This is a genomic window from Streptomyces sp. NPDC046831 (assembly GCF_040645305.1).
In the GTDB taxonomy this organism is placed as follows: domain Bacteria; phylum Actinomycetota; class Actinomycetes; order Streptomycetales; family Streptomycetaceae; genus Streptomyces.
Genome location: NZ_JBEYXZ010000022.1, coordinates 1 through 86,595, shown reverse-complemented (window position 1 = coordinate 86,595; position 86,595 = coordinate 1). Strand labels below are relative to the sequence as shown.

Genomic DNA, 86,595 nt, shown 5'->3' with positions numbered 1-86,595 from the left:
AGGCCGGCGATCCGCCCACGCACCGCCAGGCCGGCGATCCGCCCACGCACCGCCAGGCCGGCGATCCGCCCACGCACCGCCAGGCCGGCGATCCGCCCACGCACCGCCAGGCCGGCGATCCGCTCCCGGCCGTAAGCCCGACGACCCGCCACGCCCTGCACGACAGAGCGTCACCTCGGGCAGCGCCTCAGCATCGACAGGGCGCCACCTCCGCGAAGCCCGCCCGCCGCGACGGCGACGACCCGAGGGGCGGCCCCCAGACGGACGGTTCCTCCACAGGCCCCGCGCCGCGCCCGTTCACCCCTCCCGGCAGCGCCCCGCCCTCACGGCAGCAGTCCCGCTCTGCGCGCCGCCGCCACCGCCTCCCCGCGAGTGTGCGCGCCCAGCCTCCGCATGGCCGAGCGCAGGTAGCCCTTGACCGTCTCCGGGCTCAACCCCAGACGGGCCGCGGCCGCCGCGTTCGTCGCGCCGGCCGCCACGCACGCCAGCACGTCCACCTCCCGAGGCGCCAGGCACACCCCCTGCACCGGCGCCGCCGCGGTCAGCAGCCCGCACGCGTCGAGGAGTTCGGCCCGCAGCGCCGGGTCCGCGATACGGGGTGCCAGCGAGCGCAGCGCCGCGTGCGCCTCACGCACCTGCTCCCACGCCGCACCGGCCGCCGCTTCCCGCGCGGGGCCCGGCCGCACCGCCGCGAGCAGCCCCCGCGCCTCCTCCCGCACCACCAGCGCCTGCTCGACGTCCCGCGCCGCCTCCACGGCCGCGGCCAGGACCCGGTCGCCCAGCGGGTGGGCCGTGCGCAGCGCCCCGTACAGCACTCCGCGCACCCGGCGCCGCACCACCACCGGCACCGCCAGGACCGAGCGCAGCCCCTCCGCGGCGACCGGGGCGTCGTACTCGTGGCTGATCCGCGGCGAGGACGAGTAGTCCGTCACCGCGCACGGCCGGGCGAGGGCCACCGCCTTCCCGCCCAGACCGTTGCCGGAGGTCACCGCGAGCGCGCTGAGGGCGAACGTGGTCGTGCCGGTCAGCTCGCTGATGCGGACCTGCGGCCGGCCCGGCTCGACCAGACCGCCGAAGGCGACCGGAAGCCCCGTCGCGGCGCGCAGCCGCAGCAGCGCACCCCTTATCTCCACCGCTGCGGACGCGTCCGATGCCACCTGCCGGCCCCTCCGTCATGACCCCTGCGCCGCCCACACCCCCGTTCGGGGGTAGTGAGACCTGCATCACGGATTACACGATGGCAGTGAGCCGCCCGGCAATGGTCCTGCACCGAGGAACAGCGAGCCGCAGAGTCGTGCCGGTCACCGGAGTACGAGTCGCAACGCGACCGCGGCGACGGCCCGGACCCGCCGGAGCACGCCGGAGCGACGACGGAGAAGTGGCCGGAGAAGAAGCCGGAGAAGGAAGAAGCCGGAGAAGGAAGAAGGAGGACAGATGGCGACCGCGACGGAGCTCTTCCGCAGGGCACGGGACTTCCTGCTGGAACACCGCGAGGACTACGCCACCGCCTACGCGGGCTTCGAGTGGCCGCGCCCGGAGCACTTCAACTGGGCGCTGGACTGGTTCGACGCCGTGGCCCGCGGCAACGACCGCACCGCCCTGCACATCGTCGAGGAGGACGGCAGCGAGACCCGCCTGTCCTTCGACGAGATGGCCGACCGCTCCGACCGGGCCGCGAACTGGCTCCGTGCCCGCGGCGTGGCCGCCGAGGACCGCATCCTCGTCATGCTCGGCAACCAGGCCGAGCTGTGGGAGACGGCGCTGGCCGCGATGAAGCTGCGGGCCGTCGTCATCCCCGCCACCCCGCTGCTGGGCCCCGCGGACCTGCGCGACCGGGTCGAGCGGGGCCGCGTCAAGCACGTGATCGTGCGCGCGCAGGACACCGCCAAGTTCGACGACGTCCCCGGCACGTACACGCGCATCGCCGTCGGCGGCCTGCCCGAGGAGGGCTGGGAGCCGTACGAGGACGCCTACGCCGCCTCCGCCGAGTTCCTCCCGGACGGCCCCACCCTCGCCGACGACCCGCTGATGCTGTACTTCACCTCGGGCACCACCGCCCGCCCCAAGCTGGTCGAGCACACCCACACCTCGTACCCGATCGGGCACCTGGCCACCCTGTACTGGATCGGCCTCAAGCCCGGCGACGTGCACCTCAACATCTCCTCTCCGGGCTGGGCCAAGCACGCCTGGTCGAACCTGTTCGCCCCGTGGAACGCCGAGGCGACCGTCTTCATCCACAACTACGCCCGCTTCGACGCCGCCCGGCTGATGACCGAGATGGACCGCGCGGGCGTCACCACCTTCTGCGCCCCGCCGACCGTGTGGCGCATGCTCATCCAGGCCGACCTCACCCAGCTGCGCACCCCGCCCCGCGAGGCGCTGGCCGCCGGTGAGCCGCTGAACCCCGAGGTCATCGAGCAGGTCCGCCGCTCCTGGGGCGTGACGATCCGCGACGGCTTCGGGCAGACCGAGACCGCCGTGCAGGTCTCCAACAGCCCCGGCCAGCCACTCAAGACCGGCTCCATGGGACGGCCGAGCCCCGGCTACCGCGTCGAGCTGCTCGACCCGGTGTCGGGAGCGCCGGGCGTCTCCGAGGGCGAGATCGCGCTCGACCTGTCCGCGCGCCCCGTCGGCCTGATGACCGGCTACCACGGCGACGCCGACCGCACGGCCGAGGTGATGGCGGGCGGCTACTACCGCACCGGCGACATCGGCTCCCGCGACGAGGACGGCTACATCACCTACATCGGCCGCGCCGACGACGTCTTCAAGGCCTCCGACTACAAGATCAGCCCCTTCGAGCTGGAGAGCGCCCTGCTGGAGCACCCGGCGGTGGCGGAGGCGGCCGTCGTGCCCGCCCCGGACGAACTGCGCCTGGCCGTGCCGAAGGCGTACGTCGTACTGGCCGAGGGCTGGGAGCCGGGGGCCGACACCGCGAAGGTGCTCTTCGAGCACTCCCGCGAGGTCCTCGCCCCGTACAAGCGCCTGCGCCGGCTGGAGTTCGGCGAGCTGCCCAAGACCGTCTCCGGCAAGATCCGCCGCATCGAGCTGCGCGAGGCGACGGCGGCCGGCCCGGCGGGGGAGTACCGCGAGGAGGACTTCCGGTGAGCGAGCCGTCGTACAGCCACGGGACGAGCGGGACGCCCCTGCTCGGCGACACCATCGGCGCCAACCTCGACCGGGCGGTCGCCGCGTTCCCCGACCGGGAGGCGCTGGTGGACGTGGAGTCCGGACGGCGCTGGACGTACGCCGAGTTCGGCGCGGCGGTCGACGAGGTCGCGCGCGGGCTGCTCGCCCTGGGCCTCGCCAAGGGCGACCGGGTCGGCATCTGGGCCGTCAACTGCCCCGAGTGGGTGCTCGTCCAGTACGCCACCGCCCGCATCGGCGTCATCATGGTCAACATCAACCCGGCCTACCGCGCGCACGAACTGGAGTACGTCCTCAGGCAGTCCGGCGTCTCGGTGCTGATCGCCTCCCTCGCCCACAAGAGCAGCGACTACCGGGCCCTGGTGGAGCAGATCCGCGGCAACTGCCCCGAGCTGCGCCACACCGTCTACATCGGCGACCCGTCGTGGGACGACCTGACGGCCGGCGCGGCGGCCGTGCCGGCCGAGCGACTGGCCCTCGCCGCGGCCGAGCTCAGCTGCGACGACCCGGTCAACATCCAGTACACCTCCGGCACGACCGGCTTCCCGAAGGGTGCCACCCTCTCCCACCACAACATCCTCAACAACGGCTACTGGGTGGGCCGTACGGTCGGCTACACCGAGCAGGACCGGGTGTGCCTGCCGGTGCCGTTCTACCACTGCTTCGGCATGGTGATGGGCAACCTCGGCGCCACCTCCCACGGCGCCTGCATCGTCATCCCGGCGCCCTCCTTCGAGCCGGGCGCCACCCTCGCGGCCGTGCAGCAGGAGCGCTGCACCTCGCTGTACGGGGTGCCGACGATGTTCATCGCGGAGCTCAACCTGCCCGGCTTCGCGGAGTACGACCTGTCCTCCCTGCGCACCGGCATCATGGCGGGCTCGCCGTGCCCGGTGGAGGTGATGAAGCGGGTGGTCGCCGAGATGCACATGGAGGAGGTCTCCATCTGCTACGGCATGACCGAGACCTCCCCGGTCTCCCTCCAGACCCGCCGGGACGACGACCTCGAACACCGCACCGCCACGGTGGGACGGGCGCTGCCGCACATCGAGGTGAAGGTCGTCGACCCGGCGACCGGCGTGACGCAGCCGCGCGGCACGGCGGGCGAGCTGTGCACCCGCGGGTACAGCGTCATGCTGGGCTACTGGAACGAGCCGGAGAAGACCGCGGAGGCCGTCGACCCCGGCCGCTGGATGCACACCGGGGACCTCGCGGTGATGCGCGAGGACGGCTACGTCGAGATCGTCGGCCGGATCAAGGACATGATCATCCGGGGCGGCGAGAACGTCTACCCGCGCGAGATCGAGGAGTTCCTCTACGGCCACCCCAAGATCCGCGACGTGCAGGTCGTCGGCGTGCCGCACGAGCGGTACGGCGAGGAGGTGCTCGCCTGCGTCATCCCCCGCGACCCGGCCGACCCGCTCACCATCGAGGAGCTGCGCGCCTTCTGCGAGGGGCAGCTGGCGCACTACAAGATCCCGAGCCGGCTGCACCTGCTGGACGCCTTCCCGATGACGGTTTCCGGCAAGGTGCGCAAGGTCGAACTGCGGGCGAAGTACGGCGGGTAGGCCGCACGGGAGGCGACCGCCGGCCCACCGGCGCACCGCGTCTCCGCGTCGGACGTGACGCCGTGACCGGGGGGCGGGGACCGTCCGGGCCGGTGCGGCGGCGACGCGCACGAAACGTCCGCGCGGCGGCGCAGTCGCCGATCCGGCCGGGACCCGGTGCTCTTCGCCGGGACCGCCCCGACACGCACGAGGGGCGGTCCGGCACGTGCGAGAGCGGCCCCGGCACGTGCGAGGGGCGGTCCGCCGTGAACCGGCGGGCCGCCCCTGCGCTGCCCCCGTGTACCCGGGGCCCGCCTCCCCCGTGCCGGCGGCCCCCGTGCAAGAAGACTCTCCCCGCACCCAGCTGCGGCTGAAGCCCCGTGCACCGTGTTCAGAGGTTGATTTGAGCTTCCGCCGGCCGCCGGCCGCCCGACCCGGGCGAGCCGCGGGGTCCGGCAGTGTCCACCGAACCCCGGGCGTGCCTCACGCCTCCGGAGCACCCACCGCCCCAGGCGCGTCCGGCCGCCGCCTCCGCAGCGCCTCACGCCTCCGGCGCGCCCGGCGGCGCCCAACGGCGCCCGGCACGAAGCCGTGCGCCCCGCGCGTACGGCCCTCAGACCTCCTCGTCCTCCGACAGCCCCGGCCAGTCGTCCGGGCCGCCGCCCTGCCACTCGACGAGGCCGCCCTCCTCGACCTCGACCGGGTCGTGGCCGGCCAGGCGCAGGATCTCGACGACGTCGTCCAGGTGGGAGGCGACGCCCAGCGTCACGTCGCCCTCGGTGACCCGGCGGGAGCCGTCCAGAGCCGGCGGGTGCACCACGACGCGGTGTGGGTTCGCGGGGTTGTCCATGCCCCCAGACTGCTGCGGCCGGCACGGACGCGCACGCCGGACGTGCACGCCGGGCCGGGGCGGGGCCGGATGCGCGCGTCGGACGTGACGGGCGCCGGACGTGCACGCCGGGCCGGGGCGGGACCGGATGCGCGCGTCGGACGTGACGGGCGCCGGACGTGCACGCCGGGCCGGGGCGGGGCCGGATGCGCACGCCGGACATGACGCACGCCGGGCGTGCACGCCGGGCCGGGGCGGGGCCGGATGCGCGCGTCGGACGTGACGGGCGCCGGGTGCGCATGCCGGGCCGGGGCGGGGCGGGATGCGCACGCCGGGCGGGGCGGGCGCCGGACGTGCACGCCGGGCGGGACGGGGCGGGATGCGCATGCCGGGCCGGGACGCGCGCGGGCCGCGCATGCCGGGCCGGGGCGGGCACCCTGTGCATGCCGGGCCGGGACGCGCGCCGGAATGCGCACGCCGGGCCGGGACGCGCGCCGGGCAGCCGTCCGGGCCGCGACCGGTACCGATGCCGGCGGGGCGGGTTAGGTTGAGCGCGTGCGATTGAGAGTGGAGTTCACGACCGAGCCCTTCGACCTCGACGAGGTGCCGGCGCACGCGCTGGTGGCCCGCGAGGTCATCGAGTCCGCCGAGCTGGACGCGGTGGACGTCGGCCCGTTCGGCAACACGGCGGAGGGTGGTGCCGACGCCGTGCTCACCGCCGTGGACGTCGTGCTGCGCAAGGCCCTCGAAGCCGGCGCCACCCGTGTCTCGCTGCAGGTCAACGTCGTCGGGGAGAACGCGTGACGGGCACCGGGCAGGAGCCGTTCATCGCGGCCGTCAAGCCGCTGGTCGACGCGATCGGCGGCGGGATGCTGCCGCCGGACGAGGCCGGTCCGGACGACGTCGTCCTCTCCTGGGAGGGGGTCGACGTCGTCGCCGTGCGCCTTCCGCAGCTGGCCGACTCACTCGACCACATCCTGGCCGCCATGGAGCGCAAGCAGGGCAGGCCGCTGGCCGAACTGGACCGCAAGGCCAAGCAGGAGGTCGTACGGATGCTGGAGGCGCGCGGCGCCTTCTCGGTGCGGCACGGTGTGGAGACCGTCGCCGGCGCGCTCGGGGTCAGCCGCTTCACCGTCTACAACTACCTCAACCGCGAGAAGACCTGACCGCCCCCGAGCCGCCCCTGAGCAGCCCCTTCGGCCCCGGCCGGTGGCCGTCGCCCCGGCGGCCACCGCCCCGGTGGGCGGTGGCCCTCCGTCACCCGTTTTCAACAAAGTGTTGACGGGCGGCCGCGCAGGGCGTTAGCTGTCCGCAGCCCGTCCAGCACCAGGCCGCCGCGGAGGCTCAGTGACGTCCACTTCCACGCCGCCGGGACTCGCCCGCTTCAACGCGCTGGACGAGCGCGCCGCCCGCGCGGCGCTGCACGAGGTGTGCGCCTGTGCGGTGTGGGGTGAGCGGCTGCTCGCCGCCCGGCCGTACGCCGCCTGCGAGGACCTCTACGCCGCGAGCGACGCCGCCGTGGCCGGCCTGACCGCCGCCGACCTGCGGGAGGCGCTGGCCGGCCACCCGCCGATCGGCCGCCCCCGGCCGGGCGACCCGGCCTCGGCCCGTGAACAGCGGGGCATGGCCGGGGCGCCCGATCGGCTGAGGGCGGAGATGCTCCGGCTCAACCGGGCCTACCAGGAGAAGTTCGGCCACGTGTTCCTCATCTGCGCCACCGGCAGGACCGGCGAGCAGCTGCGGGACGCGGCCGAGGAGCGGCTCGGCAACCCGCCGGAGCGCGAGCGGGAGATCGTCCGCACCGAGCTGGGAAGGATCAACCGCGTCAGGCTCGCCCGACTCGTGGAGGAGGAAACCGCATGAGCACCGGCACCACGGCGTCCGTGTCCACGCACGTCCTGGACACCAGCGCCGGCCGCCCCGCTGCGGGCGTCGCCGTCCGGCTCGCCGCCCGCAGCGGGCGCGCGGCGGACTGGCGGGAACTCGGCGGCTCCGCGACCGACGCGGACGGGCGGTGCGGGGACCTGCCGGCCCTGCCGCGGGGGACGACCCACGTACGGCTCGACTTCGCCGTCGAGCCGTACTCCGAGGGAGCCGCGGGGAAGCAGGCCGAGGCGCGGCAGGACGCCCCCGCCGACCGGGACGGCGGCGCGGGACCCGTGTTCTTCCCGGAGGTGACGGTCACCTTCGCCGTCGTACCGGGCGAGCACTACCACGTGCCGCTGCTGCTCAGCCCGTTCGGCTACTCCGTCTACCGAGGGAGCTAGCGCACGATGGCAGACCACTCCCGCCCGGCCCGCCCCGCGACCCTGGGGCAGAACCAGTACGGCAAGGCCGAGACCCGCGTCGTGAGGATCACGCGGGACGGCGCCACCCACCACATCAAGGACCTCAACGTCTCGGTCGCCCTCTCCGGCGACATGGAGGAGGTCCACTACTCCGGCTCGAACGCCGGCGTCCTGCCCACCGACACCACCAAGAACACGGTGTTCGCGTTCGCCAAGGAGTACGGCGTCGAGTCCGCCGAGCAGTTCGCCATCCACCTCGCCCGCCACTTCGTCACCTCCCAGGACGCCATCCACCGGGCCCGCGTCCGCATCGAGGAGTACGCCTGGGAGCGGATCGCCGCATCCTGCGCCGATTCCCGGGCCGGCGGCGCGGACGGGGCCGGGCACTCCTTCGTCCGCGCGGGCCGGGAGACCCGGCTGACACAGGTCACCCACGACGGCGAGCGGTGGGAGGTCGTCTCCGGCCTCAAGGGCCTGACGGTGCTGAACTCCACCGACTCCGAGTTCCGGGGCTTCGTCAAGGACCGGTACACGACCCTGCGGGAGACCCACGACCGCATCCTCGCCACCGACGTCAGCGCCCGCTGGCGGTTCGGCTGGACCGGCGACGAGCAGCGGACGCCCGACTGGGACGCCTCCTACGAGCAGGTCAGGACGCACATCCTCCAGGCCTTCGCCGAGACGTACTCCCTGTCGCTCCAGCAGACGCTGTACCGCATGGGCGCCCGTGTGATCGAGCACCGCGGCGAGATGGACGAGATCCGCTTCTCCCTCCCGAACAACCACCACTTCCTGGTGGACCTGGAGCCGTTCGGGCTGGAGAACGACAATGAGGTGTACTTCGCCGCCGACCGCCCCTACGGCCTGATCGAGGCCACCGTCCTGCGGGACGGCTGCGAGGCGCGCATCCCGGCGGACCTGACCAACCTGTGACGCACCGGGTGCCCCCGGCCCGCCGGGAGCGCCCGCCCTCCTTCGGCACCCGCGGCCGCCGGACCGTCGCCGGCCGCGGCCCTCGAACCCCCGGGGGCCCGCCGTGCCCCCGCCACCAGCCGCAAAGGACGCACCATGGCAGCAGCCCGGCGCACCGTCATCGAGAACTGTGCCATCGCGACCGTCGACGCGCACGACACCGAGTACGCCCGCGGACACCTGGTCATCGCCGGCAACCGCATCGAGACGCTCGGCCCGGGCGGGGCGCCCGGGAACCTGGAGAACGTCGTCCGCCGCATCGACGCCTCCGGCCACCTGCTGACCCCCGGTCTGGTCAACACCCACCACCACTTCTACCAGTGGATCACCCGGGGCCTGGCCACCGACCACAACCTGTTCGACTGGCTCGTCGCCCTGTATCCGACGTGGGCGCGCATCGACGAGCCGATGGTGTACGCGGCGGCCCAGGGGTCACTCGCGATGATGGCCCGGGGCGGCGTCACCACCGCGACGGACCACCACTACGTCTTCCCGCGGGGCGCCGGCGACCTGTCCGGCGCCATCGTCCGCGCCGCCCGCGAGATGGGCGTGCGCCTCACCCTCGCCCGCGGCTCCATGGACCGCGGCGAGTCGGACGGGGGCCTGCCGCCGGACTTCGCCGTCGAGAGCCTGGACGACGCGCTGGCCGCGACCGAGGCCGCCGTCGACGAGCACCACGACGCCTCCTTCGACGCCATGACCCAGGTGGCCGTCGCCCCCTGCTCCCCGTTCTCCGTCAGCACCGACCTGCTCAAGCAGAGCGCCGAACTCGCCCGCCGCAGGGGCGTGCGGCTGCACACCCACGGCTCGGAGACGGTGCAGGAGGAGCAGTTCTGCCACGAGCTGTTCGGAATGGGCCCGACCGACTACTTCGAGTCCACCGGCTGGCTCGGCGAGGACGTGTGGATGGCGCACTGCGTCCACATGAACGACTCCGACATCGCCGCCTTCGCCCGCACGCGGACCGGCGTCGCCCACTGCCCCTCCTCCAACGCCCGCCTCGCCGCCGGCATCGCCCGCGTCCCCGACCTGCTCGCCGCCGGCGTGCCCGTCGGCCTCGGCGTCGACGGCACCGCCTCCAACGAGGCCGGCGAACTGCACACCGAGCTCCGCAACGCCCTGCTGATCAACCGCCTCGGCGCCCACCGCGAGGCCGCCCTCGGCGCCCGGCAGGCGCTGCGCCTGGGCACGTACGGCGGAGCGCAGGTGCTGGGCCGGGCGGCCGAGACCGGCTTGCTGGAGCCGGGCAAACTGGCCGACCTGGTGCTGTGGAACCTCGGCACCCTCGCCCACTCCTCGATCGCCGACCCGGTGACCGCGCTCGTCCTGGGCGCGGCCGCGCCGGTCACCGCCTCCTTCGTCGGCGGCCGCCAGATCGTCGAGGACGGCCGCCTGCTGCACGCCGACGAGGACGCGATCGCCCGCTCCACCCGGGCGGAGGCGCAGCGACTGGCCCGTCTGGCGGAGCGGTGAACGCCTCACCCCCGTGAGGCGGTTGACGGCACGGCCCGGCACGGCGTGCCGGTGCCCGCCGTGCGCCGCGGACCGGTGCTGCGACCGGCGGGCCCGCCGGGCGGCCGACGCGGTGCCCGCCGGACCGTCTCACAGCCCGAACAGGGCCGGGTCCTCAGCCAGTTCCTTGAAGTGGTCGCGCGGGTCCGCGACCAGTCTCCGCGCCTTCAGGTCCAGCAGGCCGCCGACCGCCGTGATCTCGGCCGCCACCGTGCCGTCGGTCTTCCGGATCGTCTGCTCGATCCGGAACGTCTTCCCGCCGCTCCAGTCGAAGGCGCACGTCACGTCGACCTCGTCGCCCGCGAGCAGCTCCCGCCGGTAGCGGATCGTCGTCTCCAGCGCCACCGGGCCCACGCCCCGGGAGACGAGGCGGTGCTGGCTGATCCCGGCCGCCTGGAGCAGCGACCAGCGGGCGTGTTCCGCGTAGTTGAGGTACACCGCCTGGTTCAGGTGGCCCTGGACGTCGGTCTCGTAGCCGCGGACGGTCACCCGCACGGAAAACGGCTCGCTCACTGCTTCTCCTCCTCCTCGCCCCCGAGGCTTCGACGCGACGATCCTGGCACGTCCCCCGCACCCGTCACACCCGTCGCGGCGAGGCCAGCAGATAGCGCTTCCTCGTCCGGGGCTCGGTGTACTCGCCGGTCTGCCAGCCCGCGCCCTCCAGGGTGGCCGCGCACGCCCGCAGTGCCGCGCTGTCCGGCCCGTACACGGCGACCGCCTCCGGCTGCGGGGTCGCCCGGACCCGGTAGCCGTCGGCGTCCGGTCCGGCCGGGCGGTGCCCGGCGGCCTCCAGGGCGAGTGCCGCGGCCTGCACCAGATGCGACCGCTCCCAGCCGCACGGCCGGTCGGTGGCGCCGTCCGGGTGGGACATCCGGCGCAGCTCCAGGAGCCCCTGCCAGGCGCTGTGCACCTCGCGCCCGCGGGCGGGCCCGTCCTGCGTCGGCTCCGTCTCGCCGCCGACCCGGGCGGAGAACACTCCGGCGGCCGGCTCGGCCGCCGGCCGGACCGCCGGCCCGGGCGCCTCGGGCTCGCTGTCCCGGACGCGGTGCCCCGCCGGGGTCAGGAAGTGGTCGTGCGGCGGGCGGGGATGCCGGAAGGCGAGCCCCCGCTGTACCAGGGCCGCCAACTGCGCCTCAGTGCCCCTGAGCCGCCCGGTCACGGGGTCGGCGGCGTCGATGACCCGGCGCTGCGCGGCGGTCGGCGGTCGTGTCACGGCGTACTCCTCCCCGAGGTCCCCCGGGCGGTCCGGTGGGTCCCCAGCAGGCTACGGCCCGGGTCGGACACCCCGGCGGCGACGACGGCCCGTCCCGTCCGCTCGAACCCTCAGGTCGTCCCGTCAGCCGGAGTCGTCGGCCGTCCCGACAGCCAGAGCCCTCGGCCGTCCCGTCAGCCGGAGTCGTCGGCCCGGCCGCTCAGCCGGAACCGTCGGGCCGGATGTTCCAGCCCGCGATCACCGGCCGTCCGTGCTCCGTGCCCAGCCGGCCCACCGTGCCCGTGGCGAACTGGAAGAGCGCCCCCGCCGCCGGCGGCAGACCGAGCCACCGTGCGGTGAGCACCCGCAGGAAGTGGCCGTGCGCCACCAGCACCACCGCGCCCTCGGTGTTGCACAGCGCCGCGTCCGCCTTGGCGAGCACGCGGTCGGCACGCTCGCCGACCTGCTCCGGGCTCTCCCCGGGGTGCTCGGGCGGCCCCGGGGCGACCCCGTCGTCGAACAGGAACCAGCCGGGCCGGGTGCGCTGGATCTCGACGGTCGTGATGCCCTCGTAGCCGCCGTAGTCCCACTCCCGCAGGTCCGCGTCGAGCCGGACGTCCTCGATGCCGATGAGTTCGGCCGTCTCCCGGGCCCGCTGCAGCGGGCTCACGAACGCGGCGCCGATCCGGTGCGAGCGGATCATCGGCGCCAGCCGGCGCGCCTCCTGCCGGCCGCGCTCGGTCAGCGGGACGTCCGTCCAGCCGGTGTGCCGCCCGGACCGGGACCACTCGGTCTCCCCGTGCCGGACGAGAAAGAGATCACCCACGACGCGCCCTTCCTGCGTGCTCGAAGAGCACGGTGTCACATCCCCGCCGCGGCTCGCGGGAGGACTCGGCCGGACGGCCGCCCCCGGAGGGACCGCGGTCCGCGGGGACCGCCTACGAAGATCACCAACAGGGTGCCGGCGGTACGCATTCCCTATTGCCGGTAGCCGCCGAGGAACCGCCCGATCCTGCTGATCGCCGTGTCCAGCACGTCGGCGTGCGGCAGGGTCAGGATCCGGAAGTGGTCGGGCGCCGGCCAGTTGAAGCCGGTGCCCTGCACCACCTGGATCTTCTCCCGCAGCAGCAGGTCCAGGACGAACTTCTCGTCGTCGTGGATCCGGTGCACCTTCGGGTCGAGCCGGGGGAAGGCGTACAGCGCGCCCTTGGGCTTCACGCAGGTCACGCCCGGGATCTCGTTCAGCTTCTGCCAGGCCCGGTCGCGCTGCTCCCGCAGCCGGCCACCGGGGGCCGTGAGGTCGTGAATGGACTGGCGGCCGCCGAGCGCCGCCTGGATGGCGTACTGGGCGGGCGCGTTGGCGCACAGCCGCATGGAGGCCAGCATGGTCAGGCCCTCCAGGTAGTCCTTCGCGTGCTGCTTCGGGCCCGTCACCACCAGCCACCCGGAGCGGAACCCGGCCACGCGGTACGTCTTCGACAGACCGCAGAAGGTCAGGACGACCAGATCGGGGGCGAGCGCGGCGGTCGAGTGGTGCACCGCGTCGTCGTAGAGGATCTGGTCGTAGATCTCGTCGGCGAACACCATCAGGCCGTGCCGGCGGGCGAGGTCGAGGATGCCCTCCAGGACCTCCTTCGGGTACACCGCTCCGGTCGGGTTGTTGGGGTTGATGATCACGACGGCCCTGGTGCGGTCGGTGATCTTCGACGCCATGTCGTCCAGGTCCGGGTACCACTCGGCCTGCTCGTCGCACAGGTAGTGCACCGCCGTGCCGCCGGCGAGCGTCGTGACCGCCGTCCACAACGGGAAGTCCGGTGCGGGGACGAGGACTTCGTCGCCGTCCTCCAGCAGCGCCTGGACCGCCATCGACACCAGTTCGGAGACGCCGTTGCCCAGGTACACGTCGTCGACGTCCACCGCCAGGCCCAGGCTCTGGTAGCGCTGGGCGACTGCCCGGCGGGCGGAGAGGACACCGCGCGAGTCGGTGTAGCCGTGCGCCCGCGGCAGCATCCGGATCATGTCCTGGACGATCTCCTCGGGCGCCTCGAAGCCGAAGAGCGCCGGGTTGCCGGTGTTGAGGCGGAGCACGCTGTGGCCCGCCTCCTCCAGCGCGTCGGCGTGCTCGATCACCGGGCCGCGGATCTCGTAACAGACCTCGCTGAGCTTGCTCGACTGCCGGAACTCCATTGCGCCGCTTCCCCTCCGCCATACGGTGTTGCTTGGTTTTACCAAGTGAGAGCTTGGAAAGTCCAACAACCCGTCTAGACTGCGTCGCATGTCACCTCGCCGAAGCTACGACCAGTTCTGCTCCGCGGCCCGCGCGCTCGACGTCGTCGGCGACCGCTGGACCCTGCTGATCGTCCGCGAACTCCTCGCCGGCCCGCGCCGCTACACGGACCTGCACGCCGACCTGCCGGGGGTGAGCACGGACGTCCTGGCCTCCCGGCTGAAGGACATGGAGCGCGACGGGGTGACGACCAGGCGCAGGCTGCCACCCCCTGGCGCGGCCTACGTGTACGAACTCACCTCGCGGGGGCGGCAGTTGCTGCCGGTGTTGCAGGCCCTCGGCGAGTGGGGGCAGGCCGCCCTCGGGGAGCGGCGGCCCACCGACGCGGTACGCGCGCACTGGTTCGCACTGCCACTGCTGCGGGCCCTGCGAGCGCTTCGGGACGAGGGGGCGGTGGCGGGGGAGGGGATCGTCGAAGTGTCCCTGGACGAGGGCCGGTTCTCCCTCCGCCTCGGGCGCGGCGGCGAACCCGTCTACACGGACGGCCCCGCGCCGACCGAGCCCGACGCCCGGCTGCTCCTGGACTCCACCGCTTGCGCGGCCCTCGCCCGCGGAGAGCTGAGCCTGCCGGAGGCGATACGCACCGGCCACGCCCTAGTGACCGGCGACAGCACCCTCGCGAAGACCCTGCGGGAGGCCGGGAAAGCGCTGTCCGCGGCGCCCAGGACGGCGAAGGACGCGCCGGAGCGGACTGGACGTCTACCCGAAGTGGCTGCGGGCCACCGGTCGGAGTGATGGCCTCCTGACGCGACGTTCGAATGGTTCGGCACGTTCGGCTGGGATGGCCCGTCTTGGCCGGTGCCGCCTCCGGGGTGCCTCGACAGCTCGTCCGGACGCGCCTTGCGTCCCAGGCCTTGGCCGCGGCGGCCTCGCGCACCCGGCCGGCCGGCTCCTGCACCGCGGGGCCTTGGCGTACGGGGCGAGGTCCTTGCTGCGCATCGTGGCGAAGTGGTCGTCACCGGGGGCAGAGGCGACGCTTCCGGCCGGCCGGCGAAGGGAACCGGCCGAGGCGTACCCGGAGAAGGCCACCGGTGAGGGCGGCTGCAATGGACGCTTCTGTCCAAGTACCGTTCAGGCCCAGACGCCGGAGAAGTCGATGGCAGACGCCCACTCGGGGTGATCTATCAGGGGGTTGCGGTTCCCCTGTATCTCCGCGATGGCCGCGTTGCGGTGCAGCTCGTGCTCGCTCACCGGCTCACGCCGGTGCCAGTTCAACAGCAGGGGCAGCCTGTTCTCCGTGAACTCCCCCGTGTCACCGACGAGCTTCGGGTAGCGCAGCAGGAAGTACAGGGTGGCCCTGGCGACGGCCCCCTTGCTGTGACCGGGTTCGAATCCGCCGCGTTCGCGCAGGCCACAGTCCTCCCGGACGACCTCGTCGAAGTCGGGGAAGTCCATGTACGGGATGTTGCCGCGGAAGCTGTTGCACGCGACCTCACAGGCGAACAGATGGTGCAGGTCACCGCGCATGGGCTCCCGCTTGGCGAACCAGGACTGGGGAACGACGTGCTCGCAGTTGAACGGCAGCGAAGCCTCCAGGACATCGAGCTCCGCGGCGAGTTCGGCCGGGCCCGCCGCGCTCTCATGCAACAGGAACTCTTGCAGGCCCCGCAGCCGGGCCGCCTCGGTGGCGATGTCAGCGCGGATGAACTCCTCCGCGCTGAAGGACTTGCCCGAGTAGACGCTGCGCAGGCGGCGGTCGGGGTGCAGGTCGACCCACGGGTAGACCATCCGCGCCGGCTTGTAGGAGGGGCGGCGTTCGTGGGTCTCCTCCAGCAGTCCGGTCAGCGCCTCACGCAGGGCGGGGCCGCCCGCTCCGGCGTCGATGCCCGTGTAGTAGGCCGCCTGCGCGGCAGCGTCCGCGGACCGGTCGTAGTAGACGCGCTCGTCGCCCAGCCGCAGGTTGAGCAGGGCCGCGTTCAGGTCACGTTCCGCGGCGTCGTCGACAGCGGAGACCGCGTCCGCCGGTTCCGGCGGCAGGCCCCCGCCGGTCCGCGACGTACCCGGGGGCCGGAAGAGCTCGTCCCGCAACCGGGCCGCCGTCCCCGTCAGGGCGAGCCGGCTCAGCATCTCCAGCACGCCGCTGATGCGCACCCCTTCGTTGGCCTTCCACGCCAGCCGGTGCTCACCCATCTCCGGCCGCCAGAGCGACCCGTCGACGGCGAGAAGACGGCCCTCACCGTCGGTCTTCGGCACGGCCGAGTGGTGCAGCGCGACGACCTCCCACTGGTCGTTGAAGACCGGAGAGCCCGAGGAGCCGGGCGCGGTGTCGGTGATGTAGTGGACGAACCTGTCCAGCACATCGACGATCTGGTTCTCCCGCAGGGCGAGCTGCTTGGGCTCGCCGTCGGGGTGCTGAATGATGTTGACGAATTCTCCGAGAACAGCTTTCCCCTCCGCCCCGTCCAAGGGCAGCCAGTGGAAATCGGAGAGCCGTTCGTTCTGCTGGTTGTGCTCGGCCACGGCGACGACACTGAAATCCAGGTCGCGGTCGGTCGCGAAGAACTCCTGGGGCTCGAGCCTGAAGACCACCGGGTTCAGCGGGCGCCCGTCCAGACCCGCCTGGAAGTTGAATTCGATCACGGCACGTGCGGCTTCCTCCGGACTCCGCAGAACGTGATGGTTGGTCATCAACAACGACGAGGACACCATGAAGCCGGTGCCGTGATGCCCGCCGTCTGGCCCGCTGACCGTCACCCGGCCGATCGACCGTGCTGCCAGGTGCCCTCCCTCCAGAAAGGCCACGCCGGTCAGATCGTTACGGCCCATCAGGCGTTCCAGGCCGAGTACATCGGCGCCGAAACTGTCCGGAGCCAGCGGCAGCGTGCTGCCCGTCGTCGTCCGGGGTTCCGTCTCCGTCCGCTCGATCGACCGGGCAAGTGACCAGTCCGCGTTCAGGCGCGCCAGCCGCTTCGTGACCCGTTCGGGGTCGTCGGCGTACAGCACGCCCCGGTGCTCGATGGTCCGGCGGGTTTCCTCCCGCTTGGCGGTCCGTTCATCGAACCGCCTCTCAGCCTGGGCCAGTTGAGTCAGATAGTCTGTCTCCACCCGGGACCCGTGTTCTGCGGTGACCATGACCGTTTCCCTTCGTCTGCTCCCTTCCATTGTGTGCATCGGGCTCGCCGGATTTCTTCTCGAGGCGCCCGGTATTGGATCCAAACGTCTCCCCTTCAATCAGCACGCACACGGGGTTCGCGTCCGTGGTTCCCACCTCGGATGTGCGCCGCGTCGAGGTCCGTGCGGGACGTTTCGTCGAGCGGCCCGGGTGGGCTGCGGGTGGTCGTGAGGAGCGTTGCGCGTCTGTGCCGGACGAGTCGTGGGAGTCGTTCAGGAGGGGCGGAGCGGCTGAGGTGGGCCTGCTCCGGTCCCGAGCGGTGGCCGGTGCCGACCCCGGATGCGGCGTTGCCGGCCGCATCCCCGTCCGCCCGCCGACAGGCGAGCTCCCGTGTCCGAGGACGAACGGCGTTCGCCTACATCTCGGGATGCGACAGCGCAACCGAAGGCGGACGATGAAGTGGTCGGGAGTCCGCGACCGGAGCGGCATGTGTGCCGTCGGTGACGGCGTGGGCCATCAGGTCGGGCCCGTACCGGCGACACCTGCTCCTTGAGCTCCGTTCGCTCTCGAACGACCTGTGCGCCCGGGCCGTTCCGCTCGGTCACGGGCTCGGCAACGTGTCGATTCCGGGGAGATCCGCTGCGCGAGAGGCACCGAGATGCCCGTGCTCTTCTTCGACATGGGGCGACCTCGGCGGGTGCCCGCCAGGAGGCCGACGGTCCACTGGCGTTGCCGGCCTCGACCACGTCGCAGACCGTTTCCCCCAGTGGTGGGCCCGGCACGGGCACGCGGCAGTACCACACACCGAAAGACACACTGCTGGACCACGACCACAGCGTGCGGTTCGCGGCCACGGCGGCCCGCTCCGCCACGGCGACCGCCCTGACCCTGGCGGGCCTGTAACCCGTAAGACAGCCGACACCGGGCCTCGCGCCCGTGACAGGAGCATCCGTCATGACACAGCTGATCGACAAGCGGGACCTGGGGTACGACCGGCTTGCCCGCATACCGGGCGCCGAGGCGTTCCTCTCCCAGACCGATCGCGTCGCGGAGTCGGTGCACCACACCCTCATCGCCGAGGACAGCAAGGTGAACCGCTTTACCGGGCACCTGACCGAGCTACGGGTGGAGGGCGCACCGGCCGGCCTCGCCGACCACGCAGGCACCGAGGCCACCGACGGCGACTACATCGCCCGGGCCAAGGAATACCTCTCCTCCGTCTCGGGAGCGATCGGCTTCGCCACCGGGGAACCCGCCGAGTTCGAGGCCGATCCGAAGGTGACGGCCACGAGCGGCGGCATGCGCGTGGTCAGCCTTCAGCAGACGCTCAACGGCATCGAGGTCTGGGGCATGGCTCCCAAGGTGTGGCTGCGCGAGGACGGCACGGTCGACAGGGTCGTCGGCGACACGGCGAGCGTGCCGGGCAATGTCCCCACGATGCCGGCGGTGCCGGTCGAGACAGCTCTGGCCGCCGGCGCCGCCAGGGCAGCCATGCCGGTCACGCTGAAAGGTCCGTTCGGCAGCGACCAGTTGCCGGCCCTGGACATCTCGGCCGGCTTCCGCCGGCTCAGCTCCCAGGCGCGCAACGACCTTCCGATGACGTTCGAGGCAGGCGCCTTCGACGAGGCGATCCCGGGTCGGCTGGTGTACTTCTACATGGGCGATGACGTCCGTCTCGCCTGGTCGTTCAGGTTCTCGCGCGCCAAGGGGGCCGTGCAGTACCACGCACTCGTGGAGGCGGACGAAGAGACGGCGGACACGGCGGCACCTCAGGTCCTGTATCTCCAGGACGTGACCAACCGCGTCGTCGGAGGGCTGGTCTTCCGGCAGAACCCGGTCGAGACGGGGTTCGCCCTGGCCTCCTTCCCGCTGCCGCTGACGGACTATCCGGTCGACCCCCCGCCGACGGCGTTGCCCGGGTTCCCGGGGCCCTGGGTCACACGGCAGGACGGGCATGTGGCGACCGCGGGGAACAATGTGCAGGCCGTCGACGGGGACACCGGTGAGAGCGTCCAGGTGGAGGTCGACGCGGCGGGCAACGGGGTGTTCGCCCCGGATCCCGACACGCCGGAGCAACTCGTCACCAACATCTTCTTCTTCTGCAACTACATGCACGACTTCTTCGTGATGCTCGGATTCACGGAGGAGCACGGCAACTTCCAGACCGTGAATTTCTCGGGCCTGGGCCGAGGCACCGACCCGGTCATAGCCCTCGCCCATGCCCGGCCGGTCGTCGGCACGGCCAACATGCTCACCCGCGCCGACGGCCTGGCGGCGGAGATGAACATGGGGCTGGTCGCCGGAACCGGAAGGCACACGGCCAACGACGCGCACGTCGTCTTCCACGAGTTCACGCACGGTGTGACCAACCGGCTGGTCGGCGGCCTGCATGATGCCAACGGCCTACGTGAAAGCCAGTCCCGGGCGATGGGCGAGGGCTGGTCGGACTACTTCGCACTCACCATTCCCAACTTCTTCCAGGAGCGGGAGCACAACGTCGTGGGCGACTGGGTGGTCGCCGACGAGGGCGGCATCCGCCAGCGGCCGTACGACGATCAGTATCCCGGCGACTTCGGGGACATCGGTCAGTTCGTGAACGGGCTCGACTATACGGAGGTGCACAGCGTCGGCGAGATCTGGTGCGCCGCGCTGATGGGGATGACCCGCCGGATCAGCGCGAAGCTCGGCAGCAAGCAACGCGGCTACCGGATCGCCTGGCAGGCGGTCGTCGACGGGCTGAAACTCACTCCCAAGAACCCGTCCTTCCTCACCGCCCGCGACGCGATACTGCGCGCGTTGAAGGACCTTCAGGGCAAGTCGCTCACCGAGGCCGAGTACGCCGGAGTCCGGACGGTGACGTGGGAGTCCTTCGCCCACTACGGCATGGGCTTCGACGCGTTCTGCCCCAACGCGTCCTTCGTCGGCTGCCAGGCCGGCGACCAGTTGCCCCCGGCTGGACGCGAGGACTGAACCAGCAGCAGCCGCGCCGCCTTCCGGGGGTACCCCGGATCCCGGGCGGTCACCATCGCGCCCTTCACCAGCAGGAGCGGCGTGCCGGTGAGCGTTTCGTACAGGCCCTGCGCCGGCGACGAACGTGCCGAGGCGCTCGCGGAACGCCCGCCCGCGCGAGGTGCGGGGGAGAAGTTGTACCCGTACAGTGGTGTTTGGGGTGCTTCCCGGGTGTTTTCCTCTCCCCAGGAGCCAATCATGGCCACAAGACGTGCCTCCTCTCGCCCTGCCTCGATCCTCGCGCTCGCCGGGATCCGGCTCTTCAACGGTGCGACCGGGCTGCTGGCGCCCGACTTGCTGATCCGGCGCCTCGACCCCGGCCCTGAGCCGCCCAGTCCCGCGGCGGTCTACGCCTTCCGGCTCTTCGGGATCCGTACGGTCCTGCTCGGTCTCGATCTGCTGATCGACCACGGCGAGCGGCTGCGGGAGGACCTGCGCGAGGGCATCCTGATCCACGGCAGTGACACCGCCACGGCGGCCTCCCTCGGACTCGGCGGCAGGCTTCCGCCGCGTACTGCGGTGCTGACCACGCTCGTCTCGGCCGTCAACACGGTCCTGGCCGTCATGGCGGCCGACTCGCTCGGAGATCCGAAGGGCAAGCGGAAGTGACTGCGGAGCCGCTCGCTGCCGGCCCGGTCGAGACCGGCTTCCACTACGTCGTCGTCGGTGCCGGTGCGGGCGGCGGACCGCTCGCGGCCAACCTCGCCGCCGCGGGCATGCGTACCCTGCTGCTCGACGCGGGCGGCGCCGAGGACAACGACAACTACCTGGTGCCCGCCTTCCACACGGACGCCTCCGAGGACCCGGCGCAGTGCTGGAACTACTTCGTCCGGCACTACGCCGACGAGCGGCAACAGCGGCGCGACAGCAAGCTCGTGCCGGGCCGGGGCATCCTCTACCCGCGCGCGGGAACGGTCGGCGGCTGTACCGCGCACCACGCGTTGATCACCGTGTACCCGTACAACCGTGACTGGGACGCCATCGCCGAGGAGACCGGCGACCTCACCTGGCACAGCGCCGCCATGCGCCGGTACTTCCAGCGGCTGGAGCGGTGCACGTACCGGCCCAGGCCCAAGCAGCCGCCGCGCAACCCCGTGCTGTCCGCGCTCCTCACGTCCCTGCCCTTCGTGGCCGCCCGATACCGCGATGCCGCCCGGCACGGATTCGACGGCTGGCTGCCGACCGCTCTCGCCGACCCCGGACTGGCGTTGCAGGACGAGCAGTTGCTCAAGGTGGTCCTCTCCGCCGCCGAGGACGCCCTCGCCGACTCCCTCAACCGGCCGTTGTCCCCGCTGGAAGGATTCGGCTCCCTCGTCGATCCCAACGACTGGCGGGTGCAGACGCACGCCCTGCAAGGGCTGTGGCAGATCCCGATCTCCACGGCAGACGGACGGCGCAGCGCCGTACGCGAGCGCGTCCGGGCCGTCCAGCGAGCCCACCCGGACCATCTGGTGGTCCGCACGAACGCCCTGGCGGCCCGGATCGTGCTGGACGAGGACGGAGCGGCGAGGGGCATCGACTACCTCGACGCCCCCCACGCCTACCGGGCCGACCCCGGCGGGCCGCGGACCGAGGAGCCGGTCCTGCACCGGGTCCTCGCCTCCCGCGAGGTGATCCTGGCCGCCGGCGCCTTCAACACGCCGCAGCTGCTGATGCTTTCGGGCATCGGGCCACGCGAGGAACTGCAACGGCACGGCATCCCCGTACGGGTCGACCTGCAGGGCGTGGGTGCGCATCTGCAGGACCGGTACGAGGTCGGCGTGGTCAGCCGGACGGACCGCCCGTTCCGGCTCGTCGAGGACTGCGAGTTCCACGCACCGGCGCCCGGAGCGGAACCGGACCGCTGTTACCGGGCCTGGCAGCGCGGCGAGGGCCTGTACACGACCAACGGGGCCGTCGTCGGGATCACCCGCAGGTCCCGCCCGGAGCTGGACGCCCCCGACCTGTTCGTCTTCGGCGGCCCCTTCGACTTCCGGGGCTACTACCCCGGCTACTCGCTCGAGCTGACCCGCCACCGGGACCGCTTCACCTGGGCCATCCTCAAGAGCCGCACCCACAACACCGGGGGCCGGGTACGGCTGCGCTCCACCGATCCCCGGGACACCCCTGCGGTGGACTTCCACTACTTCGCCGAGGGCACCGACAAGGAGGGCCTGGACCTCGAAGCGATGGTCGACGCCGTGGAGTTCGTACGCGGAATGAACCGCAGGGCCGGACCCGTGATCCGCGAGGAGCTGTGGCCCGGCGAGCAGGTCCAAGGCCGTGCCGCCGTCCGCCGCTTCGTCCAGGACGAGGCCTGGGGCCACCACGCGTCCTGCACCTGCCGCATGGGACGGGCGGACGACCCGTCAGCCGTCGTCGACAGCGGCTTCAGGGTGCGCGGCGTGGACCGCCTGCGGATCGTCGACGCCTCGGTGTTCCCGCGCATTCCCGGCTTCTTCGTCGCCGCGCCCATCTACATGATCAGCGAGAAGGCGAGCGACGTGATCCTCGGGGACGCGTCCCCCGCCTGAACCGGCGCACCCCGTCGGTCTTCAACGCCCGACATCCAGGAGTATCCAAGGAGTACCGCGATGAGCATCCGACGACGCTTCGTACGACGTCCCGCGTCTGGTTACCGCACGTCACTTCCCTGGCGGATCGTCACCGGCGCCGCCGAATACGCCGACCGCCGCATCGGCTGGGACAGGCTGCCCGTCATCGCGGGCCTGCTGACGCTCCTGGGCCTGCGCGTCAGGCTCCGGCAGAAGAACCTGCACGACACGAACCGCCTCCCCGCGGTCAATCTGCCCGACCCTGCGCCCCCTTCCGCGAGCCACAAGGTCAACCGGACCGCCGACGGCAGCCACAACGACCTCGGCGAGCCACGGATGGGCATGGCGGGCACCCGCTTCGGCCGGAACATCCCGCTCGACCGGATCGCTCCGGCCACCCCCGCGGACGTACTGTCCAGGCCCAGCCCGCGGGAGGTCAGCCGCGCCCTCCTCACCCGCGGTGAGCTGATCCCCGCCGAATCGGTCAACTCCCTGGTCGCCGCCTGGCTGCAGTTCATGATCCGCGACTGGTTCAGCCACGGCACGAGCCCGACGGACCGTCCCTGGGAAGTCCCGCTCACGGACGACGACCCGTGGCCGGAGAACCCGATGCGGATCATGCGGACACCGGACGACCCGACCCGGGACCCCCGGGCGCCGTCCGGGACGCCCGACACCCGGGTCAACGTCTCCTCCCACTGGTGGGACGCCTCCCAGATCTACGGGTCGAACGAGACGGAGCAGCGTCTGATGCGCACCGGGGAGCTGGGCAGACTGCACCTGTGGGACGACGAGCAGTCCCCCATCCCCTCGGACCCCTCCCGCGACCCCTCTCGGGTGCCCGGCTTCTGGCTCGGACTCGCCATGATGCAGGACCTGTTCACGCGCGAGCACAACACGATCTGCGACCACCTGCACGCCGCGTACCCGTCCTGGGGTGACGAGGAGCTGTTCCAGCGCGCCCGGCTGGTCAACGCCGCCCTGCTCGCCAAGATCCACACCGTGGAGTGGACCCCGGCCGTGATCAGCCACCCCACCACCGTCAAGGCGCTGCGAGCCAACTGGTGGGGCGTTGCGGGTGAGCGCCTCCACGACCTCTTCGGCCGGATCAGCGACAGCGAGGTCGTCAGCGGTATCCCCGGCGGCGAGACGGACCATTACGGCGTCCCGTACGCGCTCACGGAGGAGTTCGTGGCGGTGTACCGCATGCACCCGCTCGTCCGCGACGACTGGCACCTGCGCTCCGTCGCCGACGACACGACTCTGCGCCACTGCACCCTTCGCGACATCTCCGGTCCCGGGGCGCTGAAGTTCCTGGAGACCATGGGCATGGCCGATCTGCTCTACAGCTTCGGCACGCTCCACCCCGGACTGGTCACCCTGCACAACCACCCGCGTTTCCTGCAGGAGTTCGAGCGCCCGGACGGCCGTCTGCAGGATCTCGGCGCCACCGACATCCTGCGCTCGAGGGAACTGGGCGTCCCCCGCTACAACGAGTTCCGGCGGCTGCTGCGGCTGAAGCCCGCGGAGAGCTTCGCGGAGCTGACGGACGATCCCGCGTGGGCAGCGGAGATCGAGCGGCTCTACGACGGCGACATCGAGAAGGTCGACCTGACGGTCGGGCTGTACGCGGAGAGGCTGCCCCGCGGATTCGCCTTCAGCGACACGGCGTTCCGCATCTTCGTCCTGATGGCCTCACGACGGCTCAACAGCGACCGCTTCTTCACCGAGTACTACACCCCCGAGGTGTACTCCAGGGCCGGCATGGCCTGGATCGACGACAACAGCATGGTGACCGTGCTGCTGCGCCACCACCCCGAACTGCGCACGTCTCTGGCAGGGCTGACGAACGCCTTCGTGCCGTGGCACACCGCCGGGCGGGAGGCGGACTGACATGGCGGCGTGTGACAGGACGCACGAAGAGCGGCGGCGCCAGGCCGCGGCGGCCGCCGGCCGGTACCGCGAGACGAGCGGCGAGCGGCGGGCGGTCGAGCGACAGCAGGACGCCGGGGTGGACTTCCCTGACTCGCGGGAGGCACTCGCGGCGCGCGCCGCGCGCCTGCTCGACCGGCAGGCGGTGCCCGCCGCCATGGTGGTGGAAGCCGTCCGCGCGGAGCCGCTGGCCGCTCCCGACGCGTACGAACGCATCCTCGGGGTGTCCAAGGAACTGCAGGCGTGGAGCTTCCTGCCGCGCGGCGCCCGCGCGGCGCGTACCGTCGCCCGGATCTCGGAACGGGACGGCGGCCGCGAGCTGCCGCTGGGCACCGGCTTCCTCGTCTCGCCGAGCCTGCTGATGACCAACCACCACGTACTCCCCGACACTGCGGCCGCCCGGCACTGCTTCGCGGAGTTCGACGCCCAGGTGACCGTCGACAACACGCCCCAACCGCCGACGCGGCTGGAACTCGACCCCGACGGTTTCTTCGTCGCGGACCGACGCCTCGACTTCGCCCTGGTGCTGGTCGCCGCCGGCCAGGACCAGCGGCCGCCGGGTGAGACGTTCGGCTGGAACCGGCTCAGCGCCCAGGGAGGCAAGCTGGTCATCGGCGAGCCGGTGAACGTCATCGGCCATCCCATGGGACGTCTCAAGGAGATCGCCGTCCGCGACAACATGCTGCAGGTGCGCCTCGACGACTTCCTCCACTACAGGACCGACACCGAGCCCGGCAATTCGGGCTCCCCGGTCTTCAACGACCAGTGGGAGGTCGTCGCGCTCCACCACAGCGGTGTGCCCAGGACCGACGACCAGGGCCGCGTCCTGCGCGTCGACGGACAGCTCTGGCAACCCGGTGACGGCGACGACGCCATCGACTGGGTGTCCAACGAAGGGGTCCGCATCAGCAGCATCCTGAAGCACCTCGCGATGCTGCCGCTCACTCCCCGGCAGCGGGAGCTGCTGGCCGGGACGGGCCCGGAGGCGGGCCTGCAGACGGCACCGGTCCCCGCCGCTCCTCTGGTTGCCCCGGCCCCCGCCGGACCGCCCCCGGCCGTCGAGCGGACCGTCGCGCCCACGGGCCTGCCCGCCCGGGGCGGCGCGTTCGGCGGTGGCCGGCATCTGGTCTTCCTGCACGGCCGCTCCCAGGAGGGCAAGGACCCTGGGAAACTGCGCCGCGAATGGGTGGCCGGGCTCAACCAGGGACTGGTCCGCGCCGGGCTCGCCCCGATCGATCCGGCCGACGTCTGGTTCCCCTACTACGGCGACAGGCTGGCGCAGGCCCTCGTCGCGCGCGAGGCCGTGCCGCGCGTCGTCGAGTCGACGGCCCTTGCGGCGGCGGAGGCGGCCGCGCCGGTCTCTCCCGAAGCCCGCGCGGTGTACGAGGACATGGTCGCAGAGGCCGCCGTCAGGTGGGACATCCCGCAGGAGGGACTGCCGGCCGCCGAGCGGATCGGTGTGCCGGCGGACGTGGTCGGGACCCTGCGGCGGCAACTGGGCTGGCTGGCCGCCAGGAGCGACCTCGACGCGTGGACCATCAGCCTGGTCTTCCGTGACGTGGCCGCCTACCTCGACGACCGACGCATCCGGGACGAGGTCCTGGGCTGCGTGCTGGAGACGATGCCGGACCAGGGAGAGGTGGTGCTCGTCAGCCACAGCCTCGGCACGGTCGTCGGCATGGACCTCACCACGCGGCTGTCCCCCGGCGTGACGGCGGTCCACCTCACCACGGCGGGCAGTCCGCTGGGCCTGGACAGTGTGTACCGCAGGCTGCTCATCGGTGGTCCGAAGCGTCCTGACAAGGTGGTGAACTGGCTCAACGCCTGGTGCCCCACCGACGCGGTGGCCATCGGCTGTCCTCTGCACGACGACTGGGCGGACGGGCTGACCGACGTCGCCGTCCTCAACGCCCGCGACCGAGCGCACAACATCGCGGAGTACCTGTCCCATCCCGAGGTCGCCGCGGTGGTCGACAGCCACCTGCAGGCACGGAGCGGTCAGCCCGGCTGACCGCCTCGCGCGGTGCCGTCACCGGGCCGGCGCTCCTGAGGAGTCGAGACCAGGTGAGACAACGCGTCGGGCGCCCTCCGCTGACAACGGGATCGGGCACCCGATGCGCGGGCGCGGGCGCGGGCCGGGCTGTGCCGGGCCGACCGGGCCCGCCCGCCGCGAAGGCTCGTCATCCCCGGGGCCCGGTCACCGGCTTCCCATCCGTGCCTGCCGGATCCGTCCCGGAGGGAGCAACGCACGGAGTCCGCCGCGTCCCCCAGTTGGCGGCCGTGAGGAGTCGGGGAGAGGCGGTCTTGCCTGAGTTGCAGGTCCCTGGTGGCGGGTGGAAGCTGGTCTTATAGCACGCGTTGGCGTGGACCGCCCGTTGAAATCGGATTCGTCCCCTCACGCAAGGGGGAGAACTCCGTGTTCACGGCGCCGTACCCACTCCCCGGATCACGCGCCCGCGTTCGTCGCGGACGCCGACGGCGGGAACTTGTTCGTACAGGCTGCCCCGGAGGCATCCGGGCGGTGACATGGCGGATCACAGCGGACGACGGCGCCCCGGCCCTTGGCGCACCGCCGGGTCTCCTGGGCCCGCGGCGGAGGAGCGAATCGTCCGCGGTCCCACCGCGAGGAACGGTCGCAGGACGCCGGCAGGAGTTCGTCGGACGGTGCTTCACCTGTGCAGCGCCTCGGCGGCGTTCGCAGGAGACCCCCCTGGGTCCCGCTGGTCCCTACCGGTCCCGGTTGGCAGGACTTCTCCCGGTCGGCTCGGGTTCGCGTGTCCGGTGGCGGTCACCGTCGGCACATCGCACGCGTCCTGCGGCGTCAGGAGGTGATCAGGTGAAGACGCCCCCCGGGTCCGACCAGGGCCCGCCCCTGCGAACCCGGCTGATCCCGACCAGGAGCGCCAGGTGGTCGCCGGCGGCCACGGCAGGGATCCTGCTGGTGCTCCTTCTGACGTCGCTGCTGCTGGGTTGGTTCGGCATCGGAGACCTCGGCGGGGCCCTGACCTACACCGGTCGCATCACCGGTGCCATCCTCGTCCTGGCCGCGGTCACGACGCTGCTGGGCGCTGCCGCGGTCGTGGACCACCGGTTCCGGAACAGCTTCCCCTATTCCGGGTTGGTCGTGCTGATCGGCACGGCTGCCGCACTGTTGGCCAACGGCATGGTCCTGCTCGAGACGTTCAAGGACGGCGATTGCACCGCCTACCGGACGCTGTGGGGCCTGCTCACGGCGGGTTCCCTATGGGCTTTCTGGGTGGTGTTGCGGACAGGAGTCGTGATCCCCGCTCCGAAGCGGGTCGCTGCGGCTGTGATCGTCTCTTTGGCTCTCGGGATAGCCAACTTCGGCTACGACCGCCTTTACCAGCCGTACCAGCACGGAGCCAAGCCGGTCGTCACCATAAACGTGCAGAAGCCCGTGCTGCGTAAGGACCGCAAGGCATTCGCCGTGCCGGTCGACCTCAGGCTGGAGAACCACAGCGATGTGGGCTTCTACGTGCTCGGCACCGAGTTCCACGCGATGGGGGAACGGGTGGCGCTGAGCAGGAAGGACCGGCTCCGCGAGCAGTGGCGTACAGACGCCGAGCAACAGCCCGAATTCCAGGAGACCCACCCGCTCTCCCGCAGGGAGATCCACCAGCCTGGCCAGTTGGTGACGGCGCATCCGTGGATGCCCGTCGGAAGCTGGATCGAGGCAAGCGACGCGTTCGTCACCCGAATGATCGTGCAACTGCCCATCGACACGCCGTACGACCGCTTGGCGTTCTACGCCACTGCGAGTTTTGCGCGCAAGGACCGGCTTGACGTGGAGCGGATGGGCCTGAACGGGTACACCTGGCAGGGCGGCAAGGCGCCCCGTTGGATGCCCAAGGAAGTCGACTCCGTCGTCTACCGCGCCAGGGTGCACGAGAACAACATGCTCGACGAGCATACGAGGGATCCCCGCTACGTCACCGTCTATTGGCAGTTCGGCGCGCATGGCGCAGGGCTGGTGGAGACCATCACGCGGAACGGTGAGGAAGATCGCGAGATCACCGGAAAGGAAGCGCGCGAGCTGGTGAGCCGGTACGGTCTTCGCCGGGTCGAAACGGGCGCGGTCGAGAGGACGTTGTGGGACGTCAAGGCCCAGCGATGACGACCGCCGACATGACGGCACCGGGCGCGCGGGAGCGCGGGTCCGATCGCTCCAGCCACATCACCAGGGCGAGAGAGCTGTTCACGCGATCCCAGGAATAAGCGTCCCCTATGCCGAGCTGCGCCTCCCTCACTGCCCGGCACAGCGTCTCGACGTCGAACATCTCCGCTGTCAGCGGATGCGTCGCGGAGCGGCACAGGTCGATGAGTTCGTCGCCGTGTGTCCGCAGCCCACGGGCGTAGAGCTCGTTGAAGGGCACCTTGACCGCCCGGCCGTGGATCCGGGGCGGAAGCAGATCTGCCATGGCCTCACGCAGAACGGCCTTCGGACGGCCCGGGCGGAACGTGGCTGCGGCGGGGAGGCGGCGCATCAGGGCGATCACCTCCGGGTCGAGGAAGGGGTGCGAGAGGAGGAATCCGTCCTGCCGTGCGCGGCGCCAGGACAACGGGTCGGGAGCGGCGATGTAGTTGGCCGCTTCGTAGAGGGACTGTTCCGGCCGGCGTCCGAACACGAAGCGGCTCTCCGCGATGCTGGCCTCACGGTAGCCGTGCGCCCGCGCGAACCCGGACCGCAGCCATCGGGGGCGGGTGAAGTCGCCGAGTCCGCCCAGCACCGTTCCGCGGCGGCGGACGAGCGCTGTGATCCGCTCGGCCGCCAGCGGGAACGCCGGCTGCACGACTTGGGCGGAGACGACCTCCCGCAGGCCCCGCTCACTGCCCGCGGCCCAGGCACGTGCCTGCCTCGTCAGCTGCCGGAGCTGACCTCTGCGGGCCAGTCTGTGCAGGTGGAGCGGGTTGGCATCCACCATCGGATCGGCCCCGCAGCCGGTCATGAGGGTGTCGCAGCCGAGTTCCGCCGCAGCGGCATGAAGTCTGCTCCAGAACGGGGCGCGGAAGGCGTGCGCATGAGGTTCGTCCGGGTCTCCCGCATGGTCCTCGAAGTCGTCGAAGTCGGTCACGTCGTCGGCATCGACGATCAGCGGGCGGGTCGCGGGTGCTTGACGGCGGATCTCGTCGATCGCCTCGTCGAGGTACGCCTGCTCCCCGGCCAGTTCCCCGCTGCTGAAGCGCCCGGCGAGCAGGACAAGTTCCCCAGCTCGGTCGTGTTCCGCGGTCAGCAGGCGTGCTGCGAGCAGCGCGATGCTGGTGGAGTCGGTGCCGCCGGAGACATGGCACGCCGTCGCCCTGCCCATACGGCGCTCCACCGCGTTTACCAGCACGAGGCGCAGACTCTTCGCGGCCTCGCTGAGGCTGAGCCCGTCTGCCGCCGGAACCAACGGGTCGTGGGCCTGACGGACGCGTCGCAGCGTCCGACCGCGCATCTGCCCGGTGGTCGAAAGTTCCACCACCTCGCCGCCGAGGATCCGGTGTACGCCGGTGAAAGGGGTGAGTTCCGAGTGCGGTTGCGCCATGTTCCCGGTCAGGTACCGGCAGAAGTAGCGAGGTTCCAGTTCTGCGGCGTCGCCCAGGCGGCGCGCCGAGGTACCCACCGCGCTCACCCGGCCACCGGACTCCCTGAAGAACAGCGGAATGCGTGCCTGCTCGTCCCGCATCAGCAGGATGCGGTCGCGGTACACCAGGACGGCGGCATAGTCACCGGTCGGCAGGGGTGGTGCGGCTCCCGGTCGGCCGAAGTCGTCGAGGAGGCCGCGCGCTCCCGCCACGCGGTCACGGACCGAGCCGACCCAGCCGGCGACCACCGCGCTGCCGGCTCGTGAGGAGACAGTTGTCACGAGTCCCTGCCGCACCATGGCCTCGGCTGCCCAGAGCTTCGGCGCGCCACCGGCCCACTCCAGACGGAGGGCCTCCACCTCACTGTCCTCCGCCGTTGATCGAGAGGATCGGAGTGAACGCGTGCCCGCGCGGATCGGCGTCGGGGACGCACAGACCGGCCGAGGACGTCCAGGCGTGCAGGGCGAACGGGTGCTCGCGCACACCGACGTGAAGCACGGCCTTCGAGCCGCTCCGCCGCAGCAGGACGAAAGCCGTCACTGCCTCGGTCTTGCAGTCGCCGTTGACGAACCAGCTTCTGCGGCCGTGTGATTGCACTGCTCGTTTCAGCCGCGCGACGTCCTCCACTGCGGGCGGGTCCGCGCGGGTGTATTCCGGGGCGGCCAAGGACAGGAGCCGAAGGACGCGCCCGAACCCCATCGTTCGGATCAGCAGGTGAACTCCGCGCAGCCGGAGCCCGATGCCGAGGTCGGAAGGGGGCTTTCCGCGGGGCGTCGCACACCCGGCGCGGACGAGACCGGTGACGAGCTCGGTGCGTTCCCCGGAGCTTCCGTCAGCAAACTTGTCGACGTCTGCCGCCGTCATTCCGAGGAAACGTGTGCGCCTCCAGTCCGCGATCAGAGCTCCGCTGGACATCCTGGTGACACGGCAGTGCGGTGACAGGATTCGGGTCATGGCTACCAGAGCGTCGACGTCCTTGGCCACCGCACATCCTCCGATGTCGGCCTGCCGCAGCGACTGTGCGGCGGTCCCGGTTGGACTTGCAGACGGTGTCAGGAATGGTATCCGTGACCGTCGTAGAAGCCACCGCTGAAGCCCCGGATCAGACGGCTGCTGCCGAGAAGGACAAGACCATGCGGCGTACGACGCCGCAGCAGTCGGAGAAACATCGCCTACCTCCAGATCAGGTAGCGTTGGTCAATTTCAGGCTACTCTGCCCCGGACGACCCGCAACCGGACTGCTGGTGCCGGCGCCGAGAAGCACGAGCGGTTCGCCGACATTCTTTTACCTCGCGGCATTCGAGTGCCGTCGAAGGGCACTGTCGCGTTGGCCGGCGCACAGGACGATGCCACATCCGCGCGGTTGCGGGGAGCACTTCGCCGACGACTTGAGGAAAAGCCCTCGGCGGACGACTCGGTCAGGACCGGAGCACGCCCGAGCGGGCTTTCCGACGGCCCGGACGAGCTTGCCGAAGTGGCTCCCGGCGGCTCGGCGGAGCCCGCCGGACCGGCTCTCCCACGGCGCAGGGGAGCCCGCCAAGGCGGACTCCCCTGCAACCAGGACGACGATCCGTCAGGCCCCCGGCGGCACCCGCGCAGGTCGGCCAGCGCCGCGGGTCAGGGCGTAGCCGCCGACGCCCGCGAGTGCGGCGAGCACTCCGCCGACCGCCGTCCACACCCACCGGTCGGACCACCAGCCGGAGGACCAGCCGCCGTCGGGCTCCACGGCCGACAGCACGGCCGACTTCGCCGAGCCGTCCTCGTCGTCCTGCCCGGACGTCGTCGCGACGCCCGGCACCAGCGGCTCGGCCAGGGAGCCGTCCACCGCGGCCGCGCCGCCGGCGTCCGCGGAGTCGGCCCGGACCTCGGCGCCGACCGGCAGACCCAGGTCCGACGAGGCCAGACCGACCACCGTCAGGCGTATGTAGTACGTGCCCGGCAGCGGGTCGTTGGCCCACGGCTCCGACCAGGCGCGGACCGTGCGCAGGACGCAGGCCAGTTCCACCGACGCGGTGCCGGGGGCGGCGGTGCGCGTCTGGGCGCCGTACTGGCAGGCCTGCCGGCGCCGCAGTCCGTCGTACACGTCGATCTGCCAGGTCTGGCCGGCGTGGTTCTCGGGCAGCTTCACCGTCGCCCTGACGGTGGGCCGCTGACCGGCGTCCGCCGGGAACGACCAGTACAGGTAGTCACCGGTCGAGCCGTCCGCGGTGGCCGTCTGGCCCTGCTCCAGCTCCGTCGCCGTGCGGAAGGACGTGCCCGCCTCCGTGGGCGCCCCGCCCTCACCCGACGGGCTCGCGGACGGTGAGGAGTCGGCCGCCGCGGGCCCCGCGGCCAGCCCGAGCGCCAGCAGCGCGGCGCTCAACGCATGAGTGATACGCATCAGTTCGTCCTCCAGACCGCGACCCGCCAGCGCGACAGCCAGCCCCACAGCAGACCCGCGACGAAACCGGTCAGCACCAGCACGCCGAGCAGCCACCAGCCGCGCCCGAGACCGAACGCGGCGACGTCGTGCGCCTGGTCGGGGCCGTCCACCACGTCGACGGTGAGCTCCAGCGGCAGGCCGGGCGCGGCCTTCACCCCGGCGGCCGCCGAGAAGGAGTGGGTGACCTGGAGGCACACGGTCTCGGCCGCGGGCTTGTCGGTGTCCGCGTCCTCCTGCTCGGGCTTCGGGTAGCGCAGGCCCGTCGAGACGGCGTCCGTGCGGCCGTTGCCCGCGGCCTCGCCGCGCACGATCTCCCGGCCGTGCACCGTGACGGCCCGCAGCAGCACGCCGTAGCCGGGGTTGACGGCCCGGTCGGCCGCGACGCTGACCGACGCGCGCAGTTCCTGGCCGGCCCGTACGTCCACCCGGTACCAGCGCTGCTGCCCGAACTCCTCACGGTCGGTGTACAGGCCGGACCGCAGCTCCGGTGCCTTCGCGCACTCCGACGCGCCCTTCGCGGCCACCGGCGTCACCACCGGGTCGGCGGCCCGGTCCACCAACTGGCCGACGCGGTCGGTCAGTTCCTCCTTGTGCCGCACGGAGGTGTAGGTGCCGCCGGTCGCGTCCGCGATGCAGCTGAGCTGGTCGCGGGTCTTGGCGTCCGGCACCAGGCCGAGGGTGTCGATGGTCAGGCCGATGCCCTTGGCCGCGATCTCCCGGGCCACCTCGCACGGGTCCAGTGGCTGGCAGGTGTCCTCACCGTCGCTGATCAGGACGATGCGGCGGGTGCCGTCGCCGCCGTCGAAGTCCCCGGCCGCCTTCAGCAGCGCGGGCCCGATCGGCGTCCAGCCCGTCGGCGCCAGCGTCGCGACCGCCGTCTTCGCCTCGGTCCGGTTCAGCGGACCGACCGGGTAGAGCTGCTCGGTGTCCTTGCAGCCCGTCTGGCGGTCGTCGCCGCGGTAGTTGGCGCCGAGGGTGCGGATGCCGAGCCGGACCTCCTCGGGAGTGGCGTCGAGTACCTCGTTGAACGCCTGCTTCGCCGCCGCCATCCGCGTGCCGCCGTCGATGTCCCGCGTGCGCATGGAACCGCTGACGTCCAGGACGAGTTCCACTTGGGGGGCGGCCTGGCCGTCGGGCTCGTCGGCGACCGCCGTCGCGGGGAGGGCCGCCCCGGCCGTCAGGGCGGCGAGCAGAGCACAGACCCCTGCCGCCAGCCGTTGTCTTGTGATCATCGGCGGATCCTATTGATCGGACCGGCCCGGCTCCAAAACGAGGGGGTTGGGCAGAGCGGCCCACTGGTCACCGGGAGTTGCGGGCGACAGCCGCATCAGCGTCAGTGCCTTCGCGGGCAGCGGCTCCTCGCACAGCGCCGCCAGGTCCGCGGTGCGCGGCAGCTCCCGTACGGCGGTCTCCAGGGCCGCGCGCAGGGCGGCGCCGGAGCCCGCCGTGCCCGCCAGCGCGCCAGCCACCAGCGACCCGAACAGCTTGCGCCGCAAGGCCACCGGGTCGTCGGTGAGGATCCGGCCGGGCAGCCCGGCGGCGCGGACGCCGTGCCGGGCGAGACGGGCCGGGCTGACGCGGATGTCCGCCAGGTCGCGGTAGACCAGGCGCAGCGGGGCGCCGGAGGCGGACAGCACCACCAGCAGGTTCTGGCCGTGCGCCTCCAGGGCCACCCCCAGCTCCAGCAGGCGCAGCCCGGCCGTGAGCGCCAGGCGGGTGAAGTCGCCCAGCCACGCCGGGCGTTCGGACAGGCCCGTGGCGGGCAGGGCCGCCACCGGCAGGACGTGCTCACCGGGGCCCGCGTACCGCTTCGGCGCCTCCCGCCAGACGGCCGCCAGGTCGGGGGAGTGGGCGGTGGCCGCGCCGAGGGTGCGGGTGATGCGCAGCAGGCCGTCCGTGCGGGCCGCCAGCGCCTCCGCGAACGCCGACAGGTCCGCCGACGCGGCGATCGACGGCACGGAGATGTCCCGCACCGACGACGTCAGCCGGGCGGTGAGCGCGGTCTTGACGTGCGGCCCGCCGGGCACGGCCAGGGTGCGCAGGGACATCAGCGGATGGGCCGTGAGCGCGCCGTCGTCGCACGGCCGTTTCAGCACGTGCTCGGCCTGCCAGGGGTGCACCGGCAGCAACAGCCGCCGTCCGTCGCGTAGTTCGTCCGGCCACGCCCCTGTCACCAGGCACTCCCCGGCGGGCACCGGCAGCAGGCCCAGCCCTACCAGCGGCCGGTGCTCGGGCGCGTAGGCGAGCTGCTCGGCCACCGAGAAACCGGGCCTGGAGCGGCAGTTCGGGTGGAAGGGGTGGCCGTCGACCACCCGCTGCTCCCACTGCCAGTCCTCCTCGGGCCACTCCTCCGGGTGCGCCGGCTGGGCCGCCCGCGACAGCGCCAACGACGCCGCGCTGTGCCCGAGTTCGGCGGCGAAGGCCGCCCGGTGGGGCGCCGGCAGTGCCTCCGTCAGGCGGGCCGGGTCCTCGTACGGCACGCCGTCGAGGTCCACGGCGGTCACGTACGCGGCGGTGGCGTACGGGTCCGCTGCCGGGCCGTGCAGCCGGCGGCCGTCGGCCAGCCGCAGCACCAGCCCGTCCCGCGTGCGCTCACGGCCGGCGACCCACGGCAGCGGCTCGTGCGCCAGGGCCCGCCACAGCCGGGACAGCACGGCGGCCCGGGCGCCGGGCAGCGCCGCCGCGTACCGTGGCACGAGGCCGGCGCGCTCGGCGGCCAGCTCCTCGGCGACCTCGGCCTCGGCGGTGGGGGATCGGTACACGGTCGGGCTCCTCGGGTCCGGTTCGGGCGCCACGCTAACGGGCGCGGACCGACATACTGATCACTTTCGCACCGTGCGGACGTAGGGATCGAATGGAACGCGTGCAGCTCATGGCCCCCCAGCACGACGTCGGGCAGCGTGCCGACGCCTACGCGGCGGCTCCCCTGCTGAACTGCCTGATCCGGGAGGTGGCCCGGCCGCACGCCGCCCCGGGTGCGCGCCGGGTCTACCGGCTGCCCGGCAGCGGCCGGCTGCTGCGCGTGCGCGACGGCCGGCGGCCCGCCGAGCCCGAGGTGCACACGGCGGGCGGCTGGCGCCGCGTCGGCCACGCCGAACTGGTGAAGCTGGTGGCCGAGGAGCTGCGCCGGCGCACGGGCCGGTCCAACCACGAACTGCCCGCCGAGATGATCGACAGCCGGGACGCCGTGGCCGCCCTGCTCACCGCGCGCGCCCGGGCCACGGCGCCGGACGACCCGTACCTGCGCTCCGAGCAGTCCCTCGTCACCGGCCACCCCCACCACCCGGCGCCCAAGGCGCGCGGCGGCGGCCCCGTCGCCGCCTGGCTGCCGTACGCGCCCGAGGTGCACGCCCGTTTCCCGCTGGTGCTGCTCGGGGTGCGCGAGGACGCGGTCGTCGAGGAGGGCGACACCTCCGCGCTCGACGCGCTCGGCCAGGCACCGCCCGGCTACCGGCTGCTGCCCGCGCACCCCTGGCAGCTCGACCTCGCCGCACGCGAGCTGGCCGCCGCCTTCGCCGACCGCCGCCTGCTGCGGCTCGGCACCACTGCCTTCGACGTCTGGCCGACGGCGGCGGTCCGCACCGTCCACGCCCCCGAGCGGGACCTGTTCCTGAAGTTCAGCCTCGACGTGCGGATCACCAACGACGTCCGGCGGCTGTGGCGCCACGACCTGGCGCGGCTGCGCCGCACCGACACCGCGGTCACGCGGGCCTTCGCGGCGGCGGACGGCCCGGCCGCCTGGCTGAGCGACCGCGGCCACCGCACCGCCTCCTTCGCCTTCGAGGAGCTCGCCGTGGTCGTCCGCGACGGGCTGCGCGGCCACGTCCTGCCCGGCGCGACCCCGCTGCTCGCCGCGGCCCTCGCCGAGGGCTTCGACGGCAACCCGCTCGACGGCCCGGCGGATCCGGCGGTGTGGTGGAAGGCGTACCTGCGCCAGGTCGTGCCCCCGGTCCTCGGGGTGTTCGCCCGGCACGGCGTCGTGCTGGAGGCGCACCTGCAGAACTCGCTGGTGGCCGTCGACGGAGCCGGCGTGCCCGTGCAGGCGCTGTTCCGCGACGCGGAGGGGGTCAAGCTGGTGCCGGAGGTGTCCCGCGCCGCCGGCTGGGAGCGGCTGGTGTACTGCCTCGTCGTCAACCACCTCGCCGAGGTCGCCGCGGCCCTCGCCGAACGGCATCCGGGCCTCGACCCCTGGCCGGCGGCCCGCCGCGAACTCGCCCGGCACCACCTGCCCGAGATCGCCGCCCTGCTCGCCTCGCCCACCCTGCCCGGCAAGACGAACCTCCTGCTGCGGTGGACCGGCGCCGACGGCGCCGACGCCCGCTACCTGCCTCTGCCCAACCCCCTGGCCGGCGCCTAGACCGGCCGGCTCCGGCCCGCGCCGGCCGCCGTGCCGTCCCCGGTCACCGCACCGGCCGCCGCCGCGGGGGTACGTCGCCTCGCGCGGCAGACGCGAATTGTCGGACTGGGCTTAGCTAGTAGGTCGGCGGAAGCCCGGAGTCGAGGCCGTGGACGGTGGTCAGGTCGGCCAGCCCGGAGATGGTCAGCACCGGCGCCAGCAGGGGGGTCGCGATCAGCTGGAGGCGGTCGGCGTGGGCGAACAGCACACTCAGGCCGGCGCTGTCGAGGTAGTCGACGGCGGTCAGGTCCAGGACGAGCGGACCCGAGGTCGTGTCGAGGGCGTCGGCAAGGGAGCTGATGTTGCTCATGTCGATCTCACCGGTGACGGCGAGGTGGTGGGTGCCGTCCGGGTTCGTACCGGGAGTGAGGGTGAGCGGAGTGGTCATCAGGCGATCCTCGTGTGCATGTCGACGGTGGTGCCGGTGCTGCCGGGGGTGATGGTGACGTGCTGCATCAAAGAGCGCATCAGGGTGACGCCGCGGCCGCGGTGGGCGTTGAGTTCGGGCTGCGGGGTCTTCCAGCGGCCGGTGTCGCTGACGGTGAGGCGCAGCTTGTGGACGAAGGCCTCGGCACGCAGGCGGACGGTGTCGCCGGGCGCGTCACGGTGCCCGTGCTCGATGGCGTTGGCACACGCCTCCCCGGCCGCGACCAGGACGTTCTGCACGGTGTGCGGCGGCAGCTCGCACTGGTCGAGCCAGCTGCGCAGCGCCTTGCGCACCGGGGCGAGCTGGGAGGTCTCGGCGGGGAAGGACACCTCCAGGGGCGCCGGGTGGCGATACAGCAGCAGGGCGACGTCGTCGTCGTACCCGTCGGCGGGCGCCAGCCGGGTCATCACCTCGCTGGCCAGGTCGTCGACGGCGGTGTCGCGGCCGTCCTGGACGGCTTCGCTGGCCTGGTGGATGCCCGCGGTCAGCGGCCGGCGCCGGCGTTCGACGAGGCCGTCGGTGTACAGCAGAAGGGTGGCGCGCGCGGGCATCACGCACTCGGCCTCGGGCCGCGTCCGGCCCGGACGGACCGCGAGGGGGATGGACCGCGCGTCCTCCAGCAGGCGGGTGGTGCCGTCGGGCTGGGTGAGGATGCCCGGCGGGTGCCCGGCGCTGGAGTACGTCAGGCGGCCCGTCCCGGGCTCCAGGACGCCGCAGAAGACCGTTGTGCACATCGCGCCGGGGATCGTGGCGGCGAAGTGGTCCAGTGCCATCAGCGCCTGCGCGGGGCTCGCGTCCTGCAGGAGCAGGGCACGGCAGGCGCTGCGCATCTGCCCCATGACCGAGGCCGCCCCCAGACCGCGGCCGACGCAGTCGCCGACGACGATGCCGATGCGGCCGTCGGGCAGGCTCACGGTGTCGTACCAGTCGCCGCCGACCTCCAGGGGCTGGGTGGCGGGCTCGTAGCGGACGGCGAACCCGTCGGGCAGGCTGGACGGGCCGAGGATGGCCCGCTGCAGTGCGATGGCGGTCTCGCGCTGCTGGTCGATCTGGTGGGCGCGGGTCAGGCCCTGCGCGAGGTGGCCGGCCAGCAGCGACAGCAGCAGCTGGTCCTCCTCGGTGAACGGCCGGTGCTCGCCCAGGTCGATCCACACCACCATCGTCCCGTCGGGGTGCTCGATGGCGATGCCGGCCCCGGCGTGGTCGCCCACCGCGGTCAGCGTCGGCCGCTGACGCACCTCGCTGATGGCCTGGCGCTGCTCGCCGGGCAGGTCCTGCCACAGCGAGTCGTCGGTGGCGGTCAGGACGGGCTCCTGGCCGCCCGCGAAGACGGCGGCGAGCACGCACCGGGCCCGCCACAGGGTCCTCAGCTCGTCGAGGGCGCCCGACAGGGCGTCGGACGCGCTCGTGGCCTGCGACAGCCTGGTGCTCAGGGAGGCCAGGGCGCTCTCGCGCTGGATGGCGTAGTGCTCGGCGGTGACGTCGCGGAAGGTGCCGACGGTCACCCGGCGCCCGGTGTCGGGGTCCTGGGCGTGGGCGAAGGTGACGGTCACCCACCGCCGTCGCCCGTCGCGGTGGGTGACGGGGATGGTGTAGGAGCCTTGGCGGTCTCCCAGGAGCTGGCCGAAGGCCTCGGCGACCTGCCGGTGCGCCTCCGGGTCCGTCTCGGCGTCCGGCCACCAGGGGTGGACGGGCGCGTAGGGCAGGTCCTCGGGACCGTAGCCGAGGATGTGGGTGAACGCCTTGTTGATCTCGATCACGGCGCCGTCCTCGTCGCAGACGAAGAACGCCTCCTGCAGCGACTCCACCAGCGCGGTGCGCCAGCGGGCGTGATGGGCACGCAGCCGGGCCAGCTTGACGTTGGCCTCCACCCGGGCGAGGAGCTCGGCGGCGGCGAACGGCTTGACCAGGTAGTCGTCGGCGCCGGCCTGCAGGCCCTCGATGGAGGCCTCCTGCCCGGCCCGGGCGGACAGCAGCAGCACGGGCAGCGCGGCGGTGCGGGTGTCGGCGCGCAGCGCGGTCACCAGGTGCAGGCCGTCCATGCGGGGCATCATGACGTCGCTGACGACAAGCTCGGGCGGATTGCGGCGGACGGCCTCCAGCGCCTCCAGCCCGTCGGTGACCGCGTCGACCTGGTAGCCGGCGCCCGTCAGCAGGCGGGTGAGGTACTCGCGCATGTCCGCGTTGTCGTCGGCGACCAGCAGCCGCGCCGCGGCGAGCTTGGACGTCTCGGCGGGCACGGCGCCGTCCGCGAGCAGCTGCGCCGGTTCCTGCGCGGCGGCGTCGGTGGCACTGCCGGAGGGCAGCCAGCGCATGGCCTCCTGCAGGTAGGGGTCGGCGGCGGTGACGGCGGCACGGGAGTCGGACGCGGGCGCGAGGGCGTCCGTGGGCAGGTGGCCGGTGCCGAAGGGCAGGCGGATGGTGAAACAGGTGCCCTCGCCCTCGGTGCTGGCGGCGGTGATGGTGCCGCCGTGCAGGCCGACCAGCTCCTGGACGAGGGCGAGGCCGATGCCGCTTCCCTCGTTGGAGCGGGAGCGCGCGTTGTCGATGCGGTGGAACCGCTCGAACAGCCTGGGCACCTCGGCCGCCGGGACACCGATGCCGGTGTCCGCGACGGTGACGACCGCCCCGTCCCCCTCCTGGCGCAGGCTGACGCTGATGGAGCCGTCGAAGGTGAACTTCAGCGCGTTGCTGAGGAGGTTGAGGATCACCTTCTCCCACATGTCCCGGTCGATGTGGACGGGCTGGTCGAGCGGCGCGCAGTCGACGTGGAAGGTGAGCCCGGCCCTGTCGATGGCGGAGCGGAAGACACTGGCCAGCTCGCCGGTGACCGCGGCCAGGTCGACCGGCTCGTAGCTGGCCTGCATACGGCCGGCCTCGATGCGGGAGAAGTCCAGCAGGGTGTTGACGAGCTTGCTCAGCCGCAGCCCGTTGCGGTGGATGATGTCCAGTTCCCGGCGGACCTGCTCGTCGTCCGCCAGCCGGGACCGCAGCTCCTGCACCGGGCCCGTGATCAGCGTCAGGGGGGTGCGGAACTCGTGGCTGATGTTGGAGAAGAAGGTGGTCTTGGCCCGGTCCAGCTTGGCCAGTTCCTCCGCCCGCTGCTGCTGGCTCTCGTAGCTGCGGGCGCTGCCGATGCCGGAGGCGAGGTGGCCGGCGGTCAGCTCGACGAACCCGCGGTAGCCGTCGTCCAGGGTCCGGTAGCGGTTCAGGCCGGCCACCAGGAACCCGTACGGCGCGTTGCCCTGCTGCGGCAGCGGCACGGCCAGGGCCCGGACGGGCGGCTGCTCCCAGTCACCGGCCGGCAGGTCGGAGAACACCGGGCCGTCCAGGGTGACCAGCGCCGGCTCGCCGCGGAGCAGTTCTCCCGCCGGCCACACCGCGTCCGGGTCGTCGACCTCCACGGTGGCCGCGGCTGCCGGATGGCCCTCCGGCAGCCCCGTCATGGCCGCGAGCCGGGCCGGGCCGTCGTCCTCGAAGAGGTAGGTCAGGGTGAAGGGCAGGTCCCGCCGGTTGCGGCCCAGCTGCCGGCCGGCGAAGTCCAGCACCTCCTGCTCGGTGCGGATCACGCTGGGGTCGGAACCCAGGTCGCGCAGGGTCGCCATCCGGCGCTCGCCGATGACGCGCTCGGTGTCCTCGCTGACCACGCAGAGCATGCCGACCACGGCACCGTCGTCGTTGCGCAGCGGGCTGTAGGAGAAGGTGTGGTAGCTCTCCTCCGGGTAGCCGGAGCGCTCCAGGAACAGCAGCAGCGCCTCGTCCCAGGTCGCCTCGCCGGTGGCGAGGACCCGGTCGATGCGGGGGCCGATGTCGCTCCAGATCTCCGACCAGACCACGTCGGCCGGCCGGCCCAGCGCCCAGGGGTACTTCTGGCCCAGGGTGTCGCGTCGGTAGGCGGCGTTGCAGAAGAACGTCAGCTCCGGTCCCCACGCCATCCACATCGGGAACCTGGACGAGAGGAGGATGCTCACCGCGGTCCGCAGGCTCTGCGGCCAGCTCTGCGGCGCCCCCAGCGGCGTCGCCGCCCAGTCCACCGCGGCGAGGTCCCGGCCGACCTCGCGGTCGGCGGCGAAGACATCGACTCCGGTCGCCGACAGCTCGTGCTCGGCGTCTTCCGAACGCGCCACGCCACACCCTTTCGTCCACTGCCGTAACTGCCTCACCCTCCGCCCACGCCGGTCGGCCGCCGTGAGCAGGTGTGCATCTCCCCGCCGGCCCGCCACCACGGTGAGGGCGGGGACTTCGCAGGCATGAGAAGGCCTCGCCCGGCCCGTGCGCGCACCGGCGGTCGCAATCGTGTGCTGACGTCCTGGCTCCGCTGCCTGAAGCCGGGTGTCGCCGCCTCGCGAGGTTCTGCGACTTCGTAGGATAAGCCAGTCGCCCCGGGTACTCGGCCGGCCCTGCGTGTAGCTGTGCCGCACCGGCCGTCCCGGCGGGCGGCGGCGGTGGCGCGACCCCTCGCCACCTGCTCGTTCTCCCGCCGGCTGTCACGCTCGGTTACTATGCTCACGCGGGGAGCTGGTCGTGGACGGCAGGCGTGGAGAGTCGGGTGGCCCGGGGCAATGCTGAGTGAGGTCACCGTCAGCCGCTACGTCAGGCCCCTGCACTCCGGCGGGTCCGTCCCCGGCGTCGTCGAGGCGGACGACCTGGGCACCTACGTCGTGAAGTTCACCGGCTCCGCTCAGGGGCGCAAGGCGCTGGTCGCCGAGGTGATCGTGGGCGAGCTGGCGCGCGCCCTCGGCCTGCGGGTCCCCGAGCTCGTCCTCGCGCACTTCGATCCCGGCCTCGCCGCGCACGAACCGCACCAGGAGGTGCGGGACCTGCTGAAGGCGAGCCCGGGGATGAACCTCGGCATGGACTACCTGCCGGGCGCCCGGGACCTCACCCCCGAGGCCGCCGAGCGATTCCGGGTGGATCCGCTGGAGGCGGGCCGGATCGTCTGGCTGGACGCGCTGACGGCGAACGTGGACCGGACCGTCCACAGCTCGAACCTCATGATCTGGCCCACCCTCGGGACGGTCCCTCCCCGGCTGTGGCTCATCGACCACGGGGCGGCCCTGGTCTTCCACCACCGCTGGGACACCTCGGCGCCGGAGAAGGCGTACGACTTCCGCCACCACGCGCTCGGCCCGTACGCGCCCGACGTCGAGGCCGCCGACGCGGAGCTGGCGCCGCGCGTGACGGAGGAGCTGCTGCGGCAGGTCGTGGCCGAGGTGCCGGAGGCCTGGCTCACGGGAGAACCCGGGTTCGCGGGGCCCGACGAGGTCCGCGATGCCTACGCGGACTACCTCTGCGCACGGGTCAGGGCCTCCGCGGACTGGCTGCCCACCGACTTCCCCAGCCGGCAGCAGCTGGCCGCCGAGGAGGCACGGCGGGCGGCGAGGACGCAGCAGGGCCGGCCCGACTGGCTCAAACGGGTCCCCGACCTCCACGGGAAGCCGGCGGCGGAACCGGACTGGTCGCGCCACCTGGGCTGACGGCACCACCGGAGCGGGCGCGGCGGCCCGCGGGGTGCCCCAGCGGCCGGACCAGGACGGGCTTCACGGGGTGCCCGCAGCGACCGGGGACGGGCTCCAGGGGGTGCCCGCGTGGCCGGCGACGGGGCCTCAGGGGGTGCCCGGGGTGCCCGCGGGCGGGCACCCGGGGCACGCGGACCTCACCGTCGGCCGCTGCGCCGGGCGTCAGCCCTCGAGCAGGTCGTACGCCGGCAGCGTCAGGAAGTCGGCGTAGTCCTCGTCCAGCGCCACCTTCAGCAGCAGGTCGTGCGCCTGCTGCCAGCGGCCGCCGGCGAACGCCTCCTCACCCAGCTCGGCCCGGATCGCGTCCAGTTCCCGGGCCGCGACCCCCCGCGCCAGTTCGGCGGTGACCTTCTCGCCGGTGTCGAGGACGACTCCCGCGTTGATCCACTGCCAGATCTGGGACCGGGAGATCTCGGCGGTGGCCGCGTCCTCCATCAGGTGGAAGACGGCGACCGCGCCGAGGCCGCGCAGCCAGGCCTCGATGTAGCGGATGCCGACCTGCACGGCGTTGACCAGTCCCGCGTACGTCGGTTTGGCGTCGAGGGAGTCGATCGCGATCAGGTCGGCCGCCTTGACGTCGACGTCCTCGCGCAGGCGGTCCTTCTGGTGCGGCCGGTCGCCGAGCACCCTGTCGAAGGACTCCTGGGCGATCGGGACCAGGTCCGGGTGGGCCACCCAGGAGCCGTCGAAGCCGTCGCCGGCCTCACGGTCCTTGTCGGCGCGGACCTTCTCGAAGGCGACCCTGTTGACCTCGGGATCCTTGCGGGAGGGGATGAAGGCCGCCATGCCGCCGATCGCGTGCGCGCCGCGCCTGTGGCAGGTGCGCACGAGGAGTTCGGTGTAGGCGCGCATGAACGGGGCCGTCATCGTCACCGCGTTGCGGTCGGGCAGGACGAACTTCGCCCCGCCGTCACGGAAGTTCTTGACGATCGAGAAGAGGTAGTCCCAGCGGCCGGCGTTCAGCCCGGAGGCGTGGTCGCGCAGTTCGTAGAGGATCTCCTCCATCTCGTAGGCCGCCGTGATCGTCTCGATCAGGACGGTGGCCCGGACGGTGCCCTGCGGCACGCCCAGGTGGTCCTGGGCGAAGACGAAGACGTCGTTCCACAGCCGCGCCTCCCGGTGGGACTCCGTCTTCGGCAGGTAGAAGTACGGGCCCTTGCCGAGCTCGGTCAGCCGCTTGGCGTTGTGGAAGAAGTACAGGCCGAAGTCGACGAGGGCGCCGGGGACCGGAGTGCCGCCGGAGTCCACCAGGTGACGCTCGTTCAGGTGCCAGCCGCGCGGGCGCGTGACGACCGTCGCCAGCTCCTCCTGCGGCCGCAGGGCGTAGGACTTGCCGGACCGGGGGTCCGTGAAGTCGATGTTCCGGGTGTAGGCGTCGATCAGGTTCAGCTGGCCGAGGACGACGTTCCCCCAGGTGGGAGCGGAGGCGTCCTCGAAGTCGGCGAGCCAGACCCGGGCGCCCGAGTTGAGCGCGTTGACGGTCATCCTCCGGTCGGTCGGACCGGTGATCTCCACCCGGCGGTCCTCGAGCGCGGGCGGGGCCGGTGCCACCTTCCAGGAGTCGTCCGCGCGGATGCCGGCGGTCTCCGGGAGGAAGTCCAGGGTGGAGGTGCGGGCGATCTCGGCGCGGCGCTCGGCACGGCGGGCGAGGAGTTCGTCGCGGCGCGGCGTGAACCGCCGGTGCAGCTCGGCCACGAAGGCGAGCGCCGCCTCGGAGAGCACCTCCTCCTGCCGGGGCAGGGGTTCGGCGTCGACGACGGCCAGCGGGGACGGCGCTGGAGCGGACATGAGCTGTCACTTCCTTACCGGGGAGCTTCTTCAGCGCATCACGTTCGCCGCCACCCTGCCGTGGCACGGGATGCCCAGGGGCGGGAAAGGGGCCGTTGCCACCCGTGGAGCGGGCGGGTGCCTTCGATCGGTGGATCCTAGTTTTCTCATGGTGGAAGTCAAGGGTGCGGTGATGTCGCTGTGACGCCGCGTGGCGGGCCGCCGTCGTGTCCGGCGTCGTCCGCTCATGCGAGGTGGCGCAGGTCGTCCGGCGTGTCGATGTCGTACGGACGGGCCACGTCGCCGCACTCGACGAGTGTGATCGCCTCCTCGTGCGCCCGGAGGTAGGCGCGTGCCCCCCGGTCGCCGGTCGCGGTCGCCGCGATGTCCGCCCAGTGGGCCGCGCCCAACAGGACCGGGTGGCCGCGCACTCCGCCGTACGCCGCCGAGACCAGCGACGTCTCGTCCCGGTGGGCCGCCCGGACGCGGGCCACCGCCTCCGGGCCGATGCCCGGCTGGTCGACGAGGCACACCAGGGCCGCCCGGGCGTCCGTGCCGGTGAGCGAGTCCAGGCCGGACCGCAGTGAGGAACCCATGCCGTCGGCCCACGCGGGGTTCTCCACCAGCACGCAGCCGCCGAGTTCCGCCCGCTCCCGTACGAGGGCGGCCCGCGCCCCCAGGACCACGTGGACACGCTCGCACCCCGCCGCCCGCAGCACCCCGACCGCGTGCTCCACCAGGGGGCGTCCCCGGTGGCCGAGCAGCGCCTTGGGCCGCCCGCCCAGCCGCCGCCCGCCCCCCGCGGCCAGCACCAGCCCGGCGACCTCGTCCGCGTTCCCTGTCATACGTCCTGCTTACCCGCCGGCCCGCGGACCGTGCTCGCCATGCGGCCGCGCCTGCCGGACGACCGGCGCCCGCGTGCCGGCTTGTGCCTGGCCGTCGACCGTGCCCGCGGGTCGGCCCCCCGTCCTCTGATCGCGTCCGCTCGCCGGCCGCGCCCGTCAGCCGGTCGCCTGCGCCCGCCGGCCGCGCCCGGCCATCACCGCCTGCGCCTGCCGGTCCGCTGCCCGCCGGCCGCGCTCGCCCGCCGACCGTGCCCGCCAGTCGGCCGCGCCCGCGCGCCGGCCGCTCGTGCCCGCGGGCGCAGGGCGGCGGCCGGCGGCCACGGCGCCCCCGCCGTCCGCCACCCTGCGCGGTGCATGCTCGGAAGGACGTTCGAACCGCACCTGGGGCCGAAACTCGCTCCGCACGGTAGCGCGGCGGGCACAGAGTGTCGTTTACTGGCCCGCATCCCGCGGCACCCCGCCCGCATCACGGGGGTGTCCGGCGGGACGACGCGGACGTGCGCACAAGGCCGTGCGAGGGGGGAGGGCTGTGTTGCGGAGCTTGGGGCAGAGGCCGGTGACCGGCAGCGGAGAGGACCCGAGGGTGGCGGGACTGCGCACGGCCGTGTCCCGGCTGCGCCGCCAGCTCGCCGCCCATCCGGACTTCCCCGACCGCGCCATCGCGGAGGACGAGCTCGCCGCCCTGGCCGCGATGACAGCCCGGGACACGCCCGAGATTCCGCGCCTGCGCCGCTCCCTGCTGCTGATCGCGGGCGCGCTCGGTTCCGTCAGCGCCCTGCGGCCGGGCCTGTCCGACGTCCGTGACGCGGTGGACCTGTTCGGGCCGCCCGGCGGATGACGGGCGGCGCGGGGGCCCTCCCGCACCGGCCGGGGCCCGGGCGGCGCCGGTGCCCGTGCAGCGGATCAGCCCGCGCTCGCCAGTGCCTGCGACAGCTCCGCGGCGACCTGCTGGAGCACCGGCACGATCTTCTCCGTCGCCTCCTCCGTCAGCCGGCCGGCCGGACCGGAGATGGAGATCGCGGCGGCGGTGGGGGAGCCCGGCACGGAGACGGCGAGGCAGCGGACCCCCATCTCCTGCTCGCTGTCGTCGAGCGCGTAGCCGAGGTCGCGTACCTGTGCCAGCGCGGCGAGGAACTCCTCGGGAGTGGTGATCGTCCGCTCCGTGGCGGCGGGCATGCCGGTCCGGGCGAGCAGGGCCCGCACCTCGTCGTCGGGGACGCCGGCCAGCAGGGCCTTGCCCACGCCGGTGGAGTGCGGCAGGGCCCGCCGGCCCACCTCCGTGAACATGCGCATCGAGTGCTTGGAGGGCACCTGCGCCACGTAGACGATCTCGTCCCCGTCGAGCAGCGCCATGTTCGCCGTCTCACCGGTCTCCTCGACCAGGCGGGCCAGGTGCGGGCGCGCCCAGGTGCCCAGCAGCCGGGACGCGGACTCGCCGAGGCGGATCAGACGGGGGCCCAGCGCGTACCGGCGGTTGGGCTGCTGGCGGACGTACCCGCAGGCCACAAGCGTGCGCATCAGCCGGTGAATGGTGGGCAGCGGCAGGCCGCTGGTCACGGACAGCTCGCTCAGGCCGACCTCGCCGCCCGCGTCCGCCATCCGCTCGAGCAGGTCGAAGGCGCGCTCGAGGGACTGGACCCCGCCGCCGCCGGAGGACTTGGCGGAGTCGGTGGTGCTGGCGCTGGACGTCGGCACGGCGCGTTCCTTTCGGCACGGACAGGGTTCACCCTGCAGGAAGGGCCAAAGCCTACCGGGGGGCCGGCCGGCCCCCGCTGCTGCGGAACCGCCGTTCCGCTGCTCGGGATCGTGATGTCACGTGGGGAGACATCCAGGCCTCCGGGCGGGGGAGCGCCCTGTCGGGAGAGTGCCCTTGACGGCCTGCCACGGGGAGTGAAGACTCCTTCAACAGAACGTTGAAGGAGCGATGCGCGGGTGTGCCTCCCGTTCCCCGTACGGAACACGGCGGCAAGGAAGGGGTCCGGGTGTCCGACGCCGAACTGGTGCTGCGCTCGACGCGCGTCATCACTCCCGCGGGGACGCGCGCGGCGTCGGTCCTGGTGGCCCGAGGGACGATCACGGCCGTCCTGCCGCACGACGCCGGGACGCCGCCCGGGGCCCGGGTGGCGGACTTCGGCGACGACGTGCTGCTGCCCGGCCTGGTCGACACCCACGTGCACGTCAACGACCCCGGACGCACCGAGTGGGAGGGCTTCTGGACCGCCACCCGGGCGGCGGCGGCCGGCGGCATCACCACCCTCGTCGACATGCCCCTCAACTCGCTTCCGCCCACCACGACGGTGGACCACCTCCGCATCAAGCAGGAGGCCGCGCGGGACAAGGCGCACATCGACGTCGGCTTCTGGGGCGGCGCCCTGCCCGGCAACCTCAAGGACCTCCGCCCGTTGCACGAGGCCGGCGTCCTCGGCTTCAAGGCCTTCCTGTCGCCCTCGGGCGTGGACGAGTTCCCGCACCTGGACCAGCGGCAACTCGCCCGCTCGCTCGCGGAGATCGCCGGTTTCGGCGGCCTCCTCGCCGTGCACGCCGAGGACCCGGGCCACCTCGCCGCCGCCCCGCAGCGGGGCGGCCCCCGGTACGCCGACTTCCTCGCCTCCCGCCCCCACGACGCCGAGGACAGCGCCGTAGCCGCGCTCGTCGCACAGGCCGCGCGGTCCGGCGGGCGCGTGCATGTACTCCACCTGTCCTCCGGCAACGCGCTGCCGCTGATCGCCGCGGCCAGGGCCGACGGCGTGCGCCTGACGGTGGAGACCTGCCCGCACTACCTGACCCTGACCGCGGAGGAGGTCCCGGACGGCGCCAGCGAGTTCAAGTGCTGCCCGCCCATCCGGGAGGCCGCCAACCGCGACCTGCTGTGGCAGGCGCTGGCCGACGGCACCGTCGACTGCGTGGTCACCGACCACTCGCCGTCCACCGCCGACCTGAAGACGGACGACTTCGCCACCGCCTGGGGCGGCATCTCCGGTCTGCAGCTCAGCCTGCCGGCCGTGTGGACCGAGGCCCGCCGGCGCGGCCACGGCTTGGAGGACGTCGTCCGCTGGATGTCCGCCCGGCCCGCCGCGCTCGTCGGCCTCTGCCGCAAGGGCGCCATCGAGGCGGGCCGTGACGCGGACTTCGCCGTCCTCGCGCCCGACGAGGCGTTCACCGTGGACCCCGCCGCCCTGCAGCACCGCAACCGCGTCACCGCCTACGCGGGCCGGACGCTGTACGGCGTCGTGAGGTCGACGTGGCTGCGCGGCCGGCGCGTCGTGGCGGACGGCCGGTTCGCCGAGCCGCAGGGCCGCCTGCTGCGCCGCGGCGGCTGAACCCAGGTCCTGTCCGACCATGCGCGTCGTCGCCCGAAGCGCGGCAGACGCGCATGGTCAGACAGGGCTACTGGCGACGCCCGCACCGCCCGACCGAAAGGAAGGCCTATCACCGTGACGGCGATTCCCCGCTACACCGGCGGCGCCGGGCCCTACCGGGGCGGCGATCCCTACGCGGACTACCGCACCGCCGACTTCCCCTTCACGCGGTACGCCGACCTCGCCGACCGGCGGCTCGGCGCCGGTGTCGTCGCCGCCAACGACGAGTTCTTCGCCGAGCGGGAGAACCTGCTGATGCACGGGCGCGCCGAGTTCGACCCCGGCCACTTCGGGCACAAGGGCAAGGTCATGGACGGCTGGGAGACCCGCCGCCGCCGCGGCGCCTCGGCCGGCCACCCCTGGCCCGCCGACGAGGACCACGACTGGGCGCTCATCCGGCTCGGCGCACCCGGAGTCGTCCGGGGCGTCGTCGTCGACACGGCCCACTTCCGCGGCAACCATCCGCAGGCGGTGTCCGTCGAGGGCGCGTCCGTCCCCGGTTCCCCCTCGCCGGAGGAACTGCTCGCGGACGGCGTCACGTGGACGACGGTCGTCCCGCGCACGCCGGTCGGCGGCCACGCGGCGAACGGCTTCGCGGTGGACTGCGGACGGCGCTTCACGCATCTGCGCCTCAACCAGCACCCCGACGGCGGCATCGCGCGCCTGCGCGTGTACGGCGAGGTCGTGCCCGACCCGGAGTGGCTGCGGGTGCTCGGCACGTTCGACGTCGTCGCCCTGGAGAACGGCGGCCGGGTCGAGGACGCCTCGGACCTCTTCTACTCCCCGGCCGCCCACACCATCCAGCCGGGCCGCTCCCGCACGATGGCCGACGGCTGGGAGACCCGCCGCCGCCGTGACCGCGGCAACGACTGGATCCGCTACCGCCTGGTGGCGCGGGCCGAGGTCCGCGCGATGGAGATCGACACCGCCTGCCTGAAGGGCAACAGCGCCGGCTGGGCCTCGGTGTCCGTGCGGGACGGCGAGGACGGCGAGTGGACCGAGGTGCTGCCGCGCACCCGCCTCCAGCCGGACACCAACCACCGCTTCGTCCTGCCCGGGCCGGCGGTCGGCACGCACGCGCGTCTGGACATCCACCCCGACGGGGGCATCTCCCGCCTGCGCCTCTTCGGCTCACTCACCCGGGAGGGCGCGGCGGACCTGGCGACCCGCCAGCGTGAAGCCGGCGGCTGACGTCATGGGCTCGCCACCCGGAGCCGGCGGCTGATCCACGGGTTTGCTGCCGGGGGCCGGCGGCTGGCCCACGGGTTTGCTGCCGGGGGGCCGCGATGGCGGACCCACGGGTCCGCTGCCGGGGCCGTGGCGGCTGGCCCGCGCGTCCGCCCCGGGGAGCCGGGCGGCTGATCCACGGGTCTGCTGCCAGGGCCGTGGCGGCTGGCCCGCGCGTCCGCCCCTGGGGAGCCGGCGGCTGGCCCAGGGGTGTGCTGCCGGGGGCCGCGATGGCGGGCCCACGGGTCCGCTGCCGGGGGCCGGCGGCTGATCCACGGGTCCGCTGTTGGGGCCGCGACGGCGGGCCCGCGCGTCCGCCCCCGGGGAGCCGGCGGCTGATCCAGGGGTCGGCTGCCGGGGCTGCGGCGGCTGGCCCACGGGTCCGCCGCTGGGGGGCCGGCGGCTGATCCAGGGGTCCGCTGCCGGGGGCCGCGACGGCTGACCTACGCGTCCGCCACCGGGAAGTCGGCGGCTGGCCCACGCGCCCGTGGGGGCGCGTGGGGCCGGACGGACGCCAACGGGTGCGTCCGGGCCGGCCCGGGAAAGGTGGCGCCCTCTCCTCCCCAGGCGCCGACCCCTGATGGGCGGACTCGGCTCCGGCTCGGCACTGCTGCCAGTAGACCGACTCCATCGCGCAGGTCACCGACGCCCCCGAAGATTCGCCGGGTGCCGTGCCCGGGAGGCGTCCTCAGGCGTCCTCCAGGGCGTCGGGCACCGGCGGCGGATCGCCCTCGCGGCGCCGGTACCGCTCCCGCCACCAGCGCCGCGCCCTCTCCGCCGCGACGGCCCCGTAGGCGCCCGGGACGTCGGGACCCGCGGACTCGGGCCCGGCCGCCAAGGCGCTGACCTCGTCGTCCAGGGTCACCTCGACCCCGCCGACGTAGTCCGAGGTCATGTTGTAGAGGAAGGCGACAAGGGTGGCCAGCGCCGTGCCGAGGACCACCTCCAGCATCACGATCAGGCCGGTGAAGGCCAGGCCCTCGCTCATCGGGGGCCACGTCCCGGGCTCCAGCCCGCTCAGCACGCTCCACCCGACGGCCACGGTCGCGACGACACTCGCGCCGAGTCCCAGCAGGACCAGGAAGCTCGTCGCCATCACCGACCACGGATCCGCCTTCGAGATGCGTAACCGCACCCGGCGGGAGCGGGAGGGCGGTGCCTCAGCGGCGTCCTCGGGCGCCTCTCCGCCGGCGCGGACGACGGCGGGACGCGCCGGCTCGCCGTCGCCGTGGACCGGCATCGGGCGGTGGGCCCGCCGGCCACCGTGCCCGTGGGCGGCGCCGTCCCGCCGTGCGGGCTGCCCACCACCGGACCCGGAGGGGCGGAGGGTGCGCTTGGCTGGGCTCATGCTTCTCCTCACATGCCGTGCGAAGGCCGTCGTGGCGGCAGGCTCGGACGACGGCGGGCGGGCGCCTTGGGCAGCCGGGCGCCGCTGCGCGCGCCGGCCGCACCGCCCCCGCCGTGACACCTCGTGCGGCGCACCCGGCCGCTGAACGCGTCGCCGCCCCGCAGGGCGCCACGAGGGCCGGAGCCGTCGAGAGAGTGGGGCTTGGTCGACTGCTCCGTCGATGTGACGGTATGCGGTGGTATGCGACCGCGCATCCGGGCGTTCCCCCGGCTCGCGCCTGGCACCCGGCCCGGCCGTACGGCAGTGGACGCGCCGCACCCCGTCTCCGGCGGGCCCGCGCGACGTCCCCGGCGCACCGCCCGGCCGTGCGGAGGACCGGCGCGGCACTGCTGCGGATGGATGACCGCACGGAGGCGTCCACCGGCTTGACCGTGGTGACCAGCACGTCCACCAGCACCTCGCCGGGACCCCGCACGGGGCCGGGCAGCTCGCCGGGACCCGTGCGGGGCCGGGCAGCTCGCCGGGACCCGTGCGGGGCCGGGCAGCTCGCCGGGACCCGTGCGGGGCCGGGCAGCTCGCCCCAGCGGATCAGGTCCGGCGGACCCAGCCGTTCGACATAGGCGGCACGCATCAGCACCGGTCTTCCGCCCCGCGCCACCGGGCGCGCGCCGCGTCCCACCCCGCGCCGCGTCCCGCCCCGCGCCACCGGGCGCGCGCCGCGTCCCGCCCCGCGCCGCCGGGTGCGCGCCGCGTCCCACCCGGAACGGCGAGGGAGGGCGGCGCGCGGCGGCACTCCCGGACCAGCCCGCTCGTTGTCGGATCACGGGACGGCCGATCCGGGGGAAGGGGAGTGGCGATGGCGGACGTGATCGACCTGGGGGAGTACGGGGAGGGATTCCGCGCGGACCCGTATCCGGTGTACGCCGCGCTGCGCGCGCTCGGCCCGGTGCACCGGGTGCGGCTGCCCGAGCCGGAGGCCTACGACACCTGGCTCGTCGTCGGGTACGACGAGGCGCGTGCCGCGCTCGCCGACCCGCGGCTGGTCAAGGACGTCGGCCGGGGCGGCATCCTCGCGCTCGAGGAGCGGGTGATCGGCAAGCACCTGCTGATCACCGACCCGCCGCAGCACACGCGGCTGCGTTCCCTGGTCACCCGGGCCTTCACCGCCCGCCGGGTCGAGTCGCTGCGCCCCAGGATCCAGGAGATCACCGACGACCTGCTCGACGCGATGCTGCCCCGTGGCCGCGCCGACCTGGTGGAGGCGTTCGCCTACCCGTTGCCCCTCACCGTCATCTGCGAGCTGCTGGGCGTGCCGGAGATCGACCGCGCCGGGTTCCGGGACATGTCCGACGAGGTGGTCGCGCCCACGAGTCCGGAGGCGAGCGACCGCGCCTTCGACCGGCTCGGCGTGTACCTCACCGAGCTGATCGAGGACAAGCGGTGCGCGGGACCCGCGGACGACCTGCTCGGCGCCCTGATCCGCACCACCGCCGAGGACGGTGACCGCCTCTCCGTGAGCGAACTGCGCGGCATGGCGTTCCTGCTGCTGATCGCGGGCCACGAGACCACGGTCAACCTCATCGCCAACGGGGTGTACGCCCTGCTCACGCACCAGGAGCAACTGGCCGCGGTCCGGGCCGACCCCGCCCTGGTCGACGGCGCGGTCGAGGAGGTCCTGCGGCACGAGGGCCCGGTGGAGACGGCGACGTTCCGGTTCGCCGCCGAGCCCCTCACGATCGCCGGCACGGCCGTCGAGCCGGGCGACCCGGTCCTGATCAGTCTCGCCGCGGCCGGCCGGGACGGCGACCGCTACCCCGCACCGGACCGCTTCGACGTCCGCCGCGACACCCGCGGCCATCTCGCCTTCGGCCACGGCATCCACTACTGCCTGGGCGCCCCGCTGGCCCGGCTGGAGGCCGGCACGGCGCTGCGGACCCTGCTGCGCCGGGCACCCGGCCTGAGCCTGGACGGTCCCCCGGGCCCGTGGCTGCCGGGGATGCTGGTCCGCGGACGGCGGAGCCTGCCGGTGCGGTGGCAGGAGCGGCCACCGCTCACCTGAACAGGGCCTCCGCGCCGCCCGGGATCTCCGCCAGGGCGACCGCGCGGCGCTCCCGACGGGAGAGTTCGCAGGCCTCGGCGACGCGCAGCGCCTGCAGCGCCTCCCGCCCGTCGCACGGGTTGGGCCGCTCGCCGCGCACGACCTGGACGAAGGCGCACAGCTCCGCCTCGTACGCGGGACCGAAGCGTTCCAGGAACCCCGTCCACGGCTTGTCCGCGGCCGGCGGTCCGGTCGGCTCGGTGGACGCGATCGGCGTGCGGTCGTCGAGTCCGACGGCGATCTGGTCGAGCTCCCCGGCGAGTTCCATGCGCACGTCGTAGCCCGCGCCGTGCAGCCGGGTCGCCGTCACGGTGGCGAGGGTGCCGTCGTCCAGGGTGAGGACCGCCGCGCCGGTGGCGGCGTCGCCCGCCTCGCGGAACATGGCGGGCCCCGCGTCGGACCCGGCCGCGTACACGTCGACGACCTCGCGGCCCGTCACCCAGCGCAGGGCGTCGAAGTCGTGGATCAGCGTGTCCCGGAAGAGGCCGCCGGACAGCGGCAGGTACGCGGGCGAGGGCGGTGTCCGGTCGGACGTCAGCGCCCGGACGGTGTGCAGGCGCCCCAGGCGTCCCGAGCGCACCGCCTCCCGGGCCCCGGTGTAGCCGGGGTCGAAGCGGCGCTGGAAGCCCATCTGCAGGACCGTGCCGGCCGCCTCCACCTCGGCGAGCGCCTGCAGCGTGCCCGGCACGTCCAGGGCGATGGGCTTCTCGCAGAACACCGGCAGCCCCGAGCGGGCGGCCCGGCCGATCAGTTCGGCGTGGGCCTGCGTCCCCGTCGTGATCACCACCGCGTCCACGCCCCAGGTGAAGATCTCGTCGACGCCGGGCGCCGCCGTCTCGCCCAGGCGGTGCGCGAGCTCCTGGGCCCGCTCCGGGCGGGTGTCCGTGAGGATCAGGGAGCCGACCTCGCGATGGCGGCTGAGCGTGTTGGCGTGGACGGTGCCGATGCGGCCCGTACCGATGACCCCGATGCGCATGGGAACAAAGTGAGGTCCGAGCCCTCGCCCTGTCAATGCTTATGTCCTGACAATCGGACTACACGACTTCCCGTCAACCGGCCACGGAGCTACGCTCGGCCCCGTGCCGAAAACAGAACTGGACCCGACCGTGGCGCTCGAGCTCCGCGTGGACCGCGGCTCCCCGGTGCCGTTGTACTTCCAGCTGTCCCAGCAGCTCCAGGCCGCGATCGAGCACGGCCGGCTCACCCCCGGCAGTCTGCTGGGCAACGAGATCGAGCTCGCCGCCCGGCTCGGGCTGTCCCGGCCCACCGTGCGCCAGGCCATCCAGTCGCTCGTCGACAAGGGCCTGCTCGTGCGCCGCCGCGGTGTCGGCACCCAGGTCGTGCACAGCCGGGTCAAGCGGCCGCTGGAGCTCAGCAGCCTGTACGACGACCTGGAGGCGGCCGGGCAGCGGCCGGCGACGAAGGTCCTGGTGAACACGGTCGTCCCGGCGTCCGCCGAGGTCGCGGCCGCACTGGGCGTGACCGAGGGCGGCGACGTGCACCGGGTGGAGCGGCTCCGCCTGGCCCACGGGGAGCCGATGGCGTACCTGACCAACCACCTGCCGCCCGGCCTGCTGGACCTGGACACCGGGCAGCTGGAGGCCACCGGCCTGTACCGCCTGCTGCGCGCCGCCGGCATCACCCTGCACAGCGCCCGCCAGTCCATCGGCGCCCGCGCCGCCCGCGCGGCGGAGGCCGAGCGGCTGGGCGAGGCGGAGGGCGCGCCGCTGCTCACCATGGAGCGCACCACCTTCGACGACACCGGCCGCGCGGTCGAGTTCGGCACCCACACCTACCGGCCGTCCCGCTACTCCTTCGAGTTCCAGTTGCTCGTCCGCGGCTGACGGCGGACGGCGGACGTCGGGTTGTCCGGACAAGGTGACGGAAGGCGCCTCCCCGGCGGCGGTGCGCCGGGCCCCCGTGTTCGATAATGCGGCGTTCGGGGCCGGTGAGGACGTCATCGGCCCTCGCGTACGTCGGACACAGCAAGAAGGGCACGGCCTCGTGGCACGGTTTCGGACCTGGCTAGGCATCGCGCTGGCAGGGGCACTGTCGGTGTCCCTCGCCGGGTGCAGCAGTACCGGCGGCAAGCGGGCGGAGGACGCCCGCAAGGCGGCGGCGGCCCAGGGGCGGGCCGCGGTGAACACGCCGCGCTGGACCTTCGCGATGATCACGCACTCCGGTGACGGTGACACGTTCTGGGACATCGTGCAGAGCGGCGCCAAGCAGGCCGCCGTCAAGGACAACATCGAGTTCCTGTACTCGCACGACGCCCAGGCCCAGCAGCAGGCGCAGCTCGTGGACGCCGCGATCGACAAGAAGGTCGACGGCATCATCGTCACCCTGGCCAAGCCGGACGCCCTGAAGGCCGCCGTGGCCCGGGCCGAGAAGGCCGGCATCCCCGTGATCACCGTCAACTCCGGGTCCGAGGTGTCACGGCAGTTCGGCGCGCTCACGCACGTCGGCCAGGACGAGACCGTCGCCGGCGAGGCCGTCGGCGAGGAGCTGACCGAGCGCGGGAGGAAGAAGGCGCTGTGCGTCCTGCACGAGCAGGGCAACGTCGGCCATGAGCAGCGCTGCGCGGGTGTCGCCAAGACCTTCCGCGGCACCGTGCAGAACCTCTACGTCAACGGCACGAACATGCCCGACGTGCAGTCCGCGATCGGGGCCAGGCTCCAGGCGGACAAGTCCTTCGACGCCGTCGTCACGCTCGGCGCCCCGTACGCGGACACCGCCGTCAAGGCGAAGCGGGACGCGGGCAGCGCGGCCGAGGTCGACACCTTCGACCTCAACGCCAAGGTGGCCGGCGAGCTGGCGGACGGCACGCTCGGCTTCGCCGTCGACCAGCAGCCGTACCTCCAGGGGTACCAGGCCGTCGACCTGCTGTGGCTCTACAAGTACAACGGCGACGTCCTCGGCGGCGGCAGGCCGGTGCTGACCGGCCCGCAGATCGTCACCAGGGACCAGGCGCCGGCGCTGCGCGAGTACACCGGCCGGGGCACCCGATGAGCGCCGTCACGGACGAGTCGGTCCAGATCCCCGATGAAAGGATCCTGCGGAGCTCCGCGGTCCGCAGCCTGCTGTCCCGCCCCGAACTGGGCTCCGTCGTCGGCGCCGTCGCCGTCTTCCTGTTCTTCGCCTTCGCCGCGGACGGCTTCCTGCGCGCCTCCAGCCTGAGCACCGTCCTGTACGCCTCGTCGACCATCGGCATCATGGCGGTGCCCGTCGCCCTGCTGATGATCGGCGGCGAGTTCGACCTGTCCGCGGGCGTCATGGTGACGTCCTCCGCGCTGGTCTCGTCGATGTTCAGCTACCAGATGACCGCCAACGTCTGGGTCGGCGTGGGCGTCTCGCTGCTGGTCACCCTGGCCGTCGGCGCCTTCAACGGCTTCGTGCTCACCCGGACCCGGCTGCCCAGCTTCATCGTGACGCTGGGCACCTTCCTTATGCTGACCGGCATGAACCTCGGGTTCACCAAGCTCATCGACGACACCGTCTCCACCAAGACCATCGCCGACATGGAGGGCTTCCCGGCGGCGCGCGACGTGTTCGCCTCCACGCTGACCGTCGGCGGCGTCAACATCAAGATCACTATCTTCTGGTGGCTCGGCCTGGTCGCCCTCGCCTCCTGGATCCTGCTGCGCACCCGCGCCGGCAACTGGATCTTCGCGGTCGGCGGCAACGAGGACGCGGCCCGCGCGGTCGGCGTACCGGTGGCCAGGACGAAGATCGGCCTGTACATGGGCGTGGCCCTCGGCGCCTGGATCTCCGGCCAGCACCTGCTCTTCTCCTACGACGCGGTGCAGTCCGGCGAGGGCGTCGGCAACGAGCTGATCTACATCATCGCGGCCGTCATCGGCGGCTGCCTGATCACCGGCGGCTACGGCAGCGCCGTCGGCTCGGCGGTCGGCGCGCTCCTGTTCGGCATGACCAGCAAGGGCATCGTCTTCGCCGAGTGGAACCCCGACTGGTTCAAGTTCTTCCTCGGAGCGATGCTCCTCCTCGCGACCCTGCTCAACGCCTGGGTCCGCAGGCGGGCGGAGGCAGCCAAGTGACGCAGACCGAAGCACGCACCCCGCTCGTCGAGCTGTCGGACGTCGCCAAGCACTACGGCAACGTCCGCGCCCTCGAAGGGGTGTCCCTCGAAGTCCATCCCGGGGAGATCACCTGCGTCCTCGGCGACAACGGCGCCGGCAAGTCCACCCTGATCAAGATCGTCGCCGGGCTGCACCAGCACGACGGCGGCGTCCTGCGCGTCGGGGGCGAGGAGACCCGCCTCGCCTCCCCGCGCGAGGCCCTCGACCGCGGCATCGCCACGGTCTACCAGGACCTCGCCGTCGTGCCCCTGATGCCGGTGTGGCGCAACTTCTTCCTCGGCTCCGAGCCCCGCAAGGGCGCGGGCCCCTTCAGACGCCTGGACGTCGACCTGATGCGCCGCACCACCCGGGCCGAACTGCTGCGCATGGGCATCGACCTGCGCGACGTCGACCAGCCCATCGGCACCCTGTCGGGCGGCGAGCGGCAGTGCGTGGCGATCGCGCGGGCGGTGTACTTCGGCGCCAAGGTCCTGGTCCTCGACGAGCCGACGGCCGCGCTCGGCGTCAAGCAGTCCGGCATGGTCCTGAAGTACGTGGCCGCGGCGCGCGACGAGGGCCTGGGCGTCGTCCTCATCACCCACAACCCGCACCACGCCTACCTCGTGGGCGACCGTTTCGTCCTGCTGAAGCGGGGCACGATGGTCGGCAGCCACACCCGGGAGGAGATCTCCCTGGAGGAGCTGACCCGGCAGATGGCGGGGGGCAACGAGCTCGATGACCTTCGTCACGAACTGCGGCGCGCCGGGTAGGGGCACGGGCGGCCGTGCGACCGGCCGCGACGCGCCCGCCCCGGCCACCCGGCGGGCAGCGCCCCCGCCGCTCCCCCGTACGGCACCCCTGCGCACCGTGAGGCAGAATCGGGCCCGATGAGCACCTACCGCGACCTCACCGCCCCCATCGGTTCCCGGCGCGCACCCGTGCTGCGCACGGTCGGGACCCGGGAACGCCGCTCCCACCTCACGGCACCGCGCGTGCCGACGGTCGGCATCGACATCGGCGGCACCAAGGTGATGGCGGGCGTCGTCGACGCCGACGGCAACATCCTGGAGAAGCTCCGCGCGGAGACCCCGGACAAGTCCAAGAGCCCCAAGGTCGTCGAGGACACCATCGCCGAACTGGTCCTGGACCTGTCCGACCGGCACGACGTGCACGCGGTCGGCATCGGCGCGGCCGGCTGGGTCGACGCCGACCGCAACCGCGTGCTCTTCGCACCGCACCTGTCGTGGCGCAACGAGCCGCTGCGCGACCGCCTCTCCGAGCGCCTGTCCGTCCCGGTCCTCGTCGACAACGACGCCAACGCCGCCGCCTGGGCCGAGTGGCGCTTCGGCGCCGGCCGCGGCGAGGACCACCTCGTCATGATCACGCTGGGTACCGGCATCGGCGGCGCGATCCTGGAGGACGGGCAGGTCAAGCGGGGCAAGTACGGCGTCGCCGGCGAGTTCGGGCACATGCAGGTCGTCCCCGGCGGCCACCGCTGCCCGTGCGGCAACCGCGGCTGCTGGGAGCAGTACAGCTCCGGCAACGCCCTCGTGCGGGAGGCCCGCGAGCTGGCCGCCGCCGACTCCCCGGTCGCCTACGGGATCATCGAGCACGTCAAGGGCAGCATCTCCGACATCACCGGCCCGATGATCACCGAGCTGGCCCGCGAGGGCGACGCCATGTGCGTCGAGCTGCTCCAGGACATCGGCCAGTGGCTCGGCGTCGGCATCGCCAACCTGGCCGCCGCCCTCGACCCGTCCTGCTTCGTCATCGGCGGCGGTGTCTCCGCGGCCGACGACCTGCTCATCGGCCCCGCCCGCGACGCCTTCCGGCGGCACCTCACCGGCCGCGGCTACCGCCCCGAGGCCCGCATCACCCGCGCCCAGCTCGGCCCCGAGGCCGGCATGGTCGGCGCCGCCGACCTGGCCCGGCTCGTCGCCCGCCGTTTCCGGCGCGCCAAGCGGCGCCGGGTGGAGCGCCACGAACGCTACGAGCGGTACGCCGAGGCGCGCCGCTCGGCCCGGGGGGTCCTGTGACGATGCCGCTGCCCCAGCAGGCGGCACCGCCGGACGAACCGCAGCGGCCGGCCGAGGACCGCCGCCACATGATCCGCCGGCGGGCCCTCACCCTGCTGATCATCGTGCTGCTGATCGGGGTCCCGGCCGGCTACCTGGTGATCTCCGCCAACCAGAGCCGCGACAGCGGCAAGGACAAGGAGGCCAAGTACTCCGCCACCGGCCTCACCCCGACCTACCCGTCGAAGGTGCAGCGCCGGCTCTACCAGGTGCCCGTCCCGCACCCGGCCGACCAGGTCGCCTCCTACGAGACGAACAACTGGAAGACCAGCCGCCTCTACGTCCGCTTCCGGACCACCGACGCCGGCCTCGAGACCTTCCTCAACACGATGGGCGTCAACCGCAGCGAGCTGAAGAAGGGCCACATCACCATCGGCGAGCGCGACCGCGAGGTCACCGGCTGGTCGTTCACCGGCCCCGGACCCTGGTGGGGCCTCACCCACGAGCAGCGGAACCCCGCACCCACCCAGGACGTCGTCGTCAACCTGTCCGACCCGGTGCTGCCCCAGGTCTACGTCGTCTCCCGCACCGTGCCCTGACCGGCGGCCGCGTCCGGCCGCCGGAGCCGGTTGTCGGACCCCGCCCGTAGAGTCGAAGACGACCGGGCCGGTGGAAGGGCTGAAGGTGACAGGACGCATGACCGACGTGGCGACGGCGGACAGGACCGCCGAGCAGGTCTCCGTGCGGCTCGCCGCCGTGTTCCTGCCCGCGTCCCTCCCGCGCGAGGGGCGCGTCGCCTTCTGGGATCCCGACGGCGAGGTGTGGCCGGACGACGGCCCCGCCGACGGCACGCGCCTCACCGTCGTCCGCCCGCACGGCACGGGCGTCCGCCGCAGGACCGCACCCGCCCTCACCCTGCCGCTCGACGCGGCCCTGCCGCACCTCGTGCGCGCACGGCAGGACCCGGCGGCCCACCCCGCCGCCGCCTGCTGGGGCGCGGCCGCCCTGCACGCGCTGCGGCTCACCGCCCGCGGGCGCCTGCTGCCCGGCCTGACCGCCGACGGGTACGACGCCTGGCGCGCGGGCCCCCTCGACCCCGACGACATCGCCCACCTGCGCGCGATCGCCGCCGCCCTGCCCCACGAGGGCCACGCGGTACCGCTGCCCGGCCCCGGCCCGCTGCGGCTGCCCGAGCCGGAGGCGCTGCTGCGCACCTTCCTCGACGCCGTCGCGGACACCCTGCCCCGCACCCCGGCCGCGCCCCACGCCTGCGGCGGTCCCTTCGCCGACCGCGCGCCCCGGCGCCTCCCCGACGCCCACGCCTGGGCGGCGGAGGTCGCCGCCGGCATGGACGCCGGCGTGCGGATCTCCCTGCGCCTGGACCTGGCCGCGTACGACCTGTTCGACGGCGAGGGCGGCGTGCGCAGTGCGGGCGCGGCGATCGTCCAGGTGCACAGCCTCGCCGACCCCACCCTGGTCGCCGACGCGGCGGCCCTGTGGGCCGGCGAGGCGGACGCGGCGTTCGGCCCTCGCGCGCGCGTGGACGCCGCCCTCGCCGTGCGGCGCGCGGCCCGCGTCTGGCCACCGCTGGACCGGCTCGCCGAACAGGACGTGCCCGACGTGCTGGCGCTGTCCGAGGAGGAGGTCGGCGACCTGCTCGGCGTCGCGGCGACGCGGCTGGCGGCCGCCGGCGTGGCCGTGCACTGGCCCCGGGACCTGGCGCAGGACCTGACCGCGACCGCGGTGGTGCGTCCCGCGCCGGGCTCCGCCACCGACGGCACCGGCTTCCTGGAGAGCGAGGACCTGCTGCAGTTCCGCTGGCAGCTCGCTCTCGGCGGGGACCCGCTCACCGAGGCCGAGATGGACGCGCTGGCCGAGGCCCACCGCCCGGTGGTCAGGCTCCGCGACCACTGGGTGCTGGTCGATCCCGCCCTCGTCCGCCGGGCCCGCGCACGCGACCTGGGCCTGCTCGACCCGGTCGACGCGCTGTCCGTCGCCCTCACGGGCAGCGCGGAGGTGGACGGCGAGACCGTCGAGGCGGTTCCGGCCGGCGCGCTGGCGGCGCTGCGCGACCGGCTGACGGCCGGAGTCGGGCCCGCCGAGCCGCCGCCGGGCCTGAACGCCACCCTCCGCGACTACCAGCGGCGCGGACTGGCCTGGCTGGACCTCATGACGTCCCTCGGCCTCGGCGGCTGCCTCGCCGACGACATGGGCCTCGGCAAGACGATCACCGTCATCGCGCTGCACCTGAAGCGGGCGCGCAGCGAACCGACGCTCGTGGTCTGCCCGGCGTCCCTGCTGGGCAACTGGCAGCGGGAGATCACCCGGTTCGCACCCGGCGTCCCCGTGCGCCGCTTCCACGGCCCCGCCCGCAGCCTCGACGGCCTCGACGGCGGTTTCGTGCTGACCACCTACGGCACCATGCGCTCGGCCGCGGCCGTGCTGGCCGGGGAGCGCTGGGGCATGGTCGTCGCCGACGAGGCCCAGCACGTCAAGAACCCGTACTCGGCGACGGCGAAGGCGCTGCGCACCATCCCGTCCCCCGCGCGCGTGGCCCTGACCGGCACCCCGGTCGAGAACAACCTCTCCGAGCTCTGGGCCCTCCTCGACTGGACCACACCGGGACTGCTCGGCCCCCTGAAGTCCTTCCGCGCCCGGCACGCCCGTGCCGTGGAGAGCGGCGAGGACGAGGAGGCCGTGGAGCGGCTGGCCCGCCTGGTCCGCCCCTTCCTGCTGCGCCGCAGGAAGTCCGACCCCGGCATCGTCCCCGAACTGCCGCCCAAGACGGAGACGGACCACCCGGTCCCACTCACCCGTGAACAGGCCGCTCTCTACGAGGCCGTGGTGCGCGAGTCGCTGATCGCCATCGGGACCGCCGAGGGCATGGCCCGCCGCGGCCTGGTGCTCAAGCTCCTGACCTCGCTCAAGCAGATCTGCGACCACCCGGCGCTCTACCTCAAGGAGCAGTCCCCGCACGGCGGCGACGACCGGCTCGCCGCGCGCTCCGGCAAGCTCGCCCTGCTGGACGAACTGCTCGACACCCTGCTCGCCGAGGACGGTTCGGCCCTCGTGTTCACCCAGTACGTCGGCATGGCCCGCCTGATCACCTCCCACCTCGCCGCCCGCGCCGTCCCGGTCGACCTCCTGCACGGCGGGACGCCCGTACCGGAGCGCGAGCGCATGGTGGACCGCTTCCAGAGCGGCGCCACCCCCGTGCTGGTGCTGTCGTTGAAGGCGGCCGGCACCGGCCTGAACCTCACCCGCGCGGGCCACGTCGTCCACTTCGACCGGTGGTGGAACCCGGCCGTCGAGGAACAGGCGACCGACCGCGCCTACCGCATCGGCCAGACCCAGCCGGTCCAGGTCCACCGCCTCATCACCGAGGGCACGGTGGAGGACCGCATCGCCGAGATGCTCGCGGCCAAGCGCGCCCTCGCCGACGCCGTCCTCGGCTCCGGCGAGTCCGCCCTCACGGAACTGACGGACCGCGAGCTCTCCGACCTGGTGTCGCTGCGGAGGGAGGCGTGATGGGCGCGGCCGGGACGGGTCCGTCCGCTCGGGAGGCGGCGTCCGGCACGGGCGCGGCGGTGCCGGGTGGGGGCCGGGGGCAGTCCGACGCGGGACAGGCGCCGGAGGGGGTGCGAGAGGCGCGGCCCGCCGATGCGGCCCGCCGCGCCCTGCGCTCCGCACGGTCGCAGCGGTCGCAGCGGCCGCAGGCCGGGACGTCCGCGGGACGGCCGGCCGCCGACGCGGCGGTCCGGCCGGCTCCGCGGGCGAGCGAGGGCGAGGCGGCCGATTCCGTGAGCCAGCGGGACCCCCGGCCCGGCGACGCCGCCCGCGCCGCCCTCCGACGTGCGCCGCAGGCCGCCGCCGACGGTTCGGCGGGGGGTGCGGTCCGTGCAGCCTCCCCCGGCTCCGAGGGGCCGTCCACGGACTCGGCGGACCTGACGGATGCGCTCGGCACACCTCCGGTCGGCGGACCCGGCGAGTCACCCGAGGGTTCCGCTTCGGGCAGCGGGTCGCCGTCGCCGATGGATTCGGCGGACATCTCCGACGGGGCCTCCGCGCGGCCGGCGGCTGCCTCCGAGCGGCTGGTGACTGCTTCCGACCCCTCGTCCGCAGACCCGGCCGTCGCTTCCGGCGGGCCGTGCACGGACCTGTGTGGGGCTTCCGGTGGGTCGTCTGCGGGTCTGTGTGGGGCTTCTGGTGGGTCGTCTGCGGGTCTGTGTGGGGCTTCCGGTGGGTCGTCCGCGGACCTGTGCGGGGCTTCCGGCGGGCCGTCCGCGGACCCGGCCGGGGCTTCCGGCAGGTCGTCCACGGACCCGGCCGGGGCTTCCGGCAGGTCGTCCACGGACCTGTCCGGCGCTTCCGGCAGGTCGTCCACGCGCTTGTCCGGCCTCCCGGGCGAGCTCGCCGCACGCCCTGCGGCCCGCGATGCGTCAGGCATACCCCCGGCGGCCGTCTCCGAGGGGGCCTTCGAGCACGGAGAGGGCGCGCCCGGCGAGGGGCGGCCGACGGCGGGGGGCACCCCGGGGCGGGCGAGGCCCGCTCCCGCGCAACGGCCTGCGGAGTGCACGACCGCGCCGCTTCCCGATGGTGCTTCCCCCGCCGGCCGGGGCGACTCCGGTGCCAGGGGGAGCCGCCCGGCCGATGTAGCGCGCGCCGCACTGCGTGCCGCCCGTGCTCGGGCCGGACAACAACAGGCGGAGCGGGCCGTGGAAGCAGTGGCGGCCAAGACCGGCGGCGACCGAGCGCGCCGATCGCACCGATCCGCGCCGGCTGCCGGACGGCCACGAGGTGACGCCCCGGGCCGGAACCGCGACGCGCGTGCCCAGGACTTGAGGGAGATGCTCGCCGACGCCTTCCGCATGCCGTCGGCGGGGGCCGGGCCGGGGGAGGGGCCGAGCGACACCGCGGCCGAACCCCCTCGGCGTCCTTCCCGCCCCGTGTCTGAGCCGGTTCGGGGTCGGCAGGGCTTCGCGGGCGACGAGACGCGCGCAGCCGTCGATCACGCGCACGCGCCGGGCGGCGAGGCGGCCGCCGTCCCCGGTGAGACGCCCGCCGTCACCGACGGAAGGGAGGCTGTCGGCGGTGAAGGGCCCGCGGTCACTGGCGAGGGGCCTGCCGTCGTCGGCGAAGGACGTGCCGCCCTCGGCGGGGAGCGCGGGGCCACGCTCAAGAGCCGTCCTGATTCGGCCCCCGCGGGCGTCGGCGTCCGCGGAAGAGGCGCCGTCCCCGACGAGACGTCCGTGGCCGGCGGCGAGTCATGCCCCGTCTTCGACGCACCGCACGTCATGGGTGGGTCACGCGCCGCCCGCGACGAGCCGCGCGCCGTCAGGGACCAGCCCGACGCTGCAACGGACGCGTCACGAGCCTCGTATGACAGCCCCGCAGACCCGCCCCTGATGGGTGCGCTTGCCTCTGCGCAGAGCCCGCGTGGGGCGTCGATAGCTGCCGACCAGCCGCCCGTGCATGGCTCGCGCCCGTTCGGAGCGGCGGATCACCCGCTCATGGCGGGTGCGCTTCCCGCCGCGCACGGCCCGCGTGGGGCGTCGGGGGCTGCCGACCAGCCGCCCGCGCACGGCCCGCGCCCGTTCGGAGCCGCGGATCATCCGTCCATGGCGGGTGCGCTTCCCGTCGCGCACGGCCCGCGTGGGGCGTCGGGGGCTGCCGACCAGCCGCCCGCGCACGGCCCGCGCCCGTCCGGGGCTGCCGACCAGCCGCCCGCGCACGGCCCGCACGGCGCGTCCGGAGCCGCCGGCCAGCCCCCCGCAGACGACCCACGCCCGTCGTCCGGTGAGCCGCGCCCGTCGTCCGGCGTCCCGCGTCTGCCGCGCAGCATGGCCTCCCCGCGCCGCGACGGTGACCTGCGGCGTACCTTCCCGCCGTTCCCGGCCTGGACGCCGGACCGCTCCGGGTTCGCCGAGACCTGGTGGGGGAACGCCTGGGTCACCGCGCTGGAGCGGGGCGCGCTGGACGCCGCCCGGCTGGCACGGGGCCGCGGTTACGCGGAACAGGGACTCGTCGACGCCATCACCGTCACACCCGGGTCCGTCCTGGCGTACGTACAGGGCAGCCGGCCGCGGCCCTACCGGGTGCAGATCCGGCTGCGGACCCTCGGCGACGCGGACTGGGACCGGCTGCTGGACGCGGCCGCGGAGCAGCCCGGACGCATCGCCGCGCTGCTCGACAAGGAGATGCCGCAGTCCCTCGCCGACTGCGGGGTCCCCCTGCTCCCCGGCCCGGGTGACCTGGAACCCAGGTGCAGCTGCCCCGACCGCGGCCACCCCTGCAAGCATGCCGCCGCCCTGTGCTACCAGACCGCCCGCCTGCTGGACGCCGACCCGTTCGTCCTGCTGCTGCTCCGCGGGCGCGGGGAGCAGCAGCTGCTCGACGCCCTGGCCCGTCTGAGCGCCGCCCGCGCGGCCCGTGCCGCCCAGGACCGGGAACCGGCACCTCTGCCGGGCGTGCGGGCCAGTGACGTCGTCGCCCGCAGCGGACGCGCGCCGCTCCCGGCCCCCCTGCCGCCGCCCCCGCACCCCGAGCAGCCCCCGGTGTTCCCGGCGGCACCGGGCGGCCCGGACCCCTTCGCGCTGGACCAGCTGGCGACCGACGCCGCCGCCCGCGCCCACGCCCTGCTCACGACGGGCCGCGACCCGGTCGGCGACCTGACGCTGTGGCAGGACGCCGTACGCCTCGCCGCGGCCCGGCCCGGCTCCGGGCTGACCGCCGCGACCCGCGCGCTGTACGCCTCCCTCGCCTCCGCCGCCGGACGCACCACCGCCGACCTGGCCCGCGCGGTCGCCGCATGGCGGCAGGGGAACCTGGAGGGACTCGCCGTACTGGAGGAGCCCTGGGACCCGCCGGCGGGCCGGTTCGACCGGGCCCGCCCGCTCCTCCTCGCCGCCGGCCTGCCGGCCTTCCGGCCCTGGCGCAACCGGCTCACCCATCCCGCCGGCCATGTGCAGCTCCGCCTGGGCCGGGACGGCCTGTGGTACCCGTACGAGTCCGAGCCGGGCCACGACGACTGGTGGCCCCGCGGCACCCCCGACCTCGACCCCGTCGGCGCCCTGACCGGCCTCGGCGCACCGGCGTTCCTCTGAGCACGGCGGCTCCCGGCCTGGGCTGAGGGCGGCGGCCCCTGGCCCGGGCTGAGGGCGGCGGCCCCCGGCCGGGGCTGAGGGCGGCGGCCCCCGGCTCAGCACGGCGGCCCCCGGCTCAGCACGGCGGTCCTGGGCTCAGGACGGAGGCCCCGGGCTCAGGACGGAGGCGCCAGGCTCAGCACGGCGGCCCATCTCCACCGGCGCGCCGCCCCCGCAGGGCCGGTGCCGTATCCCGGGACAGCCGGAAGCCCCGCCACAGCGCCCCGCACGCGCCCCGCGGCCCGCCCGACGCGCTGTCGCGCGGAAACGCTGAGATCATGAGCCGTAGAGCGCTGCCTATCGCCCTGACACACCGTGGTGGTGAGCGTCGTGGCCACACTTGACGAGAGCAGTCCGCACCCGGGCGTGCCGCCCGTGGACCCCGTGGGAGACCCGTTCCTGCGGACCCGGTTCGCCCTCCCCCTCCGCCCGGCCACGTTCGTGCGCCGGGAGCGCCTGGTCGCACACCTGGACCGGGCGCTCGACACACCGCTGACGATGATCAACGGATCGGCCGGCGCCGGCAAGACGCTGCTGGCCGCCGGCTGGGCCGGCGACCTGGGGCGCCCCGTCGCCTGGCTCACCTGCGACGCCGCCGACCGCGCCCCCGGTGTCTTCTGGGCCTATGTGCTCCGGGCGCTGCGCGCCGGCGGGGTCGACCTGGTCGAGAAGGTCGGCAGCCCGGCGGACCCGAGCCGGGTGGACCGCGCGCTGCCGGCCCGGCTCGCCGACGCGCTGAGCGGCCGTGACCGCCCCGCGCTCCTGGTCCTCGACGAGTTCGACCTCGTGACCACCCCGGAGATCGCCGAACAGCTGGAGTTCGTCCTCCGCCACGCGGGTGCCGGCCTGCGCCTGGTCGTCGTCACCCGCACCGAGCCGCTGCTGCCCCTGCACCGCTACCGCGCCCTCGGCACCATCACGGAGATCCGGAACGCGGAGCTGGCCTTCACCCCCGAGGAGGCGGCCACGCTGCTGGACCTGCACGGCCTGCGGCTGAGCAGGGACGGTGCGGGCGCCCTGGTGGACCGCACCCAGGGATGGGCCGCCGGTCTGCGCCTGTGCGCCCTGGCCGCGCAGCAGAGCACCGACCCGGACACGTACCTGAAGGAGTTCGAGGCCGGGCACAGCGCCGTCGCCGACTTCCTGCTGGCCGAGGTGCTCCGGCAGCAGTCGGCGGAGACGCAGGACCTGCTGCTGCGGGTCAGCGTGCTGGACAGGTTCTGCCCCGACCTGGCCAACGCGCTGACCGGCCGGCGGCACGCGGAGTCCCGCCTGGCCGAACTGCACCGGGCCAACGCGTTCGTCCACCACCTCGGTCACTCCTGGTACCGCCTCCACCCGCTGTTCGCGGAGATCCTCCGGGCGCATCTGCGTGTCCGCTTCCCCGGTCTGGAGACCGAGCTGCACCGCCGGGCCGCGGCCTGGCTCAGGCGCTACGGACCGCTGTCCGAGACGCTCGCGCACGGTGCCGCGGCGGGGGAGTGGGAGTTCACCGCCCGCGCCCTCGTCGACGACCTGGCCGTCGGGCAGCTGTTCACCGGCCTGCGCTGCGACGGCCTGGGCGAGCTCTTCTCGCGCATGGCACCCGACACCCCCGGCCCCGAGGCGGACCTCGTCCGCGCGGCACGTGCGCTGTCCGGCCGGGACCTCGACCGCGGTCTGGCCCACCTGCGGCGCGTCGAGCGGGAACTGGGCCCGGAGGCGTCCGCGGCGGCCCGGCTGAACCGCGCCCTGCTGGAAACCCTCGCGGCCCGGCTGACCGGCGCCCCCGGCCGCGCCGAGCGGGCGGCGGAGCAGGCGGAACGGGTACGGCGCGACATCCCGGCCGAGGTGCTGGACAAGCATCCCGAGCTGACCGCCCTGCTGCGGACCCATCTGGGCTCCGCCCGCCTGTGGGCCGGGCGCTTCGAGGAGGCGCGGGACGCCCTGTGGGCGGCCTGTGCGAGTCCCGGCGGGCCGTCGACCGCCCTGCCCCGCGAGGAGTCACTGGGCCACCTCGCGCTCATCGACTACCTGACCGGCTGGCCCGGCCGCGCCGAGCGCAAGGCCCGTGCGGCGATCGAGGACGCGGAGCGCTTCGGGGTGCCGGCGCGGTCCGGCTCCGGTGTCGCGCAGCTCGTGCTGGCCGCCGTGGCCGTCGACCGCGACGAGCTCGACACCGCGCAGACCCTCCTCGACCAGGCGACGGCCGCCGAGCGCGGCACGCCGGACCCGGTGGCCGCGGCCGGGCGGATCATCGCCGGCGGCCGGCTGCTGCTGGCCCGCGGCGACCCGGCGGCCGCCCTGGACCTCGCGCAGTCGGCGGTCACCGCCGCCGTGGCCTCACCGTGGGCCGAGGACCAGGCGGCCCTCGTCGCCTCGGCCGCCCACCTGGCCGAAGGCCGTACGGAGGCGGCCGCCAAGGTGCTGCGGCAGGCGGCGGACCACCAGTTCGCCTGCGCGGTGGCGGCCGCCCGGGCGCAGCTGGCGGCCGGGAACCGCGAGAAGGCGCTGGAACTCCTGGATGCCGTCCCGGCCGGGGAGAGCTGCGGCCCGGCGGTCACGGTCCGGGCCGTGCTGGTGCGGGCGCAGGCCGCCGACCAGGCGGGGGAGACCGCCACCGCCCGCGCCCTCGTCCGCCGGGCCCTGGCGATCGCGCGGCGCGAGCGGCTGCGGCGCCCCTTCACCGAGGCCGGGCCGTGGATCCGCGGTGTGCTGGGCGCGGACCCCGCGCGGGACCCGGCCGGCGACTGGTTCACTCCGCGCCCCGGCCCCGGCGCCGCCGCACCGGTGCACGAGGCGCCGCCTCCGCCGCCGGTCGTGGTCGAGCCGCTGAGCGCCCGGGAGCTCGACGTCCTGCAGCGCCTCGCGCAGCTGATGTCCACCGAGGAGATCGCCGCGGACCTGTTCGTGTCGGTCAACACGGTCAAGACCCACCTGAAGACGGCGTACCGCAAGCTCGCGGTGAACCGCCGCAACGACGCGGTGCGCCGGGCCCGGGAACTCCACCTCATGTGAACCCCGCCGATGCGCCGGGCCCGGCGAAAGGCCACCCGCGCGGCCCCGTACGCACCCGCCGCGGCGACGCCCGGGGCGGCCCGACGGTCGGTGCCCGCTCCGGTGGCGGTCGGCACCGGCGTGCCTGTGACCCCCTCCGCCGAGCCCCCCGACGTACCGGAAGAGGTCCCGATGCCCAGAACCCGCACCCCCGAGGCACGGACCCGCCTCGCCGAGCGCCGGGCGCACACCGACTACACCGGCGGCGTCTACGGATCACTGCTCGCCGCCTCCGTCGTGGCGGGCGCCGGCGCGCTCGGGGCGTTCCCGCGCGCGGAACTGGCCGTCCTGGTTCTGCTGACCGGTGTCGTCTTCTGGATCGCGCACGTGCACGCCCACCTGTTCGGCGCACGGATGGCACAGCTCACGCTCGACCGGAGGGTGGTCCTGCACGTCTGCCGTGACGAGTGGCCGATCGTCAAGGCCGCCGTTCCCCCGGCCGTCGCCGTGGCCGTCAGCCCGCTGCTGGGCCTGGACCTGGAGGGCACGGTGTGGCTGGCGCTCGCCGTGGCCGTGGCGGGGCAGGTGGGCTGGTCGGCGGCCGCGGCCCGCCGGGCGGGGGCCTCCTGGGGCCTGATGGCGGTCGCCGCGTCGGTCAACCTGGTGATCGGACTCATGATCATCGTACTCAAACTGGCACTGACGCACTGACGCACTGACGCACTGACGCACTGACGCACTGGCGCACTGACGCACTGACGCACTGACGCACTGGCGCAGGGACGCAGGGACGGGACGCACTGACGCAGGGACGCAGGGACGCATTGACGCGCTGGGGCGCTGACGCACCGACGCACCGGTGCGTCGACGCCGGAGAGCGCGCGGCCCCGCAAGGACTCAGTCCCCCTCGCGCCCCTCCCCGCGCCGGCACCGCTCCGCCCACGGCGGCACCGTCCCGCCCACGGCGCCACCGTCCCGCCCACGGCGGTGACGTCCCGCCACGGCGGCACCGCCCCGCCACGGCGGTGACGCCCCGGCACGGGCCGTGCCGCCCCCGTGCCTCACCTCCGCCGGGTGAGGCCCGGGGACGGCGCCCGGGCGGAGGATCGCGGGAGAAGGGCGCAGAACGCCCCCAAGGCCACCCGCGGGAGAGCAGCTCATGCGCTACGAGATCCGCGTCGACGGGCACATCTCCGAGACGCTGGCACAGGCTTTCCCGGAGCTGGACCACGTGGTGATGTCCGGCGAGACGGTCCTGTTCGGCCCGGTGGTGGACGAGGCCCATCTGTACGGACTGCTCGCCCGCTGCCAGTCCCTGGGACTCCGGGTGCTGGAGATGCGCCGCCTGCCGGAGTGACCCGGAGTGAGCCGAAGATGCCCCGGGCGCGACCCCCACGCCTACCCGGGCGGCTCCCGCTCTTGCAGCCGCAGACCCCTCTCCACGGCGGCCGCCAGCACCCGGGCGGCGACCCCCACGAGCAGCAGGCCGCCCGTCATCTGCAGCATCGTCACCACCCGCGCCGGCTCGGTGCGGGCGGCGACGTCCCCGTACCCCACCGTGGTGAAGGTGCTGAGCGCGAAGTACAGGGCGTCGGTCCTGGTCAGGGGCTCGGTGAAGGATCCCGGAGACTCCAGTTCCAACAGGTAGTAGGCGCTCGCGAAGAGCAGCAGGAACATCGGCACCGTCGCGGCGAGGGCCTCTACCGCCCGCAGCCGGGGATGGGCCGAGCGGGCGATGACCCTGATCTCCCAGGCGAGCACGAGGACGACCGCCAGCATCCCGAACGCGACGATCACCGCGGCCGCCGGCTGCCGGGTCCGGTCCATGGGCAGCAGGTAGTAGGCGGTCACCAACCCGGCGGTGGTGAGCACCGCCCGGAGCAGGGACACGACAGCCGCCCGCCGGCCGGGACGCGGGGGACCGTCGTGGCGGCGCGCACCCGGTGCGGGCACGTCCGGGGCTCCGGTGCCTGGAGAATCGCTCATCTCGTGCTGTGTCGTTCCCGGTCCCGTGGGCCGGCGCGCGGATCCCGGCCCCACCTCACCCCTGCGGCGGCGCGGACAATCACCCGTCACGGGTGACCCGCACGCAGCGGCCGGGCGGCACGGTGGCTGGTGGTGAGGTCCCCCACACCGTCCCGTCGGCCGGAACCCGGCAGCGAGCCGGGACCAGCGCGCGAGGAGGAGTCATGGGCGAGTCGCGTGGTTCCCCGTCGGCCGGGCCGCAGTACCCGCCCGGCGGGACGGCCCCCGCAGCGGGGAGCGACCCCGAGAGCCTGCTGGCCGCGCTCGGCCAGTCCTGGATGTGGCTTCTCGGCTCGGCCCTGGCCACGCTGGTGCCGGGCATCATCGTGCTCGTCTGGCCGGACGAGACGCTGCACGTGCTCGCGGTCGTCATCGGGCTGTACCTGCTGGTGACCGGCGTGTTCCGGTTCGTCTCCGCCTTCGCCCGCGAGGGACACGGCGAGCGGCTGCCCGCGCTGCTGACGGCGGTGCTGTTCGTCGTGGCCGGGGTGCTGTGCCTGAGGAACCCGCTGCAGACCATCGCCGCGCTGTCGCTGATCGTCGGGATGGTGTGGCTGGTGACCGGCATGCTGACCGCTTACACGGCCATCGCGGCCAGGGACCTGCCGCACCGCGGCTTCCTCTTCCTGGCCGCGGCCCTCGCCGTCGTCGCGGGCATCGTGGTCCTGGTCCTGCCCGCCCAGTCGGCCGTCGCGCTGACCCGGCTGCTCGGCCTGTGGCTGGTGCTGCTCGGTGTCGTGGAACTCGGCGTGGCGTTCGCCTGGCGGGCAGCGCTCCGGCGCGCGAGCGGCCGGCCCCGGTCCCGCTCCTCCGCTCCTGCGGCCTGACGCGCCCCGCCGCCCGCGGCACCGGGACACGGACCGCCGCGGGGCTCCCGCCCGCAGATCACCGCGTGGACCGTCCCCGCACCGCCGTGGGCACGGGAACCACGAGCAGCGGCCCGGCCCAGTGCCGTCGGCACCGACCGGCCGAGCGCCGTGAGCAGCCGGCCGTCGGGCCCCGGCCGCCCGAGCGCCGCAGGCAGCGGCCCCGCCGGCCCCACCGGCCGCCCGGATGCCGTGTCCACCGGCCCCACCGGCCGCCCGGATGCCGTGTCCACCGGCCCCACCACCCGGAATTGCGTAGCGGAGGAGACACCATGGCCGCGACCCCAGCGTCCGTACCGGAGGACTCCGGCGGCCCGGAGTCCGGACGTCCCCTGACCGCGGCGGAACGCGAGGAGTACCGGCGGCTGCGCCGGGCCGCGACCGTGCGCCACCGGCGGGCACGCCGCGCCGGTGCCTCGGTGCTGCTGGTCCTCACGCTGCTGCTGGCCCCCCTGGCGCTGGTCGCGGCCTGGGTGCACCAGGAGGTCTTCGACACCGACCGGTACGTGGAGACCGTCGCCCCGCTCGCCTCCGACGAGGACGTCCAGAACGCGGTGATCAACCGGCTGACGACCCGGGTCGTGGACCAGGTCGACGTCCAGGCCATCACCGCGTCGCTCAGCAAGGCGCTGGCGGACGCCGGGGCCCCGCCCCGCGTCGTGGACGCCTCCACGGCGCTCACCGCTCCGCTGCGCAGCGCGGTCACCGACGTGGTGCACCGCATCGTCAGCAAGGTCGTCACCAGCGACGTCTTCGAGCAGGCCTGGGTGCAGGGCAACCGGCGCGCGCACGCGGCGGTGGTCGGCATGCTCACCGGCAACCAGAGCGGCGCCCTGCGCGCCCAGGGCGACACGGTGCAGCTGGACATCGGGGTCGTCGTCGACCAGGTCAAGCAGCGGCTCGTCGACGCCGGCTTCAAGCGGGCCTCCGACATCCCGAGCCCGGACCGGAGCATCACCCTGTTCCAGACCGACCAGCTCACCCGGGCCCAGGACGCGATGCGGCTGCTGAACATCGTCGGCACCTGGCTGCCGGTGCTGACCGTCGTCCTGGCCGCCCTCACGGTGTGGACCGCGCCGGCCCACCGGTTCATGCTGCTGGCCGTGGCGACGGGCGTCGGCGTGATGATGATCCTGGTGCTCGTCGCCCTGGCTGTCGTACGGCAGGTGTACCTGAACAGCGTCCCCCCGCAGACCCTGCCCGCCGACGCCGCCGCGACGATCTTCGACACCTTCGTCCGCTTCCTGCGGGAGAGCGCGCGCACCCTCCTCGTCACCGCCGTGATCACGGCACTGGCCGCCTACCTCTACGGTCCCGGGCGCGCCGCCCGCGCGGTGCGCTCGCTCACGCGGCGCGTCACCGCCGCCACCGGCCGCGCCCTGGGACGTGCCGGGGTGCACACCGGGCTGGTGGGCCGCTGGCTGGACACCCACCGGTCCTGGACGACCGCGATCGTCATCGCCGCGGGCGTACTGGCCCTGATCCTCTGGAACCACCCCACGGCCGCGGTCGTCGCGCTCGTCGTCGGCATCGTCCTCGTGGTGATGTTCCTGCTGGCCGTCCTCGCCGACGCGCGGGGCGGCGACCCGGCCGCAAGACCCGGCACACCGGGCGGGGCGCCGTCGTGACCCGCGCACCACGGCCACCGGTCGCACCCGCCCGCCGTTCCACGCTCACCCGTCCCGGGTGAGGCCACCGGCCGCTTGCCGTGCGCACGCTGAGTAGGCGCGGACGCGCAGCCGGGCCGGGCCCGCCACGAAGGAGAGAGATGGATACGCAGACGTTCCTCGCATACGACTATCCGCTGCTGAGCGCCTTCTGGACCATGCTGTGGTTCTTCCTGTGGATCATGTGGTTCGTCCTGCTCTTCCGGGTCATCGGCGACATCCTCCGCGACGACACGCTGGGCGGCTGGGGCAAGGCCGGCTGGCTGGTCTTCGTCATCGTGCTGCCGTTCGTCGGAGTCCTCGTCTACGTCATCGCCCGGGGCAAGGACATGGGGCGCCGGGAGGTCGCCCAGGCCCGCGCGCAGCAGGAGGCGGCCGACTCCTACATCCGCAGGACGGCGGCGGCCGGCAGGAGCGACAGCAGCGTCGACGAACTCGCCAGGCTGTCCGACATGCGAGCCCGGGGCGACATCACCGACGAGGAGTTCGTCCGGGCCAAGGAGCTTCTCCTGAGCGGTGGAGTGCCGGCCGGCCGGGCCACCTCCTCCATCACCACCGACCCCGGTCGCTGAACACGCCGGACGACAAGGAAACGAGGCACGAGATGACCACGACACACTCCTCGCAGACGCGCACCGCCAAGCAGGAATGGGCCGGTGGGCTGATGATGTTCGGAGCCGTCATGCTGATGATCGGCGGCGTGCTCGACATCTTCCGGGGCATCATGGGCATCGCCCAGGACGCCGTGTTCGTCACCACACCCAACTACGTGTTCCAGCTGAACCTCACCGGCTGGGGCTGGTTCCACCTCATCCTCGGAGCGGTCGCCGTGGTGGTCAGCGTGGGGCTGTTCCAGGGACAGATGTGGGCGCGGGTGGCCGGCGTGGCCATCGCCGCGTTCCTCATCATCGTCAACTTCCTCTCCCTGCCGTACTACCCGGTGTGGTCCATCGTGGCGATCGCGATGTTCGGGTTCGTCATCTGGGCGCTGTGCGTGGCGGGCACGGAGGAATCCGCCACGGCCCGCATGCGGTAGGACGCGGCGCGCGGGGCGGAACGGATCGCCAGTGACGGCGCGCGGGGCGGAAGGGATCGCCGCCACTACGGGCACGATCCGCTCCGCCCCGCGTGGCCGGTGGCGGAAGATCCTCATTCACCGGTGGACCATGGAGCCATGGAACATGGCACGCCGGAGAAGGCGCAGAGCCGGGCGAAGGCCGGGCTGGACGACGCGTTCGCGGGCGGCGCCGAGGCGCCTGCCCGTGGACGGCTCCCCGGACGCCCCGGCCCTGGCGTGGCCGACCCGGGCGGCGCCCCGCAGCCGCACCCCGCACTGGCCGGCGGGCCGGTCTACCTCGACTACAACGCGACCACCCCCGTCGACCCGCGGGTCGCCGAGGCGATGCTGCCGCATCTGACCGACTTCTTCGGCAACCCCTCCAGCGGCCACCTCTACGCCCGCACCCCCCGCCGGGCGCTGGCCGAGGCCCGTGCCCAGGTGGCCGGCCTGATCGGGGCCGAACCCGGCGAGATCGTGTTCACCGCCTCCGGATCCGAGGCGGACCTCCTCGCGCTGCGCGGCGTGGCCCTGGCCTCCGGCCGCCCACATCCCCACGTGATCACGCAGGCCACGGAGCACCCGGCCGTGCTGGAGACCGCCCGTGCGCTGGAGCGGCTGCACGGCGTCCGGGTGACCGTCCTGCCCGTCGACCGGGACGGCCTCGTCGAGCCGGCCGCCCTGGCCGCGGCCCTCACCGAGGGCACGGTGCTGGTGTCGGTGATGGCGGCGAACAACGAGACCGGCGCGCTCCAGCCGGTCGCCGAACTCGCCGCCCTCGCTCACGGGCACGGGGCGCTGTTCCACTGCGACGCCGCCCAGGCGGCGGGGAAGGTCCCCCTCGACGTCAGGGCCCTGGACGTCGATCTGCTCACGGTCGTGGGCCACAAGATGTACGCGCCGAAGGGCGCCGCCGCCCTGTACGTGCGGGACGGCGTGGACCTGGAGCCGGTCGTCCACGGGGGCGGCCAGGAGCGCGGCCTGCGCGCCGGCACCGAGAACGTCGCGCTGGCCGTCGCCCTCGGCGCCGCCGCGGACATCGCGGCCGGGGAACTGGCCGACGGCGCCCCGGCCCGTGTCGCGGCGCTGCGCGACGACCTCCACCGACGGCTCACCGACGGACTGCCCGGCCGGGTGCGTCTGAACGGTCCGGTGGAGCGGCGCCTGCCGAACACTCTCAACGTCAGCGTCGACGGCGCCCTGGGCCATGAACTCCTCCCGGCGGCCGACCGGATCGCGGCGTCGACCGGATCCGCCTGCCACAGCGGCACCCACACCCCCTCGCCCGTGCTGAGCGCCATGGGCCTGGACCCGGCCCGTGCGCTCGGCGCGCTGCGGCTGTCGCTCGGCCGCTGGACCACGCCCCAGGACGTCCGGACCGCGGCCACCGCGCTCATCCGGGCGGCTGCCGCGCGGTGACCGGGCCGCCCGGCCCGCGGCAGCGCGATCGGCGGTGAGCGGGAAGGCGGGGACGTCCGCGTTCCGGGCGGGCCCGGTGGGCGGTGTCCCGGCGCGCGGGCTTCCGCGGATGTGCGGCAGAGGAGGCGCTGCTCGGCGGCAGCCACCGCGAGTTCACCACCGGTTACGTCCCCTGCGTCCGCTGGACCCGGCTGTGTCCGGTTCTCGCCGCTCCGCGGTAAATGCCTGGACTGGGCACCTCCCCTGACGGGAAACTGCCCACTTCCGAACCTCCGGGAGTGTGATGGGGACAACAGAGACGCCGGCGCCGAGGCCGGGCAGGAGCGCGGTCGTCCTGGCGCTGCGCCGCTACGGCCGGGAACTGATGCGGCTACGGCTGCTGGCCCTGCCCGCGCTGCTGCTGCCGGCCGTGGGCAACATCGGCATCCGCTACATCGCCCCCCTGCTGATCGCCAAACTGGCAGCACAGGCCGCCGACGACAGCGGTCTCACCCTCACCTCGGCGCTGCCGTACGTGCTGTACTTCGGCGCGACCCTGCTCCTCGCCGAGGGCGTGTGGCGGATCGGGCAGCACTGCCTGAACCGCGTGGACGCCCTCGGCATGGAGCACCTGTACGTGAGCGGCATGGACGAACTCCTCGCGAAGGACGCGGCGTTTTTCCACGACAACTTCGCCGGCTCCCTGACCAAAAGGGTGCTCAGCTTCGGCAAGCGCTTCGAGGACTTCGTCGACACGGTGACGTACCGGATCGTGGGCAGCCTCGTCCCCCTGGTGTTCGGGGCCGTGGTGCTGTGGAGCTACGAACCGATGCTCGTCGCCGGCCTCCTGGTGATGATCACGGTGACGGCGGTCGCCGCGACGCCTCTGATCCGTCGTCGGCAAAGGCTCGTCAACGACCGTGAGGCGGCGGTCGCCCGGGTCTCCGGCCACGTCGCCGACAGCCTCACGAACATGGAGACCATCCGGGCGTTCGCGGCCGAGCGGCGGGAGGCCGACGAGCACCGCGGACGTGTCGCGGACTCCCGGCGCCTGACGCTGAGATCCTGGGACTACGGCAATCTGCGCGTCGACACCCTGGTCGCCCCCATGTACGTGCTGACCAACGTGCTGGGGCTGTTGGTCGCCATCACCTTCGGTGGCCCGGGCCAGGGAGTCGAGGAGATCGTCGTCGCTTTCACCTACTTCTCCAACGCCACCCAGATCATGTTCGAGTTCAACCAGATCTACCGGCGTCTGGAGAGCTCGATGACCGAGGCCGCGCAGTTCACGGAGCTGCTGCTGGATCCGCCCACCGTGCTCGACCCGACGGACCCCGAACCGCTCGCACCGCGGGACACCGGCATCCGCTTCGAGGCGGTCACCTTCGCCCACACCGGTGCGAAGCCGATCTTCCAGGGACTCGACCTGGACGTGCCGGCGGGCGCACGGTTCGGACTGGTCGGCAGGTCCGGCGGCGGGAAGACCACGCTCACCCGGCTCCTGCTGCGGATGTCGGACCTCGACGACGGACGCATCCTGATCGGCGGTCAGGACATCAGCCGGCTGCGCCAGACCGACCTGCGCTCACTGATCGCCTACGTTCCGCAGGAACCCGCCATGTTCCACCGCAGCCTGCGGGACAACATCGCCTTCGCCCGGCCCGGCGCCACCGACGAGCAGATCCGCGCGGCGGCCGCGGCCGCGCACGTCACGGAGTTCGCCGACCAGCTCCCCGACGGCCTGGGCACCCTGGTGGGGGAGCGGGGAGTGAAACTCTCGGGCGGCCAGCGGCAGCGCGTCGCCCTCGCCCGGGCCATCCTGCGCGACGCCCCGATCCTGCTGCTCGACGAGGCGACCAGCGCGCTGGACTCGGAGAGCGAACTCCTCGTCCAGGACGCCCTGTGGCGGTTGATGGACGGACGTACGGCCCTCGTGGTCGCCCACCGTCTGAGCACCGTCGCCGGCATGGACCGCCTCGTCGTCCTCGACCGCGGAAGCGTCGTCGAGCAGGGCACCCACGAGGAACTGCTCGCGGCGGACGGTGCCTACGCCAGGCTGTGGCAGCACCAGTCGGGCGGCTTCCTCGGCGAGAGCACCGAGCCGGCCCTCGGGCGCCCGGTCCCGGGGCCCGGTCTCCGGGGACTGCCCGGACCCCCCGACCCGGCGCCGGACGGAGCCCGCAGGACGCCGTCGCACGCTCCTACGATCACCGGATCCCCATGACGGGTAGGTTTCCGGACATTCCCGGCCGCCGGGAGGTCTGCTGCTCCGGCGGCGCCCACTGCTTCGCCCCGGCCCGCTTCGGCACACACGCCGACGCGGAGATCCTCACCAGCACCGCCCGCGCTTTACACAGCGCACCGCGACCGTGACACTTGGCGCTTGTGCCGGCGCGGCTTGGAGGGGGCACCGACGTGGACGACATCCCGCCGGGATGGGCGAGGCCGACACCGCTCGGGTACGGAAGCGCCTCCGAGGCGGCGCACTTCGTCGCCGCGCCGCTGCTTGCCGGGGCGTGCATCGCCACGGTCAGCGTCCTCGGTGCCGACGCCGACAAGTTCCGCTGGCCCGCTCCCGCGATGCTGCTGCTCACCCTGTCCTTCGTCGCACTCATCGGCGCCGTGCAGTACGGCTTCCACGCCCGCCAGCACTTCTACTCCCCGGGCGACGTCGACACCTGGCATCCGCCGGGTGGCCCCCGCCCGGCCGAGGAGCTCCTGCGCCGGGAGCAGCAGCGTGACTTCCAGGAGTGGCGACGCCTGAGCCGCCGGGGCAGCACGGCCTACAACGCGGGCATCGTGCTGCTGGGAGCGGCCACCACGCTGGTGCTGGCACCACCCGAGGGAGCCTCGCTCGCTCACGCCGTGTGCCGCTGGACGGCCGCCGTCGTCACGGCGGTGGGCAGTCTGGCGGAACTGGAGTACATCCTGCGCGGCCGGCGGATGCGCAGGGTCCTTGCCCGCGCGGTCCGGGACGCGAGGACGGAAGGAGATCCGGGTGTCTGAGTCCTCGCCCGGTGCGTTCGGGGCGCCGCTGGACGCGGAAGGCACGCGCTGCTGCGTGTGCGACGGCCCGTTGCTCTTCCGGGGCCGCCCCTTCAAGCCGCACTGGCGCTCCTGGTTCACGAGCAGCGCTCGGCTGATGGACGAGGCGTCGTACGACCATGCGGTCGGCTGCGAGGCCTCCCTGCTCCCGGCCGCCTCACTGATCGGGATGGACAGGCGGCAGGCCCTGGCGGAGGCAGCTCGCCGCCGGGGCTCGGCGGACGGTGATCCACCGCCGGCGCCGCCGCGCTGAGTCCCGGGACGGCGCCGGCTCCCTGAGCCGTGGACGCCGGTCGGCTCCGCCACCCCAGGACGGCGCCGTGCGCGGTGAACCGCGCACGGCGCACACGCGGGCCGGTCAGGACGTGCCCCTGAGGCTGTTCCTCAGCTCGTCGACGAGACGCTGAGCCGTGTCCGCCTGCTCACGGCACGGCTCTCCCAGCGACCGGAAGTCGGACAGCGCCTTGTCCGCGTACAGCAGGGCGTCCTCCAGCCGGCCGCCGCGGTGCACGAGGAAGTTGGCGAAGTCCATCCGGCTCTGCCCGGCTCCGAGGGTGTCGCCCGCGAGGTCGTGGGCCAGCACCGCCTGGCGGTAGTGCCGTGCGGCCTTCTCGTTCGCGTCGACGATCCGGTAGACCGCGCCGAGCTGGTGGTGGAGTGTCGCCCTGAGTTCGGCGCTTCGCGCGTCGTCCCCGGGGAACTGTGCCAGCGCTTCGGTGTAGAAACTCTCGGCCAGCAGGATTTCGGGGTAGGCCTCCTCCGGGATCGGGACAGTGATCCGGCCGGGGCGGCTCGTGTCGACGGCCCCCGCCTGTACGAGCCGCTGAAGGTGCTCCTCGGTGAGGCGGTTGACGCGGTCGAGGTGGAGGGCACCGAGACCGTCCAGGGCGCGCGCCCTGGTGAGGTGATCGGTCTTCCGCGCGAGCCGGTGACTCTCGTGGAAGCAGGCCTCCGCCCTGCGCTCGAAGTCCGCTCCGCTCCGGTGCCTGAACCAGTGGCCGAGACGGATGAGCGCCGACGCCTCCAGCGTCCGGTCGCCGATCCGGTGCGCGAGGTCGACCGCCCGCTGCAGGGCGCGCTCGGTCGGTTCGCCGTCGAGCAGACGCAGCGCCTCCTGGCGGAGTTCGTGCTCTGCGGCGGCGTCCGGTGAGGCGGACACCGTCTCCGCCGCCTCCCGCGGTTCCGGTCGCTCCGCGTTGTCCGGCCGCGCGCCGACGGGGCCGGCCGGTGCCCGGCCCAGCTCCGTCAGGTACTGGGCGAGCACGGCATGCAGGGACCTGTCCCGGAACACCAGGTCCGGGCGGGCCGCGCCGGTGGCCGGGTCGACCAGCACGGGGGACAAGTCCTCGACCAGGGGACGCCACAGCTGCCGCCGGCCCCCTTCCAGGTAGAGCATGCGCAGCGCCTGCATGGGCCCCATCACCTCGTCGGCCAGTGCGTGGTCCAGGGCGTACCGTCGCGCGTGCAGCAGATTGTCCTCGTCCAGTGCGATGACAGGGAGCACGTCGCGCCCGCCCTCGTTGTACGTCCAGAACAGTGCGTGTCCGTGCCGGTCGTAGTGCTCGGCGAGGGCTTTGCGTATCGTCGCCGGCACGTTGTCCGCCCATCCCTCGGACAGCGGACGCAGGGCGGAGGGCAGCAGGGGATGGATCGCATGGAAGTCGGCGCCGAGGGGTGTCAGCCAGCCCAGGGCCGCGGCGGCCGAGAGAAGACCGGCGGCGTCGTCGTAGTCCAGGGCCGGCACGTGCCGGCCGGCCTCGGTCTGCTCCAGGCGCCGGGTCACAGCGGCCAGGTGCACGGCGGCGACGCTGGTGCGGAAGAAGAGCAGCAGAGCGAGGGCTCGCTGCTGCCGCTCGTCGAAGACCCCGCGCAGGCTCGCGGTGATCGCGGCGGGAGCCGGCGCTCCCCGGCCGGGTTCGAGTGGGCGGCCGGTGCCGGTGTGCAGCGCCTCCAGCCAGGCATGCACGCCGCCGGCCGGTTCGGCGTCCCGCAGACGACGGCACAGGGCGCGCAGCACCGCGGGGTTGCCCTGGCTGAAGCGGGCCACCGGCTCCGGCAGGGGAGGCGCGCCCGGCCCGAGGGTCCGTGCCGCGAACTCGGCGCGTTCCGCGATGCTCAGCGGACCCAGGGCGATCCGCTCGATGTTCCCCGGCAGCCAGGGCGCCCCGTCCGTGGCGGTGAGCAGGAGCCGTATCGGTGCCTCGGCCAGTCCGGCGAGGAGTTCCGCCAGGCGGGCCCGCTCCGCCTCGGTCCAGGCGGCAGCCGCTTGGACGTCGTCCCAGATCCACAGCGCGGATGCCGGTGACACGCCCTCGGGCGCCGTGGGAGCGAGCCCGTTCAGCCGCAGCCGTGACTCCTCCAGGCCGGCGCAGTCCGTGCTGCGCAGGGAGGTGAACACCACCGGGCCCAGCACTCCCGCGGTCCGGCGGTACCACCGGGCGAAGTCCGCCGCCGTGGCGGTCCTGCCGCTGCCGACCGGGCCCTGGAGCAGGACCGCCCGGACGCTGTCGAAGGCCCGGTCCAGCGCGATGGTCGTGTCATCGCGTCCCACGAAACCGACGTCGGGCGGGGCGGGCAGGGGCGTGTCCAGGTCGTGGGCGAACGGATCGGACGGTGGTGCGGATCGTGAGCGGCCGGCCTCGCGGCGCGTGACGTCGAACAGACGGACCGAGCGGCGCCGATACACCACCGGTACCAGCCACTCGTCGATCCGCGGTCCCGGACCGGCCGACACGGCCAGGTCCTGCCGCGCCAAGGTGACCGCCTCGGCCAACTCGGCACCCTCGAGAAGGCGTTCGTACAGCCCGGACACGAAGGCCACGGCGGCTGAGACGTACACGTCGTAGCGCATGGCCACGACTGCGCCCAGGCCCGACCGCAGGGCGTTGCGGGCGAGGGACCCGAAACTGCGCAGCTGTTGCGGAGCGGAGCCGGGGCCGGCCGCCGTCCCGGTGGCCGGCTGTCCGTACGGAAAGGTACGGTCCGAACCGCAGGCGTTCAGGATGAGTGCGTCGACCCCGGTCGCGGTGAGCAGCTCGCCGAGCCGGCCACCGGTGACGTGGCGTGCGTTCCCCTCGGAGCCGGGATCCTCGAACACGGCGACGCCCTGCGGCACCGCGCCGTGCGGGGCCTCGATGGAGCCGTGCCCGTCGAAGTGGACGATGTGGAACGGCTCGCCGCGGTCCTTGGCGGCGCGCAGGGTGCGCTCCAACTGCTCGTACGTCGGCGGGCGCAGGACCTGTGTCCGGACGTCCGGGTGGCGCTCGGCCGAGCGGATCAGCCGGCCGGCGATCGACCGGAAGGGCACGTCGCGGTCACCGCGGGGCCTGCAGATCGCCAGCAGGATCCGGATCGGCCCCGGCCGGACCGGCGTCCGCTCTTCGGCCGTCACGTCCCCGGCCGACAGCACGTGGGTGAACGAGCGCGCCGCCAGGGAGAGAGCGGGCCCCCTCGGCTCCCGGAGCAGTTCGAACGGCACGGACACCAGGTCGTCGAGACCGACTTCCACCTCGACACACAGGTCTCCCACCTGTCCCCGGGCTCGCCGCCACAGGGTTCGCGCCTCGTCGGAGTATTCGAACAAAGCGCGGAAGAGCAGCTCCCCGAGTTCGGTGAGCCGCGCGGAGCAGCGATCCGCGATGACCGGTGCCGGATCGGACGGGAATTCACGGTAATCCTCGAGATACCAGCGGATTTCCTCGTGATCCTGTCGGCTGATCTCCAGGTCCGGCACCGGGACCGCAGTACTGGACCGTCTCGTTCCGTCGTGGAGAACGATCTCCACCAGCGGATCGGAGACCGTGGTTGCGGGCCGCAGTCCAATATTCAACGATGTTCGCGCCGGCTCCGGCAATCGCTTCGCCCCCCATATTCTCGTATCACGCTACGATGCCCGAAATCCTAGCGGCGGGAGGGCGGCGGACGATGGTCGATGAGCGGGATCCGTCGGATCGCCCTGCTCGTCCGGACGAGAGTCACGGCAGGTCACCTGTCGAACTGTTCCTGGAAGGCATGTCTTTCGCTCAGCGGGAGGACGGTGAACGGGCTGACAATCTTGACAGGTCCATATCCTGTTTCCGTGCCGCTCTCGACATGTTTTCGTCATTCGAGTATCCGTACGAAGGTGCGATGATCGAATACGAACTCGGAATGAGCCACCAGGAACGTACGGCATACGGCGGGGCGCACCACCTCGAAGCTGCCGCCGAGTGCTACCGAAAGGTGGCAGGCCTGCTGGAGGGCTCCGTGTCGGCCGATGAGCGGAAGTTGTTCGGCGCGGCCATGGGAAACCTCGCCGCCATCCACCTCACCCGCTCCGGTCGCCGCCCCGAGGAAGTCGAACGCGCGATCGCAGCCTGCAAGAGAGCGCTTTCCGTGCAGGACCCCGAAGTCGCACCCCGCGAATGGGGTGTCACTCAGCACAACCTCGGCGAGGCGTACCGCATGCGCGCCCGGGGTTCACCGCGCCGGAACCTCGAACATGCCGTCGCCGCCTATGAAGCCGCCCTCCGGGTGCGCCCGGCGACGACGGAGCCGGTACTCCACGAGCGGACGTCCGCCGGCCTCGCCCACGCGCGCCGGGCACTCGCCGGCGTCGCCCGGCCGTCCCCTGCCGACGAGGCCGGAACCGCCGGCGAGGACGCACGGAACCTGTCCCGCCGCGCACGGGCCATGCGTCACATCGCGACCGCGGAACGGCATCTGGGGCCGGCCCTCACGGCGGAGGGCGATGCCTCCGGCCACGTCCGCGCGGCGATCGACGCCTACGTGTCGGCGCTGGCCCTGCTCGACGAGCGACGCGACCGCCGGACGTGGGGAGCGGCGCAGCACAACCTCGCCTGTCTCCACCTGACGCGTCGCTCAGGCCCTGACGACCTGGAACGCGCGGTCACGGGCTATCAGGCGGCCCTGCGGGTCCGCACCCGGGAACGGGAGCCGGAACTGTGGGCCTCGACCCAGTACAGCCTGGCGTCGGCCTATCTGGACCGCAAGGAAGGCGACCGCGCCCGGAACATCGACACGGCCGTCCGCGCCGCCGAGGCCGCACTGCCCGTCCTCATCCAGCCGACCCACGCAGAACACCGGGCCAAGGCCATGCACAACCTCGGACTGGCACTCCTCGCCCGCTTCCAGCACGCGCGGCTGGAACACGGACGCGACGGCGACCCCGACGACCTGGTGCGCGGCATCCGGTGCCTGGAGGAGGGGATGAGCAGGGCAAGCGGCAGACACGGTGTCACGCAGGCCCACGCCATGCTCGCCCTGGGCCACCACGCGCTCGCGGACCGGACTCTCGACCGCCGGCAGAGCCGGGAGTACCTGGCCCGGTCCCTCAGCCACTTCCGGCAGGCCCGCGGTACCGCCTCCGCCGAGGACTCCACCCTGCGGCACCTCGTCGACCGGGTGCTCGCCCGCGCCTACGGCACGGCGAGCCGGCGGGGCGAACGGGCGAGCACGGAGGAGGCCATCGCGTTCGCCGGGACCGCGCTGGACTCCCTCGACCCGGTCGCCGACCGCGAGGGACGGGTCCTGTTCCACCACCTGCTCGGCGACCTGTATCTGCGCCGGCAGGACGGTACGGCGCAGGCGAACGCGAGCAGCGCGGCCGACGCCTACCGCAGTTGCCTGGCCGCCATGGACTCCACCACGTCCGCGACCGACCGCGCGGACGTCCTGCGCGGTCTCGGCGACGCCTGCCGCGCCCTCGGCGGTGACTCCGTGCCCCTCGCGGCCGAGGCCTACCGCGCCGCGCTCGGCGCCTACCTCACGGCCCCGGGGCCACGGGGGGACATCGCGATCGCCGGGACCCTGACGGCGTTCCACGCGACGCAGCACCGGCGGTGAGAACGCCGTCGCGCGGCGGCGGTCACCGATGAGCCGGACATCGCTGACCGCCTTGGCCCTCCCGCTGCTCCTGACCGGACTCCTCCCGATCCGGGAGACGCGAGGATCGCCGGCATGGCCCTGCGACCCGTCATGGTGAACATCAAGGCTCTCGATCACTCGGCGGTCGGCCGGTTCTGGGCGGAGGCGCTCGGCTGGACTGCCTACAGCCCCGGCGTCACCACCTACGTCGGCCCCGCCGGCGGTTTCGTCTGGCCGGACCCGGTCGCCCTCGGCGTCGACGTCGTTCCCGTCCCGGAGCCCAAGACGACAGCCAAGAACCGTGTGCACCTCGACCTCGCCACCACCTCCGCGGCCCACCAGGCGGAGGTGGCCGCGCGCCTCCGGGCTCTCGGCGCGACGCCCGTACACGTGGGGCAGGGCAAGGTGCCGTGGACGGTCCTCGCCGACCCGGAGGGCAACGAGTTCTGTGTGCTGGAGCCTCGGGAGAACCACCGGTGCACCGGGCCGATCGCCCGGGTGGTCGTCGACTGCGCGGAGCCGCGGGCCATGGCCCGGTTCTGGGGCGAGGCGACGGACTGGATCCCGCACGAAGTGACCGACGACCGTGCGGTGTTCCGCTCCGCCAAGAATCTCGGCCCCTGTCTGGAGTTCGTCCGCACCCCCGGGGTGAAGACCGCGCCGGACCGCGTCCACCTCGACCTGCTGCCGTACCCGGGCGACGACAAAGCGGCGGAGGTGGCCCGGCTACGGGCCCTCGGTGCCACCGACCTCGACGTCGGCCAGGGCGACGTCCCCTGGACGTGCCTGGCCGACCCGGAAGGCCACGAGTTCTGCGTCCTCGCCCCGTCCTGACGCGGGGCCCCGAGTGATCCGCTCGGATCCGGCACCTGGTCGCACAGCGCGGCGAGTGAGAGGTCGAACGGGCCGATGCCGACGCCGAGCGGATCGTACGGTTCGGTCGGTGGCCGGTTCACGACGTGGCGGTCCTCCCGGCGGGTGCGGCCGGCCGGCGGATCATCAGGACGGCCCGCTTGCCGGTCAGGTCGAGTTCGGCCGCTCGGTGGAAGCCGGCGTTGCGGAACGCCCGGAGGGACGGGGTGTTGCGCACGTCCGGCTCGCCGACCAGGCGGGGGGCGTACCGCAGCAGGTGGTCGGCGAGTGCGGTGAGCAGGATGCTGCCGAGCCCCCT

64 protein-coding genes are annotated in these 86,595 nt (G+C 73.6%); 42 read left to right on the top strand and 22 right to left on the bottom strand.

Going from position 1 to position 86,595, the window contains the following annotated elements; all coding sequences use genetic code 11:
* Positions 1–323: 323 nt before the first annotated feature.
* Complete coding sequence (locus ABZ920_RS19725) at positions 324–1,157, bottom strand: helix-turn-helix transcriptional regulator (protein WP_361506245.1); 834 nt, start codon at positions 1,155–1,157, stop codon at positions 324–326.
* A gap of 277 nt (positions 1,158–1,434) precedes the next feature.
* Here ABZ920_RS19725 and ABZ920_RS19720 point away from each other — a divergent pair, with 277 nt between their 5' ends.
* Entirely contained in the window at positions 1,435–3,108 is a 1,674-nt protein-coding gene (locus ABZ920_RS19720) for an AMP-binding protein (protein ID WP_361506242.1), read from the top strand.
* Positions 3,105–4,712, top strand: coding sequence for an AMP-binding protein (locus ABZ920_RS19715; protein ID WP_361506239.1), 1,608 nt, complete (start codon positions 3,105–3,107; stop codon positions 4,710–4,712). Before ABZ920_RS19720 ends, ABZ920_RS19715 begins: the two co-directional genes overlap by 4 nt.
* Positions 4,713–5,304: 592 nt before the next feature.
* Here the strand turns inward: ABZ920_RS19715 and ABZ920_RS19710 are convergent.
* Positions 5,305–5,541, bottom strand: a complete 237-nt coding sequence (locus ABZ920_RS19710) for a hypothetical protein (RefSeq protein ID WP_361506236.1) — start codon at positions 5,539–5,541, stop codon at positions 5,305–5,307.
* Between the two features lie 534 nt (positions 5,542–6,075).
* On the opposite strand from ABZ920_RS19710, the gene ABZ920_RS19705 reads away from it, so the two are divergent.
* The 6 genes from ABZ920_RS19705 to ABZ920_RS19680 all read left to right on the top strand — a co-directional run bounded on the left by ABZ920_RS19705 (position 6,076) and on the right by ABZ920_RS19680 (position 10,253).
* On the top strand, positions 6,076–6,324 hold the full coding sequence (locus ABZ920_RS19705; RefSeq protein ID WP_361506233.1) for a hypothetical protein: 249 nt from the start codon (positions 6,076–6,078) through the stop codon (positions 6,322–6,324).
* Complete coding sequence (locus ABZ920_RS19700; protein ID WP_361506230.1) at positions 6,321–6,686, top strand: helix-turn-helix domain-containing protein; 366 nt, start codon at positions 6,321–6,323, stop codon at positions 6,684–6,686. Before ABZ920_RS19705 ends, ABZ920_RS19700 begins: the two co-directional genes overlap by 4 nt.
* A 181-nt stretch (positions 6,687–6,867) precedes the next feature.
* Positions 6,868–7,383, top strand: coding sequence for a 2-oxo-4-hydroxy-4-carboxy-5-ureidoimidazoline decarboxylase (uraD, locus tag ABZ920_RS19695; RefSeq protein ID WP_361506228.1), 516 nt, complete (start codon positions 6,868–6,870; stop codon positions 7,381–7,383).
* Entirely contained in the window at positions 7,380–7,787 is a 408-nt protein-coding gene (gene uraH, locus ABZ920_RS19690; RefSeq protein WP_361506225.1) for a hydroxyisourate hydrolase, read from the top strand. Before uraD ends, uraH begins: the two co-directional genes overlap by 4 nt.
* A 6-nt stretch (positions 7,788–7,793) precedes the next feature.
* Positions 7,794–8,741: a factor-independent urate hydroxylase gene (gene pucL / locus ABZ920_RS19685; RefSeq protein ID WP_361506222.1), complete on the top strand. Its 948-nt coding sequence runs from the start codon at positions 7,794–7,796 to the stop codon at positions 8,739–8,741.
* Between the two features lie 135 nt (positions 8,742–8,876).
* On the top strand, positions 8,877–10,253 hold the full coding sequence (locus ABZ920_RS19680) for an 8-oxoguanine deaminase (RefSeq protein WP_361506219.1): 1,377 nt from the start codon (positions 8,877–8,879) through the stop codon (positions 10,251–10,253).
* A gap of 129 nt (positions 10,254–10,382) precedes the next feature.
* Here ABZ920_RS19680 and ABZ920_RS19675 read toward each other — a convergent pair whose 3' ends face one another.
* From ABZ920_RS19675 to ABZ920_RS19660, 4 genes are all read right to left on the bottom strand, one after another.
* Complete coding sequence (locus ABZ920_RS19675) at positions 10,383–10,805, bottom strand: acyl-CoA thioesterase (RefSeq protein WP_361506216.1); 423 nt, start codon at positions 10,803–10,805, stop codon at positions 10,383–10,385.
* A gap of 64 nt (positions 10,806–10,869) precedes the next feature.
* Entirely contained in the window at positions 10,870–11,505 is a 636-nt protein-coding gene (locus ABZ920_RS19670; protein WP_361506213.1) for a hypothetical protein, read from the bottom strand.
* Positions 11,506–11,704: 199 nt separating this feature from the next.
* Positions 11,705–12,310, bottom strand: a complete 606-nt coding sequence (locus ABZ920_RS19665; protein WP_361506210.1) for a histidine phosphatase family protein — start codon at positions 12,308–12,310, stop codon at positions 11,705–11,707.
* Positions 12,311–12,462: 152 nt separating this feature from the next.
* Positions 12,463–13,671, bottom strand: a complete 1,209-nt coding sequence (locus ABZ920_RS19660) for a pyridoxal phosphate-dependent aminotransferase (RefSeq protein ID WP_361506207.1) — start codon at positions 13,669–13,671, stop codon at positions 12,463–12,465.
* An 88-nt stretch (positions 13,672–13,759) separates the two neighbouring features.
* Between ABZ920_RS19660 and ABZ920_RS19655 the strand changes: the two genes are divergently transcribed.
* Positions 13,760–14,506, top strand: a complete 747-nt coding sequence (locus ABZ920_RS19655) for a helix-turn-helix domain-containing protein (protein ID WP_361506204.1) — start codon at positions 13,760–13,762, stop codon at positions 14,504–14,506.
* Between the two features lie 336 nt (positions 14,507–14,842).
* Here ABZ920_RS19655 and ABZ920_RS19650 read toward each other — a convergent pair whose 3' ends face one another.
* A complete protein-coding gene (locus ABZ920_RS19650) occupies positions 14,843–16,843 on the bottom strand; it encodes an endonuclease (RefSeq protein ID WP_361506202.1) in 2,001 nt (666 codons plus the stop codon).
* Between the two features lie 934 nt (positions 16,844–17,777).
* On the opposite strand from ABZ920_RS19650, the gene ABZ920_RS19645 reads away from it, so the two are divergent.
* From ABZ920_RS19645 to ABZ920_RS19620, 6 genes are all read left to right on the top strand, one after another.
* Complete coding sequence (locus ABZ920_RS19645; protein WP_361506199.1) at positions 17,778–19,793, top strand: M36 family metallopeptidase; 2,016 nt, start codon at positions 17,778–17,780, stop codon at positions 19,791–19,793.
* Between the two features lie 237 nt (positions 19,794–20,030).
* Entirely contained in the window at positions 20,031–20,441 is a 411-nt protein-coding gene (locus ABZ920_RS19640) for a hypothetical protein (protein WP_361506196.1), read from the top strand.
* Positions 20,438–22,345, top strand: coding sequence for a GMC oxidoreductase (locus ABZ920_RS19635; RefSeq protein ID WP_361506193.1), 1,908 nt, complete (start codon positions 20,438–20,440; stop codon positions 22,343–22,345). The genes ABZ920_RS19640 and ABZ920_RS19635 overlap by 4 nt, the downstream gene beginning before the upstream one ends.
* A gap of 60 nt (positions 22,346–22,405) precedes the next feature.
* Entirely contained in the window at positions 22,406–24,259 is a 1,854-nt protein-coding gene (locus ABZ920_RS19630; protein ID WP_361506190.1) for a peroxidase family protein, read from the top strand.
* A 1-nt stretch (position 24,260) separates the two neighbouring features.
* Positions 24,261–26,309 (top strand): serine protease, encoded by a 2,049-nt coding sequence (locus tag ABZ920_RS19625; RefSeq protein WP_361506187.1) that lies wholly within the window; start codon positions 24,261–24,263, stop codon positions 26,307–26,309.
* Between the two features lie 930 nt (positions 26,310–27,239).
* Positions 27,240–28,433, top strand: a complete 1,194-nt coding sequence (locus ABZ920_RS19620; RefSeq protein ID WP_361506184.1) for a hypothetical protein — start codon at positions 27,240–27,242, stop codon at positions 28,431–28,433.
* Here the strand turns inward: ABZ920_RS19620 and ABZ920_RS19615 are convergent.
* From ABZ920_RS19615 to ABZ920_RS19595, 5 genes are all read right to left on the bottom strand, one after another.
* On the bottom strand, positions 28,417–30,243 hold the full coding sequence (locus ABZ920_RS19615; protein WP_361506181.1) for an asparagine synthase-related protein: 1,827 nt from the start codon (positions 30,241–30,243) through the stop codon (positions 28,417–28,419). The two genes, ABZ920_RS19620 and ABZ920_RS19615, sit on opposite strands and share 17 nt — an antisense overlap.
* Position 30,244: 1 nt before the next feature.
* Positions 30,245–30,868: a lasso peptide biosynthesis B2 protein gene (locus ABZ920_RS19610; RefSeq protein ID WP_361506178.1), complete on the bottom strand. Its 624-nt coding sequence runs from the start codon at positions 30,866–30,868 to the stop codon at positions 30,245–30,247.
* Positions 30,869–31,457: 589 nt separating this feature from the next.
* The gene (locus ABZ920_RS19605; protein WP_361506175.1) at positions 31,458–32,264 is read right to left on the bottom strand and encodes a hypothetical protein; all 807 of its coding nucleotides are present in this window, start codon (positions 32,262–32,264) and stop codon (positions 31,458–31,460) included.
* Entirely contained in the window at positions 32,264–33,538 is a 1,275-nt protein-coding gene (locus tag ABZ920_RS19600) for a VWA domain-containing protein (protein ID WP_361506172.1), read from the bottom strand. Before ABZ920_RS19600 ends, ABZ920_RS19605 begins: the two co-directional genes overlap by 1 nt.
* A gap of 9 nt (positions 33,539–33,547) precedes the next feature.
* Positions 33,548–35,068: an IucA/IucC family siderophore biosynthesis protein gene (locus ABZ920_RS19595; protein ID WP_361506170.1), complete on the bottom strand. Its 1,521-nt coding sequence runs from the start codon at positions 35,066–35,068 to the stop codon at positions 33,548–33,550.
* A 92-nt stretch (positions 35,069–35,160) separates the two neighbouring features.
* Here ABZ920_RS19595 and ABZ920_RS19590 point away from each other — a divergent pair, with 92 nt between their 5' ends.
* The gene (locus ABZ920_RS19590) at positions 35,161–36,663 is read left to right on the top strand and encodes an IucA/IucC family protein (RefSeq protein WP_361506167.1); all 1,503 of its coding nucleotides are present in this window, start codon (positions 35,161–35,163) and stop codon (positions 36,661–36,663) included.
* Positions 36,664–36,778: 115 nt separating this feature from the next.
* On the opposite strand, the gene ABZ920_RS19585 is transcribed toward ABZ920_RS19590, so the two are convergent.
* Positions 36,779–37,090, bottom strand: coding sequence for an STAS domain-containing protein (locus ABZ920_RS19585; RefSeq protein WP_361506164.1), 312 nt, complete (start codon positions 37,088–37,090; stop codon positions 36,779–36,781).
* The gene (locus ABZ920_RS19580) at positions 37,090–41,256 is read right to left on the bottom strand and encodes a SpoIIE family protein phosphatase (protein WP_361506161.1); all 4,167 of its coding nucleotides are present in this window, start codon (positions 41,254–41,256) and stop codon (positions 37,090–37,092) included. Before ABZ920_RS19580 ends, ABZ920_RS19585 begins: the two co-directional genes overlap by 1 nt.
* A 435-nt stretch (positions 41,257–41,691) precedes the next feature.
* Between ABZ920_RS19580 and ABZ920_RS19575 the strand changes: the two genes are divergently transcribed.
* On the top strand, positions 41,692–42,606 hold the full coding sequence (locus ABZ920_RS19575; RefSeq protein ID WP_361506158.1) for a HipA family kinase: 915 nt from the start codon (positions 41,692–41,694) through the stop codon (positions 42,604–42,606).
* 204 nt (positions 42,607–42,810) lie between these two features.
* Here the strand turns inward: ABZ920_RS19575 and aceB are convergent, their stop codons facing one another.
* Both aceB and ABZ920_RS19565 read right to left on the bottom strand, forming a co-directional pair.
* Positions 42,811–44,436, bottom strand: coding sequence for a malate synthase A (gene aceB, locus ABZ920_RS19570; protein ID WP_361506155.1), 1,626 nt, complete (start codon positions 44,434–44,436; stop codon positions 42,811–42,813).
* Between the two features lie 224 nt (positions 44,437–44,660).
* Positions 44,661–45,260, bottom strand: a complete 600-nt coding sequence (locus ABZ920_RS19565; protein ID WP_361506152.1) for a nucleotidyltransferase family protein — start codon at positions 45,258–45,260, stop codon at positions 44,661–44,663.
* A gap of 529 nt (positions 45,261–45,789) precedes the next feature.
* On the opposite strand from ABZ920_RS19565, the gene ABZ920_RS19560 reads away from it, so the two are divergent.
* On the top strand, positions 45,790–46,098 hold the full coding sequence (locus ABZ920_RS19560; protein ID WP_361506149.1) for a DUF5955 family protein: 309 nt from the start codon (positions 45,790–45,792) through the stop codon (positions 46,096–46,098).
* A gap of 65 nt (positions 46,099–46,163) precedes the next feature.
* On the opposite strand, the gene ABZ920_RS19555 is transcribed toward ABZ920_RS19560, so the two are convergent.
* Positions 46,164–46,955, bottom strand: coding sequence for an IclR family transcriptional regulator (locus tag ABZ920_RS19555; RefSeq protein WP_361506146.1), 792 nt, complete (start codon positions 46,953–46,955; stop codon positions 46,164–46,166).
* A 287-nt stretch (positions 46,956–47,242) separates the two neighbouring features.
* On the opposite strand from ABZ920_RS19555, the gene allB reads away from it, so the two are divergent.
* Positions 47,243–48,580, top strand: coding sequence for an allantoinase AllB (gene allB, locus ABZ920_RS19550; RefSeq protein ID WP_361506143.1), 1,338 nt, complete (start codon positions 47,243–47,245; stop codon positions 48,578–48,580).
* Positions 48,581–48,694: 114 nt separating this feature from the next.
* On the top strand, positions 48,695–49,810 hold the full coding sequence (gene alc / locus ABZ920_RS19545; RefSeq protein ID WP_361506140.1) for an allantoicase: 1,116 nt from the start codon (positions 48,695–48,697) through the stop codon (positions 49,808–49,810).
* 724 nt (positions 49,811–50,534) lie between these two features.
* Here alc and ABZ920_RS19540 read toward each other — a convergent pair.
* Complete coding sequence (locus ABZ920_RS19540; RefSeq protein WP_361506137.1) at positions 50,535–51,194, bottom strand: DUF3566 domain-containing protein; 660 nt, start codon at positions 51,192–51,194, stop codon at positions 50,535–50,537.
* Positions 51,195–52,050: 856 nt separating this feature from the next.
* Here ABZ920_RS19540 and ABZ920_RS19535 point away from each other — a divergent pair.
* Complete coding sequence (locus tag ABZ920_RS19535) at positions 52,051–53,253, top strand: cytochrome P450 (RefSeq protein ID WP_361506134.1); 1,203 nt, start codon at positions 52,051–52,053, stop codon at positions 53,251–53,253.
* Here the strand turns inward: ABZ920_RS19535 and ABZ920_RS19530 are convergent.
* Positions 53,246–54,268: a Gfo/Idh/MocA family oxidoreductase gene (locus tag ABZ920_RS19530; protein WP_361506131.1), complete on the bottom strand. Its 1,023-nt coding sequence runs from the start codon at positions 54,266–54,268 to the stop codon at positions 53,246–53,248. The two genes, ABZ920_RS19535 and ABZ920_RS19530, sit on opposite strands and share 8 nt — an antisense overlap.
* Before the next feature lie 130 nt (positions 54,269–54,398).
* Between ABZ920_RS19530 and ABZ920_RS19525 the strand changes: the two genes are divergently transcribed.
* From ABZ920_RS19525 to ABZ920_RS19475, 11 genes are all read left to right on the top strand, one after another.
* The gene (locus tag ABZ920_RS19525) at positions 54,399–55,136 is read left to right on the top strand and encodes a GntR family transcriptional regulator (RefSeq protein ID WP_361506315.1); all 738 of its coding nucleotides are present in this window, start codon (positions 54,399–54,401) and stop codon (positions 55,134–55,136) included.
* Positions 55,137–55,296: 160 nt separating this feature from the next.
* A complete protein-coding gene (locus ABZ920_RS19520) occupies positions 55,297–56,301 on the top strand; it encodes a sugar ABC transporter substrate-binding protein (RefSeq protein WP_361506129.1) in 1,005 nt (334 codons plus the stop codon).
* A complete protein-coding gene (locus ABZ920_RS19515) occupies positions 56,298–57,347 on the top strand; it encodes an ABC transporter permease (protein ID WP_361506126.1) in 1,050 nt (349 codons plus the stop codon). The genes ABZ920_RS19520 and ABZ920_RS19515 overlap by 4 nt, the downstream gene beginning before the upstream one ends.
* Positions 57,344–58,138, top strand: coding sequence for an ATP-binding cassette domain-containing protein (locus ABZ920_RS19510; RefSeq protein ID WP_361506124.1), 795 nt, complete (start codon positions 57,344–57,346; stop codon positions 58,136–58,138). Before ABZ920_RS19515 ends, ABZ920_RS19510 begins: the two co-directional genes overlap by 4 nt.
* 117 nt (positions 58,139–58,255) lie before the next feature.
* Complete coding sequence (locus tag ABZ920_RS19505; RefSeq protein ID WP_361506121.1) at positions 58,256–59,404, top strand: ROK family glucokinase; 1,149 nt, start codon at positions 58,256–58,258, stop codon at positions 59,402–59,404.
* Positions 59,401–59,982 (top strand): sugar kinase, encoded by a 582-nt coding sequence (locus ABZ920_RS19500; RefSeq protein WP_361506118.1) that lies wholly within the window; start codon positions 59,401–59,403, stop codon positions 59,980–59,982. The genes ABZ920_RS19505 and ABZ920_RS19500 overlap by 4 nt, the downstream gene beginning before the upstream one ends.
* A gap of 97 nt (positions 59,983–60,079) precedes the next feature.
* Positions 60,080–62,911, top strand: coding sequence for a DEAD/DEAH box helicase (locus ABZ920_RS19495; protein ID WP_361506115.1), 2,832 nt, complete (start codon positions 60,080–60,082; stop codon positions 62,909–62,911).
* 1,319 nt (positions 62,912–64,230) lie between these two features.
* Positions 64,231–66,486, top strand: coding sequence for an SWIM zinc finger family protein (locus ABZ920_RS19490; RefSeq protein ID WP_361506112.1), 2,256 nt, complete (start codon positions 64,231–64,233; stop codon positions 66,484–66,486).
* A gap of 369 nt (positions 66,487–66,855) precedes the next feature.
* A complete protein-coding gene (locus ABZ920_RS19485) occupies positions 66,856–69,522 on the top strand; it encodes a LuxR C-terminal-related transcriptional regulator (protein ID WP_361506109.1) in 2,667 nt (888 codons plus the stop codon).
* 171 nt (positions 69,523–69,693) lie between these two features.
* Positions 69,694–70,212 carry a hypothetical protein gene (locus tag ABZ920_RS19480; protein WP_361506107.1) on the top strand — a complete coding sequence of 173 codons (519 nt, stop codon included), beginning with the start codon at positions 69,694–69,696 and terminating at the stop codon, positions 70,210–70,212.
* Between the two features lie 448 nt (positions 70,213–70,660).
* A complete protein-coding gene (locus ABZ920_RS19475) occupies positions 70,661–70,858 on the top strand; it encodes a hypothetical protein (RefSeq protein ID WP_361506104.1) in 198 nt (65 codons plus the stop codon).
* Between the two features lie 41 nt (positions 70,859–70,899).
* Here ABZ920_RS19475 and ABZ920_RS19470 read toward each other — a convergent pair whose 3' ends face one another.
* Positions 70,900–71,487: a potassium channel family protein gene (locus ABZ920_RS19470; RefSeq protein ID WP_361506102.1), complete on the bottom strand. Its 588-nt coding sequence runs from the start codon at positions 71,485–71,487 to the stop codon at positions 70,900–70,902.
* A 203-nt stretch (positions 71,488–71,690) separates the two neighbouring features.
* Here ABZ920_RS19470 and ABZ920_RS19465 point away from each other — a divergent pair, with 203 nt between their 5' ends.
* The 8 genes from ABZ920_RS19465 (at position 71,691) to ABZ920_RS19430 (ending at position 79,812) form a co-directional block, all read left to right on the top strand.
* The gene (locus ABZ920_RS19465; protein WP_361506099.1) at positions 71,691–72,353 is read left to right on the top strand and encodes a DUF308 domain-containing protein; all 663 of its coding nucleotides are present in this window, start codon (positions 71,691–71,693) and stop codon (positions 72,351–72,353) included.
* A gap of 311 nt (positions 72,354–72,664) precedes the next feature.
* Positions 72,665–74,020, top strand: a complete 1,356-nt coding sequence (locus ABZ920_RS19460) for a hypothetical protein (protein ID WP_361506096.1) — start codon at positions 72,665–72,667, stop codon at positions 74,018–74,020.
* Positions 74,021–74,160: 140 nt separating this feature from the next.
* Positions 74,161–74,631 (top strand): SHOCT domain-containing protein, encoded by a 471-nt coding sequence (locus ABZ920_RS19455; RefSeq protein WP_361506093.1) that lies wholly within the window; start codon positions 74,161–74,163, stop codon positions 74,629–74,631.
* Between the two features lie 32 nt (positions 74,632–74,663).
* On the top strand, positions 74,664–75,095 hold the full coding sequence (locus tag ABZ920_RS19450; RefSeq protein WP_361506091.1) for a hypothetical protein: 432 nt from the start codon (positions 74,664–74,666) through the stop codon (positions 75,093–75,095).
* Positions 75,096–75,233: 138 nt separating this feature from the next.
* On the top strand, positions 75,234–76,535 hold the full coding sequence (locus ABZ920_RS19445; protein WP_361506088.1) for a cysteine desulfurase family protein: 1,302 nt from the start codon (positions 75,234–75,236) through the stop codon (positions 76,533–76,535).
* Positions 76,536–76,818: 283 nt separating this feature from the next.
* Positions 76,819–78,738: an ABC transporter ATP-binding protein gene (locus ABZ920_RS19440; RefSeq protein WP_361506085.1), complete on the top strand. Its 1,920-nt coding sequence runs from the start codon at positions 76,819–76,821 to the stop codon at positions 78,736–78,738.
* Between the two features lie 191 nt (positions 78,739–78,929).
* Complete coding sequence (locus tag ABZ920_RS19435; protein ID WP_361506082.1) at positions 78,930–79,520, top strand: hypothetical protein; 591 nt, start codon at positions 78,930–78,932, stop codon at positions 79,518–79,520.
* Entirely contained in the window at positions 79,513–79,812 is a 300-nt protein-coding gene (locus ABZ920_RS19430) for a hypothetical protein (RefSeq protein WP_361506080.1), read from the top strand. The genes ABZ920_RS19435 and ABZ920_RS19430 overlap by 8 nt, the downstream gene beginning before the upstream one ends.
* A 105-nt stretch (positions 79,813–79,917) precedes the next feature.
* Here the strand turns inward: ABZ920_RS19430 and ABZ920_RS19425 are convergent, their stop codons facing one another.
* Positions 79,918–83,343, bottom strand: a complete 3,426-nt coding sequence (locus tag ABZ920_RS19425) for a CHAT domain-containing protein (RefSeq protein WP_361506077.1) — start codon at positions 83,341–83,343, stop codon at positions 79,918–79,920.
* 344 nt (positions 83,344–83,687) lie between these two features.
* Here ABZ920_RS19425 and ABZ920_RS19420 point away from each other — a divergent pair, with 344 nt between their 5' ends.
* Entirely contained in the window at positions 83,688–85,403 is a 1,716-nt protein-coding gene (locus ABZ920_RS19420; RefSeq protein ID WP_361506074.1) for a hypothetical protein, read from the top strand.
* Positions 85,404–85,517: 114 nt separating this feature from the next.
* The gene (locus ABZ920_RS19415; protein WP_361506071.1) at positions 85,518–86,258 is read left to right on the top strand and encodes a VOC family protein; all 741 of its coding nucleotides are present in this window, start codon (positions 85,518–85,520) and stop codon (positions 86,256–86,258) included.
* Positions 86,259–86,376: 118 nt separating this feature from the next.
* On the opposite strand, the gene ABZ920_RS19410 is transcribed toward ABZ920_RS19415, so the two are convergent.
* A partial coding sequence (locus ABZ920_RS19410; protein WP_361506068.1) for a GNAT family N-acetyltransferase occupies positions 86,377–86,595 on the bottom strand: 219 nt, incomplete at its 5' end.

Bases quoted from the DNA above. Each gene is read 5' to 3' on its own strand.
- ABZ920_RS19720 (WP_361506242.1), top strand. From the start codon at position 1,435: ATGGCGACCGCGACGGAGCTCTTCCGCAGGGCACGGGACTTCCTGCTG.
- ABZ920_RS19710 (WP_361506236.1), bottom strand. From the start codon at position 5,541: ATGGACAACCCCGCGAACCCACACCGCGTCGTGGTGCACCCGCCGGCT.
- uraH (WP_361506225.1), top strand. From the start codon at position 7,380: ATGAGCACCGGCACCACGGCGTCCGTGTCCACGCACGTCCTGGACACC.
- pucL (WP_361506222.1), top strand. From the start codon at position 7,794: ATGGCAGACCACTCCCGCCCGGCCCGCCCCGCGACCCTGGGGCAGAAC.
- ABZ920_RS19680 (WP_361506219.1), top strand. From the start codon at position 8,877: ATGGCAGCAGCCCGGCGCACCGTCATCGAGAACTGTGCCATCGCGACC.
- ABZ920_RS19660 (WP_361506207.1), bottom strand. From the start codon at position 13,671: ATGGAGTTCCGGCAGTCGAGCAAGCTCAGCGAGGTCTGTTACGAGATC.
- ABZ920_RS19655 (WP_361506204.1), top strand. From the start codon at position 13,760: ATGTCACCTCGCCGAAGCTACGACCAGTTCTGCTCCGCGGCCCGCGCG.
- ABZ920_RS19650 (WP_361506202.1), bottom strand. From the start codon at position 16,843: ATGGTCACCGCAGAACACGGGTCCCGGGTGGAGACAGACTATCTGACT.
- ABZ920_RS19645 (WP_361506199.1), top strand. From the start codon at position 17,778: ATGACACAGCTGATCGACAAGCGGGACCTGGGGTACGACCGGCTTGCC.
- ABZ920_RS19640 (WP_361506196.1), top strand. From the start codon at position 20,031: ATGGCCACAAGACGTGCCTCCTCTCGCCCTGCCTCGATCCTCGCGCTC.
- ABZ920_RS19630 (WP_361506190.1), top strand. From the start codon at position 22,406: ATGAGCATCCGACGACGCTTCGTACGACGTCCCGCGTCTGGTTACCGC.
- ABZ920_RS19625 (WP_361506187.1), top strand. From the start codon at position 24,261: ATGGCGGCGTGTGACAGGACGCACGAAGAGCGGCGGCGCCAGGCCGCG.
- ABZ920_RS19605 (WP_361506175.1), bottom strand. From the start codon at position 32,264: ATGCGTATCACTCATGCGTTGAGCGCCGCGCTGCTGGCGCTCGGGCTG.
- ABZ920_RS19600 (WP_361506172.1), bottom strand. From the start codon at position 33,538: ATGATCACAAGACAACGGCTGGCGGCAGGGGTCTGTGCTCTGCTCGCC.
- ABZ920_RS19590 (WP_361506167.1), top strand. From the start codon at position 35,161: ATGGAACGCGTGCAGCTCATGGCCCCCCAGCACGACGTCGGGCAGCGT.
- ABZ920_RS19585 (WP_361506164.1), bottom strand. From the start codon at position 37,090: ATGACCACTCCGCTCACCCTCACTCCCGGTACGAACCCGGACGGCACC.
- ABZ920_RS19575 (WP_361506158.1), top strand. From the start codon at position 41,692: ATGCTGAGTGAGGTCACCGTCAGCCGCTACGTCAGGCCCCTGCACTCC.
- aceB (WP_361506155.1), bottom strand. From the start codon at position 44,436: ATGTCCGCTCCAGCGCCGTCCCCGCTGGCCGTCGTCGACGCCGAACCC.
- ABZ920_RS19565 (WP_361506152.1), bottom strand. From the start codon at position 45,260: ATGACAGGGAACGCGGACGAGGTCGCCGGGCTGGTGCTGGCCGCGGGG.
- ABZ920_RS19540 (WP_361506137.1), bottom strand. From the start codon at position 51,194: ATGAGCCCAGCCAAGCGCACCCTCCGCCCCTCCGGGTCCGGTGGTGGG.
- ABZ920_RS19535 (WP_361506134.1), top strand. From the start codon at position 52,051: ATGGCGGACGTGATCGACCTGGGGGAGTACGGGGAGGGATTCCGCGCG.
- ABZ920_RS19530 (WP_361506131.1), bottom strand. From the start codon at position 54,268: ATGCGCATCGGGGTCATCGGTACGGGCCGCATCGGCACCGTCCACGCC.
- ABZ920_RS19515 (WP_361506126.1), top strand. From the start codon at position 56,298: ATGAGCGCCGTCACGGACGAGTCGGTCCAGATCCCCGATGAAAGGATC.
- ABZ920_RS19505 (WP_361506121.1), top strand. From the start codon at position 58,256: ATGAGCACCTACCGCGACCTCACCGCCCCCATCGGTTCCCGGCGCGCA.
- ABZ920_RS19495 (WP_361506115.1), top strand. From the start codon at position 60,080: ATGACCGACGTGGCGACGGCGGACAGGACCGCCGAGCAGGTCTCCGTG.
- ABZ920_RS19490 (WP_361506112.1), top strand. From the start codon at position 64,231: ATGCTCGCCGACGCCTTCCGCATGCCGTCGGCGGGGGCCGGGCCGGGG.
- ABZ920_RS19480 (WP_361506107.1), top strand. From the start codon at position 69,694: ATGCCCAGAACCCGCACCCCCGAGGCACGGACCCGCCTCGCCGAGCGC.
- ABZ920_RS19475 (WP_361506104.1), top strand. From the start codon at position 70,661: ATGCGCTACGAGATCCGCGTCGACGGGCACATCTCCGAGACGCTGGCA.
- ABZ920_RS19470 (WP_361506102.1), bottom strand. From the start codon at position 71,487: ATGAGCGATTCTCCAGGCACCGGAGCCCCGGACGTGCCCGCACCGGGT.
- ABZ920_RS19465 (WP_361506099.1), top strand. From the start codon at position 71,691: ATGGGCGAGTCGCGTGGTTCCCCGTCGGCCGGGCCGCAGTACCCGCCC.
- ABZ920_RS19460 (WP_361506096.1), top strand. From the start codon at position 72,665: ATGGCCGCGACCCCAGCGTCCGTACCGGAGGACTCCGGCGGCCCGGAG.
- ABZ920_RS19455 (WP_361506093.1), top strand. From the start codon at position 74,161: ATGGATACGCAGACGTTCCTCGCATACGACTATCCGCTGCTGAGCGCC.
- ABZ920_RS19450 (WP_361506091.1), top strand. From the start codon at position 74,664: ATGACCACGACACACTCCTCGCAGACGCGCACCGCCAAGCAGGAATGG.
- ABZ920_RS19445 (WP_361506088.1), top strand. From the start codon at position 75,234: ATGGAACATGGCACGCCGGAGAAGGCGCAGAGCCGGGCGAAGGCCGGG.
- ABZ920_RS19440 (WP_361506085.1), top strand. From the start codon at position 76,819: ATGGGGACAACAGAGACGCCGGCGCCGAGGCCGGGCAGGAGCGCGGTC.
- ABZ920_RS19420 (WP_361506074.1), top strand. From the start codon at position 83,688: ATGATCGAATACGAACTCGGAATGAGCCACCAGGAACGTACGGCATAC.
- ABZ920_RS19415 (WP_361506071.1), top strand. From the start codon at position 85,518: ATGGCCCTGCGACCCGTCATGGTGAACATCAAGGCTCTCGATCACTCG.